General features: G+C 69.2%; 90 protein-coding genes and 1 pseudogene (1 of these 91 running past the window's edge). 52 read left to right on the top strand and 39 right to left on the bottom strand.

Translation table 11 applies throughout. From position 1 onward, the window contains the following. The 3 genes from ACP93_RS03870 to ACP93_RS03860 all read left to right on the top strand — a co-directional run. Window positions 1-1,607, top strand: partial view of a formylglycine-generating enzyme family protein gene (locus ACP93_RS03870; RefSeq protein ID WP_048489466.1) — the 3' portion only. 259 nt of this gene lie to the left of the window's left edge; 1,607 of the gene's 1,866 nt are visible here — the last part of the coding sequence; the start codon falls outside the window, past its left edge; the stop codon is at window positions 1,605-1,607. A gap of 57 nt (window positions 1,608-1,664) precedes the next feature. Further along, on the top strand, window positions 1,665-2,579 hold the full coding sequence (locus ACP93_RS03865; protein ID WP_048489465.1) for a M48 family metallopeptidase: 915 nt from the start codon (window positions 1,665-1,667) through the stop codon (window positions 2,577-2,579). Between the two features lie 117 nt (window positions 2,580-2,696). Beyond that, window positions 2,697-3,155 carry a DUF6491 family protein gene (locus tag ACP93_RS03860; protein ID WP_048489464.1) on the top strand — a complete coding sequence of 153 codons (459 nt, stop codon included), beginning with the start codon at window positions 2,697-2,699 and terminating at the stop codon, window positions 3,153-3,155. Between the two features lie 314 nt (window positions 3,156-3,469). Here ACP93_RS03860 and ACP93_RS03855 read toward each other — a convergent pair whose 3' ends face one another. The 4 genes from ACP93_RS03855 to ACP93_RS03840 form a co-directional block, all read right to left on the bottom strand. After that, window positions 3,470-3,748 carry an oxidative damage protection protein gene (locus tag ACP93_RS03855; protein ID WP_048489463.1) on the bottom strand — a complete coding sequence of 93 codons (279 nt, stop codon included), beginning with the start codon at window positions 3,746-3,748 and terminating at the stop codon, window positions 3,470-3,472. Between the two features lie 41 nt (window positions 3,749-3,789). Then, window positions 3,790-4,851, bottom strand: a complete 1,062-nt coding sequence (mutY, locus tag ACP93_RS03850) for an A/G-specific adenine glycosylase (protein ID WP_048489462.1) — start codon at window positions 4,849-4,851, stop codon at window positions 3,790-3,792. A 206-nt stretch (window positions 4,852-5,057) separates the two neighbouring features. Then, window positions 5,058-6,437 carry a signal recognition particle-docking protein FtsY gene (gene ftsY / locus ACP93_RS03845; protein ID WP_048489461.1) on the bottom strand — a complete coding sequence of 460 codons (1,380 nt, stop codon included), beginning with the start codon at window positions 6,435-6,437 and terminating at the stop codon, window positions 5,058-5,060. 437 nt (window positions 6,438-6,874) lie between these two features. Next, entirely contained in the window at window positions 6,875-7,582 is a 708-nt protein-coding gene (locus tag ACP93_RS03840) for an AraC family transcriptional regulator (RefSeq protein ID WP_048489460.1), read from the bottom strand. 172 nt (window positions 7,583-7,754) lie between these two features. Between ACP93_RS03840 and ACP93_RS03835 the strand changes: the two genes are divergently transcribed. From ACP93_RS03835 to ACP93_RS03745, 18 genes are all read left to right on the top strand, one after another. Continuing rightward, complete coding sequence (locus ACP93_RS03835) at window positions 7,755-8,696, top strand: 4-hydroxyproline epimerase (protein ID WP_048489459.1); 942 nt, start codon at window positions 7,755-7,757, stop codon at window positions 8,694-8,696. Further along, on the top strand, window positions 8,693-9,793 hold the full coding sequence (locus ACP93_RS03830) for an NAD(P)/FAD-dependent oxidoreductase (protein ID WP_048489458.1): 1,101 nt from the start codon (window positions 8,693-8,695) through the stop codon (window positions 9,791-9,793). Before ACP93_RS03835 ends, ACP93_RS03830 begins: the two co-directional genes overlap by 4 nt. Continuing rightward, a complete protein-coding gene (locus ACP93_RS03825) occupies window positions 9,790-10,038 on the top strand; it encodes a (2Fe-2S)-binding protein (RefSeq protein WP_048489457.1) in 249 nt (82 codons plus the stop codon). The genes ACP93_RS03830 and ACP93_RS03825 overlap by 4 nt, the downstream gene beginning before the upstream one ends. After that, on the top strand, window positions 10,031-11,401 hold the full coding sequence (locus tag ACP93_RS03820; protein WP_082143362.1) for an NAD(P)/FAD-dependent oxidoreductase: 1,371 nt from the start codon (window positions 10,031-10,033) through the stop codon (window positions 11,399-11,401). Before ACP93_RS03825 ends, ACP93_RS03820 begins: the two co-directional genes overlap by 8 nt. Then, window positions 11,398-12,303: a dihydrodipicolinate synthase family protein gene (locus ACP93_RS03815; RefSeq protein ID WP_048489456.1), complete on the top strand. Its 906-nt coding sequence runs from the start codon at window positions 11,398-11,400 to the stop codon at window positions 12,301-12,303. The genes ACP93_RS03820 and ACP93_RS03815 overlap by 4 nt, the downstream gene beginning before the upstream one ends. 1 nt (window position 12,304) lies before the next feature. Then, the gene (locus ACP93_RS03810; RefSeq protein ID WP_048489455.1) at window positions 12,305-13,894 is read left to right on the top strand and encodes an aldehyde dehydrogenase family protein; all 1,590 of its coding nucleotides are present in this window, start codon (window positions 12,305-12,307) and stop codon (window positions 13,892-13,894) included. Further along, the gene (locus ACP93_RS03805; protein WP_048489454.1) at window positions 13,891-15,099 is read left to right on the top strand and encodes a M24 family metallopeptidase; all 1,209 of its coding nucleotides are present in this window, start codon (window positions 13,891-13,893) and stop codon (window positions 15,097-15,099) included. The genes ACP93_RS03810 and ACP93_RS03805 overlap by 4 nt, the downstream gene beginning before the upstream one ends. Before the next feature lie 82 nt (window positions 15,100-15,181). Beyond that, a complete protein-coding gene (locus tag ACP93_RS03800; RefSeq protein ID WP_048489453.1) occupies window positions 15,182-17,014 on the top strand; it encodes a DUF885 domain-containing protein in 1,833 nt (610 codons plus the stop codon). Further along, window positions 17,011-18,852, top strand: a complete 1,842-nt coding sequence (locus ACP93_RS03795; protein ID WP_048489452.1) for a DUF885 domain-containing protein — start codon at window positions 17,011-17,013, stop codon at window positions 18,850-18,852. The genes ACP93_RS03800 and ACP93_RS03795 overlap by 4 nt, the downstream gene beginning before the upstream one ends. Window positions 18,853-19,564: 712 nt before the next feature. After that, a complete protein-coding gene (locus ACP93_RS03790; RefSeq protein WP_048489451.1) occupies window positions 19,565-21,136 on the top strand; it encodes an APC family permease in 1,572 nt (523 codons plus the stop codon). 142 nt (window positions 21,137-21,278) lie between these two features. Further along, a complete protein-coding gene (locus ACP93_RS03785; RefSeq protein ID WP_048489450.1) occupies window positions 21,279-23,591 on the top strand; it encodes a S9 family peptidase in 2,313 nt (770 codons plus the stop codon). A gap of 810 nt (window positions 23,592-24,401) precedes the next feature. Continuing rightward, window positions 24,402-24,710 carry a flagellar basal body protein gene (locus ACP93_RS03780; protein ID WP_048489449.1) on the top strand — a complete coding sequence of 103 codons (309 nt, stop codon included), beginning with the start codon at window positions 24,402-24,404 and terminating at the stop codon, window positions 24,708-24,710. 150 nt (window positions 24,711-24,860) lie between these two features. Further along, window positions 24,861-27,227 (top strand): glucosidase family protein, encoded by a 2,367-nt coding sequence (locus tag ACP93_RS03775; protein WP_048489448.1) that lies wholly within the window; start codon window positions 24,861-24,863, stop codon window positions 27,225-27,227. A 333-nt stretch (window positions 27,228-27,560) separates the two neighbouring features. After that, on the top strand, window positions 27,561-30,389 hold the full coding sequence (locus tag ACP93_RS03770; protein ID WP_106407049.1) for a TonB-dependent receptor domain-containing protein: 2,829 nt from the start codon (window positions 27,561-27,563) through the stop codon (window positions 30,387-30,389). Between the two features lie 167 nt (window positions 30,390-30,556). Beyond that, a complete protein-coding gene (locus tag ACP93_RS03765; protein WP_228135948.1) occupies window positions 30,557-34,738 on the top strand; it encodes an Ig-like domain-containing protein in 4,182 nt (1,393 codons plus the stop codon). Beyond that, window positions 34,735-36,333, top strand: coding sequence for a family 43 glycosylhydrolase (locus ACP93_RS03760; protein WP_048489446.1), 1,599 nt, complete (start codon window positions 34,735-34,737; stop codon window positions 36,331-36,333). The genes ACP93_RS03765 and ACP93_RS03760 overlap by 4 nt, the downstream gene beginning before the upstream one ends. A gap of 252 nt (window positions 36,334-36,585) precedes the next feature. Next, entirely contained in the window at window positions 36,586-39,000 is a 2,415-nt protein-coding gene (locus tag ACP93_RS03755; protein ID WP_048489445.1) for a glycoside hydrolase family 127 protein, read from the top strand. Window positions 39,001-39,489: 489 nt separating this feature from the next. Beyond that, entirely contained in the window at window positions 39,490-42,363 is a 2,874-nt protein-coding gene (locus ACP93_RS03745; RefSeq protein WP_048489443.1) for a TonB-dependent receptor, read from the top strand. Between the two features lie 318 nt (window positions 42,364-42,681). Here the strand turns inward: ACP93_RS03745 and ACP93_RS03740 are convergent, their stop codons facing one another. Further along, on the bottom strand, window positions 42,682-43,704 hold the full coding sequence (locus tag ACP93_RS03740) for an Ldh family oxidoreductase (RefSeq protein WP_048489442.1): 1,023 nt from the start codon (window positions 43,702-43,704) through the stop codon (window positions 42,682-42,684). 362 nt (window positions 43,705-44,066) lie between these two features. Here ACP93_RS03740 and ACP93_RS21650 point away from each other — a divergent pair, with 362 nt between their 5' ends. After that, complete coding sequence (locus tag ACP93_RS21650; RefSeq protein ID WP_131721579.1) at window positions 44,067-44,348, top strand: hypothetical protein; 282 nt, start codon at window positions 44,067-44,069, stop codon at window positions 44,346-44,348. Window positions 44,349-44,424: 76 nt separating this feature from the next. Beyond that, window positions 44,425-44,952 (top strand): hypothetical protein, encoded by a 528-nt coding sequence (locus ACP93_RS21645; protein WP_131721578.1) that lies wholly within the window; start codon window positions 44,425-44,427, stop codon window positions 44,950-44,952. Between the two features lie 243 nt (window positions 44,953-45,195). On the opposite strand, the gene htpG is transcribed toward ACP93_RS21645, so the two are convergent. Next, window positions 45,196-47,100: a molecular chaperone HtpG gene (htpG, locus tag ACP93_RS03735; RefSeq protein ID WP_048489441.1), complete on the bottom strand. Its 1,905-nt coding sequence runs from the start codon at window positions 47,098-47,100 to the stop codon at window positions 45,196-45,198. A gap of 222 nt (window positions 47,101-47,322) precedes the next feature. Here htpG and rsmD point away from each other — a divergent pair, with 222 nt between their 5' ends. From rsmD to ACP93_RS03715, 4 genes are all read left to right on the top strand, one after another. Continuing rightward, window positions 47,323-47,928 (top strand): 16S rRNA (guanine(966)-N(2))-methyltransferase RsmD, encoded by a 606-nt coding sequence (gene rsmD, locus ACP93_RS03730; protein WP_048489440.1) that lies wholly within the window; start codon window positions 47,323-47,325, stop codon window positions 47,926-47,928. Then, window positions 47,925-48,431 carry a pantetheine-phosphate adenylyltransferase gene (gene coaD, locus ACP93_RS03725; protein ID WP_048489439.1) on the top strand — a complete coding sequence of 169 codons (507 nt, stop codon included), beginning with the start codon at window positions 47,925-47,927 and terminating at the stop codon, window positions 48,429-48,431. The genes rsmD and coaD overlap by 4 nt, the downstream gene beginning before the upstream one ends. Window positions 48,432-48,471: 40 nt before the next feature. Further along, a complete protein-coding gene (locus ACP93_RS03720) occupies window positions 48,472-48,966 on the top strand; it encodes a hypothetical protein (RefSeq protein WP_048489438.1) in 495 nt (164 codons plus the stop codon). 129 nt (window positions 48,967-49,095) lie between these two features. After that, window positions 49,096-49,593: an AAA family ATPase gene (locus ACP93_RS03715; protein WP_048489437.1), complete on the top strand. Its 498-nt coding sequence runs from the start codon at window positions 49,096-49,098 to the stop codon at window positions 49,591-49,593. Here ACP93_RS03715 and ACP93_RS03710 read toward each other — a convergent pair. Next, window positions 49,590-50,540, bottom strand: coding sequence for an NmrA family NAD(P)-binding protein (locus ACP93_RS03710; RefSeq protein ID WP_204243632.1), 951 nt, complete (start codon window positions 50,538-50,540; stop codon window positions 49,590-49,592). The genes ACP93_RS03715 and ACP93_RS03710 overlap by 4 nt on opposite strands. A gap of 347 nt (window positions 50,541-50,887) precedes the next feature. Between ACP93_RS03710 and ACP93_RS03705 the strand changes: the two genes are divergently transcribed. Genes ACP93_RS03705 through ACP93_RS03695 form a run of 3 tightly spaced genes read left to right on the top strand, consistent with a single transcriptional unit; the run spans window position 50,888 to window position 53,864 of the window. Beyond that, window positions 50,888-51,172: a YfhL family 4Fe-4S dicluster ferredoxin gene (locus tag ACP93_RS03705; protein WP_017908325.1), complete on the top strand. Its 285-nt coding sequence runs from the start codon at window positions 50,888-50,890 to the stop codon at window positions 51,170-51,172. Continuing rightward, entirely contained in the window at window positions 51,169-52,926 is a 1,758-nt protein-coding gene (gene ggt, locus ACP93_RS03700; protein WP_048489436.1) for a gamma-glutamyltransferase, read from the top strand. The genes ACP93_RS03705 and ggt overlap by 4 nt, the downstream gene beginning before the upstream one ends. A gap of 44 nt (window positions 52,927-52,970) precedes the next feature. Continuing rightward, entirely contained in the window at window positions 52,971-53,864 is an 894-nt protein-coding gene (locus ACP93_RS03695; RefSeq protein ID WP_048489435.1) for an MBL fold metallo-hydrolase, read from the top strand. A 214-nt stretch (window positions 53,865-54,078) separates the two neighbouring features. Here ACP93_RS03695 and ACP93_RS03690 read toward each other — a convergent pair whose 3' ends face one another. The 6 genes and pseudogenes from ACP93_RS03690 to ACP93_RS22095 all read right to left on the bottom strand — a co-directional run bounded on the left by ACP93_RS03690 (window position 54,079) and on the right by ACP93_RS22095 (window position 62,043). Beyond that, complete coding sequence (locus tag ACP93_RS03690) at window positions 54,079-55,512, bottom strand: heavy metal sensor histidine kinase (protein ID WP_048489434.1); 1,434 nt, start codon at window positions 55,510-55,512, stop codon at window positions 54,079-54,081. Continuing rightward, complete coding sequence (locus ACP93_RS03685; RefSeq protein ID WP_048489433.1) at window positions 55,509-56,192, bottom strand: heavy metal response regulator transcription factor; 684 nt, start codon at window positions 56,190-56,192, stop codon at window positions 55,509-55,511. The genes ACP93_RS03690 and ACP93_RS03685 overlap by 4 nt, the downstream gene beginning before the upstream one ends. Next, window positions 56,189-59,341: an efflux RND transporter permease subunit gene (locus tag ACP93_RS03680; protein WP_048489432.1), complete on the bottom strand. Its 3,153-nt coding sequence runs from the start codon at window positions 59,339-59,341 to the stop codon at window positions 56,189-56,191. Before ACP93_RS03680 ends, ACP93_RS03685 begins: the two co-directional genes overlap by 4 nt. Beyond that, complete coding sequence (locus ACP93_RS03675; RefSeq protein WP_048489431.1) at window positions 59,338-60,540, bottom strand: efflux RND transporter periplasmic adaptor subunit; 1,203 nt, start codon at window positions 60,538-60,540, stop codon at window positions 59,338-59,340. Before ACP93_RS03675 ends, ACP93_RS03680 begins: the two co-directional genes overlap by 4 nt. A 3-nt stretch (window positions 60,541-60,543) precedes the next feature. Next, a pseudogene (locus ACP93_RS03670) lies at window positions 60,544-61,725 on the bottom strand (efflux transporter outer membrane subunit); the annotation flags it as partial. Window positions 61,726-61,737: 12 nt separating this feature from the next. Continuing rightward, window positions 61,738-62,043 (bottom strand): hypothetical protein, encoded by a 306-nt coding sequence (locus ACP93_RS22095; protein WP_204243631.1) that lies wholly within the window; start codon window positions 62,041-62,043, stop codon window positions 61,738-61,740. Window positions 62,044-62,231: 188 nt separating this feature from the next. Here ACP93_RS22095 and ACP93_RS03665 point away from each other — a divergent pair, with 188 nt between their 5' ends. Continuing rightward, on the top strand, window positions 62,232-63,962 hold the full coding sequence (locus tag ACP93_RS03665) for a glycoside hydrolase family 9 protein (RefSeq protein ID WP_228135945.1): 1,731 nt from the start codon (window positions 62,232-62,234) through the stop codon (window positions 63,960-63,962). Window positions 63,963-64,254: 292 nt separating this feature from the next. Here the strand turns inward: ACP93_RS03665 and upp are convergent, their stop codons facing one another. Together upp and ACP93_RS03655 are read right to left on the bottom strand one after the other, a co-directional pair. Further along, window positions 64,255-64,887, bottom strand: coding sequence for a uracil phosphoribosyltransferase (gene upp, locus ACP93_RS03660; RefSeq protein WP_048489430.1), 633 nt, complete (start codon window positions 64,885-64,887; stop codon window positions 64,255-64,257). Between the two features lie 124 nt (window positions 64,888-65,011). Next, window positions 65,012-67,195: a methyl-accepting chemotaxis protein gene (locus ACP93_RS03655; RefSeq protein ID WP_048489429.1), complete on the bottom strand. Its 2,184-nt coding sequence runs from the start codon at window positions 67,193-67,195 to the stop codon at window positions 65,012-65,014. Window positions 67,196-67,241: 46 nt separating this feature from the next. Here ACP93_RS03655 and ACP93_RS21640 point away from each other — a divergent pair, with 46 nt between their 5' ends. Continuing rightward, on the top strand, window positions 67,242-67,541 hold the full coding sequence (locus ACP93_RS21640; protein ID WP_131721577.1) for a hypothetical protein: 300 nt from the start codon (window positions 67,242-67,244) through the stop codon (window positions 67,539-67,541). Window positions 67,542-67,696: 155 nt separating this feature from the next. Here ACP93_RS21640 and ACP93_RS03650 read toward each other — a convergent pair whose 3' ends face one another. From ACP93_RS03650 to ACP93_RS03620, 7 genes are all read right to left on the bottom strand, one after another. After that, the gene (locus tag ACP93_RS03650) at window positions 67,697-68,029 is read right to left on the bottom strand and encodes a non-heme iron oxygenase ferredoxin subunit (RefSeq protein WP_048489428.1); all 333 of its coding nucleotides are present in this window, start codon (window positions 68,027-68,029) and stop codon (window positions 67,697-67,699) included. Beyond that, window positions 68,026-68,562: a GNAT family N-acetyltransferase gene (locus ACP93_RS03645; protein ID WP_048489427.1), complete on the bottom strand. Its 537-nt coding sequence runs from the start codon at window positions 68,560-68,562 to the stop codon at window positions 68,026-68,028. The genes ACP93_RS03650 and ACP93_RS03645 overlap by 4 nt, the downstream gene beginning before the upstream one ends. Before the next feature lie 102 nt (window positions 68,563-68,664). Then, the gene (locus ACP93_RS03640; RefSeq protein WP_048489426.1) at window positions 68,665-69,915 is read right to left on the bottom strand and encodes a cysteine desulfurase; all 1,251 of its coding nucleotides are present in this window, start codon (window positions 69,913-69,915) and stop codon (window positions 68,665-68,667) included. Further along, on the bottom strand, window positions 69,912-71,174 hold the full coding sequence (gene sufD, locus ACP93_RS03635; RefSeq protein ID WP_048489425.1) for a Fe-S cluster assembly protein SufD: 1,263 nt from the start codon (window positions 71,172-71,174) through the stop codon (window positions 69,912-69,914). Before sufD ends, ACP93_RS03640 begins: the two co-directional genes overlap by 4 nt. After that, window positions 71,171-71,938: a Fe-S cluster assembly ATPase SufC gene (gene sufC / locus ACP93_RS03630; RefSeq protein ID WP_048489551.1), complete on the bottom strand. Its 768-nt coding sequence runs from the start codon at window positions 71,936-71,938 to the stop codon at window positions 71,171-71,173. Before sufC ends, sufD begins: the two co-directional genes overlap by 4 nt. Before the next feature lie 166 nt (window positions 71,939-72,104). Then, on the bottom strand, window positions 72,105-73,547 hold the full coding sequence (gene sufB, locus ACP93_RS03625) for a Fe-S cluster assembly protein SufB (protein ID WP_017909661.1): 1,443 nt from the start codon (window positions 73,545-73,547) through the stop codon (window positions 72,105-72,107). Window positions 73,548-73,562: 15 nt separating this feature from the next. Then, the gene (locus tag ACP93_RS03620) at window positions 73,563-74,021 is read right to left on the bottom strand and encodes an SUF system Fe-S cluster assembly regulator (protein WP_017913833.1); all 459 of its coding nucleotides are present in this window, start codon (window positions 74,019-74,021) and stop codon (window positions 73,563-73,565) included. Window positions 74,022-74,217: 196 nt separating this feature from the next. Between ACP93_RS03620 and ACP93_RS03615 the strand changes: the two genes are divergently transcribed. After that, the gene (locus tag ACP93_RS03615; protein ID WP_017909663.1) at window positions 74,218-74,685 is read left to right on the top strand and encodes an SET domain-containing protein; all 468 of its coding nucleotides are present in this window, start codon (window positions 74,218-74,220) and stop codon (window positions 74,683-74,685) included. Between the two features lie 96 nt (window positions 74,686-74,781). After that, a complete protein-coding gene (locus ACP93_RS03610) occupies window positions 74,782-75,327 on the top strand; it encodes a type 1 glutamine amidotransferase domain-containing protein (protein ID WP_048489424.1) in 546 nt (181 codons plus the stop codon). Window positions 75,328-75,462: 135 nt separating this feature from the next. On the opposite strand, the gene ACP93_RS03605 is transcribed toward ACP93_RS03610, so the two are convergent. From ACP93_RS03605 to ACP93_RS03585, 5 genes are all read right to left on the bottom strand, one after another. Further along, window positions 75,463-76,059 (bottom strand): DUF1439 domain-containing protein, encoded by a 597-nt coding sequence (locus ACP93_RS03605; RefSeq protein ID WP_048489423.1) that lies wholly within the window; start codon window positions 76,057-76,059, stop codon window positions 75,463-75,465. A gap of 90 nt (window positions 76,060-76,149) precedes the next feature. After that, window positions 76,150-76,449 carry a DUF3861 family protein gene (locus ACP93_RS03600; RefSeq protein ID WP_048489422.1) on the bottom strand — a complete coding sequence of 100 codons (300 nt, stop codon included), beginning with the start codon at window positions 76,447-76,449 and terminating at the stop codon, window positions 76,150-76,152. Between the two features lie 94 nt (window positions 76,450-76,543). Then, the gene (locus ACP93_RS03595) at window positions 76,544-77,110 is read right to left on the bottom strand and encodes a M23 family metallopeptidase (RefSeq protein WP_048489421.1); all 567 of its coding nucleotides are present in this window, start codon (window positions 77,108-77,110) and stop codon (window positions 76,544-76,546) included. A 4-nt stretch (window positions 77,111-77,114) separates the two neighbouring features. Further along, complete coding sequence (locus ACP93_RS03590; protein WP_048489420.1) at window positions 77,115-77,819, bottom strand: tellurite resistance TerB family protein; 705 nt, start codon at window positions 77,817-77,819, stop codon at window positions 77,115-77,117. A gap of 142 nt (window positions 77,820-77,961) precedes the next feature. Then, window positions 77,962-78,360 (bottom strand): HU family DNA-binding protein, encoded by a 399-nt coding sequence (locus ACP93_RS03585; protein WP_048489419.1) that lies wholly within the window; start codon window positions 78,358-78,360, stop codon window positions 77,962-77,964. A 279-nt stretch (window positions 78,361-78,639) separates the two neighbouring features. Here ACP93_RS03585 and ACP93_RS03580 point away from each other — a divergent pair, with 279 nt between their 5' ends. Both ACP93_RS03580 and ACP93_RS03575 read left to right on the top strand, forming a co-directional pair. Beyond that, entirely contained in the window at window positions 78,640-79,071 is a 432-nt protein-coding gene (locus tag ACP93_RS03580; protein ID WP_048489418.1) for an OsmC family protein, read from the top strand. A 234-nt stretch (window positions 79,072-79,305) separates the two neighbouring features. After that, complete coding sequence (locus ACP93_RS03575) at window positions 79,306-79,911, top strand: glycine zipper 2TM domain-containing protein (RefSeq protein WP_048489417.1); 606 nt, start codon at window positions 79,306-79,308, stop codon at window positions 79,909-79,911. Between the two features lie 80 nt (window positions 79,912-79,991). Here ACP93_RS03575 and ACP93_RS03570 read toward each other — a convergent pair whose 3' ends face one another. Both ACP93_RS03570 and ACP93_RS21000 read right to left on the bottom strand, forming a co-directional pair. Continuing rightward, on the bottom strand, window positions 79,992-80,870 hold the full coding sequence (locus tag ACP93_RS03570; protein WP_048489416.1) for a PhzF family phenazine biosynthesis protein: 879 nt from the start codon (window positions 80,868-80,870) through the stop codon (window positions 79,992-79,994). Between the two features lie 38 nt (window positions 80,871-80,908). Then, window positions 80,909-81,316, bottom strand: a complete 408-nt coding sequence (locus ACP93_RS21000) for a PhzF family phenazine biosynthesis protein (protein ID WP_228135944.1) — start codon at window positions 81,314-81,316, stop codon at window positions 80,909-80,911. A gap of 144 nt (window positions 81,317-81,460) precedes the next feature. On the opposite strand from ACP93_RS21000, the gene ACP93_RS03560 reads away from it, so the two are divergent. From ACP93_RS03560 to ACP93_RS03540, 5 genes are all read left to right on the top strand, one after another. Next, window positions 81,461-84,070 carry a bifunctional aspartate kinase/diaminopimelate decarboxylase gene (locus ACP93_RS03560; RefSeq protein WP_048489415.1) on the top strand — a complete coding sequence of 870 codons (2,610 nt, stop codon included), beginning with the start codon at window positions 81,461-81,463 and terminating at the stop codon, window positions 84,068-84,070. Continuing rightward, window positions 84,054-84,506, top strand: a complete 453-nt coding sequence (locus ACP93_RS03555; RefSeq protein WP_048489414.1) for a hypothetical protein — start codon at window positions 84,054-84,056, stop codon at window positions 84,504-84,506. The genes ACP93_RS03560 and ACP93_RS03555 overlap by 17 nt, the downstream gene beginning before the upstream one ends. After that, window positions 84,503-85,858, top strand: coding sequence for a UDP-N-acetyl-alpha-D-muramoyl-L-alanyl-L-glutamate epimerase (gene murL, locus ACP93_RS03550; RefSeq protein WP_048489413.1), 1,356 nt, complete (start codon window positions 84,503-84,505; stop codon window positions 85,856-85,858). Before ACP93_RS03555 ends, murL begins: the two co-directional genes overlap by 4 nt. Continuing rightward, window positions 85,839-87,275, top strand: a complete 1,437-nt coding sequence (gene murD / locus ACP93_RS03545) for a UDP-N-acetylmuramoyl-L-alanine--D-glutamate ligase (RefSeq protein WP_048489412.1) — start codon at window positions 85,839-85,841, stop codon at window positions 87,273-87,275. Before murL ends, murD begins: the two co-directional genes overlap by 20 nt. Window positions 87,276-87,525: 250 nt before the next feature. Next, window positions 87,526-88,329 (top strand): dienelactone hydrolase family protein, encoded by an 804-nt coding sequence (locus ACP93_RS03540; RefSeq protein ID WP_048489411.1) that lies wholly within the window; start codon window positions 87,526-87,528, stop codon window positions 88,327-88,329. Between the two features lie 238 nt (window positions 88,330-88,567). Here the strand turns inward: ACP93_RS03540 and ACP93_RS03535 are convergent, their stop codons facing one another. Both ACP93_RS03535 and ACP93_RS03530 read right to left on the bottom strand, forming a co-directional pair. Continuing rightward, a complete protein-coding gene (locus ACP93_RS03535; protein WP_048489410.1) occupies window positions 88,568-88,831 on the bottom strand; it encodes a helix-hairpin-helix domain-containing protein in 264 nt (87 codons plus the stop codon). Window positions 88,832-88,844: 13 nt separating this feature from the next. Beyond that, window positions 88,845-89,843, bottom strand: coding sequence for a polyprenyl synthetase family protein (locus ACP93_RS03530; protein ID WP_048489409.1), 999 nt, complete (start codon window positions 89,841-89,843; stop codon window positions 88,845-88,847). Window positions 89,844-90,123: 280 nt separating this feature from the next. Between ACP93_RS03530 and ACP93_RS03525 the strand changes: the two genes are divergently transcribed. The 5 genes from ACP93_RS03525 (at window position 90,124) to ACP93_RS03505 (ending at window position 95,579) form a co-directional block, all read left to right on the top strand. Further along, a complete protein-coding gene (locus tag ACP93_RS03525) occupies window positions 90,124-90,651 on the top strand; it encodes a single-stranded DNA-binding protein (protein WP_048489408.1) in 528 nt (175 codons plus the stop codon). Between the two features lie 956 nt (window positions 90,652-91,607). Continuing rightward, window positions 91,608-92,504, top strand: a complete 897-nt coding sequence (locus tag ACP93_RS03520; protein ID WP_082143361.1) for a hydroxypyruvate isomerase family protein — start codon at window positions 91,608-91,610, stop codon at window positions 92,502-92,504. Window positions 92,505-92,534: 30 nt separating this feature from the next. After that, the gene (locus ACP93_RS03515) at window positions 92,535-94,220 is read left to right on the top strand and encodes a GMC oxidoreductase (protein ID WP_048489407.1); all 1,686 of its coding nucleotides are present in this window, start codon (window positions 92,535-92,537) and stop codon (window positions 94,218-94,220) included. Beyond that, window positions 94,220-94,792, top strand: coding sequence for a gluconate 2-dehydrogenase subunit 3 family protein (locus ACP93_RS03510; RefSeq protein WP_048489406.1), 573 nt, complete (start codon window positions 94,220-94,222; stop codon window positions 94,790-94,792). The genes ACP93_RS03515 and ACP93_RS03510 overlap by 1 nt, the downstream gene beginning before the upstream one ends. Window positions 94,793-94,835: 43 nt before the next feature. Next, window positions 94,836-95,579 carry a 3-keto-disaccharide hydrolase gene (locus ACP93_RS03505; protein ID WP_204243630.1) on the top strand — a complete coding sequence of 248 codons (744 nt, stop codon included), beginning with the start codon at window positions 94,836-94,838 and terminating at the stop codon, window positions 95,577-95,579. Window positions 95,580-95,868: 289 nt separating this feature from the next. Here ACP93_RS03505 and ACP93_RS03500 read toward each other — a convergent pair whose 3' ends face one another. Genes ACP93_RS03500 through ACP93_RS03480 form a run of 5 tightly spaced genes read right to left on the bottom strand, consistent with a single transcriptional unit; the run spans window position 95,869 to window position 100,491 of the window. Further along, on the bottom strand, window positions 95,869-96,147 hold the full coding sequence (locus tag ACP93_RS03500) for a c-type cytochrome (RefSeq protein WP_048489548.1): 279 nt from the start codon (window positions 96,145-96,147) through the stop codon (window positions 95,869-95,871). Between the two features lie 36 nt (window positions 96,148-96,183). Continuing rightward, on the bottom strand, window positions 96,184-97,038 hold the full coding sequence (locus ACP93_RS03495) for a sugar phosphate isomerase/epimerase family protein (RefSeq protein WP_048489405.1): 855 nt from the start codon (window positions 97,036-97,038) through the stop codon (window positions 96,184-96,186). 19 nt (window positions 97,039-97,057) lie between these two features. Beyond that, window positions 97,058-98,182, bottom strand: coding sequence for a Gfo/Idh/MocA family protein (locus ACP93_RS03490; RefSeq protein ID WP_048489404.1), 1,125 nt, complete (start codon window positions 98,180-98,182; stop codon window positions 97,058-97,060). An 11-nt stretch (window positions 98,183-98,193) separates the two neighbouring features. After that, complete coding sequence (locus tag ACP93_RS03485; RefSeq protein ID WP_048489403.1) at window positions 98,194-99,411, bottom strand: nucleoside permease; 1,218 nt, start codon at window positions 99,409-99,411, stop codon at window positions 98,194-98,196. A 27-nt stretch (window positions 99,412-99,438) separates the two neighbouring features. Next, complete coding sequence (locus ACP93_RS03480) at window positions 99,439-100,491, bottom strand: sugar phosphate isomerase/epimerase family protein (RefSeq protein ID WP_048489402.1); 1,053 nt, start codon at window positions 100,489-100,491, stop codon at window positions 99,439-99,441. Between the two features lie 94 nt (window positions 100,492-100,585). On the opposite strand from ACP93_RS03480, the gene ACP93_RS03475 reads away from it, so the two are divergent. Together ACP93_RS03475 and ACP93_RS03470 are read left to right on the top strand one after the other, a co-directional pair. Further along, entirely contained in the window at window positions 100,586-101,593 is a 1,008-nt protein-coding gene (locus ACP93_RS03475; RefSeq protein ID WP_048489401.1) for a LacI family DNA-binding transcriptional regulator, read from the top strand. Between the two features lie 208 nt (window positions 101,594-101,801). After that, a complete protein-coding gene (locus ACP93_RS03470; RefSeq protein ID WP_204243629.1) occupies window positions 101,802-103,787 on the top strand; it encodes an alpha/beta hydrolase family protein in 1,986 nt (661 codons plus the stop codon). A 169-nt stretch (window positions 103,788-103,956) separates the two neighbouring features. Here ACP93_RS03470 and ACP93_RS03465 read toward each other — a convergent pair whose 3' ends face one another. After that, the gene (locus tag ACP93_RS03465; RefSeq protein WP_204243634.1) at window positions 103,957-105,717 is read right to left on the bottom strand and encodes a peptide MFS transporter; all 1,761 of its coding nucleotides are present in this window, start codon (window positions 105,715-105,717) and stop codon (window positions 103,957-103,959) included. Between the two features lie 291 nt (window positions 105,718-106,008). Between ACP93_RS03465 and ACP93_RS03460 the strand changes: the two genes are divergently transcribed. From ACP93_RS03460 to ACP93_RS03450, 3 genes are all read left to right on the top strand, one after another. After that, window positions 106,009-107,949 (top strand): OPT family oligopeptide transporter, encoded by a 1,941-nt coding sequence (locus ACP93_RS03460; RefSeq protein ID WP_048489399.1) that lies wholly within the window; start codon window positions 106,009-106,011, stop codon window positions 107,947-107,949. Window positions 107,950-108,303: 354 nt separating this feature from the next. Further along, entirely contained in the window at window positions 108,304-110,373 is a 2,070-nt protein-coding gene (locus tag ACP93_RS03455) for a S9 family peptidase (protein ID WP_048489398.1), read from the top strand. A gap of 294 nt (window positions 110,374-110,667) precedes the next feature. Next, window positions 110,668-111,912 carry a DUF819 family protein gene (locus ACP93_RS03450; protein WP_048489397.1) on the top strand — a complete coding sequence of 415 codons (1,245 nt, stop codon included), beginning with the start codon at window positions 110,668-110,670 and terminating at the stop codon, window positions 111,910-111,912. Between the two features lie 141 nt (window positions 111,913-112,053). Here ACP93_RS03450 and ACP93_RS03445 read toward each other — a convergent pair whose 3' ends face one another. Then, a complete protein-coding gene (locus tag ACP93_RS03445; RefSeq protein ID WP_048489396.1) occupies window positions 112,054-113,247 on the bottom strand; it encodes a Tle-like phospholipase domain-containing protein in 1,194 nt (397 codons plus the stop codon). A 34-nt stretch (window positions 113,248-113,281) separates the two neighbouring features. Then, the gene (locus ACP93_RS03440) at window positions 113,282-114,049 is read right to left on the bottom strand and encodes an ankyrin repeat domain-containing protein (protein WP_048489395.1); all 768 of its coding nucleotides are present in this window, start codon (window positions 114,047-114,049) and stop codon (window positions 113,282-113,284) included. Between the two features lie 378 nt (window positions 114,050-114,427). Between ACP93_RS03440 and ACP93_RS03435 the strand changes: the two genes are divergently transcribed. Further along, the gene (locus ACP93_RS03435) at window positions 114,428-115,114 is read left to right on the top strand and encodes an HAD-IA family hydrolase (RefSeq protein WP_048489546.1); all 687 of its coding nucleotides are present in this window, start codon (window positions 114,428-114,430) and stop codon (window positions 115,112-115,114) included. Window positions 115,115-115,343 lie beyond the last annotated feature (229 nt).

Here is a 115,343-nt window from a genome sequence, read left to right as displayed (position 1 = left end):
AGGATCGCCTGTTCGAGGATGCGCAATCGGCGATTCCGCTGTACCTGGCGATCCGCAGCCTGGCGCCGAACGATCGCGTCGCCCAGGACGGCCTGCGCAAGGCGCGGCGGCGGTTGTTGCAGCTCGGCGCGCAGGCGCTGGGCGATCCGGAGCGATCCGAGCGCACGCTCGAGCAGGCCACGCGCATCGCCATGGTGGCGCTGTGGCTGGACGCCGACGATCCGGCAGTGCGGCGCCTGCAGCAGCAGGTGGAGACTGCGTCGCGGGTGCTGGCCTACAACCGCGCTGGCGAGGACGACCTGCGCGGCGGCCGCCTGGGCGAGGACGGCAACGGCGCGCTGGCCAATTTCCGTGAGGCGTTGCTGCTGGATACGGACGATGCGCGCGCGCGGCAGGGCGTGGCAGCGGTGGAGAGCGCGCTGATCCGTCGCGCCGAGACGGCCGCAGCGGCCTCGGATTTCGCCGCCGCCGGCAGCTGGTTGGCGCGTGCGGCGCGCGTGCGCGAGGACGCGGCCACGGTGCGCGACGCGCGGGCGCGCGTGGAGCAGGTGCGCGTGGCGCGCATCGCCGCCTTGCGCGATGCCGGGTTGCGCGATCTGGCCACGCCGGCCGGATTGAAGTCGGCGCGCGAGCGCCTGGGCGACGTGCTGCGCATCGCCGACCCCGGCGATCCGGTGGCGGCGATGCTGCGCGAACGCATCGACCTGGCCACCCACTACGGCAGCTTCCGCCCTGGTCAGGTGTTCACCGACGGCATGCACGACGGCGGGCGCGGCCCGCAGATGATGGTGGTGCCGCACGGCGGCTTCCGCATGGGTGCGGCCGAGACCGAACCCGGGGCCTCGCCGGCGGAAATGCCGCAGCACTACGTGCGCTTCGACCGCGGTTTCGCCATGTCGATCACCGAGGTCACCGTGGCCGAGTTCCGCCGCTTCGTGGAGGCCACCAATGCGCGTCCGCGCGCCACCCGGCGCGGCCATTCCACCGTCTACGACGAGCGCAGCGGCAACTTCGTGCGCCGCAACGGCGTGGACTGGCAGTCCGACTACCAGGGCGCGCGGGCGGCGCCGAACAGCCCGGTGATGCACGTCAGCGTGCGCGACGCCGAAGCTTACGCGGCCTGGCTGTCGCAGCAGACCGGGCGCCACTACCGGCTGCCCAGCGAGGCCGAGTTCGAATACGCCCTGCGCGCCGGCGGCCGCGGCCGCTATCCCTGGGGCAATGCCGGCACGCCGCCGCGCGGCAGCGGCAACTTCACCGGCGGCGGCGACGTCTCGCCCCGCGGCCGGCACTGGCGCAACGCCTTCGTCGGCTACACCGACGGATTCTGGGGGCCGGCCCCGGTGGCCAGTTTTTCCGCCAATGCCTGGGGCCTGCACGACATGGCCGGCAACCTCAGCGAGTGGGTCGCCGACTGCTGGCATGCCAGCTACCGCCGCGCGCCGGCCGACGGCGCGGCCTGGTACAACCCGGGCTGCCGCTCGCGTGTCGTGCGCGGTGGCAACTGGGCCAATGCGCCGGAGCAAACGCGCGCGGCCTGGCGGCTGATGCAGGATTCGGACAGTACCAGTGCGCGCGTCGGCTTCCGCCTGGTGCGCGGCATTTGACGCCGTCGCGCCGGTGCCGGCGCTAGATTGGCGCACCAGTCGGGGAGAGGAAACGGGATGAACGAGATCTTCGGCCGCCAGGGCGGCGGCCAACCGGGCGGCGGCCGCCGTGGACCGCTGGGCGGGGTGCGCTGGCTGGTACTGCTGGGCTTTGCCGTGTATGCCGGGTTCTACTGGTTCTCCAACCGCAGCGAGGATCCGTACACCGGCGAGCAGGTGCTGATCGACCGCTCGTTGAATGTGGAGGACGAGAAGGCGCTGGGTCTGCAGGCCTATCAGGAGATCCTGGCGCAGGAACGTCCGGTCGATCCGCAGTCGCAGGTGGCGCAGCAGGTGCGTGCGATCGCGCAGCGGCTGATCGCCAAGGTCGACGTGGTCGAGGACGCGCTGGCCGCCGAGCACGGCATGCAGGCCAAGCATTACGCGCGCGGCTTCGACTGGGACGTCAACGTGATCGAGTCCGACCAGGCCAATGCGTTCTGCCTGCCCGGCGGCAAGATGGCGGTCTACACCGGGCTGCTGCCGGTGGCCAGGAACGCCGATGCGATGGCGGTGGTGATGGGCCACGAGATCGCGCACGCGCTGCTGCGGCATGGCGCGCAGCGCATGGCCCAGCAGAAGCTGACCCAGATCGGGCAGATGGCCGGCGCCGCCGGTGGCCTGGATCCGCAACAGCAGCAGATGGCGATGGCGGCGATGGGCTACGGCTATCTGTTGCCGTACGCGCGCAGCCACGAAACCCAGGCCGACGAAGTGGGCCTGATGCTGGCCGCGGCGGCCTGTTTCGACCCGCGCGAAGCGGTGCCGCTGTGGGAGCGGATGAGCGCCAGCAGCGGCGGCCAGGCGCCGCCGGAATTCGCCTCCACCCATCCTAATCCGGGCACCCGCATCCAGAACCTGCAGGCGCTGATGCCCAAGGCGCTGGAGTATCGGCAACGCTTCTGCGCGTCGGCGCGCACTGCCGCGCGCTGAGCGATACGCGCGTCGCGCGTGCGTTGGCTGCCTTGTCGCTGAACGCCGCACCCGCGCCCACGCTCGCGTGCACGGCGGCAGGCGCATGATGCGCTCCACACCATCAGGAGCACTGCCATGAAACGCCTGCTGCTGTCTTCTCTCGTCGCCACGGCCATGCTGGCCGGCTGCGCCACCAACCGGCTCAGCGACGACGAGCGCCTGACCCTGTACCGCGCCCATGCCGGCGCGCCGGTGCGCGATTTCCAGTACTTCAACCGGCTCAGTGGCTGGACCGCGCTCGGCGACAGTGCGCTGGCGGTGTGGACGCGTCCGAACCAGGCCTATCTGCTGGAATTCGCCGGCACCTGCCAGGACCTGGATTTCGCCCCCAGCATCGCCATCACCCATTTCGGCAGCCAGGTCTCGGCGAAGTTCGACGACGTGCTGGTGCTCGGCGGCGGCCCCGCCGCGATCCGCCTGCCGTGCCGCATCGACAGCATCCGCCCGCTCGACGTCAAGGCGCTGCGCACTTCGGAGAAGGAGCTGCGCGAGGCCAAGGTGCAGGAACGGGCGCAGCAGGCGCCGGGTGGCTGAGGCGGGGATTAGGGAATCGGGATTTGGGATTCGCGAGCGGTGGGCGGCGGTGTGGCGAGTGTGATGTCGCGCCGTCGCTTGCTGGTGCAGCGGGGAACCTGTTGCGTTGGCTGCAGCGGCAACGCGGAGTGCGGCAAGGCCTGATAGCCGCAGGGCGCAAGCGTAGGAGCGGCTTCAGCCGCGACAGGCGTTCCTGGCAAGGCCCTGTCGCGGCTGAAGCCGCTCCTACGAGATCGGGGGAGGCGCGACGAAAGCAGGCGCTTGGTGGTGTCTGAGCGTCGGTGTGTGCGCGTGACTGCACGACGCGGCGCCGCTCAGAGCGCCTGCTCTGGCGCCACGTAGCCTTCGGGCTTGTCGGCGCCGCCCTGGAACAGGAACTTTTCCAGTTCCGCTTCCAGGAAGGCGCGGTGCTTGGGGTCGCGCGGCGACAGGCGGTTTTCGTTGATCAGCATGGTCTGGTGCGCCAGCCACGCCTGCCAGCCGGCCTTGCCGATGTGCGCGAACACGCGCTTGCCGAGCTCGCCGGGATACGGCACGTAATCGAGCCCTTCGGCGTCGCGTTGCTGGTACTGGCAGAAGACGGTGCGGGACATGGCAATTCCTGGCGATGCGCACACGGCCCCACGCTGGTGCGCTAGAGGCCGTCGAGCAGTTTGCGGATCGGTGCGGGCAGGCCCAGCGTCGACAGGTCGGCGCGCGCCACCCAGCGCAGGTCGCCATTGTCGCCCAGCGCATCGCCCATGGCGACCTTGCGCAGGCGCAGCGGCTGCAGGTGCAGGCGGTAGTGGCTGAAGGTGTGCACGATCGGCGGCAGCGCCTCGGCATCCTCGTAATCGCGCCCATGCATCCAACGCGCGTACCAGGCGCGCAGTTCGCTGTCGGTGTCGGCCTGCGGCAGGGTCCACAGCGAGGCCCAGATGCCGCTCGGCGGGCGCCGCTGCAGCAGCAGTTCGCCGGCGGCGTTCTCCAGCAGCAGCGCCAGGGCTTCGCGCTCGGGCAGGGTCTTGCCCGGCTTGGGCGTGGGCAGCGCCTCGACCAGACCGTCGCGGCGCGCCACGCAGTCGTCCTGCAGCGGGCACAGCACGCAGGCCGGATTGGCGCGGGTGCACAGGGTGGCGCCGAAATCCATCTGCGCCTGGGTGTAGTCGGCCATGCGTCCGTCGGGCACGGCGTCCACATGCGACTGCGCAAGCGTCCACAGCGGCTTTTCCACCGCCGGCAGGCCAGGGTAGCCGGCGACGCCGTGGTAGCGGGTCAGCACGCGCTTGACGTTGCCGTCGAGGATCGGGGAGCGGTCGTTCCAAGCCTGGCTGAGGATCGCGCCGGCGGTGCTGCGGCCGATGCCGGGCAGCGCATGCAGGGCATCGAAATCGCGCGGCAGGTCGCCGTCGTGCAGTTCCACGCAGCGCTTGGCAGCGGCATGCAGATTGCGCGCGCGGGCGTAGTAGCCCAGCCCGGCCCATTGCGCCATCACCGCGTCGTTGTCGGCGGCGGCCAGCGCCGGCAGGGTCGGGAAGTGCTGCAGGAAGCGCAGGAAGTAGGGGATGACCACCGCCACCTGGGTCTGCTGCAGCATGATTTCCGACAGCCACACCCGGTACGGGCTGCGCGGATGCTGCCAGGGCAGGTCATGGCGCCCGTGGCGGTCGAACCAGGCGAGCAGGCGGGTGGGGAAGGTGTCGGGAGGCTGGCGCATGCTGGCTTCAAAGTTCCTTCTCCCCTCGGGAGAAGGTGGCCCGAAGGACCGGATGAGGGGCTGTGCTGTTCCTTCTCCCGGCGGGAGAAGGTGCCCCGAAGGGGCGGATGAGGGTACGGGCGAAGCCTCGTGCACTTGATTCTGCGAGACGCTTCGCGCCGTACCCTCACCCCAACCCCTCTCCCGGAGGGAGAGGGGCTTCAATCTCACGCGCCCAGGGCGGCGGGCAGCAAGGCGTCGACGAAGGCCTCAGCGTCGAAAACGCGCAGGTCTTCGGGGCGCTCGCCGATGCCGGCGAAGCGGATCGGGATGCCGAACTCGCGGGCCAGCGCGAACACCACGCCGCCCTTGGCGGTGCCGTCGAGCTTGGTCACCACCAGGCCGGTGACGCCGACCGCGGCGTGGAACTGGCGCAGTTGCGACAGCGCGTTCTGGCCGGTGGTGCCGTCGATGACCATCAGCACTTCGTGCGGGGCGCTGGGGTCTAGCTTGCCGAGCACGCGGCGGATCTTGCCCAGTTCGTTCATCAGCCCGGTCTGGGTATGCAGGCGGCCGGCGGTGTCGGCGATCAGCACCTCGGTGCCGCGCGCCTTGCCGGCCTGCAGCGCGTCGAAGGCCACCGAGGCGGCATCGGCGTTCTGGCCCTGCGCGATCACGGTGACGCCGTTGCGCTCGCCCCAGGCCTGCAACTGCGCCACGGCGGCGGCGCGGAAGGTGTCGCCGGCGGCCAGCATCAGGCTGTGGCCCTCGTCCTTGAAGCGCTTGGCCAGCTTGCCGATGGTGGTGGTCTTGCCGACGCCGTTGACGCCGACGGTCAGCACCACGAAGGGCTTGGCGTTGCGGTCGATCTGCAGCGGCCTGGCCACCGGCTGCAGGATCGCCAGCAGGTCGGCGCGCAGCGCCTGCTGCAGCGCCCTGGCGTCGGCGAACTCGCGCGCCTTCATGCGCTTGCGCAGGCCCTCGATCAGCGCGGTGGTGGCGGGGATGCCGACATCTGCGGTGATCAGCGCGGTCTCGATCTCGTCGAGCAGGTCGTCGTCGAGCTTGGGATTGCGCGAGAACAGGCTGCCGACGCTGCGCGCGAAGCTGCTGTTGCGCAGCCGCTCGCGCCAGCCGGGCTTGCCGGCCGGGGCGGCGGGCAGGGCATCGCTGCGCACCAGGTCGGCGTCGGCGGCGGATGCGGCGACAGGCGTCGGCGGCACCGCTGCGGGCGGCTGAACGGGGGCCGGCGTCGGCTGCGGCACACTCGGCGCAGGCGCGGCGGCCGGCGCCGGCATATAGGCCTGCGGCGGAGGCGTGGGCGCTGCCGGCGGCAGCGGCGCCGGGTGCGGCTGCGGGACCGCGACCGGGGCGGGCGCCTGCACGTTGCGCTCGGCCACCGGCGCGGGCGTCGGTTCCGGGGTGGTGGCGGGCGCTGGAGCAACGGGCGCTGCCTCAGCGGCAGGCGGCGCCGACGGCACGGGCGCAGCGGGTTCGGCGCTTGCCGGCTTGGGGAAGGCGGCGGCCAGTTCCTCGATGCTGTAGCGCTGCGTGCGGCTCTCGCCGGCGTTGTCCTGGGGCTTGTTGCGGCGGAATAGGCTGACCATGGATGACGCGTGGACCGGAAACGAAGAATGCTACCACTTGCGACCTGAGCGGCCGGTGCAGCGGGGGCAGGCTGGGATGATTGGCGGAGGGTGGAATTCGTCCCTCACGAACGTGTATGCATCGTTGGCGCGGCGTCTATCCCATCACCGGACCAACCGCGACCGGGCATCCTGGTGCAGCAAGATCGCAGCGTAGATGCGGATGTGTCACGGCATGTGGATGCGATCGGCTGCGCCGGACCCTCACCCCAACCCCCGCTCCGCGCCCCGGCCCGCGCTTGCGGCGCGGGCGCTCAAGGACACGCGCGCCAGTGGCGCGCAAACCGTGCCCTTTCGCCCCGGAGGGAGAGGGGCTTTGCATCCGCAGCGTCGCGATCTCAACGCGCGCATTCAGCTCAAAAACGAATCCCCATTCCCGATTCCCCACTCCCGGCTCTTCACAGCTTGCCCTTCATCGACCGGTAGTCGCGCGGGGTCATGCCGACGGTGGCCTTGAACTGGCGGGCGAAGGCGCTCTGGTCGGCGAAGCCGCACAGTTGGCCGATGCTGGCGATGCTGTCGTCGCCGTGCAGCAGGCGCATCGCCGCTTCGATGCGCATCTTGGTCAGCAACTGCTGCGGGGTCAGCTGGAACACGCGGCGGAAGTGCCGCTCCAGTTGCGCCACCGACAGCTCGGCCAGGTCGGCCAGGGTCTGCACGCGCAGGTTGTCGCCGTAGTGCGTCTGCATGTGCTCCATGGCGCGGCTGATGCGCTCGTAGGCGGAATGGCGGCTGTCCGGCTGGCCCAGGTCGCGGGAGATGCCGACCACGCCGATCACCTCCTCGCCCTCGCACAGCGGGCGCTTGAAGGTCAGGCACCAGCCCGGGGTGCGGTTCGGAAACAGGTGCACTTCCAACTGGTTCTCGATCACCTCGCCGCACAGCACGCGCCGGTCCTGCATCAGGTAGCTGCCGCCCAGCGGCAGCGGGAACACGTCCGCGGCCGACTTGCCGATCAGGTCGGCGCGGTACTTCTTGCCCAGCCGCCGCACCAGGGTCAGGTTGACGTGGGTGTAGCGGCCGTCGCGGTCCTTCACGAAGAACACCACGTCCGGCAGGGCGTCGAACAGCGTCTGCAGTTCCAGTGCCGAAATCAGAGTGTCCATGGCGTTCACCTGCGGAAGTGGGCGGCGGTGCGGGCGCGCCGCCGCGCGTCCCCTGAATGCCGATGCTAGCTCAAGTCGGCGCCGTCGGGCGTGGCCGGGTTGTGCGAACTTCCGCATTCGCGACAGGCAAACGCTGCTAGCCGGCAGCGATGCCGAATGTGAGCATGGCCCCATGCATACACTCGATGTCATCGACTCGCACAGCGCCGGCGAACCGACCCGTGTCGTCGTCTCCGGCTTCCCCGATCTGGGGACCGGTTCCCTGGCCGAGCGCCGTGAACTGTTCCGCACGCGCTTCGACGCCTGGCGCAGCGCCATCGCCTGCGAGCCGCGCGGCTCGGACACCATGGTCGGCGCGCTGCTGCTGCCGCCGGTGGCCGCCGATGCCTGCGCGGCGGTGATCTTCTTCAACAACGTCGGCTACCTGGGCATGTGCGGCCACGGCACCATCGGCCTGGTGCGCACGCTGGCCGAACTGGGCCGGCTGAGCGCGGGCACGCACCGCATCGAGACGCCGGTGGGCACGGTCGGCGTGGAACTGCATGCCGACGGCCGCGTGTCGGTCGACAATGTCGAGAGCTACCGCCATGCCACCGGCATCGACGTGCAGGTGCCCGAGTACGGGCGCGTGCGCGGCGACGTGGCCTGGGGCGGCAACTGGTTCTTCATCACCGAGCAGACGCCGTGCGCGCTGGAATTGCGCCACCAGCGCGCGCTGACCGCCTACACCGAGGCGGTGCGGCTGGCGCTGGAGGCGGCCGGCATCCGCGGCGCCGATGGTGGCGAGATCGATCACATCGAGATCAACGGGCCGGCGCCGGACGCCAGCGCCGATGCGCGCAACTTCGTGCTGTGCCCGGGCCTGGCCTACGACCGGTCGCCGTGCGGCACCGGCACCAGCGCCAAGCTGGCGTGTTTGGCTGCCGACGGCAAGCTGGCGCCGGGCCAGGTGTGGCGCCAGCAGGGCATCCTCGGCAGCGTGTTCGAGGGCAGCTATGCGGCCGGCACCCGCGGCGTGCTGCCGCGCATCACCGGGCAGGCCTTCCTCACCGCGCGCACGCAGTTGCTGATCGATCCGCAGGATCCGTTCGCCTGGGGCATCGGCGCCGCATGAGCGGTTTCGACCTGATCGTCGTCGGCGCCGGCATCGTCGGCGCGGCCTGCGCCGATGCGGCGGCGGCCGCCGGCCTGCGCGTGGCGATCGTCGAGTCGGGCAGCATCGGCGGCGGTTCCACCGCCGCGGCGATGGGCCACCTGGTGGCGATGGACGACGATCCGGCGGAACTGGCGTTGTCGGCCTATTCGCTGCGCCTGTGGGAGGAATTCGCGCCGCTGCCGGAGGCGGAGTTCAGCCGCTGCGGCACGCTGTGGGTGGCGCGGCAGGCGCGCGAGCTGGAGGCGATTCCGGCCAAGATCCAGCGCCTGGCCGCGGCCGGGGTGCACGCCGAAGCGCTCGATGCGCAGCGGTTGTATCAACTGGAGCCGGCGCTGGTGCCGGGCCTGGCCGGCGGCATGCGCGTGGCCGCCGAGGCGGTGGTGTATCCGCCGCGGATGGCGCGCTACCTGGTCGAGCGCGCCTGCGCCGCTGGCGCGCAGCTGTACGCCGGACGCCGCGCCACCGCGCTGCTCGATGCCGGTGTGCGCCTGGACGACGGCAGCGCGCTGCATGGCCCGGTGCTGGTCGCCACCGGCTGCGCCGTGCCGGAGCTGTTGCCGGAACTGCCGATGCGCGCGCGCAAGGGGCAGTTGGTGATCACCGACCGCTATCCGGGTTTCGTCGCCCATCAATTGCTGGAGCTGGGCTATGCCGACAGCGCGCACGGCAGCGACGGCAGCAGCGTGGCGTTCAACGTGCAGCCGCGGCCGACCGGGCAGATCCTGATCGGCTCCTCGCGCGAATTCGACGCGACCGACCGCGCAGTGTCGATGCCGATGCTGCAGCGGATGCTGGAGCGCGCCTTCGCGTTCCTGCCGGGCCTGCGGCAACTGCAGGCGATCCGGGTGTGGACCGGCCTGCGCCCGGCCACGCCGGACGGGCGTCCGTACCTGGGCGCGGTGCCGGAGCGGCGCGACGTGTGGGTCGCGGCCGGCCACGAAGGCCTGGGCGTGACCACGGCGTTGGGCAGTGCGCGCCTGTTGCTGGACCAACTGCTGCAGCGGCCCACGGCCATCGACCCGGCGCCGTACGCGCCGGCGCGGGCGCTGGCATGAGCGCGCGGATGCTGCGCCTGCAGGTGGACGGCCGCGACGTCGAAGTGGTCGACGGCAGCAGCGTGGCCGCGGCGGTGGCGCAGGTCGCCACGCATTTCCGCCGTTCGCGCAGCGGCCAGCCGCGCGCGCCGCTGTGCGGCATGGGCGTGTGCGCCGAGTGCCGGGTACGCATCGACCGCGTCGGCCAGTTGCGCGCCTGCATCACCCCGGCGCGCGACGGCATGCAGGTGTGGACCGATGGCTGAATCGCGCGCCCACTACGAGGTACTGGTGATCGGCGCCGGCCCGGCCGGGCTGGCGGCGGCGCTGGCCGCGGCCGGGCATGGCCGCCGCGTCGGCCTGGTCGATCTGCAGGCGCGTGCCGGCGGCCAGATCTGGCGCCACGATGTCGCCCACGCGCCGCCGCGCCTGGCCGCGCGCGCGCTGGCGCAGCTGGCAGCCAGCGCGGTGACGTTCCTGCCGCAGACCCAGGTGTTGCTGGCGCAGGACCGGCAGTTGCTCACCGATGGTCCCGATGGCCCGCGCTGGCTGGGCTACGACGCGCTGGTGCTGGCCACCGGCGCACGCGAATTGCTGTTGCCGTTCCCGGGCTGGACCCTGCCGGGGGTGACCGGCGCTGGCGGCGCCCAGGCGCTGGCCAAGCAGGGCTGGCCGCTGCGCGGGCGGCGCGTGCTGGTCGCCGGCAGCGGACCGCTGCTGCTGGCCTCGGCGGCGACGCTGCATCGCCATGGCGCGCAGGTGCTGGGCATCGTCGAACAGGCGCCGTGGCGCGCGCTGGCGGCCTTCGCTGCGCAGCTGCCGCTGCGTTGGCCGGACAAGGCGCTGCAGGCGCTGGCGCTGCGCACGCAACTGGCCGGGGTCGGTTACCACGCCGGCAGCGTGGTGATCGCCGCGCACGGCGAGGGCCGCGTGCAGGAGGTGGAGATCGACGGGCCGCGCGGGCGCCGCCGTCTCGCCTGCGATCAACTGTCGGTGGGCTACGGCCTGGTGCCGAACGTGGAACTGGCGCAACTGCTGGGCTGCCGCCTGGACCGCAGCGGCGCGCATCCGTGCGTGGCGGTGGATGCGCAGCTGCGTACCAGCGTGGACGGCGTGTACGCCGCCGGCGAGGCGCTGGGCATCGGCGGGCGCGATTGCGCGCGGGTGGAAGGCGCCATCGCCGGCCACCTGGCCGCCGGCCAGGACGCCGATGCGCAGGCGCTGCAGCCGCAGCGACGCCGCGCGCGCGCCTTCGCCGCGCTGCTGCAGCGGCAGTTCGCGCTGGACCCGCGGATCCATGCCTTGGCCGCGCCGGACACGCTGGTGTGCCGCTGCGAGGACGTGCCGCTGGCCGCGCTGCAGGGCCATGCCGACCTGCGCGACGCCAAGCTGGCCTCGCGCTGCGGCATGGGCGCCTGCCAGGGCCGCATCTGCGGCAGCGCGCTGACCGAACTGGGCCTGGCCGCGCGCGCCTACGATTTCTCCGACGACGGCCGCCGGCCGCCGCTGTTCCCGGCGCGGTTGGACGCGCTGGCCCATCCCTGTCCGGACCCCGGTCCGGACACCGCTTGCGCCGCGCCGTCGCGCGCGGCATCCCTTCGCAACTCTCCACAAGGTGTACATCCATGAGCAAGGCTTCCTTCTGGTACGGCGTGCTGCCGGCCATCACCACTCCGTTCAACGCCGACGGCAGCATCGACCACGCGTTCCTGGCCAAGCATGCGCAGGTGATGGTCGACGCCGGCTGCACCGCGATCGTGCCGCTGGGCTCGCTGGGCGAGGCGGCCACGCTGAGCTTCGACGACAAGCTGGCGATCCTGAAGACCCTGGTGCAGGCGGTCGACGGCCGCATCCCGGTGGTGCCGGGCATCGCCGCGCTGTCCACCGACGAGGCCGTGCGCCTGGCGCAGGCGGCCAAGCAGGTCGGCTGCGGTGGCCTCATGGTGCTACCGCCGTACGTGTATTCCACCGACTGGCGCGAGATGGGCGCGCACATGCGCGCGGTGATCGCCGCCACCGACCTGCCGGCGATCCTGTACAACAACCCGATCGCCTACAAGACCGATTTCAGCCCGGCGCAGATCGCCGAGCTGGCGGCCGAGTTCCCGAACCTGCAGGCGGTCAAGGAATCCTCCGGCGACGTGCGCCGCTTCGCCGCGCTGGGCGAACTGCTCGGCGACCGCCTGGTGCTGCTGGTGGGCATGGACGATGCGATCGTCGAAGGCCTGAGCATGGGCGCCAAGGGCTGGATCGCCGGCCTGGTCAATGCCTACCCGAAGGAGTCGGTGAAGCTGTTCGAGCTGGCCCGCGACGGCGGCTACCCCGCGGCCAAGGCGCTGTACGACTGGTTCCTGCCGCTGCTGCGCCTGGACACCGTGCCCAAGTTCGTGCAGCTGATCAAGCTGGTGCAGGAGAAGGTCGGCCTGGGCAGCGAGCGCGTGCGCGCGCCGCGGCTGGTGCTGGAAGGCGCCGAGCGCGAGGCCGCGCTGAAGGTCATCGACCACGCCATCGCCACCCATCCCGGGCACTGAGATGAGCATGCAACCGCTGTTGCTGGCCGGCCATTGGCAGGCCTCGCTGGAAGAGCGCGGCAGCTTCCGCGCCGAGGATCCGCGCGACGGGAGCGAATTCGGTCCGTCGTTCCCGATCAGCGGCGCCGCCGATCTGGAAGCGGCGCTGAGCGCGGCGGCGCTGAGCGCCGATGCGCTGGCCGCGGCCGCGCCGGAACGCATCGCCGCGTTCCTGGATGCGTATGCGGACGCGATCGACGCCGACGTCGAGCGCCTGGTGGCACTGGCGCATGCCGAAACCGGCCTGCCGGTGGAGCCGCGCCTGGCCAAGGTGGAGCTGCCGCGCGCCAGCGGGCAGTTGCGCCAGGCCGCGCAGGCGGCGCGCAGCCACAGCTGGACGCAGCCGGTGATCGACACCGCGGCCGGCCTGCGCGCGCAGTTGGGGCCGCTGCACAAGCCGGTACTGGTGTTCGGCCCAAACAATTTCCCGTTCGCGTTCAACGCGGTGGCCGGCAGCGATTTCGCCTCGGCCATCGCCGCGCGCAATCCGGTCATCGCCAAGGCGCATCCCTCGCATCCGGCCACCAGCCAGCGTCTGGCGCAGCTCGCGCACCAAGCGTTGTTGGCCAACGATCTGCCGGCGGCGACGGTGCAGTTGCTCTATCACTTCGACAACACGCTGGGCCTGGAACTGGCCGGCGATCCGCGGCTGGGCGCGATCGGCTTCACCGGCAGCCGCGCCGGCGGCCTGGCACTGAAGGCCGCCGTCGACCGTGCCGGGGTGCCGGCCTACGTCGAGCTGTCCAGCGTCAATCCGGTGTTCGTGCTGCCGGGCGCGCTGGCCGAACGCGGCGCGGCGCTGGCGCAGGAGTTCTTCGCCTCCTGCACCATGGGCAGCGGCCAGTTCTGCACCAATCCCGGCATCGTGGTGGTGCCCAAGGGCGAGGCCGGCGATGCCTTCGTCGCCGCGACCACTGCGCATTTCGCTGGGGCCGCGCCGTCTCTGCTGTTCTCGCGCGGCGTGCTGGAGCACCTGCAGCGCAGCGTGGCCACGCTGCGCGATGCCGGCGCCGCGGTGCTGGCCGGCGGCCAGGCCGATGCCGGCCCTGGCTATCGGCATGCGCCGACCCTGCTGGAGGTGTCGGCCGAGGCGTTCCTGCAGCAGCCCGAAGCGCTGCAGACCGAGGCGTTCGGCCCGGTCAGCCTGATCGTGCGCGGCGGGCTGGGGCAGTTGACCGCCCTGGCGCGCAGCTTCGAGGGCAATCTCACCGGCACGATCTATCGCGCCGCCGACGGCAGCGACGATCCGGCCTTCGCCGCGCTGGCCGCGGCGTTGCGCCCGCGGGTGGGGCGCCTGATCTGCAACAAGATGCCGACCGGCGTGGCAGTGAGCCCGGCGATGAACCATGGCGGCCCGTATCCGAGCACCGGCCATCCCGGCTTCACGGCCGTCGGCATGCCTGCGGCGATCCGCCGCTTCGCCGCGCTGCACAGCTACGACGGCGTGCCCGACGCGCTGCTGCCGGCGCTGCTGCGCGACCGTAATCCCGGCAGCGTGCAGCGGCTGATCGACGGCTGCTGGACGACCGCCGACGTGGAGCCGCGCGCATGAGCGAGCAACCCCAGATCGGCGGACTGACCCTGGAGCAGGCGCACGCACAACTGGCGCCGTGGCCGCAGCTGGCGCCTGCGATCCAGGAGCAGGAGTACCGGCAACGCCTGGCCAACGCGCGTGCGCTGATGCGCGCGCACGGCGCCGGCGAGGTGCTGATCGGCGCCGGCGCCTCGCTGCGCTACTTCACCGGCGTGCCGTGGGGCGCCAGCGAGCGCCTGGTGGCGATGCTGCTGACCGCCGAAGGCGATCCGCTGCTGATCTGCCCGGCGTTCGAGGAAGGCTCGCTGGACGCGGTGCTGTCTGTGCCGGTGCGCAAGCGCCTGTGGCAGGAACACGAGGATCCGCACGCGCTGGTCGCCGAGGCCTTGCTGGAACTGGACGCGCAGAGCCTGGCGCTGGACCCGGGCGTGGCCTTCGCGGTGCACACCGGGCTGGCGGCGGTGCTGGGACGGATCGCGATCCGCGATGCGGCGGCCATCGTCGACGGCTGCCGCATGCGCAAGTCGCCGGCGGAACTGGCGCTGATGCAGCAGGCCTGCGACATGACCCTGCAGGTGCAGCGGTTGGCGGCCGGGCTGGTCCGCGAGGGCATCACCACCGCGGAACTGACCCGCTTCATCGACCAGGCGCACCGCGCGCTCGGCGCCGACAACGGCTCGACCTTCTGCATCGTGCAGTTCGGCCACGCCACTGCATATCCGCACGGCATCCCCGGCGTGCAGGCGCTGCGGCCGGGCGAACTGGTGCTGATCGACACCGGCTGCACGGTGCAGGGCTACCACTCTGACATCACCCGCACCTACATCTTCGGCGAGCCCAGCGAGAAGCAGCGGCGCATCTGGCAACTGGAGCACGACGCGCAGGCGGCGGCGTTCGCCGCGGTGCGGCCGGGCGTGGCTTGCGCGGTGGTGGACGAAGCGGCGCGCAAGGTGCTGCAGCGCGCCGGACTCGGCCCGGACTACCAGTTGCCGGGGCTGCCGCACCGCACCGGCCACGGCTGTGGCATGAGCATCCACGAGGCGCCTTACCTGGTGCGCGGCAATGCGCTGGCGCTGGCCCCGGGCATGTGCTGCAGCAACGAGCCGATGATCGTGGTGCCAGGCGAATTCGGCGTGCGCCTGGAGGATCATTTCTACGTCACCGAAGACGGTGCGCAGTGGTTCACGCCGCCGTCGCCGGCGATCGACCGGCCGTTCGCCTGATGCGCAGGGCGGCCGCCTCCACCCTTTGCCCAGCGGCCGCCGCGGCGTGCCACGGGCGCGTGCCGCCCTGCGGAGTCCCTCGATGAAACGCATGCCTCTGCCCGCCGCCGGCGTGCTGCTGCTGAGCCTGCTGGCGGCCTGCCAGCCGTCCGCGGCGCCAACATCCGCGGCGCCGGCTGCGGCAGACCCGGCCAAGGCCGCGGTGCCACCAGCGCAGGCGTTTGCCGCGCTGCTCGATGCGCAGTGGCAGTACCAGCTCGCCCACCATCCCGAGTTCGCCAGCATCATCGGTGACAGCCGCTACAACGATCGCTGGACCGACTACTCGCCGGCCGCGCTGGAAGCCGAACGTCAGGCCACCGCCGCGTTCCTGGCGCGCTTCGATGCGGTCGATGCCAAGGCGCTGTCGGCGCAGGAGCAGTTGAGCCTGCAGATGATGCAGCGGCAGTTGCGCGACCGGTTGGAGGCGATCGCGCTGAAGAACGACGAGATGCCGCTGGAGCCGGTGGGCGGTATCCAGGTCGCGCTGCCGGGCTACGCGCAGGCGTTTCCGTTCGCCAGCGTCAAGGACTACGAGGACTACATCAAGCGCCTGCAGGCGATCCCGGCGCTGCTCGACCAGGTGGTGGCGCTGTCGCGCGTCGGCGCCAAGGACGGGCTGGTGCAGCCGAAGTACCTGCTCGAGCGCATCCCCGCACAGGTGCGCGAGATCGCCGCGCCGGCCGGCGCCGACAGCCCGTTCGCCGCCCCGCTGCAGCAGTTCCCCGCGGCCGTGCCCGCGGCGGAGCGGCCGCGCCTGCGCGCGGCGATGATCGCGGCGATCGACCAGCAGGTGCGGCCGGCCTATCGCAAGCTGGCCGATTTCGTCGCCAACGAATACGCTCCGCAGGGCCGCGCCCACGAGGGCCTGTGGTCGCTGCCCGATGGCGAGCGCCGCTACCGCTACGCGATCCACACGCAGACCACCACCGATCAGTCGCCCGAGCAGATCCACCAGACCGGCCTGGCCGAGGTCTCGCGCATCGAGGGCGAGATGGGCGTCATTGCCAAGCAGCTTGGCTATGCCGACCTGGCTGCGCTGCGCAAGGCGGTGGCCCATGACCGCAAGTTCTTCGCCACCTCGTCCGAGCAGATCCTGCAGCGCTACCGCGACGACATCGCGCAGATGCAGCCGAAGCTGCCGACGTTGTTCGGCACGCTGCCGAAGACGCCGCTGGAGGTGCGCGCGATGCCCGCCTTCCGCGCCACCGCGCCCGGTGCCGAGTACTGGCAGAGCGATGCGCAGGGCAGCAAGCCGGGGCTGGTGATGGTCAACACCAGCGACTACGCGCACCGCACCCTGGTCAACATCGAGGCCACCGCATATCACGAAGGTGTGCCCGGCCATCACCTGCAGATCTCGCTTGCGCAGACCCTGCCGCTGCCGCCGTTCCGCCAGCAATCCGGCTACAACGCCTACGTGGAAGGTTGGGCGCTGTACGCCGAGCGGCTGGGCAAGGAAGTGGGCTTCTACCGCGATCCTTACAGCGACTATGGCCGCCTGGCCGGCGAACTGCTGCGTGCCAACCGGCTGGTGCTGGATACCAGCGTGCACTACAAGCGCTGGACGCGGCAACAGATGATCGACTTCTTCCACGCGCATCCGTCCGACGACGAGCCCAGCATCCAGTCCGAGACCGACCGCTACATCGTCTGGCCGGGCCAGGCACTGGGCTACAAGCTCGGCGAACTGGACATCCTGGCCCTGCGCGAGAAGGCCAGGCGCGCGCTGGGCGAGCGCTTCGACATCCGCGCCTTCCACGATGCCATCCTCGGCGGCGGTGCGATGCCGCTGGACCTGCTGGACGCGCGCATCGACGCCTGGATCGCCCAGGTCCAGGCCGGCGCCCCCGCCACTCCGGAGACTTCGCGATGACCTCCCGTTCCCGACTGCGCACGGCGCTGGCCCTGGCCATCGCCTGTACCCTGGCCTGGCAGGGCGCTGCCGCCGCCGCGCCGGCAAAGACGTCCGCGCCGGCCTCCGCTGCGCCCGCCGGCGATGCCGGCGCGCGCTTCAAGGCGCTGTATCAGCGCGAATGGACATGGCGCCAGGCGCAGTTCGCCGGCGCCGATGACGAGGACGCGCAGGGGCAGGCCGCCGATCACCTGCCCAAGGTCGATCCGGACACGCAGGCGCAGCGCACCGCGTACTGGCAGCAGGCGCTGCACGACCTGGACGCGATCGACCCGGCGCAGTTGTCGGCACAGGACCAGGTCAACTACCAGGTCTATCGCCAGCAACTGCAGGTGCTGCTCGACCAGCAGCGGTTCCGCGCCTGGGAGATGCCGTTCAACAGCGACACCGCGTTCTGGAGCGACCTGGGGTTCACCGCACGCGCCACCCTGCGCAACCGCGAGGACTACCAGCGCTACCTGGGGCAGCTCGCGGACATCCCGCGCTACTTCGACGAGCAGATCGCCAACATGCGCGCCGGCCTGGCGCGCGGTTTCGCGCAGCCGGCGGTGACCCTGCAGGGCCGCGATCAGTCGATCGCCGAGGTCGCGCAGGCGCCGGGCGAGACCAATCTGTTCTACACCCCGTTCAAGCAGATGCCGGCGACGATCCCCGCGCCGCTGCAGGCGCAGTTGCGCGCGCAGGCGCGCATGGCGATCGCCCAGCAGGTGGTGCCGGCCTACGCCAAGTTGCTGCGGTTCATGCGCGAGGAATACCTGCCCAAGGCGCGTCCGGCGCTGGCCGCCGAATCGCTGCCCGATGGCGCGGCGTACTACCGCGCGCAGATCCGCGAATACACCACGCTCGACCTCAGCCCCGAGCAGATCCACGCGGTGGGGTTGAAGGAAGTGGCGCGGCTGCGCAAGGAGATGGACCAGGCGATCGTCGACAGCGGCTTCAAGACCCCGCCCGGGCAGCAGACCTTCCCAGCGTTCCTGCACTACCTGCGCACCGATCCCAAGTTCTACGCCAAGACTCCCGAGGAGCTGCTCAAGGACGCGGCGTGGATCGCCAAGCGCGTGGACGGCAAGATCGGCGACTACATCGGCCGGTTGCCGCGGCAGCGCTTCGCGATCGAGCCGGTGCCGGCGGACCTGGCGCCGTTCTACACCGGCGGCCGCGGTGGGCCCGGAATCTACCTGGTCAACACCTACGACCTGCCGTCGCGGCCGCTGTACAACCTCACCGCGCTGACCCTGCATGAGTCTTCGCCCGGGCATGCGCTGCAGATGCCGCTGGCGGCCGAGCAGGGCGACCTGCCGGATTTCCGCCGCTACACCTTCATTTCCGCGTACGGCGAGGGCTGGGCGGTGTACTCGGAATACCTGGGGCAGGAGATGGGGATGTATGACACCCCGTACGACCGCTTCGGCTACCTGACCTATCAGATGTGGCGCGCGTGCCGGCTGGTGATCGATACCGGCATCCACCATGACGGCTGGACGCGCGAGCAGGCGCAGGCGTTCCTGCGCGACAACACCGCGCTCAGCGAGCACGAAGTGACCACCGAGGTCGACCGCTACATCGCCTGGCCCGGCCAGGCGCTGTCGTACTACCTGGGCGAGCTGAAGATCCTGGAGCTGCGGCGCAAGGCGGAGCAAGCGCTGGGTGAGAAGTTCGACCTGCGCGCCTTCCACGACGCGGTGCTGGAAACCGGCTCGGTGCCGCTGCCGGTACTGGAACAGCGCATCGATCGGTTCATTGCCGAGGGTGGGAAATCGCCTTGGGGCGCCGCAACGAACGCACCGACGGCTCCATGACGAACGCGTCGCCACGCGCCGGGATGGCGAACGGTTCTCGCCGCCGTTCGAGGCCATGGGGCAGGGCGGAGATGCGAGTGAGGGGACGTGGTGCGGTCTCTTGAGCGGTGGAACTGGCACGAGGCTGCACCCGTACCCTCATCCGCCCCTGCGGGGCACCTTCTCCCGGTGGGAGAAGGAAGGGCAGGCTTCGGGCTGGTTGCTTTAGCCCCTCTCCCCTCGGGAGAGGGGTTGGGGTGAGGGTAGGGGTGCGAAGCGCATTCGGTGTTTCAGCCGCACGAGGCTGCGCCCGTACCCTCATCCGCCCCTGCGGGGCACCTTCTCCCGGAGGGAGAAGGAAGAGCCGGCTTCGGCTGGTTGCTTTAGCCCCTATCCCTTCGGGAGAGGGGTTGGGGTGAGGGTAGGGGCGCGAAGCGCATGCGGTGTTTCAGCTGCACGAGGCTGCGCGCGTACCCTCATCCGCCCCTGCGGGGCACCTTCTCTCGGAGGGAGAAGGGAAGAGCCGGCTTCGGCTGGTTTGCTTTAAGCCCCTCTCCCTCCGGGAGAGGGGTTGGGGTGAGGGTAGGGGCGCGAAGCGCATGCGGTGTTTCAGCTGCACGAGGCTGCGCCCGTACCCTCATCCGCCCCTGCGGGGCACCTTCTCCCGGAGGGAGAAGGGAACAGCTGCAGGTTGTTGTGAATCGCCGGTTATACCAATCCAGCGGGAGACGCCATGGCCGCACAAGGCAAGTTCCACAAGCGCTTGAGCCTGACCGATCTGACCTTCATCGGTCTGGGCTCGATCTTCGGCTCCGGTTGGCTGTTTTCGGCCAGCCATGTTTCGGCGATCGCCGGTCCGGCCGGCATCGTGTCCTGGATCGCCGGCGGTGTGGCGGTCCTGCTGCTGGGACTGGTGTACTGCGAACTGGGTGCGGCGCTGCCGCGCGCCGGCGGCGTGGTGCGCTATCCGGAGTATTCGCACGGCGTGCTGCTCGGCTGGCTGATGGGCTTCATCACCCTGATCGCCTTCTCCAGCCTGATCGCGATCGAGGTGGAGGCGGCGCGGCAATACGCCGCGGCGTGGTTTCCCTGGCTCAACCAGGCCGGCAGCACTCATCCCAGCGTCGCCGGCTGGCTGCTGCAACTGGCGCTGCTGGTGGCGTTCTTCCTGCTCAACTACTACAGCGTCAAGACCTTCGCCACCGCCAACAACATCGTCAGCGTGTTCAAGTTCCTGGTGCCGGTGCTGGTGATCGCGCTGCTGATGGCGCACTTCGATGCGCGCAATCTGCACGTGCAGGGCTTCGCGCCGTTCGGCGCGGCCGGGGTGGAAGCGGCGATCTCCGCCGGCGGCATCATCTTCGCCTACCTAGGGCTGACTCCGATCGTGTCGGTCGCCAGCGAAGTGCGCGATCCGCAGCGCAACATCCCGATCGCGCTGATCCTGTCGGTGGCGCTGTCCACGGTGATCTACGTGCTGCTGCAACTCGCCTTCCTCGGCGGGGTGCCGGCGCAGCATCTGGCCAACGGCTGGGGCGGCATCGACAAGGCGTTCTCGCTGCCGTACCTGGACATCGCGCTGGCGCTGGGCATGGGCTGGCTGGCGGCGCTGGTGATCTGCGACGCGATGATCTCGCCCAGCGGCACCGGCAACATCTACATGAACGCCACGCCGCGGGTGGTCTACGGTTGGGCGCGCAGCGGCGGCTTCCTGCCGGTGCTGACCAAGGTGGATGCCGCCTCCGGCATTCCGCGCCCGGCGCTGTGGCTGAGCCTGGGCCTGTCGGTGTTCTGGACCCTGCCGTTCCCCTCGTGGGAGGCGCTGATCAACGTGGTGTCCGCGGCGTTGGTGTTGAGCTATGCGGTGGCGCCGGTGACCGTGGCCGCGCTGCGGCGCAGCGCGCCGGAGCTGCCGCGGCCGTTCCGGCTGCGCGGCATGGCGCTGCTCGGGCCGCTGTCGTTCATCGTCGCCGGGCTGATCGTGTACTGGTCGACCTGGAACACGTTGTCGTGGCTGCTCGGCCTGCAGATCGCGATGTTCGCGCTGTATGTGCTGTACCGCCTGCCCAACGCCGCTGGCCGCGCGCGGCTGTGGCGGCAGGTGCGCGGCGTGCTGTGGCTGATCGTGTTCTTCGCGATGGTGCTGGTGGTGTCGCGCCTGGGCACCTTTGGCGGCAGCGGCTGGATCGCGCATCCCTGGGACACGCTGTGCGTGGCGGCGATCGCCTTGGGGTGCTACCACTGGGGTGCGCGCAGCGGCCTGCGTGCTGAGGAGCTGGCGCTGGAGGAGGATGACGGGGAATAGCCCGTTGCGTGTATGTGTGCGTAGGAGCGGCGCTTGTCGCTTTTTGTGGGCTTAGCTGCGACAGACGTTGTCGGTAACGCCCGTCGCGGCTGAAGCCGCTCCTACGAGAAATAAGCTTGCCATCGAAACTCTCGGAAATTGCATGAACAAGTTCGTTGCATCGATCGTCGTTGCCTTGGCGTGCTGCGCCGGCACCGCCCAGGCCACGCCCAGCGTCGCCGACTACCAGCGTTCGCTGGGCCTGCGCGAGGCCTGGATCGGTCTGACCGAGAACGTGACCTGGCCAGCGCAGTGGCGCGACGATGGCGCGTTCTATTATCGCAAGACCGTGCCGGGCGGCTTCGCCTTCGTGGTCGAGGACGTGGCCAGCCAGCGCAAGCAGCCGGCGTTCGACGAGGACCGGCTGGCAAGCGCGCTGAGCGCGGCGACCGGCACCGCCTATCCTGCGCTGCGCCTGCCGTTCGCGCGCTTCGCCTACGTCGCCGAGGGCGGCCAGCCGCAGGCGGCGATCGCCTTCGAGATCGATGAAATGCCGTGGCGCTGCACGCTCACCAGCTACGTCTGCGCGCGCGCCGACAGCGGCCCGCAGCCGCGGCCGCGCGGCTTCGGCGTGGTGCGCGATCTCAGCGTGCCGGCCGACGCCACCCCGCGGCGCTCGCCGGACGGGCGCTGGGAGGCCTATGTCGACGGCAATGCGGTGCTGCTGCGCGCGGTGGCCGACGGGCGCACGCTGCGCCTGGCCGACGATGGCCGCAGCGACGATTTCTACGATCCGGAAACGATCGCCTGGTCGCCGGATTCGCAGCGGCTGGCGTTGTACCGGGTGAAGCCCGGCTTTCCGCGGCGTGTCACCCGGGTGGAGGCGGCGCCGCCCGGCGGCGGCCAGCCGGTGGTGCGCACCCAGTTGTATCCCAAGCCCGGTGATGCAGTGGACATCGAGCGGCCGGTGCTGTTCGACCTCAGTGCATTGGCACGTGGTGGCACGCCCAAGCGCCTGCCCATCGACGATGCCTTGTTCGCCAACCCCTACCAGCTCTCACCGATCCAGTGGCGCCGCGACAGCGCCAGTTTCGTGTTCGATTATGTGCAGCGCGGTTTCCAGCGCATGCGCGCGATCGCGGTGGACGCGGCCACCGGCAAGGCACACGTGGCGGTGGGCGAGGACGCGACGACCTTCGTCTATGCCGACCGCAGCTACCACCACGATGTCGATGGTTTGGGCCAGGAGATCCTGTGGATCTCCGAACGCGACGGCTGGCGCCATCTGTACCTGTTCGACGGCGCCAGCGGCCGGATCAAGACGCAGATCACCAAGGGCGAGTGGATCGTGCGCGACGTGTTGCGCGTGGACGACGCGCAGCGGCGCATCTGGTTCACCGCCAGCGGCATGGATGCGGGCAAGGATCCGTACTATCGGCAGCTGTTTGCGGTGGATTTCGACGGCGGCCACCTGACCCGGCTGACCGAGGTCGATGCCGATCACGATGTGGCCATCGCCGACGACGGCCGCCATTACGTGGACGTGTACTCGCGTCCGGACATGGCGCCGGTGATGGAGCTGCACGCCATCGACGGCAAGCTCCTGCAGGTGGTGGAGCGCGGCGACATCCGCAAGTTGCAGGCCGCCGGCTGGCGCGCGCCGCAGACCTTCGTCGCCAAGGGTCGCGACGGCAAGACCGACATCTGGGGCATGGTGGTGCGCCCGCGCGACTACGACCCGCACAAGAAGTACCCGGTGATCGAGAACATCTACGCCGGCCCGCACGATTCCTTCGTGCCCAAGACCTTCTGGCCGTTCGGCTACCACTCCGGCGGCGACAAGCAGATCGGCATGCAGGCGCAGGCCGACCTGGGCTTCATCGTGGTGATGATCGACGGCATGGGCACCGCCAACCGCTCCAAGGCCTTCCACGACGTGGCCTGGAAGAACCTCGGCGATTCCGGCTTCCCCGACCGCATCGCCTGGCACAAGGCGCTGGCCGCGCAGGATCCTTCCTACGACATCGGCCGTGTCGGCATCTATGGCGCATCGGCCGGCGGGCAGAGCACGCTGGGCGCGCTGGAGCGGCACCCGGACTTCTACAAAGTGGGCGTGGCCTATGCCGGGTGCTACGACAACCGCATGGACAAGATCAGTTGGAACGAACAGTGGATGGGTTGGCCGGTGGACGCCAGCTATGCGCGCGCGTCCGGCGTGGACAATGCGGCCAAGCTGCGCGGCGACCTGTTGCTGATCGTCGGCGAGCAGGACAGCAACGTCGACCCGGCTTCGACCGGGCAGGTGGTGGACGCCCTGATCAAGGCCGGCAAGGACTTCGACCTGCTGGTCGTCCCCGGTGGCGAACACACCGTTGGCCGCTCCACCGGCCCCATCGACTACGTGCAGCGTCGCCAGTACGACTTCTTCGTGCGGCATCTGCTTGGGGAGCCGACGCCGGCGTGGAATCGGCTGTAGGGAGCCGGGATTGGGAATTGGGAATTGGGGATTCGTAAGGCGCGATGATTCCCTTCTCCCATCGGAGAAGGTGCCCCGCAGGGGCGGATGAGGGTACGGGTGGTGCACTGGCGTTTCGGAGGCATCGCGGCGTCCGGACCCTCACCCCAACCCCCGCTCCGCGCCCCGGCCCGTGCTTGCGGCGCGGGCGCTCCAGGGCACGCGCGCCAGTGGCGCGCAAGCCGTGCGCTGTCGCCCCGGTGGGAGAGGGGCTAGCTTTTCCCTTCTCCCATCGGGAGAAGGTGCCCCGCAGGGGCGGATGAGGGTACGGGTGCAGCAATGAGTTCGGAAGCGGCGCGGTGCTACCGGACCCTCACCCCAACCCCCGCTCCGCGCCCCGGCCCGCGCTTGCGGCGCGGGCGCTCCAGGGCACGCGCGCCAGTGGCGCGCAAGCCGTGCCCTGTCGCCCCGAAGGGAGAGGGGCTTTGGTCTCCCGCGATGATTCCTTCTCCCCTCGGGAGAAGGTGCCCCGCAGGGGCGGATGAGGGTACGGGTGCAGCAGTGAGTTCGGAAGCGGCGCGGTGCTACCGGACCCTCACCCCAACACCCGCTCCGCGCCCCGGCCCGCGCTTGCGGCGCGGGCGCTCCAGGGCACGCGCGCCAGTGGCGCGCAAGCCGTGCGCTGTCGCCTCGGTGGGAGAGGGGCTTTCGCTGTCAGTGCCGACGCATCCGCTCTTGCGAATCCCAAATCCCCACTCCCAAATCCCCAAACTAAAGACATCGCCAAACCAGCCGATATCCCGGCACGTCTCCCTGCACCCCAGGCCCGTCATGACCGCCATCGCTCCCACTTCCTCGATCGCGCTGTCCGGCATGCGCGCGGCGGCGTCCGGGTTGCAGGTGCGTGCCAACAACATCGCCAACCTTGCCACCGAGGGCTTCCAGCGTTCCGTGCCGGTGAACCAGGCGAGCGCCGGTGGCGGCGTGGTCGGCCAGGTGCAGCAGGCCGACATGCAGGGTAGCGATCTGGTCGACGACATGGTCGGCACCCTGACCGAGCGCACCGCGTTCCAGGCCAATGCGCGCGTGCTGCGCGCGGCCGACGACAGCATCGGCAGCCTGCTCGACGTGCTCGCGTAGGCGGTCACCGACGCGTTGCATTCCCGCAGCGCAGCACCGCCGCGACCACGCGGCTATGCGATTTTCCGCACCGATCCTCGGCACAGCGCACAAGACGCTGCGGCGCGCGCGGCGCACGATGCGACGATCGCATTGCATCGGGGACGGTAAATGGATCGGAGAGATTTCCTGCGTCAGGGCCTGGCGGTCGGTGCGGTCGCCGGCGTGGAAGCGCTGGCCGGGCGTGCCGCCGCGGCACCGGCGGCGGCCAGCGTCGCGCGTGCGCCTGCACCGCCACAACTGCAGCCGCTGGCGGCCGACGCGCTGGCCGGGCACACCCTGCAATGCCGTTTCGTCGAGGCCGGTGCGACCTGGGAGGTGTACGAAGACCTGCGCCAGCCCGACGGCGATCTGACCCTGCGTGGGCCGGGCGGCGCGCTGGTGCTGGGCAAGCGCACCGAGGCGGTGTTCCCGGCGGCGCAAGCGCCGTACTTCGGCATGGCGCTGGCCGAGGTGGCCATGGCCGATGCCGACCTGCTCGCCGATCGCCTGCTGCGCGACGGCGACCCGCAGGCTGCGGAGGTGCGCGACGTCGCGCCGCCGCCGGCCTCGCAACTGGATCCCAAGGACTACAACGGGCGCCTGCCGTGGACCACCTTCGTCGGCACCCGCGAATGCGCCGACACCATGCCGGTGTACTCGGACGGGCGCACCCGTTGCTATCGCGCCATCCAGTCGTTTCCTGAGCTGGGCAAGGACGAACTGGTGCGGAACCGCAGCGAAGGCCTGCTCGGCGGCTGGATGCCGGCGGTGCGCAAGGTGGTGCCGGCCGGCGAGGGCCGCTACTACGACATCCTGCTGTTCGCCGACGTGCTGGCCGAGGACCGCTTCGTGGTGCAGACCTGGCACCGCAGCGCGCTGGTCGAGCACGGCAAGGTCAGCAAGGTGGTGTACGGCTACAGCTATCCCGACTACCCGCCGCGGCGCGGCCCGCGCAGCGCCGAGGACTTCTATCGCGGCCTGCTCGCCTTCGCCGGCTACTGGCAGGCGCAACTCGCCGATACCTTGCAGGCGCAGACCCCGGACCCGAGCTGGCGCGACATGGCCCGCTTCGCCTTCGCCCGCGAACTGGTGGTGCGCCCGGGCGGCACCTATCCCAAGTACGGCGCGGTGGATCGCGACTACTACGGCAACGAGTACGACGGCTTCCAGGACACCTTCACCAGTTCCCTGTACGCCAACCTGGAGTGGGGCCGCTTCGCCCAGGCCGCGGCAGTGCTGGACGGCTACTTCAGCGATTTCGTGCAGGCCGACGGCATGGTCAACATGCGCGGCCCGGAGACCGGCCAGTTCGGCCTGACCCTGTCGCTGCTGGCGCGCTACCTGCGCTACACCGGCGATGCCGCGCTGCTGCGCAAGCACCGCGACAAGATCGCCGCCACCGCACAGGTGTTGGTCGAACTGCACGACGCCAGTCTCAAGCTACCGGCGTCTGCGCCCGGGCACGGCCTGATCCATGGCTGGAACGAATCCGACGCCTGCCTGTTCCCCGATCCGCAGGTGTGGTGGAAGCCGTACTACGCCAACAGCGCGCTGGCGGTGCGCGGCTGGCAGGATCTGGCGGCGGTGTGGAGCGGCATCGCCGGGCCGGGCGCGCAGGCCGCCGCGGCGCAGTGGCAGCGCCGCGCGCAGCAACTGTCCGCGCAGCTGTTGCGTACCCTGCGCGGCAACGTCCGCCGCGATCTGCAACCGCCCTACATCGGCCCGCTGCCCGGGGTGAAGCTCACCTTCCGCCAGTCCTTGCAGCAGGAACACCCCAGCGAGCAGGGCTGGCCGCACCGCGCCCACGCCGAACTGCTGCAGGCCGATGTGCTGCCCGACGACCTGGCGCACCTAGTCATCGACTGCGTGCGTGGCCACGGCGGCACCAGTCTCGGCGTGGTCGGCAACATCACCGCGCCGACGCCGGAGGCGCGCGACCTGCTCGGCTTCATCTCCTACGGCTACGCGCAGCAGTTGCTGCGCCTGGATCGCATCGAGGAATACCTGCTGTTCCTGTACGCGCACCGCTACCACGTGCACACCCGCGGCAGCTGGACGGCGGGCGAGGTGAGCGGCATCACCGGCGGCATGCCGCTGTTCTGCATCCCCGCGCAGATGACCATCCCGCTGCTGCTGCGCTGGATGCTGGTGTTCGAGGACAGCGCCGGCGAGGAACTGTTCCTGGCGCGGGCGCTGCCGCGCGACTGGCTGGGCAGCGGTGAGCCGATCGCGATCGATGCGGCGCCGACGCGCTGGGGCAAGGTGTCGCTGGCGCTGCACGCGGATCCGGCGCGCAAGCGCATCGCAGGTAGCGTCACGCTGCCGGCGCAGCGGCCGGCACGGACCTGGCTGACCCTGCGCGTGCCGGCCGGCACCCGCCTGCAGGAGGTGCGGCTGGACGGGCAGCCGGCGGCGCTGTCCGGGCCGCGCAACGAGCGCGTGCTGGTCCCGGCCGGCAGCGCCGCGACGGTGGCGATTTCGGCCGTCTACGGCTGAGTGGCGAAAAAGTCGGAAACGTCCCGCCAGTGTGCGGGGCAGTGCGGTATTCCGCACGTTTTCCCGATAAATACGACAAGACGCCGCGCGCATCCTACGCGCACATTGTGGCCGTGCAGTGAATGTCCAGGGGGAGATTCACCGCACGTCACCGGGGACGCAGCGCATGGGTCGTGCGCGTCGCCGTGCAGGCGGCGTCGGGATCGTCCCGTCCGGCGGCGCATGCGTGGACACGTCCGTTTTCGTATCCGCCACACGCGCTGGCGACGGGGCGGCCGCCTGGGGAAGGGCGGCGCTCCGGCGAACGCCAGGCTGCCGCTCAGGAGATTTCCGATGCCGTCTTTGCTCGAACGCGTTGCGCCGCTGTTCCCGTGTTCCTGGCGCGCCGCGCCGCAGCCCGGTGCGCTGGCCGCGGCCATCTGCACCGCCCTGGCCCTGCTCGCGCCGGCGGCGCAGGCGCAGGATGCACAGACCCAGGACGCGCAGGCGACCACCCTGGAACGGATCAGCGTCACCGGCAGCCACCTGCGCCGCGTCGATGCGGAGACCGCCAGCCCGGTCATCACCATCGATCGCCAACGCATCGAGGACAGCGGCCAGGACACCCTCGGCCAGTTGCTGCAGCAACTGCCGGCGATGGCCGGCAACATGCCCAACGTCGCGCTCAACTCCGGCTTCAGCCACGGCCGTGCGCTGGTGTCGCTGCGCAACCTCGGGCCCGAGCGCACGCTGGTGCTGGTCAACGGCCATCGCATGGCCGGGCCGGCCAGCAGCGTCGCCGCCGCGCCCGGCGTGGACGTCAACGCGATTCCGGCGGCGATGGTCGAGCGTATCGAGGTGCTCACCGATGGCGCCTCGTCGGTGTACGGCTCCGACGCCATCGCCGGCGTGGTCAACATCATCCTCAAGGACAAGTACGATGGTTTCGCCGCCACCGCCGACTACGGCCTGAGCACCCACGGCGACGGCAACCGCCGCTCGCTCGGCCTGGAGTGGGGCAAGACCTGGGACCGCGGCGGGCTGATCCTGGGCGTGAGCCGCAGTTCGATGAACGCGCTGTACGACAGCGACCGCGACTATGCGCGCACTGCGCAGAACTACCTCAACGGCCAGGTGGTCGAGCGCCGCGGCAACGGTACCCGCGCCTTCCTGCGCAACGGCAGCGTGCTCACCCCGAATGCCGATCTGCCGCCAGGCCAGGTCAACGCCAGCGACTTCCACACCTACAGCCAGGCGGTGGAAGGCTACAACTCCTACACCGGGCAGTACCTGATCACCCCGGTGCAGCGCACCAACGCCTCCGCACACGCCAGTTTCGATTTCACTCCGAACGTGCAGGGCTACCTGGACATGTTCTGGACCCGCAGCGAGACCACCTCGCAGCTCACCGCCTACGGCCTGGAACTGCCCAACGCGATGCAGAACTACTACAACCCCTTCGGCGCCCAGCTCAGCCGCTACCTGCTGCGCTCGGTGCCGGCCAACACCCGCGTCTACACCTCCACGATGTACCAGACCAACATCGTCGCCGGATTGCGCGGCAAGTTCGGCGACAGCAGCTGGCAGTGGGACGCGGCGGCCGGCTACGCGCACTACAAGGACACCCTGGTGCGCAACGGCTTCTCCATCACCTCGGCGCTGAACAACGCGGTGGGCGCCTCGTTCCGCGACAGCGACGGCACCATCAAGTGCGGCACGCCCGGCAACGTGATCGCCGGCTGTACCCCGATCAACGTGTTCAACCCGGACGATCCGGCCACCATCGCCGCCATCAAGGCCACCCAGAGCGCGGTCGACCTGATCGACGAAAGCACGATGAAATTCGCCGAGGCCAGCATCAACGGTGACTTGTTCGCGATGCCGGCCGGCGCGGTGCAGGCCGCGTTCGGCCTGTCGTTCCGCAAGAACGGCTTCTCGCAGGGCACCAGCAACCCGGTGGCGGCGGCCGATGCGGACGGCAACTGCGATTACAACGATGGCTGCATCATGAACCAGGGCCACGACGAGACCATCAAGGAGGCCTACGCCGAAGTGCTGGTGCCGCTGCTCAAGGGCGTGACCGGCGCGCAGGCGCTGAATCTCAACCTGGGCACGCGCTACTCGCGCTACGACTACTGGGGCAGCACCACCAACAGCAAGGTGGCGCTGGAATGGCGGCCGATCGACAACCTGCTGATCCGCGCCACCGGCTCGCAGGTGTTCCGCGCGCCGGCGCTGGGCGATCTGTACGGCTCGCCGTTCAACGGTGTGGTCGACGACGCCGGTACCTATACCGATCCGTGCAACGGCTACACCGGCGGCGGCAATCCCGCAGCCTGCGCCAACGTGCCGACCAACGGCAGCTTCGTCAACAGCTCTTCCTTCACCGTGCTCACCACCGGCTCGGCCAACGCCGGCTTCGCGATCAAGCCCGAGCAGGGCCGCTCCTACAACATCGGCGCGGTGTACGACCCGGGCTGGGCCGAGGGCCTGTCGCTGAATCTGGACAGCTGGCGCGTCACCCTGGACGACATGATCAACGGCACCGGCCTGGATCAGGTGCTGCAGAACTGCTACGACGGCCAGAGCGCCTACTGTCCGCTGATCAAGCGCGGCCCCACCGGGCAACTGGTCAGCGTCACCGTGCCGTTCGCGATCAACAGCGGCAAGGTCGACATCCGCGGCGACGACATCGGCATCAAGTACGCCTTGCCGGAGACGGCGTGGGGGCGCTTCCGCGCAGGGATCGATGCCACTTACCTGTCCAGCTACAAGTTCAGCGGCGATCCGCACAACTACGTGGGCGAACAATCCAGCTACGGCAACCTGCCGCGCTGGCGCGCCAACGTCACGCTCGACTGGGACAACGGCCCCTGGCACGCGAACTGGAACACCCGCCTGATCGGGCGCACCACGGTCGGCAGCGCCTACGAGGACTTCTGCGTCAACACCGCCGCCGACGGCAGTTGCGTGTACTTCCCGGTCGGCACGGTGACCTATCACGACGCCAGCGTGAGCCGGAAGTTCGAGAGCCTGCACAGCACCCTGGCGCTGGGCGTGAACAACCTGGGCAATCGCACGCCGCCGCGCTACTACGGCTATGCCAGTGCCGCCAACACCGACGCGTTCACCTACGACACGCTGGGACGTTACTTCTGGGCACGGATCAGGACCGAGTTTTGATCCGCACGCCTGCTCCAGGTGGCGCCGCCTCGCATGTGCGGTGCGGCGCCACCGTCCTCCTGCGGCGCCTGCTGTTCGTCGCTGCCGCGGTGACGGCAGCGGCTAACGCTGGCGATCAGTTGGATCGCGACGGCGAAGGCCTGCAGCCCAGCAATGCCGCGATCGGCATGCCGCGTTTCACCGGCGACGCGCAGCCGTTGCCCGATAGCGGCGTGGCGTTCGCGCCGGGGCAGGGGCAGGGCCAGTTGCAGCGGGTGTTCGCCGCCGACCTTGCCGTGGGTGCCGGCAGCGCGCCCGGCCGCGATTTCTGGATCGACCGCCTGCTGGCGCGGCAGGGCACCGGCGGCGGCTTCGGCGACAGCAACAACTGGCTGTTCACCCGCGGTCGCGCCGCCTACCTGTACACGCACAAGCCGGAGGAACCCGGCTTCGTCGGCGACGTGGCCTATGTGCACAAGACCGGTCACGACGCGCTGTTCCGCCTGCAACTGGAGCGCGATGGCAAGCCGATCGTGCTGGTCGAGGACAGTGCGCAGCGGCGGCAGATGCCGAGCTACTTCAGCAGCGTGTACGCAGGCGGCGGCGTGCGCCTGCAACTGGTCAAGTTCATCAGCGAGCAGAACGTGGCGGTGGCCGAGGCCACCGTGTCCAGCACCGATGGCGTGGCGCGCACGCTAGTCCTGCGCGCGGTCTCGCCAATGGCCACGCATGCGCAAGGCACCGAACTGACCGGTGCGTTCGTCACCCACAACGCCATCACCACGTTGTTTCCGCGGTTGTCCGGCGACGGTTTCGCGGTGGATGGCGCGAGCATCGCGCGGCATTTGGTGGTGCCCGCACAAGGCGCGGCGCCGACGCTGAAGGTGCAGCTGGGGCTGATCGCGCGCGAGCTGCCTGCCTCGCTGCAGGAATACCGGCGCATCGCCGCACAGTCGCCGCAGCAGGCCTATCGCGAGCACGTCGTCGCCTACAACCGCTGGTGGGCCGACAGCCTGCCATACCTGGACACGCCCGACGACAACATCGACAAGACCCTGTTCTACCGCTGGTGGCTGCTGCGCTTCAATTTTCTCGATGCCGCGGTCCCCGGCAACGACTACCAGTTCCCGGTGGCGATCGAAGGCGTACTCGGCTACGACAACGCCATCGTGCTCACCACCGGCATGTTCATCGACGACCTCAAGTACCTGCGCGATCCGCTCTACGCGTACGGCTCCTGGCTCGGCGCCGGCGAGACCGCCGGTGGCGGCAAGTACGTGGACAATCCCGGCGCGCCGGAGAACTGGTCCAATTCCTACGCCCAGTACCTCAGTGCCGCCGCCTGGCGTGCCTACCAGGTGCATGGCGGGCCGCCGGCGATCGCCGCACAACTGGCGCGCTACGCCAGCCAAGACGTGGAGGCGCTGCTGCGCGCCTACGACCGCAACGGCAACGGCCTGATCGAATACGACTGGGCGGCGATGACCGGCAACGACGCCGATGCGGTGTCCTTCGACTGGGCCAAGCGCCATGGCACGCCGCGCATGGACCGCAGCGAGAGCGCGTACGTGTACGCCAATGCGCTGGCCGCCGCGCAGGCCGCGCAACTGGCCGGCGATGCCGCCACGGCGGTGCGTATGCAGGCGCTGGCTGCGAAGATCCGCCGTGCCGTGCTCGACGTGCTGTGGCAGGACCACAGCGCGCAGGCCGATGGCATGGGCCTGCACGGCGACCTGCTCAAGCAGCGCCAGGCCGATGGGCCGCGCCTGCCGGTGGACTGGAAGGAGACCAACAACTATTACCCCTTCAGCGTCGGCCTGATGCCCAGGCAAGGCGATGCCGACGCCGATCCCAAGTACGTGCGTGCGCTGCGCCTGTTCGCCGACGCCCGGCAGTTCCCGCTGTTCCCGTTCTACACCGCCAACCAGGCCGATGCGCAGGCGCGCGGCGAGGGCGGCAGCAACAATTTCTCGGTGATCAATTCCACCGTGGCGTTCCGCCTGCTGGGGAGCGCGTTGCGCGACTACCCCAGCCCATACCTGGACGCGTCCAGCTACCGCAAGCTGCTGTACTGGAATGCCTGGGCGCACTACATCGACGGCGACAACCGCTACCCGGACCAGAACGAATTCTGGGCACAGGGCAGCGCCGCCGATGGCGGCCACATCGGCTACCGCTCGTGGATCCATCACACCCAGCTCGGCGCCACCAACTTCACCGTGATCGAGGATGCGATGGGCCTGCGTCCGCGCAGCGACGCCTTGATCGAGCTGTATCCGATCGACATCGGCTGGGACCATTTCGCCGCCGACCGTCTGCGCTACCGCGATCGCGACCTGAGCATCGTCTGGGATCGCGACGGTCATCGCTACGGCGGGGCCGCGCCGAAGGGCTATTCGCTGTACCTGGACGGGCATTTGGCCTTCACCGTCGACCGCCTGGCACACGTGCTGTACGACCCGGCCAGTGGCCGCGTGCAGGCCTTGCCGGATGCGGTCAATGCCGATGCGGCGTCGCTGCGCGTGCTGGCCGCGCATCGGCTGGCGCTGCAGGCGCCGCAGCAGGTGCGGTTTCCTGCCGCGGCGCGGATCGGCGCGGTACTCGCCGATGCCGGGCTGGACATCGCGCTGCCGCCCGGCGCGCGCAATCTGGCGGCGGGCGCGGCGGTCAGCGCCAGCTACGCGACCGAGGGATTCCCGGCCACCGCGGCGGTCGACGGCAGCACCGCCAACGAACCGTTCTGGGGTACCGCCGGTTCGCCTGCCGCCAGCGACTGGCTGGAGCTGGATCTGCAGCGCCCACAGACCCTCGACGACGTGCGCGTGTACTTCTATCGCAGCTCGTCGCCGCCGGGCGAGCAGCATGGTTTCCCGTCCGGCACGCGCGCCGGCTACGCGCCGCCGTGGCTGTACGTGCTGCAGTACTTCGACGCCGGCGTGTGGAAGACCGTGCCGGGCCAGGTGCGCGATACGCCGATCGCGCAGGGCAACCGCAACCGCATCCGCTTCCCGCCGCTGCGCGCGCAGCGCTGGCGCGTGCAGGTGACGCATGCCGGCGCGCTGCGCACCGGGATCAAGGAGGTCCAGGCCTATGCCAGCGGTGCTGCGGTCACGGCGATACATGGCAACCAGGCGCCGCAGGTCGAGGTCTGGCAGGAAGACGGCAGCAGTGCCGGTGGCGTGGTGCGCCTGTTCGGCCGGGTCGGCGACGATGCGCTGCCGAACGGCAGGCTTTCACTGCACTGGCGCACGCTGCGGGCACCACCCGATGGCGCGGCGCTGTTCGAGCAGCCGCAGGCGGCCACGACCCAGGTGCGCTTCACCGCGCCCGGCGCCTACACCCTGCAGTTGCAGGCCGACGATGGCGCGTTGCAGGGGCACGCCGAGGTCGCGGTGATCGCCGCGGCCACGCCGGTCGGGCAGACGCTGCAGGTGCAGGGCGAGGCCACGCCGAGCGCGCAGTTCACTGCAGGCCACCACCGCCTGCAGGCGCTCAACGATGGGCTGCTGCCGGCGCCGGACCAAGTGCCGGCCGCCGATCGCCGCTGGGGCAGCTGGGGACGCGCGCAGCCTGCCTCGGTGTGGGTGCAATATCAGTGGCCGCAACCGCAACGGCTGAGCGCGGCGGCGCTGTATTTCTGGGACGACCAGCCGCAGGGCGGTGTCGCGCTACCCCGCGCGTGGACGCTGCAATACCTCGACGGCACGCAGTGGCGCGATATCGTCGTGCGCGGCGGCTATCCGGTGCATGGCGAAGGCGCGCCGAGCCGGGTGGCGTTCGCGCCGGTAGTCACCGCCGCATTACGCGCGGTGCTGCAGACCGCGGCACAGGGCGAGGGCCACTACGCCGTCGGCCTGGACGAATGGCAGGTGTTCGCCGAGCGCGCGGTGGCGACCGAAGCGGTGGACGTGCGCATCGCGCCCGGACAGGTGCCGACATTGCCGGCGCGCATCGCCGGCACCTTCGCCGACGGCAGTTGGGCTTGGCTGGGCGTGCGTTGGTCGTCTCCGGATCCGGCTGCGCTGGCCGGCGAGGGCCGCGTACAGGTGCAGGGCCTGGCCGATGGCGGCGTGCCGGTAACCGCCAGCGTGTGGGTCCGTGCGACCGCGCCGGGCCAGCTCACCACGGTGCAGGCACCGCCGCCGCTGCACGTGCGCGCCGGGCAGACGCCGGCGCTGCCGGAGCGGGTCTCCGTGCAGTACAACGACGGCTCGCGCGAGCGCGTGCCGGTGCAGTGGTCGCCGCTGGCGCCGGCCGCCTACGCCAGGCCCGGCCGCCTGAGCGTGATCGGGCAGGCGCAGGGGCGCGAGGGCAGCGGCGCGCTGCCGGTGCGGCTGGACCTGGTGATCGAGGCGGAGGCGACGCCATGAGCGGGAAGCCAGTAGGCGCCTTGGTCGCTTGCCTGCTCGCGGCCTGCACCGCTTGCATCAGCCTGGCCGCGGCCGCAGCACAGACGGTGCCGTGGTCGCGGCAGGTGCATGCGCCGGGGAATCCCATCCTGGCCGACGGCCGCGACTATGCGGCCGATCCGGCGCCGCTGGTTGCCGACGGCAAGCTCTACATCATCGCCGGCCGCGACGAAGCGCCGCCGGAGGTCAACGACTTCGTCATGGACCGCTGGCAATTGCTGGTCACCGACGACGTCGGCAGCGGCCACTGGACCCACTACCCGACGCTGCTGCGCCCGCAGCAGGTCTTTGCCTGGGCGGCGCCCGGCCACGCCTATGCCGCGCAGATCGTGCAGGGACCGGATAAACGCTACTACCTGTATGCGCCGGTGCAGGAAGCGCACTCGCGCAATGCCGATCCGTTCGCGATCGGCGTGGCGGTGGCCGACAGTCCGTTGGGGCCGTGGCGCGATGCGCATCCGCAGGGGCCGATCCTGTCGCAATCGCTGCCGGCGCCCAACGCCATCCAGAACATCGACCCGACCGTGCTGGTCGACGACGACGGCCGCGTGTACCTGTACTGGGGCACCTTCGGCAAGCTGTTCGGCATCGAACTGGAACGCGACATGGTCACGCCGAAGGGGCAGGCGGTGGCGGTGACCACGCTGGACGGCTACTTCGAGGCGCCGTGGCTGTTCAAGCGCGGCGATACCTACTACATGGCCTACGCCGGCAACCGCGCCGGGCCGGCGTCGGACTGCACGCCGACGCTGTACCACGCCTGCATCGCCTATGGCAGCGCACCCTCGCCGCTGGGGCCGTGGACCTACCGCGGGGTCCTCCTGCCGCCGGTGTCCTCGACCACCTCGCATTCGGGCATCGTCGAATTCAAGGGCCAGTGGTACCTGGTCTACCACACCGCCGACGCCAAGGGTGGCGGGCATTTCCGCCGCAGCGTGGCGATCGACCGGCTGCAGTGGGACGATTCCGTGCAACCGGCGCGGATCCTTCCGGTGGTGGCCACACGCCGGCCGCAACCACCGCTGCCGCCGCAGCGCAACCTGGCGCGCTACGCGCAGGCCAGCGCGTCCAACGGCCCCGACATCCCGCACCAGTACTGGATCGCCGCGCTCAACGATGGCCGGGTCAAGCGCAATCCCTTGCCGCCGCAGCTATGGGGCAGTTGGACGCCGCACAACCCACCGCAGCAATGGCTGCAGTACAGCTGGGCGCAACCGGTGACGCTGCAGCGCAGCCGCATCCTGTTCTGGGCCGATCATCCGCCGGGCGCCGACAGCGGCGTGGCGCCGCCGGTGCGCTGGCGGCTGGAATACCGTCGCGACGGGCGCTGGTGGCCGTTGGCGGAGAGCACGCGCCCGCCTGCTGCCGGCCGCTGGCAGACGCTGCGCTTCGCACCGGTGACCACGCGCTGCGTGCGCGCCGTGCTGGACGCCGCCGGCGCTGGCGAGCGCCACGCCGCGCTTGCGGTACAGGAGTGGGAGATGCTGGCGCCACAGGCCCTGCGCCTGCCGCAGGCCACGGCGGCGGATGCGCAGCGCTGCGACGATGCGCCGTGATGCGCGCGGATGACGCCACGTGGCTCGCCATTCACGATACGGCGGTGATGGCGCGCATGCCGCGATTCGGCGCAAATCCGCATCGCGGCGCGGCACAGGCGACAAGACGCACTGTCACCCGGATGCCACAGTGACAGCGGGTTCGCCGATCCGGCGCCACGCACCGGCCGCGATGCGGCACATCACACAGGAGCAGGCCATGCCTCGATGCGTTTCCTTCCCGCTTTCCGCGCCGCGCGCGCGAGGTCGCCGATGAGTGGGCACGGCGTGCATCGGCACAGCGCCGCGTGCGCGCATGGCGGCGCCGACGCGACGGGCGACGCATTGGATCCCTCGCGCCGCCGCTTCCTGCAATGGAGTGCGCTGGCGGTGGCCGCCGGGCTGCTGCGCTTCCCGCTGGACGCCGCCGCGTCCACGCCCGGGCGGGTGCAGGCGCTGCCCCTGCAGCAGGTCACGCTGAAGCCGTCGTTGTTCCTGGATTCGCTGCAGACCAACCGCCGCTACCTGCTGGAACTGGAGCCGGACCGCCTGCTGCACAACTTCCTGCAGTACGCCGGCCTGCCGCCGAAGGGCGCGGTGTACGGCGGCTGGGAGGGCGACACCATCGCCGGCCATACGCTGGGTCACTACCTCAGCGCGCTGTCCAAGATGCACGCGCAGACCCGCGATCCCGTGCTGCGCGAGCGCATCGACTACATCGTCGCCGAGCTGGCGCGCGCGCAGGCGCAGGACCCTGACGGCTACGTCGGCGGCTTCACCCGCAAGACCGACGCGGGCGCGATCGAGGGTGGCAAGGCGGTGCTGGAGGACGTGCGCCGCGGCATCATCAAGGGCAGCAAGTTCAACCTCAACGGCAGCTGGTCGCCGCTGTACACCCAGCACAAGCTGTTCGCAGGCCTGCTCGACGCGCATGCACTGGCTGGCAGCACGCAGGCATTGGCGGTGCTGTTGCCGCTGGCTACCTACACCGCCGGGGTGTTCGACGCGCTCGACCATGCGCAGATGCAGACCCTGCTGGACACCGAGTTCGGCGGCCTCAACGAGTCCTACATCGAACTCGGCGCGCGCACCGGCGATGCGCGCTGGATCGCCATCGGCAAGCGCCTGCGCCACGAGAAGGTGATCGACCCCGCCGCGGCCGGGCGCGATGCATTGCCGCACATCCACGCCAACACCCAGGTGCCCAAGTTCATCGGCGAGGCGCGCCAGTTCGAGGTCGCCGGCGATGCCGATGCGGCCGCGGCGGCACGCTTCTTCTGGGAAACGGTGACCGCGCACTACAGCTACGTGATCGGCGGCAACGCCGACCGCGAATACTTCCAGGAGCCGGACACCATCGCCGCGTTCCTGACCGAGCAGACCTGCGAGCACTGCAACAGCTACAACATGCTCAAGCTGACCCGGCACCTGTACCAGTGGACGCCGCAGGCGCGCTATTTCGACTACTACGAGCGCACGCTGCACAACCACACCATGGCCGCGCAGCACCCGGCCACCGGCATGTTCACCTACATGACGCCGATGATCAGCGGCGGCGAGCGCGGCTTCTCCGACAAGTTCGATTCGTTCTGGTGCTGCGTGGGCAGCGGCATGGAAGCGCATGCGCAGTTCGGCGACGCGATCTACTGGCAGGACGACACCTCGCTGTACGTGAATCTCTACATTCCCTCGCAGCTCGAGTGGAGCGAGCGCGACCTGGCGCTGGAACTCGACAGCGGCGTACCCGACAACGGCAAGGTACGCCTGCAGGTGCTGCGCGCCGGCGCGCGCGCGCCGCGGCGGCTGCTGTTGCGGGTGCCGGCCTGGTGCCAGGGCCGCTACACCCTGCGCGTGAACGGCAAGCCGGCACACGCGGCGCTGGCGGATGGTTACCTCACGCTGGAGCGCGCCTGGCGCGCTGGCGACGTCATCGACCTGGACCTGGCCACGCCGCTGCGGCTGGAGCACGCCGCAGGCGACGCGGACACGGTGGTGGTGATGCGGGGGCCATTGGCGCTGGCCGCGGACCTGGGGCCGGTGAGTACGCCCTACGATGCGCCGGACCCGGCGCTGGTGGCCGCGGCCGATCCGCTGCGCGGCTTCGCCGAGCTGCCGCAGTCCGGCCATTTCCTGTCCAACAGCACGCAGCCGCCGGGCCTGACCTTCGTGCCGTTCTACGCACAGTACGAGCGGCGCAGCGCGCTGTACTTCAAGCGCATGGGGCCCGCGCAGTGGGCGCAGGAGGCGCAGCAGCGGGCGCGTCGCCAGGCCGAGCAGGACAGCCTGCGCGCGACCGCGGTGGACATGATCCAGTTCGGCGACGAGGCCTCCGAGCAGGCCCATCAGCTGCGCAGCGATACCTCCTTCGGCGGTGCCTACCGCCGCCAGCAGTGCCGCGACGTGCGCGGCAAGGGCTTCGTCGAGTTCCGCATGCGCGGCAGCGCGCAGCCGCTGGCGCTGCGCCTGCGCTTCTGGGGCAGCGACAAGGGCCGCTTCAACATCCTGGTCAATGGGAAACTGGCCGTGGAAGTGGCGGTGGAGCGCGGCCAGGTGATCGATTTCGTCAACCGCGACTATCCGCTGCCACCGGCGCTGACCCGCGATGCGCAGCCGCTGACCGTGCGCATCGAACCGCAGCACGGCGACACCGCCGGCCCGCTGTTCGGCGGCTGGTTGATCCCGGTGTGATGCGAACCATCGGCATCGCCTCGTATGGTTGCAGCGTGTGCCTGTCGTGGTCGCATCCGCGCGACACAGCGCCATGCCTCAGCATGGCCGCCGCGTGCAGTGCGCAGCAACGCGCGACCATGCATGATTCCGCACGCGAAACCGCGAATCGCGACAAGACGCGGCCGCGCATCCACGGCACAGTGTGACCGCGTGATGAAATTCTGATCGCATCGTCGTACCGGCCGTGGCGCCGGCGCGCGCCACCGGAGCGCCGCCATCGTCGTCGGACGTCATCGCAGGAGCGGGGAGCCGCGCACCGGCCGTGCGCGCAGGACATCGGCCTCCCCGCGGTGCGCCAAGCCGTCATGGCTTGGCGCAGGCATGCCACCGCAGGCGCCGTGCAGGCGCCACCGTCCAGCAGGTCCGTCCGTCGGCATGGCGCCGGCACGGGGTCGTTCGGCCTGCGTTTCCCGCTGTCCCGTCTCGCCATCGCCCAGGAGTCCGCTCATGTCGTTTTCGTCGCCACGTCCCTCTTTCCGTCATGCCGCCACGCCGCTGGCGCTGGCGGTCGCCACCGTCTTGTCGCTGGGCAGCGCGGCAACGGCGCAGGCGCAGGAGGCGAGCGCAGACAGCGCCACGCAGACCCTGGACAGCATCGTGGTCACCGGCTCGCGCCTGCGCCGCGTCGACACCGAGACCGCCAACCCGGTGGTGACCATCAGCCGCGCGCAGATCGAAGCCACCGGCAAGGCCACGCTCGGCGACCTGGTGCAGGAACTGCCGTCGATCGCCGGCAACGCCACCAACCCGAACACCAACAACGGCGGCGGCACCGGCGCCTCGGTGATCTCGCTGCGCGGCCTCGGCGAGAAGCGCACCCTGGTCCTGGTCAACGGCACGCGCCTGGCCAGCAACGACGTCAATGCGATCCCGGCGATCATGATCGAGCGGGTGGAAGTACTCAGCGACGGCGCCTCGGCGGTGTATGGCTCGGACGCGATCGGCGGGGTGGTCAACTTCATCCTGCGCAAGGGCTTCGACGGCGTCGAGGCCAGCGCCGACTTCGGCACCAGTTCGCGCAGCGACGGCAACCGCCGCAATTTCTCGCTGACCGCGGGCACGACTGGCGAGCGCGGCAGCATCGTCGCCGGCCTGTCCTATCACGACATCGACCCGGTCTCGGCCGGCGAGCGCGCCTATTCCAAGGATGCGCTGTCGCTGATCGACGGCGTCGGGGTGAAGCAGGGCTCCTCGGCCACGCCGACCGGCAGCATCAGCTTCAACGACGGCTCGGCCGCGGCCAAGGCGCTGGCGGCGCGCAACGGGTGTTCGCGGGTCACCTTCAACGGCGGCAGCAGCCCGACCAACGCCAGCCAGTATCACTGCTACGTCGCCTCGACCGATTCCTACAACTACCAGCCGTTCAACCTGCTGCAGACTCCGCAGGAGCGCACCAACGCCTTCGTGCTCGGCAGCTACCGCTTCAGCGATCACCTGGAAGGCTACGTCAACACCTATTTCAGCAAGACGACTTCGTCCTCGATCATCGCGCCGATCCCGATCTTCGCCAACGGCGACAACTTCCTGGTCTCCTCCGCCAGCTACTACAACCCGTTCGGGGTCAACTTCGGCACCGACCGCAGCACCGGCACCTCGTACAACAACTTCAATACGCGCGCCACGGTGCTCGGAAACCGGCAATACCAGTACAACACCTACAATTTCCAGATCAATCCGGGCCTGCGTGGCAGCTTCGGCGACAGTTCCTGGCAGTGGGATGCCAGCCTCAACTACGGCAAGGTCAAGCAGAAGTCGATCAACCAGGGCTTCCTCGACTACGCCGGCTTCAATGCCGCGGTGGGACCGTCGTTCCTCGCCGCCGACGGCACGGTCAAGTGCGGCAGCGCCGGCGCGGTGATCGCCGGCTGCACCCCGATCGACGTGTTCAACCTCAACGCCGCCAGCAACAAGGCCGCGCTGGAAGCGCTGGTGGTCAACCCGATCGTCACCAACGTCTACACGCTCAAGCAGTTCGAGGCCAATGCCAATGGCGAGCTGTTCGCGCTGCCTGCCGGCACCGCGAGCCTGGCAGTGGGCGTTTCCTATCGCAAGGAAAGCACCAGCACCGCCGCCGATCCGCTGTGGACCGGCGACGAGAACGGCATGTGCGGCGTGCTCGAGTACTGCGCTTCCGTGCTCGGCGGCAGCTTCAGCGTCAAGGAAGCCTATGCCGAAGCGCTGTTCCCGCTGCTGGCCGGCCTGCCCGGCGTGCACTCGCTCAACCTGACCGTGGGCACCCGCTTCTCCAACTACGACACCGTCGGCAGCAAGACCAACAGCAAGGTCTCGCTGGAGTACCGCCCGATCGAGAACCTGCTGCTGCGCGGCACCGCCTCGCAGGTGTTCCGCGCGCCCAACATCAGCGAACTGTATGCCGGCGTGGCAGGCGACTCGCCGTCGGTCACCGATCCGTGCAACGGCTATACCGGCGGCCATGCCGCGGCCTGCGCCAATGTGCCCACCGACGGCAGCTACCAGCAGGCCGACAACCAGGTCGGGGCCAAGGCCTCCGGCGCCGCGGTGGCCGGCTACCAGCTCAAGCCGGAGACCGGCATGTCCTACGACTTCGGCGTGGTCTACGACCCGGGCTGGGTCGAGGGCCTGTCGATGAGCGCGGACCTGTGGAAGATCAACCTCAAGGACACCATCACCCAGGTCTCTGCGCAGACCGTGCTCAACCAGTGCTACGCCAACGACGCCAGTGCGTTCTGCGCGCTGATCCACCGCAACGACAACGGCACCGTCAACTACATCGCAGAGCCGACGGTGAACCTCGGCAAGCTGTGGGCCAGCGGCGCGGACTTCAGCCTCAACTACCGCCTGCCGGACACCACCTGGGGCAGCTTCAGCGCCGGCCTCAACGGCACCTACGTGATCCGCTACGACATCAACCCCGACACCACCGACGCCAGCACCGTCACCATCCACAATGCCGGCAAGTACACCTACGCCTACGGCAACTTCCCGCGCTGGCGCGCACTGGGGACGTTGAACTGGAACCTCGGGGACTGGAGCGCGTCGTGGCGCGTCCGCTACATCGGCCGCACCGAGATCGGCAGCGCCGATACCCGCCAGAGCCTGTCGGCCGATGCCGACCAGCCCGCCGTGGTCCGCGACATCGGTACCTACGTCTATCACAGCGTGCAGCTGGGCTATCAGGTCAAGCCGTGGAACACGCGCTTCGAAGTCGGCGTGGACAACCTGGCCGACCGCCAGCCACCGCTGTACTACGCCAACAACGTCACCAACGCCAACACCGACGTGGCCACCTACGACCTGCTTGGCCGCTACTACTGGGCGCGGGCGACGGTGAAGTTCTGAGTCGGGGTCTGTTTGCACAGGCGAGCGGATGACAGTGCCGTGGCGGTGGAGCTCGCCGCGGTACGCTCGGTTGATGCGATTCTGCACCGTTGGCGTTGAGCAAGCACGGCGTGCGGATTGCGCGGGTTGGCTGCTGCATCTGGCGCGGCGCGTTACACGATTGCGCCGCGTACCCGGTAAAGACGGAAGGCCACTCGTAGGAGCGGCTTCAGCCGCGACGCGGCATTAACGGTGATGCTTGTCGCGGCTGAAGCCGCTCCTACACGACAACGCCGTGTCCCGCCGAGTCCCGGCAAAGCGGGTGACTAGCGGCGCCCTTCAATCGAGCAAGGCCTGCAGATCCTGATGCAGGGCGTGCGGAATCCGCACGCCTTCTCTTTGGCTGCGTTCCCGCGCCTGGTAACGGCGTTGCGACGGCAAGCGCGCACCGGTGGCCTCGTAGGCCGCAAAAAAGGCTTCCGCACGGGCTAGATGCGCGGCCCGGTCGGCGCCGAGGAAGCGCGCCGGATCCAGCGCCAGGATGAGTTCGCCATGATAGGGCGCCGCGCCGGCGCCGGCGTCGTGGGCCAGCGACTCGGCGCTGGTGAGGTCGCCGATCAAGGGGCCGGCGATCAGCTCGATCATCGCCGACAGCGCCGAACCCTTGTGCCCGCCGAAGGTCAGCATCGCGCCGCCGTCGGCGACCGCGGCCGGATCGGTGGTCGGCGCGCCCGCCGCGTCGACGCCCCAGCCTTCGGGAATCGGCTGGCCGGCACGGCGGCGCAGCTCGATCTCGCCGCGCGCCACCGCGCTGGTGGCGAAATCGAACACGAAGGGCAGCGCGTCCACACGCGGCCAGCCGAACGCCAGCGGGTTGGTGCCCAGCAGTGGCGTGCGCCCGCCGGCCGGCGTGACCCAGGCATGGCTGGGATTGCAGATCAGCGCGACCAGACCGGCCTCGGTGATGCGTTCGACTTCCGGCCATAGCGCGGAGAAGTGCACGCACTGGTTGATCGCCAGCGCCGCCAGGCCATTGGCACGGGTCTTCTCGATCAACAGCGGTAGCCCACGCTCGAACGCCAGCAGCGAAAACCCGCCGCACGCATCGACCCGGACGATGCCGGGCGCATGGTCGTGCACGACAGGCTCGGCGTCGCCCACCACCTTGCCGTTGCGCAGCGTCGCCACGCAGCCAAGTGTCCGGTACAGCCCGTGCGAAGCACAGCCATCGCGTTCGCCCGCGACGATGGTGTGGGTGAGGGCCTGCACGTGCGGCGGGCTGAAGCCGGCGTGGGAGAGGATGCGCTCGACCAGGGCGGTGGCCTGGTCCATGGACAGGATGGTGGTGTCGCTGGTGGTCATCGAAGAGGACGGTCCGGAAATGTCGTGGATTCTCGCGCCCACGGCGCCTCGTGAGAAGTCCGGGGGCGCCACGCCATCTGGAGGCCCTGCCTGCGGAATGGGCATTGCCGTATCTACCGTGCGCCCCATCCGAACCCGAGGAATGACTGATCACTCAGGATTTGCGCAGCTGACCTAATCAGGACGTTTAACCTTTCGCGTAGGCGAGACCACTCATCTGGCACCTGAAATTCCTTGACATCCGTCCCCGAACTGAATCGATAGTTCGAGAGTATCATCATAGGCTCTCGCAAGGATTTCGTCTGACCGGTTAGTGCGGAAACTTTAACTCATGCCGGCATGCAATTATGGATTGGTGATCAATGAAGGCGAAATTTGCAAGATTTTTCGTAATCCCTACTTTTCTTTTCGGGACGGTCATGATTTTTGTTGTCAGGCCTTACATTGCGCGGGTGTTCATTTCAGAGAGTCCAGGTGTTGCAAATTACGCGATTGGCAAGATCTACGAATATAATCAGCATGGGCATGTGGTGTTTTTGAGTTGGCTTGATCTCTTTTTAATGAACGCTGCGACCGGCATAGGATTTCTTCTCTTGCTGATTTGCGGGGTTTTGTTGAAATCAATAAACAATACTTTGATTTAGATTGCAAATCGTTGGATGGTAGTGTCTTTGGAGGTTGATATGTTAGGGGTTTTTGAATAATGGCAAGGAGAGCTGGGTGAGAAATGCATTAATGTTGGCTTTTGGATTGCTCGGCTTTCTTTTTTTGGCGTATGGGTCATCTCCTTCAGGCAGATCAGTGGATAAGCTATTCGAAAGATCAGCCGCCGTGATCGCTGGAAAAGTCGTGGGGATTAACGGATCGTGTCCTGAAGCCGGGTATTGCAATCGAATATATGTGGTGTCACTTGAACGGGCGACTATGTCGATGTTGAAGTCACCTGGAGCCTCCTTGCTGGGGTCTGATAAATTTTGCTCGAATGTTCAGCTTGAGGTGGGTGAGACGTATACGTTGTTCTTGGAACCCGCCAGTGAATTCAACACCGGTGATTCAAAAAGGTGCCCTCTCGTTGTCGATCTGGATGGCGCGTTTGAAGAAATTGGGTCTGATGTATATCGGGTTGGATCCCCGGAGGCGCAGGTGATTGTTGACTTTGAGGGTGATAAATATTTGACCAATGCGGTTGTCGAGCCTGACTTCGAGAATTTAATTGAATCTCTGTCAGGTGCGAGAGGCTCGAAGTAGCTGGTTAGTAGCCGTCTCTCAAAGCTTCGCATCATCTTGTATGGCAAGCCTTTGCGTTAACGGGAAGTGGTCTGTCGGTTTTATACGACCGCTGGATGGATCACCCGTACTGCAAGTTTTTCGCCGGCGAGGTGGTCTCCCGGCCAATCTGCCTCGCGATCCCCGTTCGCTTACGCACGATCCAGAAAAAGCGAAGCCGGCAAGTCGCCGGCTTCGTTCTCACACACATTTCGCAATCAAGGCTTACACCGACAACTCCAACAACAACTTGTTGAGCCGACGCACATACGCCGCCGGATCCTTCAGGCTGTCGCCAGCCGCCAGCGCCGCCTGATCGAACAGTACCTTCGCCAGGTCGCCGAAGCGTTCGCCGTCGGCTTCCGCATCCAGCTTCTCGATCAGCGGGTGCGCCGGGTTGAACTCGAACACCGGCTTGCTCTCGGGCAGCTTCTGGCCGCTGGCTTCCAGGATCTGCCGCATCTGCAGGCCCAGGTCGCCCTGGCCGATGGCCAGGATCGCCGGGGAGTCGGTCAGGCGGTGCGAGACGCGCACCTCGGAGACCTCGTCCTTGAGCACATTCTGGATGCGCTCGACCAGGCCCTGCTTGGCCTTGGCCGCCTCTTCCTTGGCCTGCTTCTCTTCCTCGCTGTCGAGCTTGCCCAGGTCCAGGTCGCCGCGCGCCACGTCGACGAAGGACTTGCCGTCGAACTCGGTCAGGTAGCTCATCAGCCACTCGTCGATGCGATCGGTGAGCAGCAGCACTTCGATGCCCTTCTTGCGGAACACTTCCAGGTGCGGGCTGTCCTTGATCTGCGCGTAGCTCTCGCCGGTCAGGTAGTACAGCTTGTCCTGGCCTTCCTGCATCCGCGCCACGTAGTCGGCCAGCGACACGGTCTGCGCGCCGTCGCTGCCATGGGTGGAGGCGAAGCGCAGCAGGCCGGCGATCTTCTCGCGGTTGCCGAAGTCCTCGGCCGGGCCTTCCTTCAGCACCTGGCCGAAGTTCTTCCACACTGCCTGGTAGCGCTCGGCATCGTCCTTGGCAAGTTTCTCCAGCATGTCCAGGGCGCGCTTGGTCAGCGCCGACTTCATCGAGTCGATCACCGGGCCGGACTGCAGGATCTCGCGCGAGACATTTAGCGGCAGGTCGCTGGAATCGACGATGCCCTTGATGAAGCGCAGGTACAGTGGCAGGAACTGCTCGGCCTGATCCATGATGAAGACGCGCTGCACGTACAGCTTGAGCCCGCGCGAGGCGTCGCGCTGGTACAGGTCGAACGGGGCGCGGCCGGGCACGTACAGCAGCGAGGTGTACTCGAGCTTGCCCTCGACCTTGTTGTGGCTCCACGCCACCGGGTTCTCGTGGTCGTGGGCGATGTGCTTGTACAGCTCCTGGTATTCCTCGTCCTTGATCTCGGTGCGCGGCCGCGTCCACAGCGCGCTGGCGCGGTTGACGGTCTCCCATTCCGGGGTTTCCGGCTTGTCCTTGTCCTCGCCGTAATGTTCCTTGGGCAGTTCGATCGGCAGGGCGATGTGGTCGGAATACTTGCGCACGATGCCGCGCAGCTTCCAGCCGTCGGCAAAGTCCTTCTCGTCGTCCTTCAGGTGCAGCACGATGCGGGTGCCGCGCTCGGCCTTCTCGATGGTGGCGACCTCGAACTCGCCTTCGCCGCGCGAGGACCAGTGCACGCCTTCGCTGGCCGGCAGGCCGGCGCGGCGGCTGTACACGTCGACCTGGTCGGCGACGATGAAGGCGCTGTAGAAGCCCACGCCGAACTGGCCGATCAGGTGTGAATCCTTCTTCTGGTCGCCGGACAGGTGCTTGAGGAACTCGGAGGTGCCGGACTTGGCGATGGTGCCCAGGTGCGCCACGATCTCCTCGCGGCTCATGCCGATGCCGTTGTCGTCGATGGTGACGGTGCCGGCGTCCTTGTCGAAGCCGATGCGGATGCGCAGTTGCGCGTCGCCGTCCAGCAGCTCCGGCTTGACCAGTGCCTCGAAGCGCAGCTTGTCGGCCGCGTCGGAGGCATTGGAGATCAGCTCGCGCAGGAAGATCTCCTTGTTGGAATACAACGAATGGATCATCAGCTGCAGCAGCTGCTTGACCTCGGTCTGAAAGCCCAGGGTTTCTTTTTGGGTTTCCACGCTCATCGGTAGGTGCTCCATGAAGGATGGGCGGCCGCGCGGAGGAGGGCGCGGCTCTGCCGGCCGACATGGTGGCGGTCGCGGCCGGCTTCAAGCGCCGCGCGGCGCATACGCGCGACACCGCGCTGGTCTATGATCCGGACCCCGTTTCCGCGCCGCCCACTGCCCGCCGCCCATGCCGTTCCTGCGTTTCCCGTCCTGCCTGTCCCGGCCGCTGCGAGGCCGCCGATGAGCCGTCCCGGCGGCGGCCAGGTGCGGATCATCGGCGGGCGCTGGCGCAACACGCGGCTGCCGGTGCCGGACTTGGCCGGGTTGCGCCCCACCTCCGACCGGGTCCGCGAGACCCTGTTCAACTGGATGCAGCCGGTGCTGCCCGGGGCGCGGGTGCTGGACCTGTTCGCCGGCAGTGGCGCGCTGGGCCTGGACGCGGTGTCGCGCGGCGCGGCCGCTGCGGTGCTGGTCGAGCGCGATCCGGGCCAGGCGGCGCAGTTGCGCGCCACGGTCGCGCGGCTGCAGGCGCAGGACCAGGTGCAGGTGGTGCAGGGCGATGCGCTGCGCTGGCTGGCCGAGGCGCCGGCCGATGCCCCCGCGGACATCGCCTTCGTCGACCCGCCGTTCGCCGCCGGGCTGTGGAACGCGGTACTGCAACGCCTGCCGGCGCGGCTGGCGGCCGAGGCCTGGCTGTACCTGGAATCGCCGGCCGGGCAGGCACCGGTGCCGCCCGCGGCCTGGGCGCTGTACCGCGAGGGCGGCAGCCGCGAGGTGCGCGCTGCCCTGTACCGGCGCACCGCTGCTACACTTCCCGGCGACCTTCACGCGGTACCCGACGCATGACCGTGGCCCATAGCCGCATCGCCGTCTATCCCGGCACCTTCGATCCGATCACCAACGGCCATATCGATCTGGTCAACCGTGCCGCGCCGCTGTTCGAGCGGGTGATCGTGGGCGTGGCGCAGAGCCCGTCCAAGGGGCCGACGCTGCCGCTGGAACTGCGCGTGTCGCTGGCCCGCGAGGCGCTGGCCGGGCACCGCAACGTGGAAGTGCTGGGCTTCGATACGCTGCTGGCGCATTTCGTCCGCTCGGTCGGCGGCGGCGTGCTGCTGCGCGGCCTGCGCGCGGTGTCCGATTTCGAATACGAGTTCCAGATGGCGAGCATGAACCGGCATCTGATCCCGGAGGTGGAGACGCTGTTCCTCACCCCGGCCGAGCAACACAGCTTCATTTCGTCCTCGTTGGTGCGCGAGATCGCGCGCCTGGGCGGGGACGTCTCCGGCTTCGTGCCGCCGTCGGTGGTGCAGGCGCTGGTCCAGGCCCGCCAGGCCGCCGCGCAGCGCTGAGCCGTCCACCATTCACTGACGACACAGAGGGAGCCGTTCCATGAACACCACCGCACGCGCGTTGCTGATCGCTTCGCTGGCCCTGGGCTTCACCGCCTGCAAGAAGGAAGAGGCCGCCAAGCCGGCCGCCAACGCGCAGCCCGCGCTGACCGCCCCGGCCAAGGACGACGACGCCGGCTGGAAGAAGTACCTGCAGGAAGTGGCGATCCAGAACATGGGCACCGTCACCAACAGCCCGTTCCTGTACTACCTGCCGCCGGAATCGGATCCGGAGTTCCAGGCCAAGTACGAGCGCCAGGTCGAAAGCGCCACCACCGCCATCGGCCGCGGCATCCAGCCGGGCAACATGCTGGCGTTCGGCTCCTCGGCCTCGGCCAAGATGGCCGACCTGATCGCCGCGGCGTTCGCCAAGGTCGAGCCGAACAGCATGAAGGGCGTGCGCGTGGTCTACATCGGCGCTCCGGCCGACAACGCCCGCGTCGAGGCCGTGGTCAAGCCGACCGGCGCCGACTACATCTTCGTCGAAGCAAAGTAAGCCCCGCGCGGGCCGGCGCGCCGATGCGCGCCGGTCCCGCCATCCCGCGCCGCCCGCAACGGGCGGCCGCGTTGCGCGGACGTGCCGGGTGCCGTCGCGCAGTTCCGCGGTTCCAGGCAGGCACAGGCGATGCGGATCTTCATCACCGGCCCCACCGGCGCCGGCAAGACCACCCTGGCGCGCCGGCTCGGCCGCCGTCACGGCATTGCCTGCCATGCGTTGGACGATCTGCACTGGGTCCGCCACCCCGAGGGCGCCGTGCGTCGCCCGCTCGAGGAGAAGCTGCCGCTGCTGCAGCGCATCGTCGAGGGCGAGCGCTGGATCGTCGAAGGCGTGCAATTCAAATGGGCCGACGCGGCGATCGCGCGTGCCGACCACATCGTGGTGATCGATGCGGCCCCCTGGCGCACCACCCTGCAGATCGTGCTGCGGCTGGGTCGGCAATGGCTGGGCCTGGAGGCCGCCGCCTACCGGCCGACCCTGGCACGGCTGCCGCGGATGCTGGACTGGAGCAGCGACTACTACAGCCAGGAGCGCGCGCTGCTGCTGGCCAAATTGGCTCCGTTTCGCGCCAAGACCCTGCTGATCCGCCACAGCCGCGCGCGGTTGCCGCCGCCGCTGGACTAGTCGGCGGGCGGACCGCTCGGCGCGAAGGATGACGCCAGGAAGGCCTGCCGATGCGCGACGATCCAGTCGTCGATCGACCCAGGCTGGAAATCCTCCAGTCCAGGCTGTGCCTGCAGCGGCTCAGCCAGCAGCGCATCGGCCTGCTGCGGATACTCGGCGAAGAAGCGAAACTTCGATGCCACCACGCGGCCATGGCCGGCGCCCAGCGCGGCATCGACTTCACGCTCGAACGCGTCCAGCGATTGCGCGCGATAGCACACCGGGCGGCCGAGCCCGGCGCTGAGCCGCTGCACCAGTTCCGCGCCAGTCAGGCTCTCGGTGCCGGCGATGCGGTAGCTGCCGCCGTGCGCGCCGTGCCGCAGCAGCGCCAGCGCGGCCTCGGCGCAGGCGTCGGCCGAGGTCCAGGCGATGCGTTGCGTGGCGGCGATCGGCGGCGCGAACACGCCATGCGCGACGATCTCGGTGCGCGCGGAGGGCTTCAGCAGGTTGTCCAGGTATAGCGTCGGCCACAGGACTGCGCAGGGCAGGCCGGCGCCGCGCGCCAGCGCCAGCGCCGCGAGCGCGGCGTTGCTGCGCAGGCTGGGTTCGGGGCACGGCGCCGGCAGCGGCGCGCTGCTCAGCTTCAGCACCAGCGAATGCAGTCGCGCCGCGCGCGCGGCCTCCAGCGCAAGCCGGGCCCGGGCCAGCGTCGTCTCGCCGGGGCCGGCGGGAAATTGCAGCACCGCGTGGGCGACGCCGCGGCTGGCCGCGTGCACGGCGGTGGCATCGTCCAGGTCGGTTTCGACCACCTCCGCGCCCAGTGCATGCAGCGCCGCGGTGGGAGCGCCGACACGGACAAGGGCGCGGACGGCGAGCCCGTGCCGGCGTGCGGCGCGGACCACGGCACCGCCCTGCACACCGTTGCCGAGAGAGACGAGGAGGGGGCCGGAAAGCGGAATCGGGGACATGGGTTGGCTCCTGCTGGAGGGATCCGCCGCAGCTAGCCCGGTCGAAGGCGGCCCACGGACAGACCCCGGGACGATGGACACGGGGACTGTCGGGGAATCGCGCAGCACGGCGCGAACAGAGCCTCTCCGCCAGCGCGGAGAAGGGCCTGGGCCTACCGAGACCAGGCCAGCCATTTTCGACGCGGCGACTCTAGGCGCGGCCAACGCCGGCGTCAATCGCGACAGGCTTGTCGCGCAACCGGTTCCGGCGCGGCGGCGATACAGCGTTCCGCGCCGTGGCGCCGCCTTCGCGGGGCCGTCCCGCCCCGATCCGGTAAACTGCACCGGTCAGTGCCGAAGTGCGCCACATGTCCCTCAAGATCAACGAGCTCTGCGTCAACTGCGACGTCTGCGAGCCGGCCTGCCCGAACCAGGCCATCGCCATGGGCGAGACGATCTACGTGATCGACCCGGCCCGCTGTACCGAATGCGTCGGCCATTTCGACGAGCCGCAGTGCGTGGTGGTGTGCCCGGTGGAGTGCATCGACCCGGACCCGGCCATCCCGGAGACCCACGCGCAATTGCTGGCCAAGCTGCAACGCCTGCAGCGCGACCACCCCGAGTTGTACCCACAGGAGCCCCCCGCCGCATGAGAAGCCTCGTCCGCCGTGTCCTGCTGCTCGCCCTGGTCCTGACGCCGTCGGCGTGGGCCGAGGCGCCTGTCGCCGAGGCGACCGCCACCGCCCCGGCCGCGCATCCGCCTGGCGCCGCGATCGCCAGCGGCCACCGCCTGGCCACCGAGGCCGGCCTGCAGATCCTGCGCGAGGGCGGCAATGCCTTCGACGCCGCGGTGGCGGTGTCCTCGACGCTGTCGGTGGTCGAACCGATCAGTTCCGGCCTCGGCGGCGGCGGCTTCTTCCTGCTGCACGACGCCAGGACCGGCAAGGACGTGATGCTGGACGCGCGCGAGACCGCGCCGGAATCGGCGACGCCGGCCGCGTTCCTGGACGCCAAGGGCGAACTGGACCGCGACCGCTCGATCAACGGCCCGTGGTCGGCCGGCATCCCCGGGCTGCCGGCGGCGCTGGTGGAACTGGCGACCAAGCACGGCCGGCTGCCGCTGCGGCAGTCGCTGGCGCCGGCGATCCGCATCGCCCGCGACGGCTTCCCGGTGTACGCACGCATGGCCGAGGGCTACCAGTCGCGGCGCAAGGTGATGGAGCGCTATCCCGGCACCCGCGAGGTCTACCTGCGCAACGGCCGCCCGATCGCCGAGGGCGACGTGTTCAAGCAGCCGGAACTGGCCAACACGCTGCAGTTGCTGGCCGACAAGGGCTTCGACGGCTTCTACCGCGGCGCCACCGCCAAGAAGCTGCTGGCCGGAGTCAAGCAGGCCGGCGGGCGCTGGACCGCGCAGGAACTGGCCGGCTACACGGTCAAGGAACGCACGCCGATCCGCTTCGACTACAAGGGCTGGACCATCACCACCGCGCCGCCGCCGTCCTCCGGCGGCATCGCCCTGGCCAGCATGCTGCAGATCCTGGAGGGCTACGACCTCAAGGCGATGGACCCGGTGCACCGCGTGCACCTGACCGTGGAAGCGATGCGCCGCGCCTACCGCGACCGCACCTTCTTCCTGGGCGATCCGGATTTCACCCACGTGCCGCAGCGCATCCTGCTCAGCAAGGACTATGCGGTGGGCCTGCGCTCGACCATCAACCCGGACAAGGCCACGCCCAGCGACCTGCTGTCGGGCCAGCCGACCCCGCTGGAAGACGACGAGACCACGCATTTCTCCATCATCGATGGCGAAGGCAACCGCGTCGGCGCCACCCAGACGGTCAACCTGCTGTACGGCTCCGGCCTGATCCCCAAGGGCACCGGCGTGCTGCTCAACAACGAGATGGACGATTTCGCGCTGCGTCCGGGCACGCCCAATGCGTTCGGGGTGATGGGCTACGCGGCCAACGCGCCCAAGCCGGGCAAGCGCCCGCTCAGCTCGATGTCGCCCACCTTCATGGAAAACGCGGACAAGGCCATCGTGCTCGGCACCCCGGGCGGCAGCCGCATCATCACCATGGTGCTGCTCGGCATCCTCGGCTATGACGACGGCCTCAGCGCACAGCAGGTCGCCGCGCTGCCGCGTTACCACCACCAATGGCTGCCGGACGTGATCGAAGCCGAGACCGGCACCTTCGACGCGGCCACGGCGAAGGGCCTGGAAGCGATGGGGCATACGCTCAAGCTGCCCGGCGACACGGCCGAGGAGGGTCACGGCTCCAGCCACGTCTGGGGCAACCTGCAGACGGTGGAATGGGACAAGCGCCGCAACGTGCTCAGCGGCGGCAGCGACCCGCGCAACGAGGTCGGCAGCGCCGAGATTCTGCTGGCCGCTCCGGCGCCCTGACGCGCTTTTCCGAATCCCCGATCCCGACTTCCGAATCCCCGCCCATGAAACTCTGGTCCATCCAAGGCAACTCGCAGAAACTCGACGGCGGGGCGATGTTCGGCAACGCGCCCAAGGCGATGTGGCAGCAGTGGGCCGCACCCGACGACGGCAACCGCATCGCGCTGGCCTGCCGCGCGCTGCTGGCCAGCCCGCTGGCCGGCAAGACGGTGTTGTTCGAGACCGGCATCGGCGCGTTCTTTCCGCCGGCGCTGCGCGAGCGCTACGGCGTACAGGAGGCGCGGCACGTGCTGCTGGATTCGCTGCAGGCCGCCGGCTTCGCCCACACCGACATCGACGTGGTGGTGCTGAGCCACCTGCACTTCGATCACGCAGGCGGCCTACTGGCGCCGTACCTCGAGGGCGTTGCGCCGCAACTGCTGTTCCCCAACGCGCAGTTCCTGGTCGGCGCGGCGCACTGGCAGCGCGCGCTGCAACCGCATCCGCGCGACCGTGCCAGCTTCATTCCCGAACTGCCGGGCCTGCTCGAAGCTAGCGGACGCCTGGAACTGGTCGAGGGCGAGCATTCGCGCGCGCTCGGCGAGGCGGTGCGGTTCCGCTTCAGCGACGGCCACACGCCGGGGCTGATGCTGGCTGAGATCGTCGGCCCCGGCCACGGCGAGGACGGCCAGGCGCACGGCGGGGTGGCGTTCTGCGCCGACCTGATCCCGGGCCGCTCCTGGTTGCACGTGCCGATCACCATGGGCTACGACCGCAACGCCGAACTGCTGATCGACGAGAAGCGTGCGTTCCTGGAGGACGCACTGGCGCGCGCCGTGCGTCTGTTCTTCACCCACGATCCGGACTGCGCGCTGGCGCAACTGCAGCGCGATGCCAAGGGCCGCTTCGTCACCGCGCATGAATTGCCGGCATTGCAGGCGCGCGCGCTGGCGGCTTGAGTGGCGGCTGACGAGCGCCTCTCATCACTTGGTGTTGCCGCAGCTCAACGCGACACGTCGTTCCCCTCGTAGGAGCGGCTTCAGCCGCGACGGGGCACTCCCGGTAACGCCCGTCGCGGCTGAAGCTGCTCCTACCGGGAGGCTTCCGTGCTGAGAGGCTTCCCGGCGTCGCCGGCATCCACAGGCGGCGTGGTGGCGCCGCGCCGCGCGTGCGTCACCAGCGCAGTGCAGCGTTCGCCGGCGGCGCGGCAGCGGCGCCGTCCAGCGCCACCGAAAAACCGATCGTGGTGATGCCGTCGCGGTGCTGTGCGAACACGCGCCCGCCGTGCATGCTCGCCACCGCCTTGACGATCGCCAATCCCAGGCCGTGGCTTTCGCGACTGTTGGCGCGGGCGGCGTCGCCGCGGTAGAAGCGATCGAACAGGCGCTGCAGATGCTCCGGTGCCAGCGCCACGCTGGGGTTGGAGAAGGCGATCAACGCTTCGCCGCCGCGCTGCGCGATCTCCACCACGATCGGCGCGGTGCCGGCCGAATGCTGGATGGCGTTGTGCAGCAGGTTGGACAGCGCGCGCCGCAGCAGCGACTTCTCGACCTGCGCCACCACATCGCCGCGCACTTCCACGCGCAGGCCGGCCTCGTCCAGCAGCACCTCGAAGAACTCGACGGTCTTGCCGACTTCCTCGGCCAGCGACGCATCCTCGCACTGGCGCGCGCGCTGGCCCTGTTCGGCGCGCGCCAGGAACAGCATGTCGGCGACGATCGCGCGTAGCCGCTCCAGTTCCTCCAGGTTCGACTGCAGCACCTGGCGCAGTTGCTCGGCATCGCGGTGCCGTGTCAGCGCCACCTGGGTCTGGCCGATCAGGCTGGCCAGCGGCGTGCGCAGTTCGTGGGCGACATCGGCATTGAAGCTTTCCTGCTGCGCGTAGGCGGCGTCGAGCCGGTCGAACGCCGCGTTCAACGAGGCGCCCAGATCCTCCAGTTCGCGCGGCAGCCGCGGCAGGTCCAGGCGCCGGCGGTCGTGCGGGCCGATGCGCTGGGCGTCGGCCGACAGCCGTTGCACGGGGCGCAGGCCGAGCTTGGCGGTCCAGTAGCCCAGCGCGCCGACCAGCGCGGTGCCGGCCAGGGTGACCAGCGCCAGGGCGATGTCGAAACGGCGCCGAGTGAGCGCGAACGGCGCGCTGTCCATCGCCGCGATCAGTTGTACCGGCGGCCGTACCGGCGTGGCCGGCAGCGCCTGGCCGATGGCCTGCCAGGCCTGCGGATGCGCGTCGGCGATGCCCAGCGCCTGCGGATCTCCGATGCGCACCAGGCCGCTGCGGCCGCGCGTGGCCGCCGCCATCGCCTCGGCGCCGCGCCCGTAGCGGAACGCGGGATCGGCGCTCCACAGCCAGAAGCGCAGGTCCGGCGCGCTGGAGACGCTGGCCAGGCGCGTATGCGCATGCGCGGCCAGGTCCGGCGAGCGGCTGTTGACCAGCATGTACTGCACCGCGTCCATGCGCGAGCGCAGTTCCTCGCGCTGGTGGCGGCGCAGCTCGTGCTCCAGCACCTGGTGCAGCACCAGCCCGATCAGGGCGAAGCCGAGCAGCGCGGTGGCCGCGAACAGGCCGGCCAGGCGCAGCGCGATCGAAGGCCGCGCCGGCGCGCTCATCCGGCCGTGTCCTCGCGTTCTTCCAGCACATAGCCCATGCCGCGCACGGTGTGCAGCAGCGGCGCGTCGAACGGCACGTCGATCTTGGCGCGCAGGCGCTTGATCGCCACTTCCACCACGTTGGTGTTGCTGTCGAAGTTCATGTCCCAGACCATCTCCGCGATCGCGGTCTTGGACAGGATCTCGCCCTGGTGCCGGGCCAGCGTCGCCAGCAGCGCGAACTCCTTGGCGGTCAGGTCCAGCCGCTGCCGGCCGCGCACGGCCTTGCGGCTGATCATGTCGATCTGCAGGTCGCCCACCCGCAGCAGCGTGCTTTCCTGGGCGCGACCGCGGCGCGCCAGCACCTGCAGCCGCGCCAGCAGTTCGATGAAGGAGAACGGCTTGATCAGATAGTCGTCGGCGCCCTCGCGCAGGCCCTTGACCCGGTCCTCCACGCTGTCGCGCGCGGTCAGCATGATCACCGGTGTGCTCTTCACCGAACGCAGCGAGCGCAGGATGGCGAAGCCGTCCAGGCCCGGCAGCATCGCGTCGAGCACGATCACGTCGAAGTCGTAGTGCAGGGCCAGGTGCTGGCCGTCGATGCCGTCGTAGGCCACGTCGACCGTGCAGCCCTGTTCGCTCAGCCCCTGCTGCAGGTAGTCGGCGGTCTTGCGCTCGTCCTCGACGATCAGCACCTTCATGGCTGCAGCGCCTCCGGCGCGGCGGTGCGTGCGCGGCGCGCCTGGCGCCGCTGCAGGTACCAGCCGTGCAGGCGGTCCAGGTACAGGTACACGATCGGCGTGCTGAACAGGGTCAGCAGTTGCGACAGCAGCAACCCGCCGACCATCGCATAGCCCAGCGGCCGGCGCAGCTCCGACCCGGCGCCGTGGCTGAGCATCAGCGGCAGGCCGCCGAGCAGCGCACACAGGGTGGTCATCATGATCGGCCGGAAGCGCATCAGGCAGGCCTCGAAGATCGCATCGCGCGAGGACAGCCCGCGTTCGCGTTCGGCATGCAGGGCGAAGTCCACCATCATGATCCCGTTCTTCTTGACGATGCCGATCAGCAGGATGATGCCGATCATCGCGATCACGCTCAAGTCGTAGCCGCCGGCCATCAGGATCAGCAGCGCGCCGACGCCGGCCGAGGGCAGGGTGGAGAGGATGGTCAGCGGGTGGATGTAGCTCTCGTAGAGCAGCCCGAGCACGATGTAGACCGCGATCAGCGCCGCCAGGATCAAATACGGCTGGGTGCGCAGCGAGGCGCTGAACGCCTGCGCGGTGCCCTGGAAGCTGCCGCTGAGCGTGGCCGGCACCCGCAGTTGCGCCTGCGCCTTGCCGATCGCGTCCACCGCATCGCCCAGCGCCGCCCCTGGCGCCAGGTTGAAGGAGATGGTCACCGCCGGGAACTGGCCCTGGTGGCTCACCGACAGGTAGCCGGTCTTGCTGGTGTCGAGCGTGGCGAAGGTGGATAGCGGCACCTGCTTGCCGGTCAACGGCGAGGTCAGGTACAGCCGCTGGAACAGCGACGGATCGCCCTGCAGCGCCGGCGTCACTTCCAGCACCACGTGGTAGCTGTTGAGCTGGGTGAAGTACTGCGCGACCTGGCGCTGGCCGATGGCGTCGTTGATGGTCGCGTCGATCTGCTGCGGGGTGATGCCGAAGCTGGCCGCGCGCTGGCGGTCGATGGTCAGGCTGGCGATCGGCGCGGCGTTCTGCTGGTCGGAGGCCACGTCGGTCAGTTGCGGCAGCGCCCGGAACGCCTTCAGCAGCTGCGGCGCCCATGTGTTGAGTTCGTCGAGATTCGCGTCTGTGAGGGTGTACTGGTACTGGGTGCGGGCCAGGCGGCCGCCGACGTTGATGTCCTGCCCGGCCTGCATGAACAGGGTGACGCCCTGCACGTGCGCCAGGCGCTTGCGCAGCCGCGCGATCACCTGGTCGGCGCTGGCGGTGCGTCCTGCGTCCTTGGGTTTGAGCGCGATCGAGAAGGTGCCGGAGTTGAAGGTGCTGGCGCCGGTCTGCATGCCGAAGGACAGCACGTCCGGATCGCGGCGGATGATGTCGGCCAGTTGCAGCATGCGGGTGCGCATCGCCGCCGAGGACGAGTCCTGCGCCGAATCGGCGGTGCCGGAGATGAAGCCGGTGTCCTGCTGCGGGAAGAAGCCCTTGGGCATCACCACGAACAGCGCAACGCTGGTGGCCACGGTCAGCAGGAAGCTGGCCAGGGTCAGCCGCGGGTGCCGCAGCACCGTCTCCAGGCCGCGCCGGTACGCCGCCAGCATCGCCTCGAAGCCGCGCTCGAACGCGCGCGCCAGGCGCCCCTGCGCCTGCTCGGCGTGCGGCTTGAGCAGGCGCGCGCACAGCATCGGGGTCAGCGTCAGCGACACCAGCAGCGACACCAGGATGGTCAGGCTCACCGTCACCGCGAACTCGCGGAACAGGCGGCCGACGATGCCGCCCATCAGCAGCAGCGGGATGAACACCGCCACCAGCGACACCGAGATCGAGACCAGGGTGAAGCCGATCTCGGCCGCGCCCTGCAGTGCCGCCTGCAGCGGCGCCATGCCGTCCTCGATGTGCCGGTAGATGTTCTCCAGCATCACGATGGCGTCGTCGACCACGAAGCCGACCGCGATGGTCAGGCCCATCAGCGATAGGTTGTCCAGGCTGTAGCCGAGCACGTACATCAGCGCCGCGGTGCCGAGGATCGCCAGCGGCACGGTCAAGCTCGGGATCAGGGTGACCACCGCGCTGCGCAGGAACACGAAGATCACCGCCACCACCAGCACGATCGACAGCAGCAGGGTGAACTCCACGTCCCGCACCGAGGCGCGGATGTTCTGCGTGCGGTCGGCGAGGATCTTGACGCTGACGCTGGGCGGGATCGACGCCATCAGTTTGGGCAGTGCGGCCTTGACCTGTTCCACCGTGTCGATGACGTTGGCGCCGGGCTGCTTGGTGATGGCGATCATGATCGCGCGGCCGTTGACGATGCCGCTGTCGGCCGGCGCGGCGGCGCCGGCGAAGCCCCAGGCGGCGATCTTGGCGTTCTCCGGCCCGTCCACCGCGGTGCCGACGTCGCGCACGCGGATCGTCGCGCCGTTGCGCCAGGCCAGCACCGCGTCGTTCCAGGCCTGGCTCTGCAGCAATTGGTCGTTGGTGGAGACGGTGAAGGCCTGGCGTGCGCCGTCGATCGAGCCGGTGGCCGCGTTCACCGTGGTGGTGGCGATCACCGCGCGGATGTCCTCCAGGCTCAGCCCCAGCGCCGCCAGCTTGGCCGGGTCCACCTGTACGCGGACCGCCGGCTTCTGCGCGCCGTACAGGTTGACCAGGCCCACGCCGGAGATGCGCGAGATCTGCTGCGCCAGCACGTTGTCGGCGTAGTCGTTGACCTGGGTCAGCGGCAGCACCCGCGACTGCACCGCCAGGATCAGCGCCGGCGATTCGGCCGGGTTGATCTTGCGGAAGCTCGGCGCGCTCGGCAGCGCACTCGGCAACTGCCCGGACGCGGCGTTGATCGCGGTCTGCACGTCGAGCGCGGCGGCGTCGATGTTGCGGTCCAGGTCGAACTGCAACGTCACCTGGGTCGAGCCGAGCGCGCTGGTCGAGGTCATCTGGCTCAGGCCCGGGATCAACGACAGCTGCCGCTCCAGCGGCTGCGCCACGTTCGAGGCCATGGTCTGCGGGCTGGCGCCGGGCAGGCTGGCCGAGACCTGGATGGTGGGGAAGTCGACCTGCGGCAGCGGCGCCACCGGCAGCAGCGGCCAGGCCACCAGGCCCAGCAACAGCAGCGCCATGGCAAGCAGCGAGGTGCCGATCGGGCGCTTGATGAAGGCGGCCGAGACGCTCACGCGTGCGCTCCCGCCGTGGCCGGTTTGGTGTGCCTGGCAGGCTTGGCTTCGACCACCTTCGCTCCGGGATGCAGCCGGTACTGCCCATCCACCACCACCCGTTGGCCGGCCTGCAGGCCTTGGCCGATCACCGTTTCGCCATCGGCCTCGTCCAGCACCTGCACCGGCTGGTCGCGCACGCTGCCGTCGCTGCCGACCACGTACACGAACTCGCCGTCCTGGCTGCGCTGCACCGCCGCGCTCGGCACCACCAGCGCGGCGGCGCGCATGCCCAGGGTGATGCGTGCATCCACCGTCTGTCCCGGCCACAGCGTGTGCGCGGCGTTGGTGAAGTGCGCCTTCATCGCGATGGTGCCGGTGCTGGTGTCGATCTGGTTGTTGAGCAGGGCGAGCGTGCCATGCGCCAGCACCTGTCCGCTGCCGTGGTCGACGGCATCCACGCCCACGCTCGACGGCGCGGCATGCAGCGCGCCGTTGATCTGCTGGAACGCGCTTTCCGGCAGGGTGAACTGCACCGCGATCGGGTCGATCTGGTTCAGCACCACCAGGCCGCCGGCATCGCTGGCGTGGACGATGTTGCCTGGATCGACCAGGCGCGCGCCGGCGCGGCCGTTGATCGGCGCGCGGATGGTGGTGAAGTCCAGTTGCACCCGCGCGCTGTCGATCGCCGCCTGGTCGCTCTGCAGGGTGGCGCGCAGTTGCGTCACCAGCGCCTTCTGCGTGTCCAGGGTCTGGCGGGTGGTGGCGTTGTCCTGCAGCAGTTGCGTGTAGCGCTGCAGGTCGGCCTGCGCATTGCCCAACTGCGCCTTGTCCTTGGCCAGTTGCGCGGTGGCCGCGGCCAGTTGCGCCTGGTAGGTGCGCGGATCCAGCCGCGCCAGCACCTGCCCGGCCCTGACGTCCTGGCCCTCGCCGAAGCCCACGTCGATCAGTTGCCCGTCGATGCGCGAGTGCACGGCCACCGAGGCGATCGGCAGCACGGTGCCGATCCCGGTCTGGCGGATCGGCACGTCCTTGCGCAGCACCGGCGCACTGGTCACCGGCACCGGCGGCGTGGCCGCGGCCGGTGCGTGGCGGGGGCGCAGCCACAGCACCAGCAGCAGCGCGACCAGCAACGCGGCGACGACGAACGGCCAGCGTCGCCGCGGCACGGCATGGCGCGCTGGCGGATCGGCGGGGCGGGTGGGAGCGGCGATGGACATGGGTTACTCCGGGACGACAGGAGCCGGCGTGGCGCCCGGCGAGGCGCCGCGCACGGCGGGTAGACGGGCGCTGTCCCAGTCGCCGCCCAGCGCGACCAGCAGCGCGACCTGGGCGCCGAACTGGCGCGATTGCACCTGCAGCAAGCTGCGTTGCGCGTCCAGCGCATTGGCCTGGGCGGCGATCACCGCGCTGTACAGGGCGGTGCCGGCGCGGTACTGGTCCATCAGCACGCGCTCGGCCTGCTGCGCGGCGTCGGCGGCGCTGCGCTGTTGCTGCGCCTCGCGCGCCAGTTCGCGCGTGGCGGCGAGTTGATCCTCCACGCCCTGGAACGCGCTCAACACGGTTTGCCGGTAGCTGGCCGCCGCCGCATCGAAGCTGGCTTGCGCCTGCGCGCGTTGCGCGTGGCGGGCGCCGCCGTCGAACAGCGTGCCGGCCAGCGCCGCGCCCACCGCCCAGACCCGGTTCGGCACGCTCAGCAGCGAAGCCAGCCCGGCGCCGTCGTAGCCGCCACTGGCGCTCAGCGACAGGGTCGGGAACCACGCCGCTACGGCGATGCCGATACCGGCGTTGGCCGCGGCCACGCGCCGTTCGGCGCCGGCGATGTCCGGGCGCCGCTGCAGCAGCACCGAGGGCAGCGCTTGCGGGGTCGGCGGCAGCGCCGGCAGCGGTGCATCGCTGGCCGCCAGCGAGAATTCGGCGGGGGTGTGGCCGAGCAGCACCGCCAGGGCGTGGTCCAGTTGCCGCCGCGACAGCGCCAGGTCGGTCGACGCCGCTTCGGTGCTGTGCAGAGTGGCCTCGGCTGCGGCCACGTCGGCGTCGCTGGCGACGCCGGCGCGCACCCGCGCCTGGGTCAGGCGCAGCGCGTCCCGGTACCCGGCCAGGGTGCGCTGGTACAACGCCAGGGTCTGGTCGTCGAAGCGCAACTGCAGGTAATCCGCCACGACCGCGGCCTGCAGCGACAGCCGCGCCTGCGCCAGGTCGGCGGCGCTGGCCTGGGCGTTGTCGCCGGCCTGTTCGACGCTGCGCCGGACCCGGCCCCAGAAGTCCGGCTCCCAGCTGGCGCTGAGTCCCAACGTATCGGCATCGCGCAGGCCCGGCTTGGGCGTGACGGTGCGTTCGCGCGTGGTCGCGGCCTGTACGCCGAGGGTCGGCGCCTCGGCGGCGCGCGCGCTGCCGAGCAGCGCCTGCGCCTGCCGCTAGCGCGCCTCGGCCTGGCGCAGGGTCTGGTTGGCTTGGTCGGCCTGCTCGACCAGGGCATCCAGCTGCGGATCGCCGTAGCGGGTCCACCACGCTACCGCTGGGGTGGCCGCGTCCGGCGCGGCGGGCGTCCAGCGGCTGTCGGCCTCGGCGAACGGCTGCTGCGCGCCGGCCGGCGGCGCCGGGCGCACGTAGTCCGGGCCGGCCATGCAGCCGCCGAGCAGGGCGCTTAACAGCACCACGCTCGGCAGTAGCGCGAGCGGCGCCAGGCGGCGGGAAGCGGGCGATGAGGGCAGGGCGGTCACGTGATCGGCGCCGGCAGCGGGAACAGGCCTGCACCGTAGGCGCCGCAGGGCGACCCCACGCTGACGCCTCGCTGACGGCGCTGTCAGGAACGCCGCCTGTGGCCGTCGTTGCCCGCGTCGCAGGCCGCACCCGTTACGTCCGCAACGTGGCGCTTGCAGCCGTCATCATGGCCCGCCAGTATCGGCGCATGAAGCTGCCCCATGCCCTGTCCTGCCTGTTCCTCGCCTGCCTGCTGCTGGGCGGTTGCACCTCGCATGCCGACACCGCCGTGCCGTCGCCGATCCGCCTGAACCAGGTCGGTTTCCTGCCTGCCGCGAGCAAGCTGGCGGTGGTGCCGGACGGCCACGGCGACGCGTTCTCGATCGCGCGCGCCGACAGCGACGAGGTGGTGCTGCGCGGCACCCTCGGCGCCGCCGCGGCGTGGCCGCCGGCGCAGCAGACGGTGCGCATCGCCGATTTCTCCGCGCTGCGCACGCCCGGCCGCTATCGCCTGCAGGTCGACGGCCTGCCGCCGTCGGACAGCTTCGCCATCGGCGAAGACGCCTACAACGCCCTGTCGCGCGCCGCGCTCAAGGCCTACTACTACAACCGTGCCAGCACCGCGCTGGACGGCGCCTACGCCGGCCGCCACGCGCGCGCTGCCGGTCATCCGGACGACCACGTGCTCGTGCATGCCTCGGCGGCCTCGCCGGAGCGCCCGGCCGGCAGCGTGATCGCCGCGCCCAAGGGCTGGTACGACGCCGGCGACTACAACAAGTACGTGGTCAGCTCCGGCATCACCGTCTACACCCTGCTGGCCGCCTACGAGCAGTTCCCCACCTACTTCAGCACCCACCCCGAAGGTATTCCCAACAGTGGTGGCGACGTGCCGGACATCCTGCGCGAGGTCGACTGGAACCTGCAGTGGCTGCTGGCGATGCAGGATCCGCACGACGGCGGCGTGTACCACAAGCTGACCAACCTGGACTTCGCCGGCATGCAGATGCCGGACCAGGCGCGCGCGCCGCGCTACGTGGTGCAGAAGAGCACCGCGGCCACGCTCGACTTCGCCGCGGTGATGGCGCAGGCCAGCCGCATCTACGCGCCGTACGACGCGCAGTTCGGCGGCATCTCCACGCGCATGCTGGAGGCGTCGCGACGCGCCTGGGCCTGGGCGCAGGCGCATCCGGACGTGGCCTACAAGCAACCGGCCGACGTGCATACCGGCGCCTACGAAGACACCCGGTTCGACGACGAGTTCGCCTGGGCCGCGACCGAGCTGTACCTGGCCACCGCCGACGACGCGTTCTACGAGGCGGCGATGGCGCGCAAGGTGCCGGCCAGCGTGCCCGATTGGCGCCAGGTCGGCGGGTTGGCGTGGATGTCGCTGGCGCAGCACCGCGCGCGGCTGACCCCGCGCGCCGACCAGGCGCGCATCGCCGACGAGATCGAGGGGCTGGCCGATCATCTGGTGCAGGTGTGGCAGGGCTCGGCCTGGCGGGTGACGATGCGCGACGCCGACTTCCACTGGGGCAGCAACGCCACGGCGATGAACCAGGCGATGATGCTGCTGCAGGCCTACCAGCTGCAGCACAAGCCCGAATACCTGCAGGCCGCACAGTCGCAACTGGATTACGTGCTCGGCCGCAACCCGCTGGGCATGTCCTTCGTCACCGGCATCGGCGCGCGCTCGCCGATGCATATCCACCATCGCATCTCCATCGCCGACGGCGTGGCCACGCCGGTGCCGGGATGGCTGGTCGGCGGCCCGCAGCCGGGGCAGCAGGACGCGGACGCGTGCAAGCACGCCTACACGTCGTCGCTGCCGGCGCTGTCGTACCTGGACAAAGAATGCAGCTACGCCACCAACGAAGTGGCGATCAACTGGAATGCGCCGCTGGTGTACGTGAGCGCCGGGCTGCAGGTGCTGCAGCGCTGATCCGCGGCCGGCGCGAGGGCGTCGCTTAGGGCGTGTCACCCATTCCCGAGTATGCCGCGTTGGGTCTGGCAGGCGCGCTGCCGGCGTTGCGTGGCGCAGCGCCTGACTGGCCGTCAGGTCAAGCCGCGCGGCGCCGGCCGCGCGCCTGCCAGGCCCAACCCGAAGGGCCGCGGTTGCGCGCGCCCGTGGCTGCGTCATCGCTCGGGCGTGGACGCACGTCCACTTCCTCGTCCTTCCTTGCCACAGGCACGCGCAACCGCGGCGCGGCATGCTCGGGGATTGATGACACGCCCTAGCCCAGGCGGGTGCCGAAGATGCGGTCGCCGGCGTCGCCCAGGCCCGGCAGGATGTAGCCCTTCTCGTTGAGGTGGTCGTCGATGGCGGCGGTGTACACCTCCACGTCCGGATGCGCCGCTTCCAGCGCCTGCAGGCCTTCAGGCGCGGCGACCAGGAAGATGCCCTTGATCCGCCGCGCGCCGGCGCGCTTGAGCATGTCCACGGTGGCGATCAGGGTGCCGCCGGTGGCCAGCATCGGATCCAGGATCAGCGCATCACGCTCTTCCAGGCGGCCGGTGAGCCGTTCGAAGTAGGGCACCGGTTGCAGCGTCTCCTCGTCGCGCTGCAGGCCGACCACGCTGACCCGCGCCGCGGGAATCAGCGCCAGCACGCCGGGCAGCATGCCCAGCCCGGCGCGCAGGATCGGTACCAGGGTGATCTTGGCGCCGGCGATGCGCTGCACCTGGGTCGGGCCGGCCCAGCCGTCCATGGTGTGGGTCTCGGTCTCCAGGTCGGCGGTGGCCTCGTAGCCGAGCAGGGTGCCCAACTCGGTGACCAGTTCGCGGAAGCCCTTGGTGCTCAGCGCCGCGTCGCGCAACAGGCCGATCTTGTGCTGCACCAGCGGGTGGCGGACTTCGACGATCTTCATGGGCGCGCTCGCAAGGGGGAGGCGCACAGTGTGCCGCAGCCGGCTCCGACGCCGCCAGGTGTCGGTGCCGGCGAACGGCCTGCGATGCATCGGGAAGACGCATCACAGGCCGTATCGCGGTGGCTCAGGCCGCGGGTTCGAGCGCCTCGGTGGCAGATGCCTGCGTGCGCGGCGCGGACACGCTGCGCGCCGCACCGGGTGCCGCGGTATGACGCGTGTCGATCTTGAATACCGCCACCGCCTGGGTCAGTTGGCCGGCCTGGTCTTCCATCGACCGCGCAGCGGCGGTGGCCTCCTCCACCAGCGCCGCGTTCTGCTGGGTGGCCTCGTCCATCTGGGTGACGGTCTGGTTGACCTGCTCGATGCCGGCGGACTGTTCCTGCGAGGCGGCCGAGATCTCGCCCATGATGTCGGTGACGCGCTGCACCGAACCCACGATTTCCTGCATGGTCTTGCCGGCCTGGTCGACCAAGGCAGAGCCCTCGGCAACGCGGCCGACCGAGTCGTCGATCAGCGTCTTGATCTCCTTCGCTGCACCGGCCGAGCGCTGGGCGAGCGTGCGCACTTCGCTGGCGACCACCGCGAAGCCGCGGCCCTGGTCGCCGGCCCGCGCCGCTTCCACCGCGGCGTTGAGCGCCAGGATGTTGGTCTGGAAGGCGATGCCGTCGATGACGCTGATGATGTCGGCGATCTTCTTCGAGGACGCCTCGATGCCGCTCATGGTCGCGACCACCTGACCGACCACCGCGCCGCCCTGGGACGCGACCGAGGCAGCGCCCACCGCCAGCTGATTGGCCTGGCGCGCGTGCTCGGCGTTCTGGCGGACGGTGGAGGTCAGCTCCTCCATGGAGGCCGCGGTTTCTTCGAGGCTGGCGGCCTGCTGCTCGGTGCGGCGCGACAGGTCGTCGTTGCCGCTGGCGATCTCGCCTGCGGCGGCGCTGATGCTGCTGGCCGCGGTCTGGATGCGCGCGACAATGCCGGTCAACTGGTTGCTGGTGGCGTTGGCATCGTCGCGCATCCGCGCGAACACGCCATGGAAGTCACCCTGCATGCGCGCGGTGAGGTCGCCGCCGGCGATGGCCTGCAGCAGCGCCGACAGTTTGCCCAGGTTGACGTCGCTGACCTCCATCATTGCGTTGAGGTCCTGCACCATCAGCCGGAAGTCGTGCTGGAAGAGCTCGGCATCGCCACGCGCGCTGAAGTCGCCGGCGGCAGCCGCGGCGGCCAGGCGCTTGATCTCGGTGTTGATCGCCAGCAGGCTGGCCTTGGCCGCGTCCATCGATTCGTGCAGCACCGCACGGCTGCCGGGCAGGCGGCGCGCGTCGCGGCGCAGGTCGCCGCGGGCGTACTCGTTGAGGATCTCGATCGCCTCGACGATGGCGTCCAGGTGCTCGAACATCATGGTGTTGATGCCCTGGCTCAGCTCGCCGTACACGCCGGGGAAGTCCTGCGGCATGCGGTGGGTCACGTCCTTGTCCGCGTGCAATTCGATCATCCGCGTGGTTTCGCGGGAGAAGCGCTGCAGTTGGGTCTGCATGCGTCCCATCGCCAGCAGCAGGCGGCCGGGTTCGTCGCGCGCGTCGGTGGCCACGTCGTTGTCCAGGCGGCCGTCGGCGATGGCCTCGGCGGCGCGGGTGGCACGGGCCAGCGGCACGGTCAGGCTGCGGGTGATCAGCCAGGCCAGCAGGCTGCTGACCAGTACCACGGCCACGCCGCCGGCGATGAGCAGGAAGCGGCCGCGTGCCATGACCGCGGTCGCGTCGGCGTAGGCCTGTTCGCCGTTGTTGCGTTGCCAGCCGGCGTAGGTGCCGATCGCATCGCGCCAGCGCTGGGTGGCCGGCGCGGCCTGCTGCAGCAGCACCTTCATCGCGTCGTCGGACTTGTAGTTGAGGCCCAATTCCAGCACTTGCTGGTTGACGGTGCTGGCCTCGGCATATGCGCGGTTTATCTGCTCGCGCAGTGCGCGATCGCGCGCATTCGTGGCCGGCAGGGCGAACAGCTTGTCGCAGTACTCGCGATAGCGACGCAGTTCCTTCACCATGATCTTGGCGAAGGCGATGTTTTCTTCTTGCGTGGTGGGGAGCACGATGTTGCGCAACTGGATGCCGATGTCGGAGCTGGCATCGAGCATTTCGTTGGTATAGACGATGCTGGAGACCGTGCGACGGGCGACGGTATCCAGTTGGGTGCGCGCCTGCGACAAGGTGAACAGGCCGCCGACCACCAGGCCGCAGGACAGCAGGATGAGCAGGCCGAAGGCAAAGGAGAGGCGTCGGGAGACGTTATAGCGGTGCAGAAGAGCGGTCATGCTCTGGTCCTAGCAGGGGAAGGGAGTACCAGGGACGGTCGCGAACTTGATAGAAGTCAAAAAGCAACAAATATTTCACGCAATCGTGACGCAATTGCATATTCGTCTACCTCGTTTCTCCTTAACGGCCGAACGATTGGGATCTTTAATCGAATCGATCGAGATGGTCTTTCCATCCCAGTTGCTGCGCTGCGCCCGTGCCTGCGGCGGACGTCCTGCTGTCTGGTCGCCTGTGGGCAGTGACGTGCTGCATGTGACTGGGATCACCCCGGGCAACGGCCGTCGCACCCGGGAAGATGCCGCGGAAGACCCTTCGAAAGAGGTGGCTGGCCGAGGGGTGCAGTGACGCGGCGCGACTTCAGGGAGCCTCTACGACTACGGAGCCCCACTGTTTCAGCCGCGACAGGCTTTTCCGGGAAGGCCGGTCGCGGCTGAAGCCGCTCCTACGAAGGAACGACGTGTCCGGCTGGGCCGCGGCAAAGCGCGCTATTGGAAGTGCCTTCAGCCGCGGTCGTCGCGTGTCCACAACCCGCCGTGCTCGGACTTCACCGGAAACTTCGGCACCGGGCCGTAGGCGGGCGCGCACAGCGCGCGGCCGTCGCGCACGTCGAAGCGGGCACCATGCAGCACGCACTCGATGCTGCCGGTGGCGGGATCGAAGGTGCCGGGCGACAGTTCGTAATCCTCGTGGCTGCAGCGGTCCTCCAGCGCATAGAACTGGCCGTCGAAGTTGAACACCACGATCGGCGTGTCGGTCACCTCGTCCCACACCGTCTTCATTTCGCCGGGCAGCAGTTCGCCGTCGGCGCAGACGAAGGTCCAGGTGCCGCTCATGCGGCACCGCCCAGCGGCTTTTCCAGCACCTCGAAGCGCAGGTCGTCGCGACGGGGCTGGCCGAAGCGCGCATCGCCGTACGGAAACGGCTTCTTGATGCCGGTGCGGCGGTAGCCGCGGCGCTCGTAGAAGGCGATGAGTTCCTCGCGCAGGTCGATCACGGTCATCCGCATCAGCGGCAGCTGCCATTCCTGCCAGGCGATGCGCTCGGCCTCGGCCAGCACGGTCTTGCCCAGGCCGCCGCCCTGCGCCTGCGGCTGCACCGAGAACATGCCGAAATAGCCGGCGCCGTCGTCGTCGGCGACATGCGCGCAGGCGATCAGTTCGCCATCGCGTTCGGCCAGCAGCACCAGGCTGCGCGGGCGCAGGATGTCGGCGCGCAGCACCTCCCGATCGATGCGGTTGCCGTCGAGCAGATCGGCTTCGGTGGTCCAGCCGACGCGGCTGCTGTCGCCACGATAGGCCGAGGTGACCAGGGCGGCGATGGCGTCGAGATCGTCGACGGTGGCGGTGCGGAAGGTGAGGGTGTGCATCGGCCGATTTTAAGCCTGGCGGCCGGGATTCGGGAGTGGGGATTGGGGATTCGCCAAGGCGGTGCTTTTACCAATCCCCAATCCCGACGGCCCAATCCCCGCTCACGCCAGCAGCGTCCGCACCTTGCGCAAGGCCGCCACGAAACGCTCGATCTCCTCGTGCGTGTTGTAGAACGCCAGCGAGGCGCGGCAGGTGGCGGCGACGCCGTAGAACTGCAGCAGCGGATGCGCGCAGTGCTGGCCGGAACGCACGGCCACGCCTTCCAGGTCGAGCAGGGTGGCCAGGTCGTGGGCGTGCGCGCCCTCGATCAGGAACGACACCACCGCAGCCTTGCCCGGCGCGGTGCCGAACAGGCGCAGGCCGTCGATCCGCTGCAGCTCCTCGGTGAGGTGCGCCAGCAGTTCGGTTTCGCGCGCTTCCACGTGCTCCAGCCCGAGCGTCTGCAGATAGTCCACCGCCGCGCCGAGGCCGACGAAGCCGGCGATGTTGGGGGTGCCGGCCTCGAACTTGTGCGGCGGGTCGTTGAACACGGTGCCGTCGAAGCTGACTTCCTTGATCATCTCGCCGCCGCCCAGGAACGGCGGCATGGCCTGCAGGTGTTCGCGCCGCGCCCACAGTGCGCCGGTGCCGGTCGGGCCGCACATCTTGTGGCCGGTGATGGCATAGAAGTCGCAGCCGATCGCGGCCACGTCCAGCGGCCGGTGCGGGGCGGCCTGCGAGCCGTCGATGACGCTGACGATGCCGCGCTTGCGCGCCTCGCGGCAGATTTCGCGCACCGGATTGACCGTGCCCAGCACGTTGGAGACATGGGCCAGGGCCAGCAGCTTGACGTCGGCGGTCATCGCCGCGCGCAGCGCGTCCAGGTCGAGCGCACCAGCGGCGGTGATCTCGGCGACCTTGACCGTGGCGCCGGTGCGCTGCGCGACCAGTTGCCAGGGCACGATGTTGGCGTGGTGCTCCATGCGCGACACCAGGATGGTGTCGCCGGCACGCAGCCGCGGCAATGCCCACGAGTACGCCACCAGGTTCAGCGCGAAGGTGGCGCCGCTGCACAGCACCAGTTCGTCGGCGCGCACGTTGAGGAAGCTGGCGAGCCGGGTCCTTGCGCCCTCGTAGGCCTCGGTGGCCTCGCTGCCGAGCGCGTGCACCGCGCGGCTGACGTTGGCGTTGTGGCGGCGGTAGAAGGCGTCGGTCGCCGCGATCACCTGCAGCGGCTTCTGCCCGGTGTTGGCGTTGTCGAAGTACACCAGCGGCTTACCGTGCACTTCCCGCATCAGCAGCGGGAAGTCGCGGCGGACCGCGTCCCAGTCCGGCGCCTGTGGCGCGGTGGCGTGCGCGGCGGGCCCGTTCATGCCACGCCTGCGGCGCTCAGCGCCCGCTCCAGTCGCGCCAGCAGGCCTTCGCTCAGCGCCGGTTGCAGCGTGCCCAGCGGTTCGCGGCAGAACGCGGCGGTCAGCAGTTGCTGTGCGCGTTCCTGCGGCAGCCCGCGCGAGCGCAGGTAGAACAGTGCATTGGCATCGAGCTGGCCGACGGTGGCGCCGTGCGCGGCCTTGACCTCGTCGGCATCGATCACCAGCACCGGCTGGGTATCGATCTCGGCGTCGGCGGACAACAGCAGGTTCTTGTTCGACAGCGCCGCGTCGGTGCCGTCGGCGCCGTGGCGGATCCGGATGCCGCCATGGAAGGCCACGCGGCTGCGCCCGGTGGCGACGCCCCGCCACAGCAGTTCGCAGGCGGTGTCGCGGGCGATGTGCTCGATGCCCAGGCGGGTGTCGAGCTGGCGCCGGCCGTTGCCGAGCAGCACGCCGTTGGCGACCAGCCGGGCGTTGTCGCCCTCCAGGCGCACGTTGAGTTCGTGCCGGGCCAGCGCGCCGCCCAGTTCCAGGTCCACGCGCCGATAGTGCGCATCGCGCGCCAGCACCGCATCGGTGCGCAGCAGCGCGGTGACGCCGGCCGCCTCGTCCTGCACGCGCGCGTGGCTCAACTGCGCGCCGGCGGCCAGGTGCACGTGCGCCAGGCTGTTGCTCAGGTGCGCGGCATCGCCGGCATGCAGATGATGCTCGACCAGCGCCAGTGCGGCGTCCTGGCGCAGTTCGATCAGGTGGCGGTGGTGCCAGGCCAGGTCGGCCTCGGCGGCGGTGGACACGAACACCAGGTGCAGCGGCAGTTCCACGCGCACGCCGGCGTCCACCCGCAGCACACAGCCTTCGTCGGCCAGGGCGGCGTTGAGTTGGGCGAACACCTCGTCGCTGCGTTCGAAGCGGCGGCCGAGGAAGCGCATCGCATCGTCGCCGCTGCGCAGGATGGTCGACAGCCGCTGCAGTTCCACCCCGGCCGGCAGGCCGGACAAGTCCGACAGCGCATCGCTGGCGCGGCCGTTGACGAACACCAGGCGCGGCGCCGGGATACCGTCGAGCAGCGCGGCATCCACCGCCGGCGCGGTCTGCGGTGCGGGGGCGAAGCTGCGCCGTTCCAGCGCGCGCAGCGAGGTGTATTTCCAGGCTTCGCTGCGCGTGCCGGGCAGGCCGTCGCGCAGCGCTTGCTCCAGCGGCGCGCGGCGCGCGCCATCGCCATGGAACGCGGCGGCCAGCGAGTCGAGCAGGGCGCTCATTGCAGCGCCGCCTCGGGCGCCACGCGCTCCTTCAGCCAGGCATAGCCGTGCGCTTCCAGCTCCAGCGCCAGTTCGGGGCCGCCGGTCTGCACGATGCGGCCGTCGGCCAGCACATGCACCACGTCCGGCTTGATGTAGTCGAGCAGGCGCTGGTAGTGGGTGATCACCACGAACGCGCGCTCCGGCGAGCGCAGCGCGTTGACGCCCTCGGCCACGGTCTTGAGCGCGTCGATGTCCAGGCCGCTGTCGGTCTCGTCGAGGATCGCCAGCTTCGGTTCCAGCACCGCCAGCTGGAAGATCTCGTTGCGCTTCTTCTCGCCGCCGGAGAAGCCCTCGTTGACGCCGCGGTGCAGCAGCTCGTCCTTCAGATGCAGCACTGCCAGCTTCTGCCGCACCAGCTTGAGGAACTGCATCGAATCCAGTTCGGCCTCGCCACGCGCCTTGCGCTGCGCATTGAGTGCGGCGCGCAGGAAGTAGGTGTTGTTCACGCCGGGGATTTCCACCGGGTACTGGAAGGCCAGGAACAGGCCGGCGGCGGCGCGCTCCTCCGGTTCCAGTTCGAGCAGGTCGGCGCCGTCGAAGCGCACGCTGCCGTCGGTGACCGCGTAGCCATCGCGGCCGGCCAGCACATTGCCCAGGGTGGACTTGCCAGCGCCGTTGGGGCCCATGATCGCGTGCACTTCGCCGGGCTTCACCTGCAGTGACAGGCCCTTGAGGATGTCCTTGCCGGCGACGGAGGCGTGGAGGTTTTCTATGGTGAGCATGGGATAGTCCATCAACATTCTTGATTAGCCCCTCTCCCACCGGGAGAGGGGTTGGGGTGAGGGTGCGGTGCGAAGCATCTCGCGGCGTTCGGGTGCAGGAGGCTTCGCCTGTACCCTCATCCGGCGCTTCGCGCCACCTTCTCCCGATGGGAGAAGGGCGACGCTGTCAGCCGACGCTGCCTTCCAGCGACACTTCCAGCAGCTTCTTGGCTTCCACCGCGAACTCCATCGGCAGCTCGCGGAACACCTGCTTGCAGAAGCCGTCGACGATCATCGACACCGCGTTCTCCTGGTCGATGCCGCGGGCGCGGCAGTAGAACAGTTGGTCGTCGCTGATCTTGGAGGTGGTGGCCTCGTGCTCGACGGTCGCGGTCGGATGCTTGACCTCGATGTACGGGAAGGTGTGCGCGCCGCACTGCTTGCCGATCAGCAGTGAGTCGCACTGGGTGTAGTTGCGCGCGCCTTCGGCGCTGCGCTCCACCTTGACCAGACCACGATAGGTGTTCTGTCCGCGGCCGGCGCTGATGCCCTTGCTGACGATCTTGCTCTTGGTGCGCTTGCCGACGTGGATCATCTTGGTGCCGGTGTCGGCCTGCTGGCGGTGATGGGTCAGCGCCACCGAGTGGAACTCGCCGACCGAGTCGTCACCCAGCAGCACGCACGAGGGGTACTTCCAGGTGATCGCCGAGCCGGTCTCGACCTGGGTCCAGGTGATCTTGCTGCGCGCGCCGCGGCACTCGCCGCGCTTGGTCACGAAGTTGTAGATGCCGCCGCGGCCTTCCTCGTCGCCCGGGTACCAGTTCTGCACGGTGGAGTATTTGATCTCCGCGTCTTCCAGCGCCACCAGCTCGACCACCGCCGCGTGCAGCTGGTTCTCGTCGCGCATCGGCGCGGTGCAGCCTTCCAGGTAGGACACGTAGGCCTTGTCCTCGCACACGATCAGGGTGCGCTCGAACTGGCCGGTATGGCCGGCGTTGATGCGGAAATAGGTGCTCAGTTCCATGGGGCAGCGCACGCCCTTGGGGATGAACACGAAGCTGCCGTCGGAAAACACCGCCGAGTTGAGCGCAGCGAAGAAGTTGTCGCCGACCGGCACCACGCTGCCCAGGTACTGCCTGACCAGCTCCGGGTGTTCCTTGATCGCCTCGGACATCGAGCAGAAGATCACGCCCTTCTCGGCCAGTTCCTTGCGGAAGGTGGTGCCGACCGAGACCGAGTCGAACACCGCGTCCACCGCCACGCCGGCCAGCTTGGCGCGCTCGTGCAACGGCACGCCGAGCTTGTCGTAGGTGTCCAGCAGTTCCTTCGGCACCTCGTCCAGCGAGGCGTACTTCGGGCCCTTGGGCGCGGAGTAGTAGCTCAGCGCCTGGAAGTCGATCGGCGCGATGTCCAGCTTGGCCCAGTGCGGCATCGGCATCTTCAGCCAGTGCCGGTAGGCGGCCAGGCGCCAGTCGGTCATCCATTCCGGCTCGTCCTTCTTCACGGACAGGGCGCGCACGACGTCCTCGTTCAGGCCGGGCAGGAACGAATCGGATTCGATGTCGGTGACGAAGCCGGCGTCGTAGCGACGTCCCAGCCGTTCCAGGATTTCAGCGTTTTCGGTGGCCATGGGGCTGCCTACAGGTCAGGTGGTCGCGAACCGCACGGCAATGGGACGCCGTTTCGGATCGCCGGAGGGGGGGAGGGGGTGAAGCATCTGCGCCAGGGTCACGCCGCGCAGGGCGTCGGCGACCACGTCGTTGATCAGCCGCCAATTGGAGCGCACGCCGCAGGTCTGGGCGATGCTGCACTGGCTGCCGTGGTGGCTGCACTCGGTGATCGCCAGCGGACCTTCCATCGCCTCGACGATCTGGATCAGGGTGATGGCGTCGGCCGGGCGTGCCAGCCGATAGCCGCCGCGCACACCGCGCAGGCCCTCGACCAGGCCGGCCTGGGCCAGCGGCTTGAGCAGCTTGCTGACCGTGGGCGGCTCCAGCCCGGCCTGTTCGGCCAGTTCGGTCGCGCTCAGCACTTCGTTCGGACGCGCGGCGAGCACGGTCAGCACGACGGTGGCGTAATCGGTGAGCTTGGTGACGCGGAGCATGGCGACGCGGTGGTTTTTCAATGCGGACCGAAATTGTACTCTTTTGCGCCGCAGCGTCCAACCGGGCCATTCATCTTTTCTTTCGATCGCGGCGATTGGGGGATCGCAGCGGCCGCGGTCGCCGGTCCGGGAGGCACGGGCTTGGGATCGCGGGCGATGTGCGCCAGAATCTAGGCTTTCCTGTCCGGATCGCCGCATGCCCCGCAAGATCGCCGCCCGCAAGTCCCGCATCCATGGCAACGGCGTGTTCGCCGTGCTGCCGCTCAAGAAAGGCGAGCGGGTCATCGAGTACAAGGGCCGCCGCCGCAGCCACGCCGAGGTCGATCGCGACGAGGCCGGCGACGTCGAGACCGGGCATACCTTCCTGTTCACCCTCAGCGACGACTACGTGATCGACGCCAACTACGAGGGCAACGACGCGCGCTGGATCAACCACAGCTGCGCACCGAACTGCGAGGCGGTGATCGTCGAGGCCGAGGGCGAGGACCGTCGCAAGGACAAGGTGGTGATCGAGGCACTGCGCGACATCAAGCCCGGCGAGGAACTCACCTACAACTACGGCATCACCCTGGCCGAACGGCACACGCCGCGGCTGAAGAAGATCTGGGAATGCCGCTGCGGCGCCAAGAACTGCACCGGCACCATGCTGCAGCCCAAGCGCTAACCCAATCCTGGTCCTGCACGCCGCGCCGACGCGCGGTTCACGGCCCTGCCACCGACGCGTTTCTACGGTGGGACTCCCCTACTCGAGGAGTGTCCCATGAGCGCAATGCCTTCCCTGGCCGGCAAGCAGGTGGCTGTCCTGGCCACCGACGGTTTCGAACAGTCGGAACTGCAGGAACCCAAGCGCCTGCTCGAATCCTGGGGCGCCCAGGTCGACGTCATCGCGCCGGGCGATGCCGACAGCATCCGTGGCTGGAACAAGAAGGACTGGGGCGACAGCGTGCCGGTGGACAAGCGTCTGCAGCAGGCCCAGGCCGGCGACTACGACGCGCTGGTGCTGCCGGGTGGGGTGATCAATCCCGACAACCTGCGCACCGAGCCGACCGCGATCGCTTTCATCCAGTCCTTCGCCAGCGCTGGCAAGCCGGTGGCGGCGATTTGTCATGGCCCCTGGCTGCTGGCCGAGAGCGGGCTGGTGCGCGACCGTCAGGTGACCTCGTGGCCTTCGCTGAAGACCGATCTGTCCAATGCCGGTGGCCGCTGGGCGGATCAGGAGGTGGTGGTTGACGGCAATCTGATCACCAGCCGCAAGCCGGACGATATCCCGGCCTTCGCGCAGGCGGTGGCCAAGGCGCTGGGCTGAGTCCCGGCGATTCGCCTGTGCCGCCGCGATGGTGGCGACGCAGGAGAACCATACAAACAGAAACGGCGGCCGAGGCCGCCGTTTCCACGTGCGCTGCTGGTGGCGGCTGCCGCCGCACCCTGGCCGTTGCGTGGATTACTGCGCGGGAAGCATGCCCGCCGGCACCAGCTTGCCGATGTCCTGGTTGAAACGCACCACCAGCGCGCCGTTCTCCACGCCGGCCGATTGGATCTGCACGTCGCCCAGCATCGCGGTCAGGCGCGGATCCAGCTTGTAGATCGGCTCCTTGCGCGCATAGTCCTCCAGCCAGGCATTGAGCAGCTCGCGCGTGTTGGCGTCGAGCTTGCCGCCGTTGGCGGCCGGGCGGAAGTCGTCGATAGTGGGGGATTGCAGGTGGAAGCTCTGGCTCTGCTGGTCGTAGCGCAGCGCGCTGGTCAACAGCACCTGGCCCAGCGGTGTTGCCGTGCCGCCGCCGGTGGACATGCTCAGGTCGAACTGCATCTTCAGGCGATCGCCCGGCGGCAAGCTCAGCTTCGGGTCGCGCACGGTCATCTTGATCAGCCCGCCCAATGCCTTGTGCGTCTGCGGGAAGCTGCCGTCCAGATAATGCTGCACGTCGGCGGCACCGACGCTGACCTGGCGGCCCTGGATCGTCGGCTCGGCCTGGACCTGGGTGGCGGCGGCGAGCGCCAGCAGCGCGGCCGCGCGCAGGGTGAACTTGCGGAAGATCATCGGGAAGCCCTGGGCGAACGAGAGGAATTCACCATAACCGTGGCCGGTGAATGCGCGATTAGCGGAACCGGCGGCGCGCCCTGTTGCCGCTCAGGCGGCCGGCAGCGCCAGCCGTGCCAGCAGGGCGTCCAGCGCCGGTTGCAGCGGCGCCAGCAGCGCACGCGCCTCGCTGTCGCTGCGCTCGCCCAGGCCGCGCAGCAACTGCGTGCCGACGATCAGCGCGGCGCGCTCGTCGCCACGCAGTCCGGGCTGGCGCTGCGCTGCTTCGAGCAGGCGCATCCAGTCCTGCCGGCAGCGCGCCTCCAGTTCGATGGTGCAGCGGCCCTGGCAGGGCAGGCCGTCGTCCTGGATCGGGGTGACGGTGACGCGATAGCGTTGGGAGGCAGTCATGGCAGTGGCGCGCGCGGTGTGTGCCTTCAAGATAGGCGCGGTCGGCCGGCGCCACGAGCCTGCTGCTCGCGACGCTCTGTTCCAGTGCATCCGTTCAGCGTGCCGCGCGCAGCAGCGGCAAGGGGTCGTAGGCGCCGCCTTCGGCGTAGATGCCGTAATGCAGATGCGGGGGCGTGCCGCGCGCGTTGCCGCTGTCGCCCACCGCACCGAGCGGGTCGCCGGGCTCCACCAGGTCGCCGACCTGCAGCCCGGGCGCCCAGGCTTCCAGGTGCGCGTAGTAGTGCCGCTGCCGGGCCGGGCCGAGCACCCATACCTGGCGGCCGCCGAGGCCGCGTTCCGCGATGGCGACGACGATGCCGCGCGTTGCCGCCACCACCGGCGTGCCGCGCTTGGCGAAGATGTCAACGCCGGCGTGCTGGCGGTCGCGTCCGCGCGGGGCGCCGAAGGTGGCGGCGACGCGCCGCGGATCCACGCCTTCGACCGGTATGTGCAGCGCCGTCGGCGCCGGCGCCCGCGCCAACTCCCAGCCGACGCGCAGGCGCTGCGCCCACGGATGCCGCCACGCCCAGGCGGCACCGAGCGCCAGCACAGCCAGCAACGCCGCGCGCAGCAATTCCCGGCGCAGGCGTCGCGCTGGCGAAGGCGTGGGCGACGCGGCCATGCGCTCAGTCCGCGTGCAAGGCGGCCGCCTGTTTCTGCAGGCGCTGCTTCAGGGCGTCGTCGATGCCGAGCTGCCGTGCCAGTTCGTCCAGGTAGCTGCGCTCCATGAAGCCCTGTTCGTCTGCGGCGAGCAGGCTGGCCAGATACATTTCGGCGGCCATCTCGGGACTGGTCGATGCGCGCGCCACCTCGGCCGGATCCAGCGGTTTTTCCAGTTCCGCATGCAGCCACTGCTGCACGTCGGCATCGTTGCCGTGCAGGCGGGCGAACTCGCCTTCGATCAGGCGGCGTTCGTGCTCGTCCAGGTGGCCATCGGCCTTGGCCGCGCCGACCAGCGCGCGCAGCACCGCTTGGCTGTGCTGCTCGACTTCTAGCGGCGGCAGCCGGTCCACTGTCTGCGGTTCGGGGGCGGCGGCGCCGAGTTGCTGGCGTCGGTAGTCGCCGTAGGCGCGATAGGCCATCAGCCCCAGCGCGGCCAGGCCGCCGTAGGTCGCCAGCTTGCGGGTGGTGCGGTGTTTGCCGAGCAGCAGGCCGAGTGCGCCGCCGCTGAGGGCTCCCTTGCCGAAGTCGGCGTTGAGCAGGCCGCCCAGGCCGCCGGCGGTCTGCTGCGCCGGTGCGGTCGGAGCGGCGCTGCCGGTCTTGCCCATGGCCTGGCCGGCGGCGCCCCGCGCCGATTGCAGCAGTTGGTCGAGAAAGCCCTGTAGTTTCATGCACGCGATCCTGTCGAAGGGAAGCACCGGTATAGCGGCCGCAGCCTTAGCGGGCCGTCAACCCGGGCGCGCAGGCCGCGCAAAAAAACGAGACGGCCGGGGCCGTCTCGTCGGTGTGCTTGCCTGGATCAGGCGACGCTGCTCAGAGCGCGGCGTCCTTGAGCTTCTTCAGCGGGCGCACCTTGAGCTTGGTGGTGGCCGGCTTGGCAGCGAACCACTGCTCTTCCTTGGTGAACGGATTGATGCCCTTGCGCTTCGGCTTGGCCGGCACGCTGACGGCGGTGATCTTCAGCAGGCCCGGCAGGGTGAACGAGCCAGCGCCCTTCTTGTTGACCGAACCGGCCACGGCATGCTCCAGCGAGGCCATCACGGCGCGCACGTCCTTGGCGATCACGCCGCTGGTCTCGGCGATGTGCGCCACGAGCGCGGACTTGCTCAGCACGTCCTTGATCGGCTTGGGGGCGGCCGGCTTGGCGGCAGCCTTGGTCGCTACCTTCTTCACTGCCTTCTTCGGGGCAGCCTTTTTTGCGGTCTTTGCCATGATGTCTTGATTCCGTATTTGGTGGTTTGGGTCGCGCCGACCCCGTCGGCATGGCGAAATGTAGGGCATGTGCTACGCCGCGCCAATAGGCCGGAAGCAAAAAACGCGAATATTCGCCGCGGCTATTCGCCGCGGCTGACGTCTTTTTCGCCGATGACGGCGCCGGCGCCGGCACATCCGCGACGACGCGGCGGGGCATTTCCGCCGTCGCGCAGAAGCACAAGCCCGTAACGCCGCCTCCCCTATGGTCCGCGCTCCACTCACCCACAGGAGCCTCGCATGGGCATTTCGCGTCACGCCACCGCGCATTGGGAAGGCGATCTCAAGACCGGCCAGGGCCGGTTGAACACGCCGCAGAGCGGCCTGCTCGAGAACACCCGCTATGCGTTCAACAGCCGTTTCGGCGACGAGAAGGGCACCAATCCCGAAGAACTGATCGCCGCCGCGCACGCCGGCTGCTTCACCATGGCGCTGTCGGCCAAGCTGACCGAAGCCGGCTTCCCACCGACCGCGCTGGACACCCGCGCCGATGTCGACCTGTCGATGGAAGGCGGTCCGCAGCTGTCGCAGATCCGCCTGAAGGTCAAGGCCGTGGTACCGAACATCGACGCCGCGCGTTTCCGCGAACTGGCCGACGACGCCAAGCAGAACTGCCCGGTGTCCAAGGCGCTGAGCGCGGTGCCGATCAGCCTGGAAGCGGAACTGGGCTGAGGAATCTCCGGCGCGGCCCGGCCGCATGCCGGGCCGCGCGCGTGCGGCGCACCTGCGGCGCCGCCGCATGGCAGGCCAGGGCGCGTTGCGCCGCTGCACCGGCCCGAATGGCTTGATCGCCCGCTAGCTGTCGCGCCACTAAATGTGCGCGCCACAGCCGTCCCTATTCAGTCTGGTTTCACTGCGTCGGATCGAGCATGCAGTCGCGCGATCCACGCGCTTGGAACCATCGCCATGAACAAGCTCTCGACCCGTCTGTTGACCGCTGCGCTCGCTGTCGGCGTCATCGGCTCCGCCGCCGCGCAGGATTACGGTTACACCCGTTACGACGACTACCGCGACCGTGGCTACGCGTCCGGCACCTACGAATATGCGCGCGTGGTGCGCGCCGATCCGATCATGGTGCAGGTCAACGGCCCGCGCGAGACCACCGAGCGCTGTTACGACCGTCCGGCCTCGGGTAGCTACGCCAGCGATTACGGCTACCGCGGTACGGATGGCGGCCGCACCGCCTCGTCGGTGGTCGGCGGCATCGCCGGTGCGGTGCTGGGCAGCCGCGTCGGCGGCGGCAATGGCCGCTTCGTCGGCACCGCGGTCGGCACCATGCTCGGCAGCCTGGCCGGCCGCTCGATCTACGACACCAACACCCGCGCCTATGGTGGCGGTTACGGTGGCGCCGTGGTCCGCGAATGCGATCCGGTGTCCTATCGGACCGAACGCTACGACCGCGTCGACGGCTACGACGTCACCTACGAATACGGCGGCCGCTACTACCACACCCGCACCGCCTCGCCTCCGGGCGACCGCATCCGCGTCCGCGTCGACGTATTGCCCGACTGACCTCCAGGGCGCCTCCTTGCGAGGCGCCCTTTCTTTTGCGCGCCTGCCCACACCCGTGGACAGGACGCTGCAACCTTCGATCAGGGCCAGTCGATGCGGCCTTCGATCACCGTCTGCACCTGACCGCCGGACCACACCTCGCCGGCCTCGTCCACGCGCAGCGTCAGCAGCGCATCGTGGCCGACCTCGCGGCCCTGGCTGGCGATATAGCGGCCGCCGTGGCCGGGCAGGGCCTTGCTGTGATCCAGCCACGCCGCCAGCACCGCATTGGCCGCGCCGGAGGCGGCATCCTCGAAGCGCTGGCCGTTGCCGACGAACGCGCGCACGGCCAACGCATGGGCCTGGCCGCTGGCGCGCGCGTAGGCGAACACGCCCATGCTGGCGGTGCTTTCGGCCAGGGCGGCGATCGCATCCCAGTCCGGCGCCAGCGCACGCAGCGCGGCTTCATCGGCCATTTCGACCAGCCACCAGCAACGGCCGCCGTCCATGCGCACCGGCGGCAGCGCGCCGAGCGTCCAACCACGCAGTGCCGCCTGCAGGCGCGCATCCGCGGCATCGGCGATCTCGGCCACCTGCGCGCGCGGGGTGCGGATGGCGATGCTGCGCACCCCAGCGTCCACGTCGACCCGCAGCTGCAGCAGGCCGGCGATGCCGTCCTGGGTCAGCACTCCGTCGCGCGGCGTGGCGATGCCCGCTTCCAGTGCGACGTGCGCGGTGCCGACGCTGGGATGGCCGGCGAACGGCACCTCCTTCTGCGGGCTGAACATGCGCAGCCCATAGCTGGCGTCCGGCCGCGTCGGCGCGAACACGAAGGTGGTTTCCGGCAGGCGCGTCCAGCGTGCGATGGCCTGCATCGTGGCGGCGTCCAAGCCATCGGCATCGAGCACGACGGCCAACGGATTGCCGTTGCCGGCGCGGGCGGAGAAGACATCGACCTGGAAGAAGCGGCGTGCGGCCATGAGGGGAAACTCCGGACTGCGGTGGGGGAGGCCGGAGCTTACCAAGCGATCTTGCCAGCGATCACCGCTTGCACCAGGCCGCCGATCCACACTGCTTCCCCCTCCACCAGGTGCGCGACGCGGCCGTCGCGCCCGAGTCCGCGTCCCTGGCTGGCGACGTAGCGCCCGCCATGCCCTGTCCAGCGGTGCTGCGCGGCGAGCATGGCGGCGATCAGTGCGTTGGCGCTGCCAGTGGCCGGGTCCTCGGCGACGCAGACGCCAGGGGCGAAGGCGCGGACTACGAGCTGGTGTCCGGCGGCATGGCTGAAGCGAACACGGCCAGTTTGCCGGCGTAGGGCAAGGTGGCGATCGCGGACAGTTCCGGCGTGAGCGTGTGTAGCGCGCGTTCGTCGGCCAGTTCCAGCAGCCACCAGCCCGGGCCGTTCGTCCAGAGTTGTGCGCTGCATCCGGATCGCCCAACCCGGGGCTGGCGGAAAGCACGTCCAGTTGCAGGTCGCGGCGCGCGCTCACCGGTGCTCGGTTGGCAGTAGAATCGGGGGTTGCGCCCGCGCATGCCGGCGTTTTCCCCACACTGCAGACACCCCCACTCCATGTCAGCTTCCTCTCCTGTCGATCGCTGGATCGTCCTCAAGTTCGGCGGCACTTCGGTGTCGCGTCGTCATCGCTGGGACACGATTGGAACGCTGGCGAAAAAACGCGCGGACGAGACCGGCGCGCGGGTGCTGGTGGTGGTGTCGGCCTTGTCCGGGGTCACCAACGAACTGACCGCGATCGCCGACGGCAGCGCCGACAGTGCGCAACGCGTGGCCGCGCTGGAGCAGCGCCACCGCGAGTTCCTGGCCGAACTGGAGCTGGATGCCGAGGCGGTACTGGGCGAACGCCTGGCGGCGTTGCGCGGCCTGCTCGCCGATCCGCGCGCGGCCGAGCGCACGCTGGACTGGCAGGCCGAGGTGCTGGGGCAGGGCGAACTGCTGTCCTCGACCCTGGGCGCGGCCTATCTGCGCGCCAACGGCCTGGACATGGGCTGGATGGACGCGCGGCAGTGGCTGGACGCGCTGCCGCCGCAGCCGAACCAGAGCGCCTGGTCGCGGCGCCTGTCGGTGTCGTGCCAGTGGCAGTCGGATCCGGCCTGGCGCGCGCGCTTCGTCGCCCAGCCCACGCGCATGCTGATCACCCAGGGCTTCATCGCCCGGCACGAAGACGGCGGCACCGCCATTCTCGGCCGCGGCGGCTCGGACACCTCGGCGGCGTACTTCGGTGCGCTGCTCGGCGCCAGCCGGGTGGAGATCTGGACCGACGTGCCGGGCATGTTCAGCGCCAATCCGCGCGAGGTGCCGGATGCGCGCCTGCTGACCCGCCTGGACTATTACGAGGCGCAGGAAATCGCCACCACCGGCGCCAAGGTGCTGCATCCGCGCTCGATCAAGCCGTGCCGCGACGGCGGCGTGCCGATGGCGATCCTGGACACCGAGCGCCCGGAGCTGCCCGGCACCAGCATCGACGGCAACGCCCGCACCGTGCCCGGGGTCAAGGCGATCAGCCGCCGCAACGGCATCGTGCTGGTGTCGATGGAAGGCATCGGCATGTGGCAGCAGGTCGGCTTCCTGGCCGACGTGTTCGCGCTGTTCAAGAAGCACGGGCTGTCGGTGGACCTGATCGGCTCGGCCGAGACCAACGTCACCGTGTCGCTGGACCCGAGCGAGAACCTGGTCAACACCGACGTGCTGGCGGCGCTGTCGGCCGACCTGGCGGAGATCTGCCGGGTCAAGATCATCGTGCCGTGCGCGGCCATCACCCTGGTCGGGCGCGGCATGCGCTCGCTGCTGCACAAGCTCTCGGACGTGTGGGCCACGTTCGGCAAGGAGCGCGTGCACATGATCTCGCAGTCGTCCAACGACCTGAACCTGACCTTCGTCATCGATGAGACCGATGCCGACGGGCTGCTGCCGATCCTGCATGCCGAGCTGATCGACAGCGGCGCGATGCCGGTGGAGGAGACCGAGGTGTTCGGCCCGCGCTGGCGCGAGATCGCCGGCACGGTGCGGCCGCGGCCGGTGCCGTGGTGGCAGGGCGAGCGCGCGCATCTGCTGCGCCTGGCCGAGGCCGGCACGCCGCGCTACGTCTACCACCTGCCGACCTTGCGCGAACGCGCGCGCGCGCTGAAGGCGATCGCCGCGGTGGACCAGCGCTACTACGCGATCAAGGCCAACGCGCATCCGGCGATCCTGCAGACCCTGGTCGAGGAGGGCTTCGGCCTGGAGTGCGTCTCGCACGGCGAACTGCGCCGGGTGTTCGAGATCGTGCCAGAGCTGTCGCCGCGACGCGTGCTGTTCACCCCCAGCTTCGCGCCTCGGGTCGAGTACGAAGCCGCGTTCGCGCTGGGCGTGACCGTGACCGTGGACAACGTCGAGGCGCTGCAGCGCTGGCCGGACCTGTTCCGCGGCCGCAGCCTGTGGCTGCGCATCGACCTGGGCCATGGCGACGGTCACCACGAGAAGGTCAACACCGGCGGCAAGGCCTCCAAGTTCGGCCTGTCGGCGACCCGCGTCGACGAGTTCGTCGAGGCCGCGCGCGCGCTGGACATCCGCATCGTCGGCCTGCATGCGCACCTGGGCAGCGGCGTGGAGACGGCGCAGCACTGGCGGCGCATGTGCGACGAGCTGGCCGGCTTCGCCCGGCGCATCGGCAGTGTCGAGGTCATCGACATCGGCGGCGGCCTGCCGATCCCGTACAGCGCCGACGACGAACCGTTCGACCTGGACACCTTCGCCCAGGGCCTGGCCGAGGCCAAGGCGGTGCATCCGGCGTTCCGCCTGGCGATCGAACCGGGCCGCTACCTGGTCGCCGAGTGCGGCGTGCTGCTGGCCCGCGCCACCCAGGTGATCGAGAAGGACGGCATCCGCCGGGTCGGCCTGGATGCCGGCATGAACACGCTGATCCGCCCGGCGCTGTACGACGCCTGGCACGACGTGGCGAACCTGAGCCGGCTCGAGCAGCCGGCCGAGACCGTGTTCGACGTGGTCGGGCCGATCTGCGAGTCCAGCGACGTGTTCGGCAAGCGTCGGCGCCTGCCGGCGGGCACCGCGCCCGACGACGTGATGCTGATCGCCGACGCCGGCGCCTACGGCTACAGCATGGCCAGCACCTACAACCAGCGCGAGTTGCCCCGCGAGGAGGCGATCGATGCGCGCGCGGGCTGAGTTCGTCGCGGGCAGTGCCGCGGCCGGCGCGTTGGCGATGGCGGCTGCCACCGCGGTGGATCAGTCCGGCACCTCGCTGCCGTGGACCGATAGCCTGAAGTGGGCGTTGCCGGCCCTGGCCGCCGCTGCCGCCGGCGCTTGGTTGGCATTGCGCTGGACGCGCCGCAGGCCTGCTGCCAGCGCCGGCGCGCTGGCCCTGCGCACCCTGCTGCTGGCCGCACTGGCCTACGTGCCGGCGCTGGCGCTGTATGTGCTGGTGGCCGTCCTGGCCTCCGCCGCGTCGGTGCCGACCGGATTGCCATGGCAGTTGCTGCTGATGGCCTTCGTGTTCGGCTGCCTGCCGTTGCTGTGGGCTGCCTTGCCGTTTTCGATGATCGAATTTCTTCTGTGTCGCCGCTATCTGCGGCACACGCGCGTGCTTGCAGGACATCCATGACCGCTTTCGACAAACAGCAGATCGCCACCTTCCGCTTCGTCCGCTGCGGCTTCGATGCCGACAGCGGCGTGGCGCGCCTGGTCTATGCGTTCGACGACGGCCCGGAGCTGGTGGAGACCATCACCGTGCCCGGCGCGCCGTTCGCGCTCGATGCGGCGCGGGCGCAGGCGGCGCAGCGCGCCCTGCGCCTGCTGCACCTGATCGCCGGCGTCAGCTACTACAAGGCGGCGGTGCCGCCGCGCATCGTCATCGACGACTACGCCATCGATGCCGAGACCGCCGCGCTGCTGGACAGCGTGTACCTGCATGGCCTGGGCGAGTTCGCCTATCGCAATGGCCTGGACCTGCGTGGGCGCATCCGTTTCCCGGCCGCGGACGCCGAGGCGGCCGACGCCGCGACGCTGGGATTGCGCGACCAGGCGCTGGTGGCGATCGGCGGCGGCAAGGATTCGCTGGTCAGCATCGAAGCGCTGCGCGCAGCCGGCGTGGCGCAGACGGTGACCTGGATCGGCGGCTCGCAACTGATCCGCGCCTGCGCCGAGCGCACCGGGTTGCCGACCTTGAACATCGGCCGCACGCTGGCGCCGGAACTGTTCGAGCTGAACCGGCAGGGCGCGTGGAACGGGCATATCCCGGTGACGGCGGTGAACTCGGCGATCCTGGTGTTCGCCGCGGTGCTGCACGACGCCGGCCAGGTGGTGTTCTCCAACGAGCACTCGGCCAGTTACGGCAGCCAGATCGCGGGCACCGGCGAGGTCAACCACCAGTGGTCCAAGGGCTGGGCCTTCGAGCAGGCGTTCGGCACGCAAGTGCAGCGCTACGTGGCCGCGGACCTGCGCTACTACTCGCTGCTGCGCCCGCTGTCGGAGCTGGCGGTGGCGCGGCAGTTCGCCAAGACCGACCACTACGACGCGCATTTCTCCAGCTGCAACCGCAACTTCCATATCCTCGGCGAGCGCCCGGCGCACCGCTGGTGCGGGGTCTGCCCGAAGTGCCATTTCGTGTTCCTGGCGCTGGCGCCGTTCATGCCGAAGACGCGCCTGGTGCGGATCTTCGGCCGTAACCTGCTCGACGATGCCGGCCAGGCCGGCGGCTTCGACGCGCTGCTGGAGTTCCAGGACCACAAGCCGTTCGAGTGCGTGGGCGAGGGCCGCGAGTCGCGTGCGGCGATGGCGGCGCTGGCGGCGCGTGCGGAGTGGAAGGAGGACGCGCTGGTGGCGCGCTTCATCCGCGAGATCCAGCCGCAGCTCGACCCGGCCGACCTGCGCGTGGAGCCATTGCTGGAATTGGATGCGCAGCACCGCATCCCGGCCGACCTGTGGGAACGCGTGCGTGCGAATTTCGCAGCTTGAGTCGCAGCGCGTCGCGCTGTGGGGGTGGGGGCGGGAAGGCCGCGCGGCCTATGCGGCGGTGCGTTGGCGGGAATCGGAAATCGGGAATGGAGAATCGGGACGCGCGCTGCCGCTGACGGTGTTCTGTTCGGCCGAGGAGGCCGCGGAGATCGTCGCGCTGCACGACCCCGCGTTGCAGATTGAGACCGAGGCCAGCGCCGAGCGCCTGGCCGCGTTCGATGTCGTGATCAAGTCGCCCGGGATCAGCCCGTACCGGCCCGAGGCGCAGGCCGCCGCGGCGCGCGGCACGCGCTTCGTCGGCGGCACCGCGCTGTGGTTCGCCGAACACGCCGGCGCGGATGGCGTGGTGCCCGGCAGCGTCTGCGTCACCGGCACCAAGGGCAAGAGCACCACCACCGCGCTGCTGGCGCACCTGCTGCGCGCCGGCGGCCACCGCACCGGCCTGGTCGGCAACATCGGCGTGCCGCTGCTGGAAGTGCTGGCGCCGATGCCTTCGCCGCAATACTGGGCGATCGAACTGTCCAGCTATCAGACCGGCGATGTCGCCCGCAGCGGCGCGCGGCCGCAGCTGGCGCTGGTACTGAACCTGTTTCCCGAACATCTGGACTGGCACGGCAGCCAGGCGCGCTACATCGCCGACAAGCTCGAGCTGGTCACTCATGCGCGGCCGCGCATCGCGCTGCTCAACGCCGCCGATCCGCAGCTGGCCGCGCTGCAACTGCCCGACAGCGACGTGCGCTGGTTCAACCGCGAGGACGGCTGGCACATGCGCGGCGAGGTGGTCTACCGCGGCGACACAGCGGTGTACGACAGCGCGCAGGCGCCGCTGCCGGGCCGGCACAACCGCGGCAACCTGTGCGCGGTGCTGGCCGCGATCGAGGCGCTGGGCCTGGACGCGGCGGCGCTGGCGCCAGCGGCCGATCGCTTCCGGCCGCTGCCGAACCGGCTGCAGACCCTGGGCACGCGCGATGGCGTGACCTATGTGAACGACTCGATCAGCACCACGCCGCATGCCAGCCTGGCGGCGCTGGAGTGTTTCCGCGGGCGGCGCATCGCGCTGCTGGTCGGCGGCCACGACCGCGGCCTGGACTGGCAGGACTTCGCCGCGCACATGCGTGATGGTGGCGCACCGCTGCAGATCGTCACGATGGGGGCCAACGGCCCACGCATCCATGCCTTGCTGACGCCGCTGGCCGCTGACGCCGGCTTCGGCCTGCATGCGGCGGTTGATCTCGCAGAGGCGGTGGCGCTGGCGCGCGCGGCGCTGGGCGAGCAGGGCGGCGTGGTGCTGCTGTCGCCCGGCGCGCCCAGCTTCGGCGCCTACCGCGACTACGTGGCGCGCGGCCGCCATTTCGCCGTGCTGGCCGGGTTCGACCCGGATGCGATCAGCGCCATCCCTGGGCTGGGCATCGCCTGAGTGGCGGCGCGGCGTCGGCGCACGCGGTGCGCTGGCGTCGCGCTGTCGGTGCGACTACCGCACGTTGCGATGCGTGGCGCTGGGCTGACATGCGAGCTACGGAAAGAGCATGACCGGAAGCGGCCGTCGGCCGCCACACGACGGCGCTGTGCGCCTTGTCCCAGAGCCTCGTATTCGCCCTCACCTCGGCCTCACCTCGGCGTGCATGTCAGGCTCTAGACTGCCGGCTGGTTCCCACGGGAGAAGGACGATGCGCACACGTTCGATGATGCGGTGGACCGGTCTGCTCGGGCTGGCCTTGGCGCTGCCGCTGCAGGCCTGGGCAGCGATGCAGGCCAAGCCGGTGGAGTGGCAGGTCGGCAAGGACACCTTCAGCGGCGTGCTGGTCTACGACGATGCCGAGCACGACAAGCGCCCCGGCCTGGTGATGGTGCCGAATTGGCGCGGCGTCAACGGCTCCGCGGTGGAGAAGGCCAAGCGCCTGGCCGGCGACGATTATGTGGTGCTGGTGGCCGACGTCTACGGCAAGGGCAAGCGACCGGCCAACGATACCGAGGCCGGGCAGTTCGCCGGTGCGCTGAAGAAGGATCCGGCCACGCTGCGCGCACGCGCGTTGGCGGCGGTGGCGGCGTTGAAGGGGCAGGCCGGCAAGGCGCCGCTGGATCCGGCGCGAATCGGCGCGGTTGGCTTCTGCTTCGGCGGCACCACGGTGCTGGAACTGGTCCGCGCCGGTACGCCGCTGGCCGGCGTCGTGAGTCTGCATGGTGGCCTGGCCACCGCCGCCCCGGCGGCTGAAGGCAGTGCCAAGGCGCCGGTGCTGGTGCTCAACGGCGCCGACGACAAGAGCGTGAGCCGCGACGACATCGCCGCCTTCGAGCAGGAGATGAACCGTGCCGGCGCCGACTGGCAGTTCGTCAACTTCAGCGGCGCGGTGCACTGCTTCGCCGAAGCCGACGCCAACAGCCCACCGGGCTGCCAGTACAACCCGCGTGCGGCCAAGCGTGCCTACCGGATACTCGAGGATTTCTTCGAGGAGCGCTTCGGGCGGGATTAGGGAGGTGCCTCGCGCTGCGCGCTTGGCGGGATTGGAGATTGGCAAAGGCGGTGGATCGCGCTTTGCCATTCCACTGCGGTAGCCAGACGCAAAGCGTGATGCGTCGCTGACATGGGCGATGAGTCCGCAACGCGTCAGGTGTCACGAATCGCTTTTACCAATCCCCAATCTCGATTCCCCAATCCCTCCGGCGCGCGGTAGCGCGCCGGATAAGCGGCCTGACGGGCGTAATGACCCCTTACGGTGTCTTGGAGAAGGGCTTGAGCAGGTGCGACTGCGCTGCGGCGATGGCGCCGTTCATGGCCGCGCGCGCTTGCGGGCTGTTGCGCCAGCAGGTGGAGCCGAGCAGCGCCGCAGCCTGTTCAGTGAGTTGCCTTGCATCGCAGGCGGCTAGCGCCTGCAGGGAATGCACGCCCAGTTGCTCCAGCCGTGCGACCACGGTCGGGCCGACGCCCTTCACCGCCAGCAGCACGGCGCGCTCCTCGGCGGTGAATATGGTCATGCGCGAGCGGCGATCAGTGCCTGCGTTCGACCGCGTAGCGCGCCAGGCCGCGCAGCGCGGCCACCGCCTCGTTTTCCGGCAAGCCGTCCAGGGCGCGTTCGGCGGCGGCGGCGTAGTCGGCGGCGCGGCGGCGACTGTAGTCGATGCCACCGCTGGCTTCGATCGCGGCCAGCACCTCGGGCATCGCGCTGGCGTCGCCTTGTTCGACGATCTGGCGCAGGCGCGCGCGGGTCGCCTCGTCGGCATGCGCCATGGCGTGGATCAGCGGCAGCGTGGCCTTGCCCTCGGCCAGGTCGTCGCCCAGGTTCTTGCCCAGGTCGGCGGCGTCGGCGGTGTAGTCGAGCACGTCGTCGGCGATCTGGAACGCATAGCCCAGTTGCATGCCGTAGTCGTAGAGGCGCGCCTGCACCGCCTCGCTGGCGCCGGAGGCCAGCGCGCCCAGGCGGGTGCCGGCGGCGAACAGTACCGCGGTCTTGCGCTCGATCACGCGCAGGTAGGCGGCTTCGTCGGTGTCGGGGTTGTGCACGTGCAGCAGTTGCAGCACCTCGCCCTCGGCGATGCGGTTGGTGGTGTCGGCAAGCAGGCGCATCACCGCCATACTGTCCAGCTCCACCATCAGCTGGAAACTGCGCGAATACAGGAAGTCGCCGACCAGCACACTGGGCGCGTTGCCCCACAGCGCGTTGGCGGTGCTGCGGCCGCGGCGCAGGTCCGACTCGTCCACCACGTCGTCGTGCAGCAGGGTCGAGGTGTGGATGAATTCGATGATCGCCGCCAACTGGTGCTGCATCGGTCCGCCGGCGCCGCAGGCGCGGCCGGCCAGCACCACCAGCATCGGGCGCAGGCGCTTGCCGCCGGCGGAGACGATGTGGTCGGCGATCTGGTTGATCAGCACGACGTCCGAGGCCAGGCGACGGCGGATCAGGGCGTCCACCTCGGCCATGTCCGGCGCGGCGAGCATCTGGATCTGGGGCAGGCCCAGGGCGGAGCTGGGGGATTCGGCGATGCTCATGCGGACAGGACTGGAAACGTGCGCAAAGTATAGGCTGCGCGGCCACATCCGTCCCGCGGTTGGCCGCCGCCGGGGCCTGAAGGCTTGCCCCAGCTGGCTTTGCAGCGCCCTGCGGGGCGCGCGCAGGTAGGATTCCGACAGGCCGATGCGGCGTTTTCCGGGGCGCCGGCGGGCGCCTGGCGCAGGCCGGCCCAGCCCGGCGATGTTAGGATTGCTTCCCGAATCTTCTTTACCGCTCTGCGCGCCCCCGGCCCGCGGAGACCCCAGACGGAAGCAGCTCATGGCCCGCGGCATCAACAAAGTCATCCTCGTCGGCAACCTCGGTAACGATCCCGACACCAAGTACACCCAGGCCGGCATGGCCATCACCCGGATCAGCCTGGCCACCACCAGCGTGCGCAAGGACCGCGACGGCAACCAGCAGGAACGCACCGAGTGGCATCGCGTGGTGTTTTTCGGAAAGCTCGGCGAGATCGCCGGCGAGTACCTGCGCAAGGGCAGCTCGGTCTACGTCGAAGGCTCGATCCGCTACGACAAGTACACCGGCCAGGACGGCGTGGAGAAGTACTCCACCGACATCGTCGCCGACGAGATGCAGATGCTCGGCGGCCGCGGCGAGGGCGGTGGCGGCGGCATGGGCGGCGGCGACCGTCCGCAGCGCTCGGCACCGCCGCGCCAGGAACGCTCCGGTATGGGCGGCGGTGGCGGTGGTGGCGGCGGGCAGGACTACGCGCCGCGTCGGCAGCAGCCGGCCCCGCAGCAGTCCGCGCCGATGGACGACTTCGCGGACGACGATATTCCGTTCTGATTTCCAGTAATCCTTGATGTCGGCAAGCCCCAGTCAGCCGTTGTGCTTGCTGGGGCTTTCTGTTTTGCAGGGGGCGTGTTCTTTGCTGCTGACCCGGCATCGATCTTCTGCCTATATGAGGATGGGCGATGGCGCGGGCATGCGTGCCAGGCGATCGATCGGCTGAGAGGCGAGGCCAATCTTCGGCGCGCTTTTGTTCTGCCCCCAACAACGACGACGCGAAGCCAGGCGCGATCGGTCGATTGGGGCCATGGCACATCGTCTTTCTCCGGGCTCGGAGAATTTCGGCCGAAGCGAGCGTGCACGCGGTGGGTGCTGTGCTGTTTTCGCCTTCGCGAAATCAGCTTGATCGCCAAGCGTGGTTTCGCGCGGCCGACTCGCGCAATGCCTTGGCGCGGCTTTTCCTGCCGAATCCTTGTCGTCGCTCCCGGCAGGCCGGCGCACCGGAACGGGTCAAGTGCCGTAAGAGCGGCTTTTAGCCGCGACGCCTTTCCTGGGAAAGCCTGTCGCGGCTAAAAGCCGCTCCTACGAAAAAGCACATTGGCTGCGCTCGCCTCCACACCAATATCCGCGTCACATGAATGCGTGTGGCAGCGTGGCGAGGATGCGCTGGAACTTCCATCCGAATCCGCCATCACAGCCACATAGCAGGCAGTCCAACGCCCTGACTCCAAAGCCGAGCCACTGTTTCATCCGCTTCTCGCCATGCTTCCCCTGCATGGACATGTTCACGCTGATGCAAGCCGCTTTTCGCTTTACATCAGCTTGTCTCTCTCCATGCCTCTCCCGGCATTTCACCATCGGCATGCGGCCATCGGCGCGACAACGTTGTGCCCTGCAGCATGAGCTTTCTTGCACTGCGTCTTGCACAAACGCGATTTCCTCCCGTATGGTTCAATCGATTGAATCGCGGCGATTCATCAGCGTTTGACACCGGTTGGGAGGCCGGAAGGTGGATGTCTATCCATTCGATCGAACCGGCGCCGGCCTCGGGGTTCACGCGGCGCGACGCGCTGCGCATGGCGGTCGCCGGGAGCCTTGGCCTTGGGGCAGCGGCAGTGCTGCCGGCGCGTGCTGCCGCCACGCCGCTCAGGGGCAACCTGAAGCAGTCCGTCGCCCGCTGGACGTTTCCGCAGCTGTCGACCGCACAGCTTTGCCAGGTGGTGAAGGGCGTGGGGTTCGCCGCCATCGATCTGGTTGGCCCCGCGGATTGGCCCACGCTGAAGGCGCATGGCGTGTACAGCGCGATGTGCAACGGCGCGGAACTCGGCCTGGACAAGGGCTTCGCCGGCAGCCAGTTCCACGATGAACTCGTTGAGCGCTACACGCGGCACATCGACCTGGTGGCCGATGCCGGCTATCGCAACCTCATCTGTTTTTCCGGCAATCGCAATGGCATGGATCCCCAGGAGGGCATGGCCCACGCCGAAGTCGGGCTCAAGCGCATCCTCGGGCATGCCGAGAAGCGCGGTGTCGTGCTGGTGATGGAGCTGCTGAACTCCAAGGTCGATCATCCCGACTACCTGTGCGACCACTCCGCCTGGGGCGTCGAGCTGTGCCGGCGGATCGGCTCGGACCATTTCGGCCTGCTGTACGACATCTACCACATGCAGATCATGGAGGGCGACATCATCGCCACCATCGGCAAGCATCACGCGTGCTTCAAGCATTACCACACCGCCGGCGTCCCGGGCCGGCACGAGATCGGGGACGCGCAGGAGCTCCACTATCCCGCGATCTGTCGCGCGATTCGCGATACCGGTTTCGATGGCTATCTGGCGCAGGAATTCGTTCCTACGGCGCCGGATCCCGTCGGCTCGCTGCGCGAGGCGATCCGCCTCTGCGACGTCTGAAACGCTATCCACCCAGGTGAAGTAGAACCCATGGCAGACAATCATTACGACGCCATCGTCGTTGGCTCGGGAATCAGTGGCGGTTGGGCGGCGAAGGAGCTGACCGAGAAGGGACTCAAGGTCCTGATGCTGGAACGCGGACGCAACATCGAGCACGTCAAGGACTACGTCAACGCGATGAAGGAGGCGTGGGATTTCCCGCACCGCAACCGCCCGACCCAGGCGATGAAGGCCGCCTATCCGGTGCTGATGCGCGACTACGCCCTGGTCGAGAACCTGCAGGGGATGTGGGCCAACGAACAGGAATCGCCCTACACCGAGATCAAGCGGTTCGACTGGTTCCGCGGCTATCACGTGGGCGGTCGCTCGCTGATGTGGGGACGGCAGAGCTATCGCCTGTCGGACCTGGATTTCGAGGCGAACCTCAAGGATGGCATCGCCACCGATTGGCCGATCCGCTACGCCGACCTCGCGCCCTGGTACGACCATGTGGAGAAGTTCGCCGGCATCGCCGGCACGCGCGAGGGACTGGACGTGTTGCCCGACGGCGAGTTCCTGCCGCCGATCCCGTTGAACATCGTCGAGAAGGACGTCGCCGCGCGGATCAAGAAGGCCTTTGGCGGCACCCGGCACCTGATCCACTCGCGCACCGCCAACATCACCCAGCCCAAGGTCGAGCAGGGCCGCGTCAACTGCCAGTATCGCAACAAGTGCATCCTGGGCTGTCCGTTCGGCGCCTACTTTTCGACCCAGGCGGCCACGCTGCCGGCGGCCATGAAGACGGGCAACCTGACCTTGCGGCCGTTCTCGATCGTCAAGGAGGTGCTCTACGACAAGGACCGCAAGCGTGCGCGCGGCGTGGAGATCATCGACGCCGAGAGCGGACAGACCTACCAGTACACGGCCAAGGTCATCTTCCTCAACGCGTCCTCGTTCAATTCGACCTGGCTGCTGATGAACTCGGCCACCGATGTCTGGGACGGCGGCCTGGGGTCGTCGTCCGGCGAGCTCGGGCACAACGTGATGGACCATCATTTCGGCGCCGGTGCCTCCGGCCGGGTCGAGGGCTACGAGGACAAGTACTACTTCGGCCGCCGTCCCTGCGGCTTCTACATCCCCCGGTTCCGCAATGTCGCCGCGGACAAGCGCGGCTACCTGCGCGGCTTCGGCTATCAGGGCGGTGCGAGCCGCACCGGCTGGTCGCGCGAGATCGCCGAGCTGAACATCGGCGCCGACCTGAAGGAGGCGCTGACCGTGCCGGGCGACTGGCGCATCGGCATGACCGGCTTCGGCGAGATGCTGCCGCACCACGACAACACGATTCGTCTGGACCCGCAGCGCAAGGACAAATGGGGGCTGCCGGTGCTGGCGATGGACGTCGCCATGCGCGAAAACGAAAAGGCCATGCGCAAGGACATGGCCGCCGATGCCGCCGAGATGCTGGAGGCGGCCGGCGTCAAGGAGGTTGCAATGCACGATGCCGACTACGCGCCGGGCAAGGGCATCCACGAGATGGGCACAGCGCGCATGGGCCGGGACCGCAAGAACTCCGTGCTCAACCAATACAACCAGGTCTGGGATGCGCCGAACGTCTACGTGACCGACGGCGCCTGCATGACCTCCAGCGCGTGCGTGAATCCCTCGCTGACCTACATGGCGCTGACCGCGCGTGCCGCCGATCATGCCGTGCGCGAACTGAAAGCGGGGAACCTGTGATGGAACGTCGCGAACTGCTGAAGATGATCTTCGCCGCCACGGGCGCGGCGATGGTCGGGCTGCCCGCGCTCGCCCATGCACAGGCGCCGGCCGCGGCGGCGAAGGCCCTCTTCACCGCTGCCGATATCGGCACGCTGGACGAGATCGCCGAGACCATCCTGCCGCGGACCAGGACGCCGGGGGCGAAGGACGCCGGTGCCGGCGCGTTCATGGCGAAATTCGTCACCGATTGCTACACCTCCCGGCAGCAGGCGGCGTTCCGCGCCGGCCTGGCCGAGATCGACAAACGTGCCGGCGGTCGGTTCGTGTCGCTCACCCCGCAGAAGCGCGCTGAACTGCTGCGTGCCCTGGATGCGGAGGCCAGGGCAAAGACCATCGACGTGACCGACACCGGCACCGCCGAAGCGGCGGACGCGATGCCGCATCCCTTTACGATGATCAAGCAGCTGACCATCTTCGGCTTCTTCACCTCCGAGGTCGGCGCGACCGAAGTGCTGCGCTACGTTGCCGTGCCGGGCCGCTATGAAGACATTCCCTACGTTCCCGGCACACCCGCCTGGGCCACCGGCTGATGGAGCGTCACGTTTCGCCCTTCCTCCTTTCCCAGGAAACACGATGACCAGATCCCTGCTGATGGCGGCCTGCCTGCTGGCCGCGGTGCCTGCGGTCGCGCACGCCGACGGCGATCCCGCACGCGATCCTGCCAAGACCGAAGTGTGGAAGCCCGTGCCCGCGACCGTGGCCACGCCCCCGGGCGGCGCGCCCTCGGACGCGATCGTGCTGTTCGATGGCAAGGATCTGTCGGCCTGGGAGTCGGAGCAGGGCGGACGCGTGCCCTGGCGCGTCGCCGACGGCGCGCTGACCGTGGTGCCGGGCAGCAAGGGCATCCGCACCAAGCAGCGCTTCTGCGACATCCAGTTGCATGTCGAGTGGCGCACGCCCACCGCGACCCGTGGCTTCGACGGCCAGCAGCGGGGGAACAGCGGCATCTTCCTGCAGGAGCTGTATGAGTTGCAGGTGCTCGACAGCTACGACAACCCGACCTATGCCAATGGCCAGGCCGGCGCGATCTACAAGCAGGCCATTCCGCTGGTGAATGCCTCGCGTGCGCCAGGCCAATGGCAGGTGTACGACATCATCTGGACGGCACCCCGTTTCTCGCAGGGCGGCGGACTCACGTCACCCGCGCGCATCACCGTCCTGCACAACGGCGTCCTGGTGCAGAACGACACCGTGCTGTCGGGCAAGACCGAGTACATCGGCGCGCCGTCGTATGCGCCGCATGCCTGCGCGCCGATCTTCCTGCAGGAGCATGATTCCAAGGTCAGCTACCGCAACATCTGGGTGCGCGAGCTGTAGCGCCGGCGCGCCCGCCGGCGCCGGTCACCTGATGCGTGTCATCAATCCGCGGGCAGCCCTCGCCGCGATGCGCACGCGTGTGGCAATGAAGCGCCAGGGCGTGGCGTGCGTCCACGCCCGAGCGATGGCCCCGCCATGGGCGCGCACGCCGCCGCCCTTCGGATTGGGCTGGCAAGCGCGCAGCCAGCGCCGCGCGGCTTGATCCGAAGCTAGTCAGGCGCTGCACCCGCAACGTCGGCCGCGCGCCTGCCAGGCCCAGCGCGGCAAACTCGGCGATGGGTGATACGCCCTACTGCGCCAGGAAGCTGGCGAGGTCGTCGACCTCCTGTTGGGACAGCTGCGAAAAGGGCGGCATCAAGCCGCCGCCGTTGCGGATCTTTTCCTTGATCTGCGCCGGCTGCAGGCGCTTGCCCACGTCAGTCAGCGCGGGGAACGTGGGTGGGACGCCCGCGCGATTCGCGCCGTGGCAGGCCGTGCACTGGGTTGCGTAGAGCTGCGCGCCGGCCGTCGGGTCGTCCTTGGACCAGGCCGTTGGCGCAAGCGTCGTCCCCAGCAGCACCACGGCCATCGTCAGGATCGTGTTCAAGCGGAACTCCTTTCCGGACTAACGCGGTGCGGCAGCGGGCAGGTGCTTGCGCAGGTAGTCCGCCCCGGTCCGCACGACACTGGCCGGATCGCGCGGTTGGTCGTGCTCGATGATGTACCACTGCACGCCGCTCGCCGCCGCGGCTGGCAGGATCGCGCTCCAGTCCAGCACGCCCTGGCCGACGGCGGCAAAGCCCCCTTCGTCTTCGGCCTGGCCTTTCGGTGCATTGTCCTTGGCGTGGACCGCGAACATGCGGCCCTTGAACTTGCCCAGCATCGCCGCCGGGTCGTAGCCCGCGCGCGCGACCCAGGCCAGGTCCAGTTCGGTCTTGAGATCGGGGCCGGCCGCGGCGAACAGCAGTTCCAGGCCGGTCTTGCCATCAAAATCCACCAGCTCGAAGTCGTGGTTGTGATACGCCAGACGCATGCCCTTGGCGCGCACCCGCTTCGCGATCTGGCCCAGTTCCTGGCCCAGTGCGGTCCACCCTGCGGCATCGGTCGGCCGTTCCTTCTGGTCCAGGTAAGGCACCACCAGCACCGTGTTGCCGATCGACCGGTTGAATGCCACCACGCCGTCCAGGTCCTTGCGCAGGTCGGCCAGCTGCACGTGCGAGGAGACCGCCTTGATCGAATACTTGTCCAGCAACTGCTTGAGTTCCGCCGCGCCAACGTTCTGCGTGCCCACCGTCTCCACCGCACCCACGCCGGCGTCATGGACGATCTTCAACTGTTGCTCGAGCGAGCCGGCGTTGCGCAGCGTGTACATCTGCACCGCGATGGGGGCCTGCGGACCGGCGGCGTCGCGTGCGAAGGCGGGCAGGGTCACGAGGAGCAGCAGTGCGAGGGTTGCGGTTCTGCGTGTCGCTGTGTTCATCAGGAAGTCCTTCCGGGATTCAATCGATGGATGTCCAGCCGCGTGTCCTGGCCGATGTGATGACGCGATCGACGATCAGCGCCGAGCGCAGCCCGTCATCGAAGGTGGGCAGGCCTTCCGGCCGCTCGCCGTCGATGGCGCGGTAGGTGTCGGCGACGAACGCCTCGAAGCAATCGCCATAGCCCTGCGCGTGCCCGGCCGGCAGCGTCGCCAGCCGGCGTTGTTCGGCGCTGCCGGCGCCCGGCCCGCGCACGAAGACCTCCTCGCGCTGGTCGGGCCGGCCGATCCACAGCCGTTCGGCGTCCTCCTGGTCGAACGCCACGCTGGCCCTGGCGCCATCGATCTCGAACCAGAGGCGATTGCGGCGCCCCGCCGAGACCTGGCTGACCGTCAACGCGGCCAGCGTGCCCGCGCCGGTTCTGAGCATCGCCATGGCCACGTCTTCGCTGGAGACCGCCTGCATCGCGCCGCCTGCCGCCGGCGTGGTGAAGCTCTGTCCGGTAGTGGTGCCGCGCTCGGCGATCACGGTCGCGAACGTCGCGCTGACCTCGGCGAAGCGCTCGCCGCTCACCCATTCCACCAAATCGCACCAGTGCGAGCCGATGTCGGCGAACACGCGCGACGCGCCGCCCAACGCCGGGTCCACGCGCCAGTTGTTGCTGGCGGGGTCCAGCAGCCAGTCCTGCAGATAGCTGCCGTGGATCAGGCGTAGCGGCCCCAGTTCGCCCTGGGCGATGCGGGCGCGCGCCTCGCGGACCACCGGGTGGTAGCGGTAGACGAACGGCACCGTTGCGACCAGCCCGGTCGCGCGGGCCAAGGCCGCCAATGCCTGGGCATCCTCCAGCGTGGTCGCCAGCGGCTTTTCGCAGATCACGTGCTTGCCGGCGTCCAGCGCCGCCTGCGCCATGGCGCGGTGCAGATGGTTGGGCGTGCAGACGTGCACGACCTGCACCTGCGGATCGGCGACCACCTCCTCGATATCGCGATAGGCGCGCGGCACATCCCACGCCTGTGCCATCTCGCGTGCGCGCTGCGGGGAAGAGGCGGCGACGCCGCGGACCGCGGCACCGGCCAGCAGGGCCGCGCGGCGGTGCACGGCGCCGATCATGCCGGTGCCGACGATGGCGATTCCAAGCTTGGGCATCGGTGGGATCCTCACGACGCGGAAGGTGCGGCCGCGACGGCGGGCCGGTCGCGGAACAGCACCAGGAAAGCGACCAGCACGACCAGCGCGACGCCGGCCGGGAACAGCCAGATCTGCCGCCAGTCCGGGCCCGCCGCGGTGGTGTAGTGCTCCACCACCGCACCGGACAGGAACGTGCCGATCAGCATGCCCACGCCGTACGTGGCCAGGGTGATGAAGCCCTGCGCGCTGCTGCGCGCGGCGGGGCCGGCGTGCGCATCGGTATAGATCTGGCCGGTGACGAAGAAGAAGTCGTAGCAGATGCCGTGCAGCACGATGCCGATCACCAGCAGGGAGAAGCCGCCTCCCGCATCGCCGAAGGCGAACATCGCATAGCGCACCACCCACGCCGCCATGCCCACCGCCAGCATCGTCTTGACCCCCAGCCGCACGAACAGGAACGGCATGGCCAGCATCAGCAGCACTTCGGAGACCTGGCCCAGCGATTGCAGGCCGGCCGCGCCGCGCACGCCCAGATCGTTGAGGTAGGGGTTGGTGAAGTTGTAGTAGAACGCCAGCGGGATGCAGATGGCGATGGAGGCCAGGAAGAACACCAGATAGGAGCGCGACTTGAGCAACCGCAGCGCGTCCAGCCCCAGGATCTGCCCCAGTCCGGCGTCGCGCTGTCGCGCCAGGGGCGGCGTGTGCGGCAGGGTGAAGGCATACAGGCCCAGGGCCAGCGACGCCAGCGCCGCCATCCGGAACGTCAGTTCGAGCCGATGCGCCTGTTCCCAGCCCAGCCAGCCGATCAGCACGCCGGCCACGATCCAGCCGACGCTGCCGGCGACCCGCACCGGCGGAAACTGCTTCTCAGGCGACTGCATGTGCCGCATCGCCACGCTGTTGGCCAGTGCCAGCGTCGGCATGAACAGCAGCATGTAGCCCATCACGCAGGCGAAGAACACGCCGAAGCTGGTCGCCGTGGACGCCAGCCACATCAGCACCGCGCCGGCGAGATGCAGTACCCCGAGGATGCGCTGCGCCGCGAAGTAGCGATCGGCGATCAGGCCGACCAGGAACGGCGCGACGATGGCGCCGATGGACTGGCTGAGGAACGCCGTCGCCACCTGACTCGCGCTGGCGTGCAGGGGCCCCTGCACCAGGTACGTGCCCAGGGTCACGAACCATGCCCCCCAGATGAAGAACTGCAGAAACATCATCGCGCCCAAGCGCGACATGGTGTGCGTCATGGCGTCCCCTCCCAGGGCGGTAATGACTCAGGTTCCCAGCATGCGCCGCAGCGATTCCGGATCGGCGCCGCTGCCGGCGAAGTCGTCGAAGGCGCGTTCGGTCACGCGGATGATGTGGTCGCGGATGAACGCGGCACCCTCCCGTGCCCCGTCTTCCGGATGCTTCAGGCAGCACTCCCACTCCAGCACCGCCCAGCCCGGGAAATCGTATTGCGCAAACTTGGAGAAGATCGCCTTGAAATCGATCTGGCCATCGCCGAGCGAGCGGAACCGCCCCGGACGATCGATCCAGTCCTGGTAGCCGCCATAGACGCCGCTGCGCGCGCTGGCGCGATATTCCGCGTCCTTGACGTGGAAGATGCCGATGCGCGCGTGGTAGCGATCGATGAAACCCAGGTAGTCCATCTGCTGCAGCAGCAGGTGGCTGGGGTCGTACAGGATCTTGGCGCGTGGGTGCTGGTCGACCATGTCCAGGAAGCGCTCGAAGGTCGCGCCGTCGTGCAGGTCCTCGCCCGGGTGGATCTCGAAGCACAGGTCCACGCCACAGGCGTCGAAGGCATCCAGGAGGGGGCGCCAGCGCCGGCCGAGTTCGGCGAAGGCTTCCTCCACCAGCCCGGGCGGGCGTTGCGGCCAGGGATAGAAGTAAGGCCAGGCCAGCGCGCCGGAAAACGTGGCATGCGCCGTCAGCCCCAGGCGCTGGCTGGCCTTGGCGGCCAGCCGCAGTTGCTCCACCGCCCAGGCCTGGCGGGCGGCGGGGTTGCCGCGCGTGTCCGGCGGTGCGAAGCCGTCGAACAGACTGTCGTAGGCGGGGTGCACGGCGACCAGCTGTCCCTGCAGGTGGGTGGACAGCTCGGTGATCTGCAGGCCGTACCCGGCCAGCATGCCGGCGAGGTCGTCGCAGTACGCCTGGCTGTGCGCGGCCTCGGCCAGATCGAACAGGTGGGGCGCGCTGGTCGGGACTTGTAGGCCAGAATAGCCCAGGCCCGCAGCCCATTCGGCCAGCGTGTCCAAGCGATTGAAGGGAGGTGTGTCGGCGATGAACTGTGCCAGGAACAGCGCCGGACCCTTGAGCGTCTTCAACGTGATTCGCCCTCATGCAATCGATTGAATCATCCTAGCATGGGCCTCCCGCAAGACCCGTTGTGCACTGCACAGCAGAACACGAGTTCAGTTCATGGCGACAACCATCTACGACATCGCAAAGCACGTCGGCGTCACCGCGGGCACGGTGTCGCGGGCGCTCTCCCGGCCGGAAAAAGTCCTGCCCGCCACACGCGCGCGCATCGAGCAGGCCGCCGCTGCGCTAGGCTACGTCCCCAACACGGTGGCCAGGACGCTCAAGACCCAGCGCAGCGGCAAGCTCCTGGTCACCGTCCCGGACATCGCCAATCCCTTCTTTGCGCAGATCCTGCAGGGCGCGGAGGATGCCGCGCAGGCGGTCGGCTACGCCGTGCTGCTGGGCGATACCCAGCACCAGCCCGACCGCGAGGAGCGCTACGCGCAGATGCTTCCACGCAACGAGGCGGACGGCCTGATCGTGCTGGGGCACCGCCTCCCGCCGACGGCGCGTGAGATCGTCAAGCAGCAAGGCGCCGCCGCGCCAGTGGTCAACGGCTGCGAGTTCGACCCGGCGCTGGGCATTCCCAGCGTGCACATCGACAACGCGGCCGCGGCGCAGGCGGTGATGGAACACCTGTATGGACTGGGGCACACGCAGATCGCGGTGGTGGGCGGCCCGCCCGACAATCCCCTGCATCAGCAACGACTGGAAGGCGTGCGCGCCTCTGCCAAGGCGCGCCGCTGCCTGCGCAGCCTGACGGTGGTACCGGGCGACTTCTCCGTGGAATCCGGCCATGCGGCGGCGATGGCGCTATTGGGCCGTACACCCGCGCCGACCGCGATCTTCTGCTTCAGCGATCAGATGGCACTGGGGGCCCTGGCGGCCTGCCGGGACCTGGGCATCCGCGTGCCGTGCGATCTGTCCATCGTCGGCTTCGACGACCTGGCGTCGTCCAGTTACCTCACGCCGCCATTGACGACCATCCGGCAGCCGATGCGAGAGATCGGTGTCCGCGCGGTCAACCTGCTGCTCGCCATCATCGAACGGGTGGACGTACCGCTGCAGCAGACGCTGGATTTCAGCTTGATGGTGCGCGGGTCGACCGGTGTACCGAGAGGGTAGGTGACGGCAGGGGGCGATGCGCTCGATCGGTGCGCGCTGCCGTTTCCGTGGCAAATGACGGGCGTGCGGCTTCCGGGCTGCGCGCCCTTTTTGGTTTCCAGCCCCGACGTCGTCGGAGGTCGGCGCCCAGCTTCCGGTACGCCATCGGACAAGCGCCTGGATTAGACTTCACGCGTACGTCACGCCAACGGGAACAGGGGAACAAGGAATGAAGAGGGGACTGCGCGCAGTCGCGTTGTTGTGTCTGCTGGGAGCGGGGAATGCATGGGCGCAGGTGGATCTGGCGCCGTATCTGGTCAAGGAGCAGGTCGAAACACTGAAGTTGTCGCCGACCGGCGAGTACTACGCGGCGACGGTGCCGCTGGAGGATCGGACGGCGCTGGCGATCATGCGCCGCTCCGACAACAAGATCGTCGGCAGCTTCTCGATGGAGAAGAACACGCACGTCTATGATTTCGTGTGGGTCAACGACACGCGCGTGCTGTTCAACATGGTCCAGAAGATCGGTCAGCGGGATCGGCCCTGGGGGACCGGAGAATTGTTCGCGATCAACGCCGACGGCGGGGCGGCGGAGCTGCTGGTGGGCCAGCGCGTCACCGGCAACGGGCCGGGCACGCTGATCCAGACCAAGAAGGTGGAGAAGGTCATCGCCCACTGGGTGGGGCCGCTACCCGGCGACGATCGCAACTACATCATCCAGGCCGAGCCGTTCAGTACCAGTCAGGACCCTTACAGTCGCACCGAAGTGATGGATGTCTATAGTGGCCGCCGGCGGTTGCTGACCGGTTCGCCCAAGGTGCGCGGCGCCGATTTTTACAGCGATGAGCAAGGCAAGGTGCGCTTCGCCTCGGGAGCCGATGCCGACAATGCCAAGAAGCTGTTCTATCGCGATGCGCAGGGCAGCGACTGGAAGCTGATCAACGACGAAAATGTCAGCCAACACGTCGAATTGCCGATCGGGTTCTCCGAGGATGGACATACCGCCTATCTTCTGGCCCAGCAGGCGAAGGGCAGTGACGTCATCGAGTCGTGGAATACCGACAGCGGCGAGCGCAAGGTAGTCGCGCGCGATGCCCTGGCCGATCCCTACGCGATCATCTATCGCCATGGCACCCGCGTTCCGGTTGGTGTCCAGGTGCTGGGCGACACGCCGCGTAGCCTGTTTTTCGATAGTGCCTCTCCCGAAGCCAAGACCCAGCGCTCGCTGGAAGCGGCCTTCCCCGGGCAGGCGGTCTATGTCCCCTCCAGCACCCGCGACGGCCGGCTCAACCTGGTGAACGTGCAGTCCGGGCGCAATCCGGGGGAGTTCTATCTGTTCGACACCGTCGCCAAGAAGGCCGATTTCGTCTTCGCGCGTCGTGCTGCCCTGCAGTCGCCCAAGCTGGCCGAGGTGCGGCCGATCGCGTTGCAGGCGCGCGATGGCCTGCCACTGCATGGGTTCGTGACCCTGCCGGCAGCGGCCAAGTCCGGCAAGGTGCCGATGGTGGTGATGCCGCATGGCGGCCCGTTCGGTGAGTTCGACAACGGCATGTTCGACGAGGATGCGCAGATCCTGGCCAGCGCCGGTTACGCGGTGCTGCAGGTCAATTACCGCGGCTCCGGCAACTACGGGCGGGCGTTCCAGCAGGCAGGCGCCGGCCAGTGGGGCGGCAAGATGCAGGACGACGTCACCGACGCCACGCGCTGGGCCATCGACCAGGGCATCGCCGACCCGCAGCGCATCTGCATGTATGGCGCCAGCTATGGCGCCTATGCGGCGTTGATGGGCGTAGCCAAGGAGCCGACGCTGTATCGCTGCGCCGCCGGCTATGTCGGTGTCTACGACCTGCCGATGATGTATGTCAGGGGCGATGCCCAAGTGCGCGATGCCAGTCAGAACTTTTTGCGTGAATGGATGGGGACGGGCAGCGAACTGGCGGGGATCTCGCCGGTGAATCTGGCCGACAAGATCAAGGTGCCGGTATTTCTGGCGGCTGGTGGCGAGGACGAGCGCGCGCCCATCCAGCATTCCAAGAAGATGGAAGCCGCGCTGAAGAAAGCGGGTGTGCCGGTGGAGACGCTGTATGTCCCGACCGAGGGCCATGGCTTCTACACCGAAGAACATCGCCGCGAGTTCTACACCCGGCTGTTGGCGTTCCTGAGCAAGTCGCTGGGCGGTGCGCAGGCGGCGGCGCCGGCGGCAGCGAAGCCGTAAGTGGTTTCGCCTGGTGATGCGTGCCTGTACGGCGCGCATCGCAGGTGCATGACCTCAGTGCGGTCCGGAGCAAGTCCGGACCGCACTTGCCTCGGTTAGTCAGTGGCTCAGCTGACGCCTGATCCTGTCGCAATCGCGGTCGCAATGACGCGGCATCCGCAGCAACCGCTCAGCGCACCCCGTGCATCATCCGCCGCAGCAGCGGGGCGGCGAGGAAGGCGAGCACCGCACAGCCCACGCCGATCCACAGCAACAGCCAGAACAGGTGCGCGTACTTGGCCGCGGCGTCGGCGACGTTGAGAGTCTGGCCGTCCGGCACCTCGATCGCGGCGAGCTTGCCGAACAGCGCTGCCAGCGCCTCGGAGAACGCCGTGGCCAGGAACCAGGTGCCCATCATCAGGCTGACCACGCGCGGCACCGCGAGCTGGGTCACCGCCGACAGGCCGACCGGCGACAGGCACATCTCGCCGGCCTCCAGCACGAAGTAGGCCAGCACCAGCCACCACACGCTCGCCATCTGTCCGGTGGCGCCGACCTGTTGCGCGGCCAGCGCCAGCGGCACGAAGGACAGGCCGGCCAGCAGCAGCCCCATTGCCGACTTGGCGGGCTTGGACGGCTCGCGTCCGCGCCGCGCCAGCCACGCCCACAGTGCGGCGAACAGCGGCGCCAGCAGCACCAGGAACAGCGCGCCCAGGTAGGTCAGCGAGCCGGCGGTCTGCGGCAGCACCAGGCAGTCGCGGATCAGGAACAGCAGCATCAATGCGCTGACCCCAACGAACAGCAACCGCGGCGCCGACGAGTCCGGACGGCGGTCCGACAGCGCCGCCGCCAGCACGAAACCCAGCGGCGCCAGCAGCAGCGAGGCGATCGACCAGGGCAGGGGTGTGCCGCCGCGGATCACCAGCGACGGCACGATGTCCTTGGTCATCAGCCGGTCGGTGAAGGTGACCCACGAGCCGTAGGTCTGCTCGTACAGGGTGAAGTACACCAGCGCCATCGCGATCAGCACCATCAGCGCGATCATCTGCTGGCGCTGCACCGGGGTGCACTGGGTGCCGGTGAACCAGGCGAACCACAGCAGCACCGCGCCGAGCACCAGCAGCATCAGCAGCAGTGCCAGGGAGATTTCCCCGCCCAGGCTGAAGGCGCCGTTGGCGGCGGCCCACATCAAGGCGGCCACAGGCAGCACGCCCAGCACCGCGCACAGGTAGATCGCCCATTCGCGCGGCACGCCGAGCACGCGCTCGCGCAGCAGCGCCGGCTGCGCCGGTTCGGCGTGGCCGTGCAGGTATTTCTGGCCCCACAGGAACATGCCCAGGCCGAGCAGCATGCCGATGCCAGCTGCCCCGAAGCCGTAGCGCCAGCCGTAGGCCTCGCCGAGGAAGCCGCAGACCAGCGAGGCGAACAGGGCGCCGAGGTTGATGCCGGCGTAGAACAGCGAGAAGCCGGCATCGCGGCGCGGGTCGTCGGCGGGGTACAACTTGCCGACGATGGTGGAGATGTTCGGCTTGAGGAAGCCCACGCCCATGATGATCAGCGCCAGCGACAGGTAGGTCACGCCCAGGGATGCGGTGTCGCGCACCACCTCGCCGTTGACCCGGGTGGCGGCGTGGCCCTCGAAGGCCATGCCGATGTGGCCGAGCACCAGCAGCAGGCCGCCGAACACCACCGCCTTGCGCATGCCCAGCCAGCGGTCGGCCAGCAGCCCGCCCAGCACCGGCACGCAGTACACCAGGCCGCCATAGGCACCGAGTAGGTCGAGCCCGGCGTCGTCGCCGAACAGGTGGTATTTGGTCAGGTAGAGCAACAGCAGCGCCTTCATCCCGTAGAAGGAGAAGCGCTCCCACATCTCGGTGAAGAAGCAGACGTAGACGCCCTTGGGATGGCCGAGGAAATCGTCGCGCGCGTCGCGCAGCGGCAGGGAGGACACGGACACGGCGACTCTCGGCGCAGGAAGGCAGCGGCGGAGTATAGGGGGCGCCGGCGCTCGCTCGAATGGCGGCGCCTGGCATGGGCGGTTCGTCGCGAGGCCGTACCCTCACCCCAACCCCTCTCCCGGTGGGAGAGGGGCTACCAGCTGCCGCTGCCTTTGCGAATCCCAAATCCCCACTCCCCAATCCCCGCCCCCCAGGCATGTGCCACAAGCTGGGCGCCGGGAGGCTGGACTTGCCCCGCCCCAGACGCTAGCGTGCAAAGCGTTTTTGTCGTTTCAGGGGTAACCATGAACAACGCTGCCGCGCCGCGCCAGCTCACGTTCCGTGCCGTGGTGCTGGCGATCGTGCTGGCCGTGGTGCTGTCCGCCGCCAATGCCTACCTCGGCCTGTTCGCCGGCCTGACCATCGCCACCGCGATTCCGGCGGCGGTGGTGTCGATGGGGGTGCTGCGCCTGCTCGGCGGCGGCTCCATCCTCGAGAACAACATCGTGCAGACCGGCGCCTCGGCTGGTTCCTCGATCGCGGCGGGGGTGATCTTCACCATCCCGGCGCTGGTGATCATGGGCTACTGGCCGGACTTCAAGTACTGGTGGGTGCTGGGCATCGCCGGCATGGGCGGCCTGCTCGGGGTGCTGTTCTCGGTGCCGCTGCGGCGCTCGATGATCGTCGAGGATCCGCTGCCGTTCCCGGAGGGCAAGGCCGCCGCGGAAGTGCTCAAGGCCGGCGAGAATCCCGGGCCGGGGCTGAAAATCCTGGGCCTGTCGGCAGCGATCGGCGGGCTGGTCAAGCTCGGCGCGGCCAGCGGCCTGAAGGTGATCCCGGATACCTGGGCGCAGGCCGCGTACGTCGGCAGCAGCAAGATGGTCGGCTACATCGGGACCGGTCTGTCGCCGGCGCTGTTGGGCGTGGGCTACATCGTCGGGCTCAACGTCGGCATCGTGGTGCTGTCCGGCTCGATCCTGTCCTGGCATATCGCCATCCCGCTGTACCAGCAGTTCTTCATGGGCTCCGACCCGGCGCTGGCGCAGAGCCTGGCCAACGCACCGGCGGCCGAGGCTGCGTTCGGGATCTGGGGCGAAAAAGTCCGCTACCTCGGCGTGGGTGCGATGCTGATCGGCGGCGTGTGGACGCTGTTCTCGCTGCGCAAGTCGCTGCTGTCGGGTGTCAAGAGCGGCTTCGCTGCGGCGCGCAAGAGCACCGGCGGCGCCGCGGTGGCCGAGACCGATCGCGACCTGCCGATGAAGTGGATGCTGGTAGCGCTGCTGCTGTGCACGCTGCCGCTGCTGGGTCTGTACCAGGCCATCGTCGGCCAGTGGCACGTCAGCGTGCCGATGACCCTCATCATGATCGTCGCCGGCTTCCTGTTCGTCTCGGTGTCCGGCTACCTGGCCGGCCTGATCGGCTCGTCGAACAACCCGGTCTCCGGCATCACCATCTCCACCATCCTGTTCGCCTCGGCAGTGCTGGTGCTGCTGCTCGGGCGCGATTCCCCGATCGGTGCGGTCGCCGCGATCATGATCGGCGCAGTGGTGTGCTGCGCCGCGGCAGTCGGCGGTGACAACCTGCAGGATCTGAAGACCGGCTACCTGGTCGGCGCCACGCCATGGAAGCAGCAGTTGATGCTGGCCATCGGTGCGTTCTCGTGCGCGCTGATCATGGCGCCGGTGCTGAATCTGCTCGCAGAGGCGTACGGGATCGGCAGCAAGACGCTTCCGGCCCCGCAGGCGATGTTGATGGCCTCGGTAGCCAAGGGTCTGTTCGGTGGGACACTGCCGTGGACGATGATTGCGATCGGCGCCGGTGTCGGTGCGGCGATCATCGCGTTTGACGAATGGTTGAAGAAGACCGGCAAGCGCTTCCGCGTGCCGGTGCTCGCCGCGGCGATCGGCATCTACCTGCCGCTGGAGCTGATGGTGCCGATCTTCCTTGGTGGCCTGATCGCCCACTTGGTCGAGCGTTTCCACAAGATTCGCGCCGATGACGAGGAAGGGCGAGATCGCGTGCATCGTCCAGGCGTGTTGTTTTCAGCGGGTCTGATTACCGGCGAGGCGTTGATGGGCATCGGCATTGCGCTTCCGATCGTCATCACCAACAACAAGGACGTGCTGGCGCTTCCCGAGGCCTATCACCTCAACCAGTGGTATGGCCTTGCGCTGCTGGCCTTCGTCGGCTGGCTGCTGTACCGCACCGGCCGCAAGGGCGAAGCCGCGGCCAAGCCGCACGCGTAACGGCGCAATCGCCTCCCGCAACGCAACATTCGAAGCCCGGCCCCGCGCCGGGCTTCGCTTTTGCGGTCGCGCCAGCGCGCCGCGCGTGCCGTTCCATCAGCGTCTCGCTGGTTGGCTGGCCGCGCCGCGTGCATCGCGTGGACCCAGGACCGCATCGCATCACCCGCGCGCTTGCCGCTGTCCGCCTGACACCAGCGCCGGCATCGGCCTCCTGCACGTCACGGGTCAGCGCGTCGCTCTTCCCAATCCCCAATCCCGATTCCCCAATCCCAGCCCCTCCATGACTTCAGTCCTTTGCGCCATGCCCGCCGCGGCCCCTACCATCGACGTTTTGCCGTGTTCCGGAGACACCCGATGACCCTGCGCTACGCCTTGCTGCCCCTGGCCCTGCTGACCGCGCTGCCCGCGCTGGCCGCCACCCGCGGTTTCGAAGTCCGCGACATGGTCGCGCTGGACCGGGTGTCCTCGCCGCTGCTGACGCCCGATGGCGGCACGGTGGTCTTCGCCAAGCGGCAGATGGACAAGGCGCTGGAGAAGTCCAGCACCAGCCTGTGGCTGCGCGACCTGCGCACCCGCGATGCGGCGCCGCCGAAGCGGCTGACGCCGGAAGGCTGGAACGTCAATTCGCCGGAGCTGTCGGCCGACGGCAAGACCGTGTACTTCCTCAGCGCCAAGTCCGGCCGCCAGCAGCTGTACGCGCTGCCGCTGGCCGGCGGCGCGCCGCGCCAGCTCACCGATTTCGCGCTGGACGTGGACAGCTACCGCATCGCCCCGCAGGGCGACCGCGTGGCCTTCAGCGCCGGCGTGTTCCAGGATTGTGGCTCGGACCTGGCCTGCACGCAGAAGCGCCTGGACGCCAAGAAGCAGTCCAAGGCCACCGGCGTGGTGTTCGACCAGTTGTTCGTGCGCCACTGGGATACCTGGAACGACGGCCGCCGCAACAGCCTGTTCGTCGCGCCGCTGCCGGCTGGCGCCAAGGCCAAGCCGGTCGCCGGCGCCTCGGCGGTCAGCGTGACCCTGGCCGGCGACATCCCCTCCAAGCCGTTCGGCGGCAGCGAGGACTACACCTGGGCGCCGGACGGGCAGTCGCTGGTCGCCAGCGTGCGCGTGGCCGGCCGCGAGGAGCCGTGGTCGACCAACTTCGATCTGTACCGGCTGGACGCCGCCGGCAAGGCCGCACCGGTCAACCTGACCGCGTCCAACCCGGCCTGGGATGCCGGACCGGTGTTCTCCGCCGACGGCAAGACCCTGTTCTACCGCGCGATGAAGCGCCCCGGTTTCGAGGCCGACCGCTTCGGCTTGATGGCGATGGATGTGGCCAGCGGCAAGACCCGCGAGATCGCCCCGCAGTGGGACCGTTCCGCTGGCGAGATCGTGCTGTCGGCCGACGGCAAGACCGTCTATACCACCGCCGACGACATGGGCCAGCATCCGCTGTTCGCGGTCGACGTGGCCGATGGCAAGGTGCGCACCGTGGCCGCCGACGGCAGCGTCGCCGCGCCGGTGCTGGCCGGCAACACCCTGGTCTTCACCCGCAACAGCCTCAAGAGCGGCGACCAGATCATGGTCGCCGATGCCGACGGCCAGCAGCCGCGCGCCATCACCTCCAGCGCCGGCGAGATGCTGCCGGACGTGAAGTTCGGCGACTATGAGCAGTTCTCGTTCAAGGGCTGGAACAACGACACCGTGCATGGCTACGTGGTCAAGCCGTACAACTACCAGGAAGGCAAGACCTACCCCGTGGCGTTCCTGATCCACGGCGGCCCGCAGGGCAGCTTCGGCAACGGCTGGAGCTACCGTTGGAACCCGCAGACCTACGCAGGGCAGGGCTACGCGGTGGTGATGATCGACTTCCACGGCTCCACCGGCTACGGCCAGGCCTTCACCGACGCGATCAGCCAGCACTGGGGCGACCGCCCGCTGGAAGACCTGCAGAAGGGCTGGGACGCGGCGCAGAAGCAGTACGGCTTCCTCAATGGCGACAAGGCCTGCGCGCTCGGCGCCAGCTACGGCGGCTACATGGTCTACTGGATGGCCGGCAACTGGAACAAGCCGTGGAAGTGCCTGGTCGACCACGATGGCGTGTTCGACAACCGCATGATGGGCTACGCCACCGAGGAGCTGTGGTTCAGCGAGTGGGAGAACGGCGGCACGCCGTGGCAGAACCCGGCCGGCTACGAGAAGTTCAACCCGATCCTGCAAGTGGACAAGTGGAAGGTGCCGATGCTGGTGATCCATGGCCAGCAGGATTTCCGCATCCCGATGGAGCAGGGCCTGGCCGCGTTCGGCGCGCTGCAGCGCAAGGGTATCGAGTCCAAGTTCCTGTACTTCCCGGACGAGAACCACTGGGTGCTGAAGCCGCAGAACAGCATCCTGTGGCACGACACGGTCAACGGCTGGCTGAAGCAGCATATCGGGGAGTGAGGGGCCTGGGGCCCGGGTTTCTCGGGCCCCGTCCTGGGGCCTGGGTCATGGCCCAGGCCCCGGGATTCGGGATTCGTCCAGGGCATGCAGCGTCTGCATGGCGTCTCGTAGGAGCGGCTTCAGCCGCGACCGTGGTGGCACCGCGTCGCGGCTGAAGCCGCTCCTACGACTGCCATGGGTGTGAGGACGTTGGCGCTGCTTACGGTCGAATTCCCCCTCAACCCTCAACCCTCAACCGCTAACCGCCAATCCTAGATCCCGAATCCCCGCTCCCGAATCCCCGCCTACCGCCTGATGCCCTCCACGCCCCTGATCACCAACGACATCGTCATCTTCGGCCTGATCGCCGCCACCCTCGGCGCGGTGTTCTGGACCGCGGCGCGGCCGTCGGGAGTCTGGAAGCGTTTCTACGGCATCGTGCCGGCGCTGCTGCTGTGCTACCTGATTCCGGGCATCTACAACACCGTCGGCCTGATCGACGGGCAGCACAACAAACTCTACAACCCGGTCGCGCGCGACGTGCTGCTGCCGGCGGCGCTGGTGCTGCTCACCCTCACCGTCGATCTCAAGGGCATCCTGCGGCTGGGACCGAAGCTGGTGGCGATGTACCTGGGTGCCTCCTTCAGCATCATGCTCGGCGCAGTGGTGGCGTTCCAGATCATGAAGTGGCTGCATCCGGTGACCGTGGCCGGCGACACCTGGGCCGGCATGGCGGCGCTGGCCGGCAGCTGGATCGGCGGCGGCGCCAACATGCTGGCGATGCGCGAGGTGTTCCAGGTCGATGCCACCACCTTCGGCCAGTTCGCGGTGGTCGACGTCGGCGTCGGCTACGTGTGGATGGCGCTGTTGATCTTCCTGGCGCAGCGTGCGCCGGCCATCGACGCGCGCAGCGGCGCCGACACCCGCGGCATCGACGACCTCAAGCAGCGCATCGCCCACTTCCAGGCCCAGCACGAGCGCGTGGCCAGCCTGACCGACCTGATGCTGATCGTCGGCATTGCCTTCGGCGCGGTGGGTCTGGCGCATGCGATCGCCACGCCGGCGGCGGCCTGGTTCGACGCCAACGTCAGTTGGGCCAAGCAGTTCAGCCTCGGCTCGCCGTTCGTGTGGGTGGTGGTGCTGGCGACCACCTTCGGCCTGCTGCTCAGTTTCACCCGCGCGCGCACCCTCGAGGGCGCCGGCGCCTCGCGTATCGGCACGCTTTTGCTGTACTTCCTGATCGCCTGCATCGGCATGCAGATGGATCTGCTGGCGCTGTTCGACCGACCCTGGATCTTCGCGCTCGGACTGATCTGGCTGATCGTGCACGTCCTGCTGCTGCTGGCGCTGGGCAAGCTGCTGCGGGTGCCGTTCTTCTACTTCGCGATCGGCTCGCAGAGCAACGTCGGCGGCCCGGCCTCGGCACCGGTGGTGGCGGCCGCGTTCCATCCGGCGCTGGCGCCGGTCGGCGTACTGCTGGGCACGATGGGCTACGCCACCGGCACCTATCTGGCCTACGTGGTGGGCATCGTGCTGCGCGCGATGGCCGGCGCCGGCTGAGCCCAGGTTGCGTGGTGGTCCGACCCAGCGCTAGCGCGATCCGAGCGCCAGGGCGCTAGCGATGCGCGTTCCGCATGGTCTTGGCGGCGATCGAGGCAGGCGTTCCTTCGAACGCCTGCCTTATGCTTGAGTCTGCAGCGACTACTGCATCGCCACGCTGCGCTGCCGCTCTTCCTGCTGCTGCGGCGGCGCCTGCAGGTTCTGCTGCTGCAACTGGCCGACGTTGGCCTGCGACGGCTCGTGGGCCGCGGCTGCGGTCTGCACCTGGCTGCGCAGATGTGCCGGGTTCTCCGGCTGCCCCTGCACCGCGAACAGGCGATCGCCCTCGCGACTGGGCAGGACCTGGTCGATGCGCTGCAGGCCGTCCTGGCCGGCATGCGCAGCGACGCTGGCGGCGGTGTTGAGGAAGGCCGCGTCGTCGTGCAGGCCGAGCCGGTCGCGCTGCCCATCCAGCTGCACCACCGCGTCGTTGAACAGGCGGCTGCCGGTCGACAGGCCGGCCGATTGCGCCTGACCCTGACTTTGCGCCTGCAGATCCTCGGCCTTCATCACCGAGTCGATGCCGTGCAGGTCCAGGCGATGCTTGAACATCATGCCTGGGATCAGGCGCTGACCGAACGACAGCGGGTCCGGTTCCGGCAGCTGGATCTGGTGGCCGGCAGCGTCCGGCATCAGCCCGCGGGTGAGCAGGTTGTCTTCCTGCAGGTAGGTCAGCAGTTCGTTCTTGACGTGATAGCCGCGGATCAGCCCGTCGGCGGCATAGGCCTTGGCGGCGTCAGCGTCCAGTCCTTCGCGTTCCAGGGTCTTGTTGTTGACCCCGGCGGCGTTGAAGGTCACGGTCGGCACGTCGTTGACCATCGACGAGGCCGCGGCCAGGCCGCCGCCCAGCGAGTGTCCGGAGATCAGCAGGTTCTCGCCGAAGGCCTGCTTGGCCTGGCTGCCGAGCTGGATCGCCGAGGCGTACTGCGCGTCGGAAAAGCCCAGGCCCTGGCCGATGTTGTGTTTCCAGTCCTTCAGTTCGTCGGTGCCGCAAAACCCCAGCACCACGTTGCCCTGCGGGTTGCGGTAGAACGCGGCATCGAAGCCGCTCTTGGCGTCGTGCTGCAGGCTCGGATCGATGTCGGCGCGCTGCAGGGCGGCGTCGTCCATGCGCGACCAGCCATCGGGCAGCGCGGCGAAGGTCTCGGCGCCGCCGGCGCGGCGCTCGGCCGCGGTGTGGTAGAGGTCCTGCAGCAGCGGCGGCAGTTGCCGGTCCACGGCCTGCGGCTGCTGGCCGCGGACGGCGTCGGAGAAGGAGGTGGACGGATCGGACGGGGAAAGATCGCTCTGGTTCATGCGCGGCTCCGTGCGAGTGTGGCGACCGACCGCATCAGCGGGTCGCTTCCATGGGGATGGCGTGGGCGCTCAGCCAGGCGCGCACGTCGTTGCGGGTCTGCTGTGCATTGGCGTTGAGCAGGCGCTCGGGCGTGTTGAAGAAGTACGCCTGGAAGGTCTTGCCCTGCGCATTGCGCAGGTTCGGATCGACCCCGGCCTGCAGCAGCTTCGGAACCCACGGGTTGCCGGCGCTGCTCTGCGCGGCCAGATGCAGCAGCGAGTTGCCGGTGGCGTCGACGCGCTTCGGATCGGCGCCGGCCTTGAGCAGCATTTCGATCTGCGCGTCGCGCTTGCTCTGCACGGCGCGGAACAGCGGCGTCCAGTGCGCGCGCGCGCTCACCGGGTCGACCGGGGCGCCGTGCTGCAGCAGGAGTTGCAGGTACTGCGGATCCTTGGCCATGGCCGCCATGTGCACCACGGTTTCCTGATCCATGCCGGGCAGCGACGGGTCGGCACCGGCATCGAGCAGCGCCGCCAGCGCGCGCGGCTGTTCGTTCCAGATCGCCCATTCGAGCAGGGTGACGTTCTGGTCGCCGTGCGCGGACAGGTCCGTGCTGGGCGCCAGGGCGGCGATGCGGGCGACATCGCCGCGCGCGCTGGCGGCGGCGATGTCGGCGAGTGCGGGGTCGCGGAAGGCGACCGAATGATCCTGCAGCGAGGCTGACATGGCGGAATGCTCCTTGGCGCCGGACTGTGCGGCGCAACTGACCGAGAAGAACAGCGAGGTCGCGAGTGCGATCAGGGCAGGGACGGGCGTACGCATGCAAGGCTCCTTTCCTGTTCGCGGTCCTGGGATGACGGCGCACGTCCTGGCGCCGTTGCCGATGCTAGCAGCGGATGGCCGGAGCTTGGCGGCAGTTTTGTGACGCTGTCTGCGGATTGCAGGCGACACGCCGATGGGTGGCAGGCGTTTTAACCGGAAACCAACGATTGCACGACAGACCGCCGCCACGCTGTGGTGGTGGCCGCGGGCGGGCAGGGCGTGCAGGCATCACGCCGCGTGCGGGCACATAGTGCGCATGTCCTGCACGTACGCGATCTGCACATGCGCGATGGTCGCAGTGTTGCCGCTGCAGGCCTTCGCACAGGTGGGGGACATGCGCACGGCGGCATAATGGCGGTTTCCCTCCAGGAGCGCGCGATGACGGCGACCCCCTTCGACCTGTTGATCAGCGATTGCGACGGCGTGCTCGTCGACAGCGAAGTGCTGGCCGACCGGGTGATGCTCGATGCGCTGGGCGCCTATGTGCCGCGGGCCGAACTGGAACGCTTCCTCGCCGGCAGCTTCGGCCTCACCGCGCAGGAGATCGTGCAGCGCGTGCAGCGTCAGTACGCGCTGGATTTGCCGCCAGGCTTGTACCAGGAGATCCGCACGCGCTCCGAAGCGCTGATTGCGGCGGAAGTGCAGCCGATCGACGGCGTGCGCGAGGTTTTGCTGGCGTTGCCGCTGCCGCTGGCGGTCGCCTCCAACAGCATGCGCGAGAGCGTGGTCGCCTCGGTGGCGCGCGCCGGCTTGCAGGAGCGTGTCGGCGAGCGCATCTTCAGTGCCGACATGGTGGCGCGGCCCAAGCCCGCGCCGGACGTGTATCTGCTGGCGGCGAAGACGCTGGGCGTGGCGCCGGAGCGGTGCCTGGTGATCGAGGACAGTGCCACCGGTGCCAGCGCCGCGCTGGCCGCGGGCATGACGGTGATCGGTTTCACCGGCGCCGCGCATATCCCCGCCGGACATGCCGCAACCTTGCACCAGCTCGGCGTGGCCGCAGTGATGGAACACATGCGCGAGCTGCCGCAAACCTATGCGGAACTGGTGCGCGCCGCGGCGGCCTGAAGCGCTGGGAATCGGGATTCGGGTTCGGGGTGGGCGTAGCCCGCGATTGCGCGGCATCCGCGTGCTTCTCGGTAGGAGCGGCTTCAGCCGCGACGCCTTACCGGTAATGCGTCGCGGCTGAAGCCGCTCCTACAACGGCCAAGCGGCGATGCCCATTGCAAGCATCGCCGCAGTTTCATCGAGATCACCGCTGCGTGATCCGCCGGGCTCGCCGAGTACCTTCAGGCGC

It is taken from the genome of Xanthomonas sp. NCPPB 1128 (assembly GCF_001043115.1).
Classification (GTDB): Bacteria; Pseudomonadota; Gammaproteobacteria; order Xanthomonadales; family Xanthomonadaceae; genus Xanthomonas_A.
This window is presented reverse-complemented; position numbering and strand designations above follow the sequence as displayed.

Excerpts from the sequence above, each read along its gene's own strand:
- ACP93_RS03530 (WP_048489409.1), bottom strand. The coding sequence starts at position 89,843 with ATGAGCATCGCCGAATCCCCCAGCTCCGCCCTGGGCCTGCCCCAGATC.
- ACP93_RS03820 (WP_082143362.1), top strand. The coding sequence starts at position 10,031 with ATGGCTGAATCGCGCGCCCACTACGAGGTACTGGTGATCGGCGCCGGC.
- ftsY (WP_048489461.1), bottom strand. The coding sequence starts at position 6,437 with ATGGTCAGCCTATTCCGCCGCAACAAGCCCCAGGACAACGCCGGCGAG.
- ACP93_RS03445 (WP_048489396.1), bottom strand. The coding sequence starts at position 113,247 with ATGAACCAGAGCGATCTTTCCCCGTCCGATCCGTCCACCTCCTTCTCC.
- ACP93_RS03740 (WP_048489442.1), bottom strand. The coding sequence starts at position 43,704 with ATGACCACCAGCGACACCACCATCCTGTCCATGGACCAGGCCACCGCC.
- coaD (WP_048489439.1), top strand. The coding sequence starts at position 47,925 with ATGACCGTGGCCCATAGCCGCATCGCCGTCTATCCCGGCACCTTCGAT.
- ACP93_RS03590 (WP_048489420.1), bottom strand. The coding sequence starts at position 77,819 with ATGAAACTACAGGGCTTTCTCGACCAACTGCTGCAATCGGCGCGGGGC.
- ACP93_RS03540 (WP_048489411.1), top strand. The coding sequence starts at position 87,526 with ATGCGCACACGTTCGATGATGCGGTGGACCGGTCTGCTCGGGCTGGCC.
- ACP93_RS03815 (WP_048489456.1), top strand. The coding sequence starts at position 11,398 with ATGAGCAAGGCTTCCTTCTGGTACGGCGTGCTGCCGGCCATCACCACT.
- ACP93_RS03745 (WP_048489443.1), top strand. The coding sequence starts at position 39,490 with ATGTCGTTTTCGTCGCCACGTCCCTCTTTCCGTCATGCCGCCACGCCG.
- ACP93_RS03855 (WP_048489463.1), bottom strand. The coding sequence starts at position 3,748 with ATGTCCCGCACCGTCTTCTGCCAGTACCAGCAACGCGACGCCGAAGGG.
- ACP93_RS03560 (WP_048489415.1), top strand. The coding sequence starts at position 81,461 with ATGTCAGCTTCCTCTCCTGTCGATCGCTGGATCGTCCTCAAGTTCGGC.
- ACP93_RS03810 (WP_048489455.1), top strand. The coding sequence starts at position 12,305 with ATGAGCATGCAACCGCTGTTGCTGGCCGGCCATTGGCAGGCCTCGCTG.
- ACP93_RS03690 (WP_048489434.1), bottom strand. The coding sequence starts at position 55,512 with ATGAGCGCGCCGGCGCGGCCTTCGATCGCGCTGCGCCTGGCCGGCCTG.
- ACP93_RS03790 (WP_048489451.1), top strand. The coding sequence starts at position 19,565 with ATGGCCGCACAAGGCAAGTTCCACAAGCGCTTGAGCCTGACCGATCTG.
- ACP93_RS03830 (WP_048489458.1), top strand. The coding sequence starts at position 8,693 with ATGAGCGGTTTCGACCTGATCGTCGTCGGCGCCGGCATCGTCGGCGCG.
- ACP93_RS03490 (WP_048489404.1), bottom strand. The coding sequence starts at position 98,182 with ATGCCCAAGCTTGGAATCGCCATCGTCGGCACCGGCATGATCGGCGCC.
- ACP93_RS03860 (WP_048489464.1), top strand. The coding sequence starts at position 2,697 with ATGAAACGCCTGCTGCTGTCTTCTCTCGTCGCCACGGCCATGCTGGCC.
- ACP93_RS03535 (WP_048489410.1), bottom strand. The coding sequence starts at position 88,831 with ATGACCATATTCACCGCCGAGGAGCGCGCCGTGCTGCTGGCGGTGAAG.
- ACP93_RS03770 (WP_106407049.1), top strand. The coding sequence starts at position 27,561 with ATGCCGTCTTTGCTCGAACGCGTTGCGCCGCTGTTCCCGTGTTCCTGG.
- murL (WP_048489413.1), top strand. The coding sequence starts at position 84,503 with ATGACCGCTTTCGACAAACAGCAGATCGCCACCTTCCGCTTCGTCCGC.
- ACP93_RS03580 (WP_048489418.1), top strand. The coding sequence starts at position 78,640 with ATGGGCATTTCGCGTCACGCCACCGCGCATTGGGAAGGCGATCTCAAG.
- sufC (WP_048489551.1), bottom strand. The coding sequence starts at position 71,938 with ATGCTCACCATAGAAAACCTCCACGCCTCCGTCGCCGGCAAGGACATC.
- ACP93_RS03470 (WP_204243629.1), top strand. The coding sequence starts at position 101,802 with ATGAAGAGGGGACTGCGCGCAGTCGCGTTGTTGTGTCTGCTGGGAGCG.
- ggt (WP_048489436.1), top strand. The coding sequence starts at position 51,169 with ATGAGAAGCCTCGTCCGCCGTGTCCTGCTGCTCGCCCTGGTCCTGACG.
- ACP93_RS03510 (WP_048489406.1), top strand. The coding sequence starts at position 94,220 with ATGGAACGTCGCGAACTGCTGAAGATGATCTTCGCCGCCACGGGCGCG.
- ACP93_RS03520 (WP_082143361.1), top strand. The coding sequence starts at position 91,608 with ATGTCTATCCATTCGATCGAACCGGCGCCGGCCTCGGGGTTCACGCGG.
- ACP93_RS03775 (WP_048489448.1), top strand. The coding sequence starts at position 24,861 with ATGGATCGGAGAGATTTCCTGCGTCAGGGCCTGGCGGTCGGTGCGGTC.
- ACP93_RS03525 (WP_048489408.1), top strand. The coding sequence starts at position 90,124 with ATGGCCCGCGGCATCAACAAAGTCATCCTCGTCGGCAACCTCGGTAAC.
- ACP93_RS03805 (WP_048489454.1), top strand. The coding sequence starts at position 13,891 with ATGAGCGAGCAACCCCAGATCGGCGGACTGACCCTGGAGCAGGCGCAC.
- ACP93_RS03585 (WP_048489419.1), bottom strand. The coding sequence starts at position 78,360 with ATGGCAAAGACCGCAAAAAAGGCTGCCCCGAAGAAGGCAGTGAAGAAG.
- sufD (WP_048489425.1), bottom strand. The coding sequence starts at position 71,174 with ATGAGCGCCCTGCTCGACTCGCTGGCCGCCGCGTTCCATGGCGATGGC.
- ACP93_RS03705 (WP_017908325.1), top strand. The coding sequence starts at position 50,888 with ATGTCCCTCAAGATCAACGAGCTCTGCGTCAACTGCGACGTCTGCGAG.
- ACP93_RS03760 (WP_048489446.1), top strand. The coding sequence starts at position 34,735 with ATGAGCGGGAAGCCAGTAGGCGCCTTGGTCGCTTGCCTGCTCGCGGCC.
- ACP93_RS21650 (WP_131721579.1), top strand. The coding sequence starts at position 44,067 with ATGAAGGCGAAATTTGCAAGATTTTTCGTAATCCCTACTTTTCTTTTC.
- ACP93_RS03615 (WP_017909663.1), top strand. The coding sequence starts at position 74,218 with ATGCCCCGCAAGATCGCCGCCCGCAAGTCCCGCATCCATGGCAACGGC.
- ACP93_RS03755 (WP_048489445.1), top strand. The coding sequence starts at position 36,586 with ATGAGTGGGCACGGCGTGCATCGGCACAGCGCCGCGTGCGCGCATGGC.
- ACP93_RS03720 (WP_048489438.1), top strand. The coding sequence starts at position 48,472 with ATGAACACCACCGCACGCGCGTTGCTGATCGCTTCGCTGGCCCTGGGC.
- ACP93_RS03675 (WP_048489431.1), bottom strand. The coding sequence starts at position 60,540 with ATGTCCATCGCCGCTCCCACCCGCCCCGCCGATCCGCCAGCGCGCCAT.
- ACP93_RS03515 (WP_048489407.1), top strand. The coding sequence starts at position 92,535 with ATGGCAGACAATCATTACGACGCCATCGTCGTTGGCTCGGGAATCAGT.
- ACP93_RS03605 (WP_048489423.1), bottom strand. The coding sequence starts at position 76,059 with ATGATCTTCCGCAAGTTCACCCTGCGCGCGGCCGCGCTGCTGGCGCTC.
- ACP93_RS03595 (WP_048489421.1), bottom strand. The coding sequence starts at position 77,110 with ATGGCCGCGTCGCCCACGCCTTCGCCAGCGCGACGCCTGCGCCGGGAA.
- ACP93_RS03620 (WP_017913833.1), bottom strand. The coding sequence starts at position 74,021 with ATGCTCCGCGTCACCAAGCTCACCGATTACGCCACCGTCGTGCTGACC.
- ACP93_RS03645 (WP_048489427.1), bottom strand. The coding sequence starts at position 68,562 with ATGCACACCCTCACCTTCCGCACCGCCACCGTCGACGATCTCGACGCC.
- ACP93_RS03475 (WP_048489401.1), top strand. The coding sequence starts at position 100,586 with ATGGCGACAACCATCTACGACATCGCAAAGCACGTCGGCGTCACCGCG.
- ACP93_RS03685 (WP_048489433.1), bottom strand. The coding sequence starts at position 56,192 with ATGAAGGTGCTGATCGTCGAGGACGAGCGCAAGACCGCCGACTACCTG.
- ACP93_RS03485 (WP_048489403.1), bottom strand. The coding sequence starts at position 99,411 with ATGACGCACACCATGTCGCGCTTGGGCGCGATGATGTTTCTGCAGTTC.
- ACP93_RS03555 (WP_048489414.1), top strand. The coding sequence starts at position 84,054 with ATGCGCGCGCGGGCTGAGTTCGTCGCGGGCAGTGCCGCGGCCGGCGCG.
- htpG (WP_048489441.1), bottom strand. The coding sequence starts at position 47,100 with ATGAGCGTGGAAACCCAAAAAGAAACCCTGGGCTTTCAGACCGAGGTC.
- ACP93_RS03785 (WP_048489450.1), top strand. The coding sequence starts at position 21,279 with ATGAACAAGTTCGTTGCATCGATCGTCGTTGCCTTGGCGTGCTGCGCC.
- ACP93_RS03835 (WP_048489459.1), top strand. The coding sequence starts at position 7,755 with ATGCATACACTCGATGTCATCGACTCGCACAGCGCCGGCGAACCGACC.
- ACP93_RS03500 (WP_048489548.1), bottom strand. The coding sequence starts at position 96,147 with ATGGCCGTGGTGCTGCTGGGGACGACGCTTGCGCCAACGGCCTGGTCC.
- ACP93_RS03825 (WP_048489457.1), top strand. The coding sequence starts at position 9,790 with ATGAGCGCGCGGATGCTGCGCCTGCAGGTGGACGGCCGCGACGTCGAA.
- ACP93_RS03460 (WP_048489399.1), top strand. The coding sequence starts at position 106,009 with ATGAACAACGCTGCCGCGCCGCGCCAGCTCACGTTCCGTGCCGTGGTG.
- ACP93_RS03865 (WP_048489465.1), top strand. The coding sequence starts at position 1,665 with ATGAACGAGATCTTCGGCCGCCAGGGCGGCGGCCAACCGGGCGGCGGC.
- ACP93_RS03435 (WP_048489546.1), top strand. The coding sequence starts at position 114,428 with ATGACGGCGACCCCCTTCGACCTGTTGATCAGCGATTGCGACGGCGTG.
- mutY (WP_048489462.1), bottom strand. The coding sequence starts at position 4,851 with ATGCGCCAGCCTCCCGACACCTTCCCCACCCGCCTGCTCGCCTGGTTC.
- ACP93_RS03665 (WP_228135945.1), top strand. The coding sequence starts at position 62,232 with ATGAAGCTGCCCCATGCCCTGTCCTGCCTGTTCCTCGCCTGCCTGCTG.
- ACP93_RS03780 (WP_048489449.1), top strand. The coding sequence starts at position 24,402 with ATGACCGCCATCGCTCCCACTTCCTCGATCGCGCTGTCCGGCATGCGC.
- ACP93_RS03600 (WP_048489422.1), bottom strand. The coding sequence starts at position 76,449 with ATGACTGCCTCCCAACGCTATCGCGTCACCGTCACCCCGATCCAGGAC.
- ACP93_RS03800 (WP_048489453.1), top strand. The coding sequence starts at position 15,182 with ATGAAACGCATGCCTCTGCCCGCCGCCGGCGTGCTGCTGCTGAGCCTG.
- ACP93_RS03655 (WP_048489429.1), bottom strand. The coding sequence starts at position 67,195 with ATGACCGCTCTTCTGCACCGCTATAACGTCTCCCGACGCCTCTCCTTT.
- ACP93_RS21000 (WP_228135944.1), bottom strand. The coding sequence starts at position 81,316 with ATGCAGCGCACAACTCTGGACGAACGGCCCGGGCTGGTGGCTGCTGGA.
- ACP93_RS03640 (WP_048489426.1), bottom strand. The coding sequence starts at position 69,915 with ATGAACGGGCCCGCCGCGCACGCCACCGCGCCACAGGCGCCGGACTGG.
- ACP93_RS03795 (WP_048489452.1), top strand. The coding sequence starts at position 17,011 with ATGACCTCCCGTTCCCGACTGCGCACGGCGCTGGCCCTGGCCATCGCC.
- ACP93_RS03440 (WP_048489395.1), bottom strand. The coding sequence starts at position 114,049 with ATGCGTACGCCCGTCCCTGCCCTGATCGCACTCGCGACCTCGCTGTTC.
- ACP93_RS03650 (WP_048489428.1), bottom strand. The coding sequence starts at position 68,029 with ATGAGCGGCACCTGGACCTTCGTCTGCGCCGACGGCGAACTGCTGCCC.
- ACP93_RS03840 (WP_048489460.1), bottom strand. The coding sequence starts at position 7,582 with ATGGACACTCTGATTTCGGCACTGGAACTGCAGACGCTGTTCGACGCC.
- ACP93_RS03570 (WP_048489416.1), bottom strand. The coding sequence starts at position 80,870 with ATGGCCGCACGCCGCTTCTTCCAGGTCGATGTCTTCTCCGCCCGCGCC.
- ACP93_RS03495 (WP_048489405.1), bottom strand. The coding sequence starts at position 97,038 with ATGAACACAGCGACACGCAGAACCGCAACCCTCGCACTGCTGCTCCTC.
- rsmD (WP_048489440.1), top strand. The coding sequence starts at position 47,323 with ATGAGCCGTCCCGGCGGCGGCCAGGTGCGGATCATCGGCGGGCGCTGG.
- ACP93_RS03575 (WP_048489417.1), top strand. The coding sequence starts at position 79,306 with ATGAACAAGCTCTCGACCCGTCTGTTGACCGCTGCGCTCGCTGTCGGC.
- ACP93_RS03610 (WP_048489424.1), top strand. The coding sequence starts at position 74,782 with ATGAGCGCAATGCCTTCCCTGGCCGGCAAGCAGGTGGCTGTCCTGGCC.
- ACP93_RS03765 (WP_228135948.1), top strand. The coding sequence starts at position 30,557 with ATGCCGCGTTTCACCGGCGACGCGCAGCCGTTGCCCGATAGCGGCGTG.
- sufB (WP_017909661.1), bottom strand. The coding sequence starts at position 73,547 with ATGGCCACCGAAAACGCTGAAATCCTGGAACGGCTGGGACGTCGCTAC.
- ACP93_RS03455 (WP_048489398.1), top strand. The coding sequence starts at position 108,304 with ATGACCCTGCGCTACGCCTTGCTGCCCCTGGCCCTGCTGACCGCGCTG.
- ACP93_RS03695 (WP_048489435.1), top strand. The coding sequence starts at position 52,971 with ATGAAACTCTGGTCCATCCAAGGCAACTCGCAGAAACTCGACGGCGGG.
- ACP93_RS03450 (WP_048489397.1), top strand. The coding sequence starts at position 110,668 with ATGCCCTCCACGCCCCTGATCACCAACGACATCGTCATCTTCGGCCTG.
- ACP93_RS03710 (WP_204243632.1), bottom strand. The coding sequence starts at position 50,540 with ATGTCCCCGATTCCGCTTTCCGGCCCCCTCCTCGTCTCTCTCGGCAAC.
- ACP93_RS03715 (WP_048489437.1), top strand. The coding sequence starts at position 49,096 with ATGCGGATCTTCATCACCGGCCCCACCGGCGCCGGCAAGACCACCCTG.
- ACP93_RS03505 (WP_204243630.1), top strand. The coding sequence starts at position 94,836 with ATGACCAGATCCCTGCTGATGGCGGCCTGCCTGCTGGCCGCGGTGCCT.
- upp (WP_048489430.1), bottom strand. The coding sequence starts at position 64,887 with ATGAAGATCGTCGAAGTCCGCCACCCGCTGGTGCAGCACAAGATCGGC.